Raw genomic sequence first — 112,888 nt, 5'->3', positions numbered from 1 at the left:
TTTGCCCGCCGATGCGGTGCTCGGTTTCATGCTCTACATGCTGGGCGCTGCCCTGGTGTTTGCCCTCTACGCGTTCATCTACACGCGCCTGACCCCCTATAACGAATTCGCCCTGATCCGCCAGGGCAACAGTGCCGCTTCCATCGCCCTGTCCGGCGCCTTGCTGGGCTTTGCCATTCCGGTGGCCAGCGCGATTTCCCATTCCATTTCGATCATCGACTTCCTGCTCTGGGCCGGCATCGCCGCGGTGGTGCAATTGCTCACGTTCCTGGTGGTCAGCCTGATCCTCAAGGGCCTGTCCCAGCGCATCGCCAACCAGGAACATTCCGCGGCGATCCTGGTGGCTTCGGTGTCTGTCGGTGTTGGCCTGCTGAATGCGGCCTGCATGACGCCATCGGTCTGAGGGCGCCGGCATGAAACGCAGTAAAAGCGTGCGCCTGGTGCTGCTGGGCAGTGTGCCATTCGCCCTGGCCGCCTGTGATGGCCAGCCCCAGGCGACCCGGGAGATCCGCCAAACCCAGAACTTCACTAGCCTGAGTGAATGCGAGCGGGCACAGATTCCGTCGGCGATCTGCAAGGCGGCTCGGGCTGATGCCAGCGAGCGTGGAGAGAGCGTGGCCCCGCGTTACCTGGATCTGCAGCGCTGTGAGGAGGAGTTCTTCACGGGCAAATGCATGGTCTCCCGGGACAATCGTGCCTACGTGCCGCTTTCCAGCGGCTTTGCCCTGACCACTCAGCGCACGGTGCCGGTCGAGTCCGAGGAAGAACAGCAACAGAGCAGCTCCAGCACTAGCAGTTCGGGCAGTGGTGGTGGTGGTGGTGGTGGTGGCCGCAGCAGCAACTCCTCCAGCACCGGTTCCAGCTTCTGGCGCTGGATCGGCCTGGACTCGACCCCGGAGCCGCGCTATTTCAGCGAGCCCCTGTATCAGGAACGCGACGGTCGCGGCGGTACGCGACTGAGCACCCTCAGCCAGCAGGTGGCGGCCGGCAAGACCTTCTCCGGCGCCAACGGTGGACGCTTCGGCATTTCCAGCCCAGACCACTTCACCAGCGCCGGCAACTCCCTGGCCGGTGCCCATGAAGTGGTCAGCCGTGGCGGCTTCGGTTCCTCCAGCCACAGCAGTTGGAGCTTCGGTTCTTGAAGCGCATCCTCTGCACCCCGCGCGCGGACTGGAAGGCAACGGCGGAACAACTGGGTTTCGCTTTCCACACCTTCGACGGCGAGCCTTACTGGGACGAGTCGGCCTACTACCGCTTCAGCCTGCGGCAGATCGAGGACGACCTGGAAGACCCAACCCAGGAACTGCACGAGCTGTGCATGGCCCTGGTGGCCGAAGTGGTGGACAGCGAAGCCTTGCTGGAGCGCCTGGCGATCCCTGCGGCCTTTCACGAATTGATCCGCCAATCGTGGAAGCAGGGCGAGCCCCATCTCTATGGACGCATGGACCTGTGCTACGACGGCAGCGGCCCGGCCAAGCTCCTGGAGACCAACTACGACACGCCGACCTCGCTGTATGAGGCGAGCTTCTTCCAGTACGTCTGGCTTGAGCAGCAGATGCAGCGCGGACAACTGCCGGCGGGCTGCGATCAGTTCAACAGCATCGAAGACAAACTGCTCCAGGCCTTTGTCCAGGGCGGCTTCAAGTCGCCGATGCACTTTGCCTCGGTCCGGGATTCGCTGGAGGATCGCGGCACGGTCGAATACCTGCGCGACATCGCCCGCCAGGCCGGCCTGGGTACGCGGCTGATCAATATCGAGGATATCGGCTTGAATGCCGGCGGGCGTTTCGTCGACCTGCTGGGCACGCCCATTGAAAGCCTGTTCAAGCTCTACCCCTGGGAGCACTTGTTCAACGAAGCCTTTGGCCCGGCCATTGCCGGCAGCCGCACGCAGTTTGTCGAGCCGCCGTGGAAGGCGATCCTCTCCAACAAGGGCGCCATGGCCCTGCTCTGGGAGCGGCACGCGGGGCACCCGAACCTGCTGCCGTCGTTCATCGACGACGACCCCTGCGCCAGCCTGAATGCGGGCTGGGTGCGCAAGCCGTTCTTTTCCCGGGAAGGGGCCAATGTGGAAATCTGCACCGAGGGCGGTGAGCGCTTGATTGAAACCGGGCCCTACGGCGGCCCCTGTATCCGCCAGCAGTTTCAGCCGCTGCCGACCTTTGCCGGCAATCACACAGTGATCGGCAGTTGGGTGATCGGCGATCAGCCGGCGGGGATTGGCATTCGCGAGGACAACTCGCCGATCACCAAGGACAGCAGTCGTTTCCTGCCCCACGTGATCAGCGATTGATCAGCGGCGTTCGCTCAGCAGTTCGCTGATGCGCTGGTCCTTGTCGGTCCACAGCTGGTTGACCCAGTCCTGCACTTGCTGGCGGAACACCGGGTCGTTTTCGTAATCGCCGTGCCACAGCGCCGGGTCCAGCTCGCGGGTGCGGATGTCGATGATCACCTTGGGCACGCTGCCGCAGATCAGGTCCCAGAAGCCGGGAATGCGTTCTTGGGGATAGACCACGGTCACGTCCAGCACTGCGTCCAGCTGTTCGCCCAAGGCTGCGAGAACGAAGGCCACGCCGCCGGCCTTGGGCTTGAGCAGGTGCTGGAAGGGTGAGTTCTGTTGCTGGCGCTTGGCCTCGGTGAAACGGGTGCCCTCCAGGTAGTTGACCACGGTCACCGGCTGGCGCTTGAACAGCTCGCAGGCTGCCTTGGTGATCTCCAGGTCCTTGCCTTGCAGCTCCGGGTGCTTGGCCAGGAACGCCTTGCTGTAGCGCTTCATGAAGGGGTAGTCCAGAGCCCACCAGGCCAGACCGAGGAAGGGCACCCAGATCAGTTCCTTCTTGAGGAAGAACTTGAAGAACGGCGTGCGCCGGTTGAGGGTCTGGATCAGCGCCGGGATGTCGACCCAGGATTGGTGGTTGCTCACCACCAGGTAGGAGGTGTCGACTCGCAGGCCGTCGCCGCCGCGAATGTCCCAGCGGGTAGGGATGCACAGGGCGAAGATCAGCTTGTCGATTTCGGCCCAGGTCTCGGCGATCCACATCACCGCGGCCGAAGCGTAATCGCGCAGACGCCCGGGCAGGAGCAGCTTGAGCAGGGCAAACACCATCAGCGGGCCGAACAGCACCAGGGTGTTGAGCAGCAGGAGCAAGGTGACGAAACAGCCGGTGAGCAGGCGGCGCATAAGGCACTCTTTACAATCTTTTGGACGCGCCATGATAAGCAGCTTCGGTGGGCAGGCCAAATTCAAGTGTGCTGACGAATGTTTCACTTGGGAGTGGGTAGGGTGTTGTGCAGGCCGGGCCCCTTCGCCGGCAAGCCGGCTCCTGCGGGGCAGCGGTAGAACCAATTCGTTGGCCGCGGTCTAAAATCCCGCTGCCCCTCTCTTCAAGGAATCCACTGTCGTGAAATCTGTCCTTGCTCTTGTTTCTCTGTTGGCGCTGCCGGTGATGGCCGCCGAGCCGACGTTGTATGGCCGTTACGAATACATCCGCCTGCCGGAAATCGGCGAAACCCTGCAGGCCAAGATGGACACCGGGGCCCTGACCGCGTCGCTGTCGGCCAAGGATATCCAGACCTTTACCCGCGACGGCGAGGACTGGGTGCGCTTCCGCCTGGCCACCAAGGAGGCTGGCGGCAAGGTCTATGAACACAAGGTGGCGCGCATCAGCAAGATCAAGAGCCGCTCCGAGGAGGGCGATGAGGCCGAAGAACCGCAGTCGGCCAAGCGCCCGGTGGTGGAGCTGGAGATGTGCCTGGGCAACGTCAAGCGCACGGTGGAGGTCAACCTCACCGACCGCAGCAGCTTCAACTATCCGCTGCTGATCGGCGCCAAGGCCCTGCGGGAATTCGGCGCGGCGGTGAACCCGGCGCGGCGCTATACCGCCGACAAGCCCGACTGCTGATTGACGGGATACCAGGCATCCGGCACCGTTCGCCCACTGAATTTGCGCGCTTGGATGCCATGCCCCATATCCTGATTGTCGAAGACGAAGCGGCGATTGCCGACACCCTGATCTTTGCCCTGCAAGGCGAAGGTTTCACCACCACCTGGCTGAGCCTGGGGCGTGCGGCCCTGGACTATCAGCAGGCGACTCCGGCGGACCTGATCATCCTCGATATCGGCCTGCCGGATATCAGCGGCTTTGAAACCTGCAAGCAGCTGCGGCGCTTCAGCGAGGTGCCGGTGATGTTCCTCAGCGCCCGGGACGGTGAGATCGATCGGGTGGTGGGGCTGGAAATCGGCGCCGACGATTATGTGGTCAAGCCCTTCAGCCCCCGGGAAGTGGCGGCGCGGGTCAAGGCGATCCTCAAGCGCATGACGCCGCGCACCGCGCCCGAGGCGGCCCCGGCGCTGTTTGTCATCGACCCGGAGCGGGTGCAGATCAGCTACCGGGCCCAGCCCCTGAGCCTGACCCGGCATGAATTCCGCCTGCTGCAATGCCTGCTGGAACAGCCCGAGCGGGTGTTCAGCCGCGAGCAGTTGCTGGATGCCCTGGGGGTGGTGGCGGATGTGGGCTACGAGCGCAATATCGACAGCCACATCAAAAGCCTGCGGGCCAAGCTGCGCCTGGTGGCGGCCGAGGCCGAGCCGATCCAGACCCATCGCGGCCTGGGCTACAGCTACAGCCCGAGCCAAGCCTGATGACCTTGGGCATCCGCATCTTCCTGGTCTATTTGCTGTTCATCAGCCTGACCGGCTATTTCGTGCTGAGCACGGTGATGAAGGAGATCCGCCCCGGCGTGCGCCAGTCCACCGAGGAAACCCTGGTGGACACCGCCAACCTGCTGGCGGAGATACTGCGGGACGATTTCAAGGCCGGCACCCTCAGCGAGAACCGCTGGCCGCAGCTGCTGCGGGCCTACGGCGAGCGGCAACCGGCGGCGACCATCTGGGGCCTGCCGAAGAATCAGGTCAACCACCGTATCTACGTCACCGATGCCAAGGGCATCGTGGTCCTGGACTCCAGCGGCCTGGCGGTGGGCCAGGATTATTCGCGCTGGAACGACGTGTACCTGACCCTGCGCGGCCAATATGGCGCGCGTTCGTCGCGCTCGCTGGCCGACGATCCCAACTCCTCGGTGATGCACGTGGGCGCGCCGATCCGCGACAACGGCCAGATCATCGGTGTGGTTACCGTGGCCAAGCCCAACAGTTCCCTGCAGCCCTATGTCGACCGTACCGAACGCCGCCTGCTGTGGTACGGCGCCGGGCTGATCGCCATGGGCCTGTTGTTTGGTGCCTTGCTGTCCTGGTGGCTGAGCGCGGCGTTGCGGCGCATGACCGCCTACGCCCTGGCGGTCAGTGAAGGGCGCCGCGCCGAGCTGCCGCACTATCGCGGCGGCGAGCTGGAGCAACTGGCGACGGCGGTGGAACACATGCGCACCCAGCTCGAAGGCAAGGCCTATGTCGAGCGCTATGTGCACACCCTGACCCATGAACTCAAGAGCCCCCTGGCGGCGATTCGTGGGGCGGCGGAGTTGCTACAGAGCGAGATGCCCCTGGAGCAGCGCCAGCGTTTCGTCGGCAATATCGACAGTGAAAGCGCGCGCATGCAGCAGTTGATCGAGCGTCTGCTGAACCTGGCGCAAGTGGAGCAGCGCCAGGGCCTGGAAGAGCGGGTGAAGGTGCCCCTGGCACCGTTGTGCAAGGAGCTGCTGAACAGCCAGCACGGGCGTATCGAAGGCAAGCAACTGCAGGTGCAACTGCGGGTGCCGGCGGACCTGGCCTGGTCCGGCGAGCCGTTCCTGCTGCGCCAGGCCCTGGGCAACCTGCTGACCAACGCCCTGGACTTCAGCCCCGCAGGCGGCCTGCTGCGTTGCAGCGCGCAACCTGTGGAGGAGGGCGTGGAGCTGGTGCTGTTCAACCAGGGCGAGCCGATTCCGGACTATGCCCTGCCGCGCCTGTGCGAGCGTTTCTACTCGCTGCCGCGCCCGGACAGCGGGCGCAAGAGCACCGGCCTGGGGCTGAATTTCGTCGAAGAGGTGGTGCAACTGCATGGCGGCCAGATGCACATCGAAAACGTCCCGGGCGGGGTGCAGGTGACCTTGCGTCTGCCCTGAGCGGGGATTCTCCACAGAGTCTCCACATTGCCCCCATAAAACCCCCATGGCCGCGTTCCAGACTCTCTCCCATTCCAACTGGGAGAGCCTCATGAACCGTAACCTGACCTTCAAACTCGGGGCCATTGGCCTGTTGATCCTGCTGTTGCTGATACCGCTGCTGATGATCAGCGGCCTGATCAGCGAGCGCCAGAGCCTGCGCGACGGCGTGCTCGAGGATATCGCCCGCAGCTCCAGCACCCAGCAGCAGATCAGCGGCCCGGTGATGGTGGTGGACTACCGCAAGACCGTGCGCACCTGGAAAACCGACGACAAGACCAAGAAGCGCTACCAGGAAACCAGCGAGCAGCAGGGGCGGCTGTTTTTCCTGCCCGAGCATTTCGAGCTGGACAGCAAGGCCCAGACCGAGCTGCGCGCCCGGGGGATCTACGAGGCGCGGCTGTTCCACGCCGACAACCACCTCAGCGGCCATTTCGTCGTGCCCGAGCAGTACGGCATCAAGGAAGACTTTGCTGATTACCAGTTCGACCAGCCGTTCCTGGCGGTGGGCATCAGCGATATCCGCGGCATCGAAAACGCCCTGCAACTGCAGCTCAATGGCCAGACCCTGGACTTTGCCCCGGGCACTTTTGTCAGTTGGCTGGACGAAGGCGTGCACGTGCTGCTGCCGCCCCTGGATCTGAAGAAGAGCACCCGCCTGGACTTCGCCTTCGACCTGCGCCTGCAGGGTACCGGGCAACTGCAGGTGCTGCCGGTGGGCAAGACCAGCAAGGTGCTGCTGACGGCCAACTGGCCTCACCCAAGCTTTGTCGGCAACTACCTGCCGGTGCAGCGTGAAGTCACCGAGCAGGGCTTTTCGGCGCTCTGGCAGACCTCGTTCTTCTCCACCAACCTGGAACAGGCCATGGAGCGCTGCGCCTACAGCAGCCAATGCCAGGACTTCAACAGCCGCAGCTTTGGCGTGAGCTTCATCGACCCGGTGGACCAGTACCTGAAGAGCGACCGGGCGATCAAATACGCGCTGCTGTTCATCGGCCTGACCTTTGCCGGCTTCTTTCTCTTCGAGGTGCTCAAGAGCCTGTCGGTGCACCCGATCCAGTACGGCCTGGTGGGCGTGGCACTGGCGTTCTTCTACCTGTTGCTGCTGTCGCTGTCGGAGCACCTGGGTTTCGAACTGGCCTACGGCGTGTCGGCTGCGGCCTGTGTCGGCTTGATCGGTTTCTATGTCAGCCATGTGCTGCACAGCTGGCGTAACGGCGCAGTGTTCGCGCTCTCGCTGGCGGCCTTGTACGGCTTGCTGTATGGCCTGCTCAGCGCCGAGGACTATGCGCTGCTGATGGGCTCGCTGTTGCTGTTCGGCCTGCTGGGCGTGTTCATGGTGCTGACCCGCAAGCTGGACTGGTATGGCCTGGGCCAGCGCAAGGAACCGGCCCCCCTGCAGTTCGACCTGGAGGCCATCCATGAGTAAGTCACTGGGCTTGCGTGAGGACCAGCGTCAGCGCGAGCGCCTGACGCAGCGGATTGGCCAGTTGTTTCCACCGGAGGCGTGGTGGCGGGTGCGCCAGCAAGCTGCTCCCCGTGCTACAGGAGCCGGCTTGCCGGCGAACAGGGCCGAGCGCCTGACCGATTAGGCCGGCGGTCGGGTCTCGAGCATCGACGGTCGCTGACTGACCTCGAAGTACCAGGCCGCGAGCCCGGGTTGTTGCTGGCGCCACTCCAGGTCTGGATGGCGGAAGTCCAGGTAAGCCAGGGCACAGGCGACACTGATGGCGGCCACGTCGAAGTGGCTGGCCAGCTCGGCCAGCGCCTGCGCCTCAAGCACTGCCAGGGCCCGTCGGATCTTGTCGCGCTGGCCTTCGAGCCACGGCGCCCAGTGGTGTTCCGGTGGCCGCAGGGTCAGCTCGTAACGCACCAGCACTGCCGCCTCCAGGATCCCGTCGGCCAGGGCCGCCAGGGTCAGGCGCCGCCAGCGGGCCGAACCCTCTTGGGGAATCAGTGGGTTGCCGACATGTTGCTGGTCCAGGTACTCGAGGATCACCCGGCTGTCGTAGAGCACCTGGCCGTTGGCCAGGCGCAGGGCAGGAATCTTGCCCAGGGGGTTGTCCTGGTTCAGCGCGTTGTCCGGGTTTACCGGGGTCAGTTGGCAGGCTTGCAGGGCCACACGGTCGAGCTGCCCGGTTTCGTGCAGCAGCACCATGATTTTGCGTACGTAAGGTGATGCCCGGTTGTGGAACAGCGTCATGCTTGGGGTAGACATGAATATTCCTCGCGGTTGGGAACGGAGCACAGGCTCGCGGCCCGAGGATCTTAGCGCAGCCTGTGGCACTGGCCACAGGGGCGGCACAAGGGACAGACAAGGAGCGATGAATGCGCAGGTCCTATCTTTTGCACGGGCTGTACAGTCTGGCCCTGACCCTGTTGGGTGGGCTGGCGGTGTACCTGGCCCTGCAGTACGAGTTCCGCCGCAAGGGCGAGGGTGAGCCCGAGCTGATCATGGCGTTTGCCTACATGGCCTGGTACTGGGCGCTGCCGGCGCTGGCCCTGCCCGCCCTGGTGTGCGGGCTGCTGGGCCTGCGTGGCCCAGAGCCGGTGACCCGGCCCTGGCGCTGGAGCCTGGCGGCGAGCTATGTGCCACTGCTGGGGTTGGCGCTGTTTTGCGTACTGGTCGCGGCTGAGGCGCTGCTGGAAAACCGCGTGTTCATTCCGGTGCTGCTGATCAGCCTGGGGCTGTCGGTGTATCTGTGGCGCGGTTTCCCCTCGGCTGCCGTCAAGCCGCTCGCCCGCGCCTGAACAAGCCCCGCAGGGCGATCAGCGCCGGCAGTCCCAGGCCGAGCCAGCTCAGGCTGTCCCAGATCCCATCCCCCAGCAGCGCCGCGAACAGGCCGCCGGCGCTGAGCAGGGCCAGGGCCAGCGGCGCCCTGAAGACTTTCCAGAAGTTCGATTGCCGGGGCTTCATGGGCGCACCTGCGCAACCGACTTCGCAGCACGCCGCCGGACTGTCCACAGGTACAGGCCACTGCCCAGGACAATGATGGTCAGCCCATCTAGGGTTGCCCACAGCACCTTCATCGGCATGCCGCCGTAGTCACCGAAGTGCAGCGGCTGGGACATGCCCATGGCATCCATGTACCAGGGGCGCGTGCCCACGGCGGTGACCTGCAGGGTGCTGGCGTCGATCAGCACCGGGGTCAGCAGGTGCGAAGTCAGGTGGCTGCTGCCCTTGAGGAACACCGCGTAGTGGTGCTCGCTGGAGAAGCGCGTGCCGGGGAAGGCGATGAAGTCCGGCTGCATGCCTGGGGCGGCTTCCCGGGCGATGTCCAGCAGGCGGCTGGCGGGAGCCAGCGCGGTCAGGGGCGGGGCGTCGCGGTAGGGCGCGACCATGGCGCTGAGGCTGTCGTTGCGCCAGGCGGCGATGATCAGGTCGGCGCAGGCGCTGATGACCCCGGTCACCCCCACCACCAGGGCCCAGGTCAGGGTGACCACGCCGATCAGGTTGTGCAGGTCGAGCCAGCGCAGGCGGCTGGACTTGTCCTGACGCACGCTGGCGAATTTCAAGCGGCGCATGAACGGCAGATAGAGCACGGTGCCAGAGATGATCGCCAGCACGAAGAGGATGCCCATGAAGGCCAGCAGCAGTTTGCCCGGCAGCCCGGCGAACATATCCACATGCAGGCGCAGCATGACCATCATCAGCCCGCCGTTGGCCGAAGGCATGGCCACGGCTTCGCCGGTGCGGGCGTCGAGCATGAAGGTGTGGGAGGAATTGGGCTCGGTGCCGGCAGTCTTGGCCATGATCGCCATCACACCGTTGGGCTCGTCCTCGTCCCAGCCGAAGTACTGCATGACTTCCCCCGGGCGGTGAGCTTCGGCGGCCTTGACCAGCTGTTGCAGGTCCAGGTGCGGGGTGTCGGCGGGCATCTCCCGCAGCTCGGGGGAATCCCCCAGCAGGTGGTCGATCTCGTGATGGAAGATCAGCGGCAGGCCGGTGAGCGCCAGCATCAGCAGGAACACCGTGCAGATCAGGCTGGTCCAGGTGTGGATAAAGGACCAGCGGCGGATTGTCTTGCTTTTCATTTCTTAGCCTTCAGGCACACCAAGGCCGTCCTTGTCGGACGGCCTGGTTGTTAACTCAGCCGATTACCATTGATAGGTGGCGCTGGCGACCACGCTGCGCTGATCGCCGAAATAGCAGTAGGAACCATCGCAGGTGGACAGGTAGTTCTTGTCGAACAGGTTGGTGGCGTTGAGTTTCAGCGACGCCCCTTTGAGGCTGTTGTCCAGGCGACCGAGGTCGTAATGCACGGCAGCGTCGAACACCGTGTAGGCGTCGGCCTTGCCCAGCCAGGTGTTGGCCTGGTCGCCATAGGTATTGCCGGTGTAGCGGGCGCCGGCACCGATGCCGAAACCGTCGAGTACGCCGGAGTGCCAGGTGTAGTCCGTCCACAGGGAGGCTTGCTGGTTTGGCATCAGTTGCAGGCGGTTGCCTTTGTGGATGCCTTTTTGTACCTCGGACTTGGCCAGGGTGTAAGCAGCGATGACCTTGAGGTTTTCGGTCACGTCAGACACGGCTTCCAGCTCCAGGCCTTTGACCTTCACTTCGCCGCTCTGGTTGGTGATCGACTCGCCTCCTGCCCCAATGCTGGTTACCAGGACATTCTTCTGGGTCAGGTCGTAGACCGCCGCACTCAGCAGCGTGTTCGAACCCGGCGGTTGATACTTAATGCCCAGCTCCCACTGTTTACCTTCCGTGGGTTTATACGATTCGGTCGGTGAAACGCTAGCGTTGCTCGCTGGCTGGAAGGATTCGGCGTAGGAAATGTACGGCACGACACCCGAGTCGAACACATAGCTGAGCGCCGCATTGCCACTGAAGTTCTTGCTGCGATCAGTGTTGGTCACGTCTTTCTTGTTGAGGTAGGTGGTGCCTTGGTGCACCCAGTCCTCACGGCCACCCAGGGTCAGACGCCAGTTGTCCAGGGCCATCTGGTCCTGGACGTAGAGGCCGGTCTGAATGGTTTTCTGGTCGTAGTCGTAATAAGCGTCGGTGCGCGACGGACGAACAATCGGCTGGCCATACACCGGGTTGAAGATGTTGGTTGTTCCCCCGTTGCCGTAGATCGACAGGTAGGAGGTGTCGGTACGTTGGTGATCCAGGCCAAGCAGCACCGTGTGGTTAATGTCGCCTGTGGCGAAGTCCGCCTGGAAGTTGTTGTCGACCGCGAACTGGCCGATGTCTTCGTTGACGTTGGTCGAGGTACGGCTGATGTTGCCCGCCGCATCAGCCGGGGAGTAGGCATAGGAACCCACGGTCAACTGTTGGAAGGACAGCTCCGATTTGGTGTAGCGCAGGTTCTGACGGAACTGCCAGACATCGTTTAAGCGGTGCTCGAAGGCGTAGCCCAGCGCGTAGTAGGTCCGATCGTAGAACTCGTAGTCCGGGTCACCCAGGTTCTTGTGATGGGAGACGTCGCCCAGTGGCGACTTGATCTTGGTGCCCTGGATCGGCATGAACTGGCTGGTGGCACCGGTGTCGTCGCGGGTGAACTGCGTGAGCAGGGTCAGCTTGGTATCGGTATCGATGTTCCAGGTCAGGCTGGGGGCAATGTTGTAGCGCTTGTTGTCGATGTGGTCGACCTGGGTGCCGGCATCGCGCACGACACCGCTGAGCCCATAGAGGAACTGGCCTTCATCGTCGATCTTGCCGGTGCTGGCGAAGTTGATCTGGCGGTAGTTGTCACTGCCGTACTGGATCTGCACGGCATGACTGGTGTCTGCGCTGGGGCGCCGGCTGACCATATCCAGCAGGCCGCCCGGTGGGGTCTGGCCATACACCGAGGACGCCGGGCCGCGCAGCAGGGCAAGGCGGTCGAGGTTCCAGGTTTCCGCTTTCGGGTTGGCATACACACCGCGGGGCAGGGGCAAGCCGTCGAGGAACTGTGTGGGTTCGAAGCCCCGTACACGCATCCAGTCATAGCGGGTGTCGCTGCCGTAGCTGGCAGAAACAATCCCGGGCATGTAACGCACGGCATCGTCGAGGTTCTGGACGTTGCGGTCTTCCATCTGCTGGCGGGTAGCGACGGAAATCGAGCGCGGAGCCTCAACCAGCGAGGTGTCGGTCTTGGTGCCGGCGGCGGTACGTGTGGCGAGGTAACCGTCGACCGGGCCCCAGGCACTCTCGCCAGCCAGCTGGCCAGTGATATTGGTTTCCGGCAAGGTCACCACGCCTTCCGGTGCCGCCACCAGGCTGTAGGTGCCGGCGCTGCTGTGCTCCAGTTGCAAGCCGGTTCCGCGCAGGGCTTCGCGCAAGGCGCCCGGGGCGTCGAACTGGCCATTGACTGGAGCCGAGGTCTTGCCCGCCGCCAGGGACGGATTCAGGCTCAGGGCCAGGCCAGCCTGACTGGCAATCTGGTTCAGGGTGCTGGCCAGGGGCGCTGCTGGCAGGTTGTAGGCGCGCACGCTGCTGGCCTGTTCGGCGGCCATCAGCGCTGGGCTGGTCAGGGGGGCGCTGAGCGCGATGGCAACGGCCAAGAGACTGGGGCGCAACAGAGTGTCTAGCGGGCGGTACATACGGCGGCTCCTGAATGGAAATGTTTCGCAATTGCCTAGGTGCCGGACGAGATTGGAAAAGTGATAGGGCAGATTGAAAATAATTTAGATTTAGATTGATTGAGGTTAATTCGCTGGCAAGCCCGCTCCTACGGGATCGGTGTAGGAGCGGGCTTGCTGGCGAAGGCCACGACACCGATCTCAGCGTTTGGCGTCGTCCCTGGCCACCACGGTCACCCACCAGTCGGTGTGCCGCTCGATCTTCACGGGCAGGGTCGGCAGCAGGGCATTGAGGGCCAGGTCGGTGTCCTGCAACGGGAAGCTGCCGGTGATCCGCAGGTCGGCCACTTCCGGTGCCACGCCCAGGTGGCCGCGGCGATAACGGCCCAGCTCATCGATCAGGTCACCGAGGCGGGCGTTGTCCACCACCAACATGCCTCGGGTCCAGGCATCGGCGCCCAGGTTCAGCGCCTGCAGCGGCCCGAGACCGTCGCGGCGCATCAGCACTTGTTGGCCTTCCTTGAACACCTGCTCGTCCTGGCCGGCTTCCGGCCGTGCCGCCACCGCCGATTGCAGCACGCCGAGGCGGGTGCCCTGGTCTTCACGCTTGACCAGGAAGCGCGTACCCAGGGCGCGCATCCGGCCGTCGCGGGTTTCGACGATGAATGGCCGACTGTCGTTGTGCCCGGTCTCGATGAGGATTTCGCCTTCCTGGAGAACGATCCGGCGCTGCTTCTCATCGAAGCGCACATCCAGCGCACTGTGGGTATTGAGGTTGATCACCGTGCCGTCTGTCAGGCGCAGGGTGCGCTGCTCACCGGTGGCGGTGCGCTGGTCGGCCAGCCAGTAGTCCACCGGCAGGTAGCGCTCGCCGGCAAACAGCGCCAGCCCCGCCACCAGCACCACGCTGGCGACTCCGCGTCCCAGTTTGCGCACGCGCCGGCGCAGGCCTTCGCGAGATTGCACCAAGGCATTGCGCGCCGGGCCGGCCGCCACGCTAAAGCGCTGGTCGAGCATGCCCAACTGGCGCCAGGCGCGGGCGTGTTCTTCATGGGCGGCATGCCATTTGGCGAACTCTTCGCGCTCCACGGCACTGGCGCCGCCGTCCAGGGACAGTTGCCAGGCAATGGCGGCATCCAGCACCCGGGCGGACACCGGCTTGGAGCTGATGGGGGTCATACCGGCTCCCCGTACAGGGCGATGTAGCACTGGCGGATGCCCTGGGCCAGGTACTGACGCACCCTTGGCACCGAGACTCCCAGGCGTTCGGCGATCTCGGCGTGGCTCAGGCCGTCGAGGCGGTTATAGAGGAAGGCCATGCGCGCCTTGCTGGAGAGTTTGCCCAACAGGCGGTCGATGGCCTTGAGGTCTTCGAGGATCATCTGCTGCTCTTCCGGCGACGGTTGTTCGCCTTCGGGGATCAACATCAGTTCGCTGAGGTAGGCCTGTTCCAGGGCGGCGCGGCGGAAGTAGTCGAACAGCAGGCCTTTGGCGATGGCCACCAGAAAGGCCCTGGGTTCCCGTGGAGCCTTGAGTTCGTTGCGGCCCAGCAGGCGCACGAAGGTGTCCTGGCTCAGGTCCTCGGCCCGTTGAGCGCAGGCAACGTTGCGCCGCAGCCAGGCCAATAGCCAACGGCGATGGTCGCGATATAACGCACCAACCAGCTCATTGTGGGGGCTTTGGACTGACGACAACGGGGCTCACCGATCGAGAAGTTTAAAATAACGAGAACTATTCGCGATTGTGGCAGAGGCGAAACACAGGCGCAATTGGCGCTGGTCGGCTGCTCTTTCCCGAGGGTTGAAGGCTTTTCTGATGTGGCGAGGGAGCCTGTGCCCTCGCTACGGTCAATTGCCGCGGATCAGAACGAGTGTGCCTGCTGGCGGCGTTTCCATTGGCTGAGGCGCTGTTGCAGGTTCAGCGGGCTGTCAATCTGCTGCTGGCGGGCACGGTTGAACAGGATCAGTGCCAGCTCTGCCGTGGCCAGGGCGTCGGCTGCTGCGTGGTGACGCTCGGCCACTTGCAGCTTGAACACGTTGATCCAGTCATCCAGGCCGGCCTCACGGAAAGCGGCCTGGGGACAGAGCATGGGCGCCATGTCCGCCACGTCGAGGAAACTGTGCTGCAGGCGATAGCCCAGGCTGTCCTTGAGTGCCCGACCGAGCATGTGCTGGTCGAAGGGGGCATGAAACGCCAGGAGCGGGCTGTCACCGACGAACTCCATGAAGTCCAGCAGGGCCTCCACCGGATCGCAGCCGGCGGCGATGGCGCTGGGCCCCAGGCCATGGATCAGCACGCTGGGGCTGAGCTTGTGGCCTTCACGCTGCAGGGTGCGTTCGAACTGCTGGCTGAAGTCGATGGCGCCGTCCTCGATCACCACCGCGCCGATGGACAGCACCTGATCTCGGTTGAGGTTGAGGCCGGTGGTTTCCAGGTCCACCACCACCCAGCGTTGCTCTCGCAGGCTGCACTCACCCAGCTCGGTGAATGCGGGCAGGTGGTCGCGACGTTGTTGCTGTTGGGCCGTCAGGACGCTGACGGCGGGACGGAACCAGGCAAACAGGCTCATGACGGATAGCTCATATCTGGTAGCGCAGGGCCAGGCTGCTTTGCAGGCGCTGGGCCTGGCGCAGGGACTCGCGCAGGATGCGTCGGTCCAGGTGATTGAGGTTGTCGGGGTCGACCCGATTGGAATAGGGCTGGTTCTCCCGGGTCTGGCGTTGATGTTGCTGCATACGGGTCTGCTGGATGAAGTGGTAGGCCTCTTCATAAGCGGCGCCGTCCAGGGGCTCGATGACCTGCTTGGACACCAGCTGGCGCAGACGCTCCAGGGTGTTGATGGCGCCGATGCCGTTGGCCAGGGCCAGCAGCCGGGCGCCATCGACGAAGGGGGTGAGGCCCTGGACCTTGAGGTCGAGGGTGGCTTTTTCGCCGTTCTTTTTGGCCAGGACGAATTCGCGGAAGCGGCCCACGGGCGGGCGCTGGCGCAAGGCGTTTTCCGCCAGCATGCGCTGGAACAGACGGTTGTCGCCCACTTGGTCGAGGATGGCCCGACGCAGTTGTTCGGCGCCTTGTTCATCGCCCCAGACCACCCGCAGATCGAAATAGATGCTCGAACCCAGCAGGTTTTCCGGCGTTGCCTCGCGGATGAAGGCGGCAAAGCGTCGGGCCCATTCGGCGCGGGACAGGCACAGCTCGGGGTTGCCGGCCATGATGTTACCCTTGCACAGGGTAAAGCCGCACAGCGCCAGGCTCTGGTTGATCTGCTGGGCGATGGGCAGCAGCTTGCCGCGGATCTCGGCGGCGTGGGCCGCGTCCCGGGCCTCGAACAGGATGCCGTTGTCCTGGTCGGTGTGCAGGGTCTGTTCGCGCCGGCCTTCGCTGCCGAAGCACAACCAGCTGAAGGGCACGCCGGGGTCGCCCTTGTCCGCCAGGGTCAACTCGATCACCCGGCATACGGTGTGATCGTTGAGCAGGGTGATGATGTGGGTGATCTGGGTCGACGACGCACCGTGGGCCAGCATGCGCTCCACCAGTTGGCCGATCTCGCCTCGCAGCGCCACCAGGTGTTCCACCCGGGGAGCATTGCGGATAGTTCGCGCCAGGTGCACCAGATCGACCCGTTGCAGGGAAAACAGGTCACGTTCGGAGACCACGCCGCACAGGCGCTGGTCTTTCACCAGGCAGACGTGGGCGATATGGCGCTCGGTCATGGCGATGGCGGCGTCGAAGGCACTGTGGTCCGGGCTGAGGAAGAAAGGGGCCTGGGTCATGTGCTGTTCGATGGGCTGGTTGAGGTCCTGGGTGCAGTCGGCGACGACCTGGCGCAGGTCCCTCAGGGTGAAGATCCCCAGGGGCGCCTTGTGCTCGTCCACCACCACGATGCTGCCCACCTGTTGCTCGTGCATCAGCGCCACGGCCTCACGCAGCGGCATCTGTGGGGCGCAGGCGACCGGATGACGCATGGCCAGTTCGCCCAGGCGGGTGTTCAGCGAGTATTGGGTGCCAAGGGTTTCCACGGCCTTTTGCTTGACCTGCTGATTGACCTGATCCAGCAGGCTGCTGACCCCGCGCAAGGCGAAATCGCGGAACTCGTCGGACAAGGCGAAGAGTTTGATGAAGGCGCTCTTGTTCAATTGCAGGCAGAAGGTGTCTTCGGCGGCCCGGTGTTCGGTGCGGGTGGCGCGTTCGCCCAGCAGTGCAGCCAGGGGAAAACATTCGCCGGTGGTGATCTCGAAGGTGGTTTCGGTGCTGCCCTTGGCGGCGTGGGTGCGTTCGCCCACCACGCGCCCCTGCTTGACGATATAGAAGTGCTCAACCGGGCCGTCGGCAGGCTTGATGATGCTGTCGCCGGGCCCGTAGAAACGCAGCTGGCATTGTTCTACCAGATAGGCCAGGTGGAGGTTTTCCATCTGGTTGAAGGGCGGGAACCGCTGCAGGAACTGCACGGTCCCCTGGATGTTCTGCAACACCGCGGTCTTCCCTGCCTGGGTGAAGGCGTCCGCTTTACTCATAACGATTACCGCAGTCTTTTTGGATTTGTTGTGGTCGGATCACGGCAATGGTCGGACTCCCAGCGCGAGGTGCCCATTGGACGTAAGTCTAGGTAGCGGCCGGAGCCCGGACATTTGGCTTTGAGCGGCGTTTAATCAATGCAAAAAAGCTCTGATCAAGGCTCTTGGCAATTTTTCCGACGAAGTGCACATTGGAGGTCTGCTTAGCGATGTCTGACCAATGTGCTAGGGGATTGATCTGTTCATGTAGAGAAATGTATGCCCGACCACGATATTTTGAGTGACGCCGAGCGCGAGGCGCTGAGTGCAGTCATGCTGGAGCCGGATCTGCCGGCCCAGCGGGTGTTGATCGCCGATGACGACAAGGATGCACGGGAGCTGCTGGCGGAAATTCTTGGCCTGGATGGTATCCGTTGCATCACGGCTGCCAGCGGCAAGGCCGCTCTTGAATTACTCGAATCGAACAAGTCCATCGGCCTGCTGATCACCGATCTGCGCATGGCGCCCTGCAGTGGTCTTGACCTGATTCGCCAGGTGCGGGAATCGGAACGGGCGGCGCTGCCGATCATCATCATTTCCGGTGACGCCGATGTGCGCGACGCCATCGCTGCCATGCACTTGAGCGTGGTGGACTTCCTGCTCAAACCCATCGACACCGGCAAGTTGCTGGCCCTGGTCAAACACGAACTGGGTGTCATTCACTGAGCTGCAATCTGCAATCTGCAAGCGCCGAGCCAGGGCGACACACTAAAAAGCCCCGGCGGACCGGGGCTTTTTGTCTGTTGCCAGGCGTGCTTACAGGCCGTTCTTGGCCTTGAACTCGCGACGACGACGGTGCAATACCGGCTCGGTGTAGCCGTTAGGCTGCTTGGTGCCTTCGATCACCAGCTCCAGGGCGGCCTGGAAGGCGATGTTGCTATCGAAGTCCGGGGCCAGCGGGCGGTACAGCGGGTCACTGGCGTTCTGCCGGTCGACCACCGGGGCCATGCGCTTGAGGCTTTCCAGCACCTGCGCCTGGGTGACCACACCGTGGCGCAGCCAGTTGGCGATGTGCTGGCTGGAGATGCGCAGGGTGGCGCGGTCTTCCATCAGGCCGACGTCGTTGATGTCCGGCACTTTCGAGCAACCCACGCCCTGGTCGATCCAGCGCACCACGTAACCGAGAATGCCCTGGGCGTTGTTGTCCAGTTCGTTCTTGATCTGCTCGGCCGACCAATTGGTGTCGCTGGCCAGAGGGATGGTCAGGATGTCGTCCACCGATGCGCGGGCACGCTTGGCCAGTTCGGCCTGGCGGGCGAACACGTCGACCTTGTGGTAGTGCAGCACGTGCAGGGCGGCAGCGGTCGGCGACGGCACCCAGGCGGTGTTGGCACCGGCCAGCGGGTGGGCGATTTTCTGTTCGAGCATGGCGGCCATCAGGTCCGGCATGGCCCACATGCCCTTGCCGATCTGCGCACGGCCTTGCAGGCCGGTGGACAGGCCGATATCGACGTTCCAGTTCTCGTAGGCGCCGATCCATTTCTCGGCCTTCATGTCGGCCTTGCGCACCATGGCGCCGGCTTCCATGGAGGTGTGGATCTCGTCGCCGGTGCGGTCGAGGAAACCGGTGTTGATGAACACCACGCGCTCGCTGGCCGCTTTGATGCAGGCCTTGAGGTTGACCGTGGTGCGGCGCTCCTCGTCCATGATCCCGACTTTCAGGGTATTGCGCGGCAGGTTCAGCACCTCTTCGATGCGGCCGAACAGTTCGTTGGTGAACGCGGCCTCTTCAGGGCCGTGCATCTTCGGCTTGACGATGTACACCGAGCCGGTACGGCTGTTCTTGCGCGAGGTGTTGCCGTTGAGGTTGTGGATCGCCGCGAGGCTGGTGACCAGGCCGTCGAGGATGCCTTCCGGCACTTCGTTGCCATGCTTGTCGAGGATTGCGTCGATGGTCATCAGGTGGCCGACGTTACGCACGAACAGCAGCGAACGGCCGTGCAGCTTCACCGGCTCACCGTTGACGCCGGTGTACTCGCGGTCGGCATTCATGGTGCGGGTAAAGGACTTACCGCCCTTGGAAACCTCTTCCGCCAGGTCGCCCTTCATCAGGCCGAGCCAGTTGCGGTAGATCACCACCTTGTCGTCGGCATCAACCGCGGCAACCGAGTCTTCGCAGTCCATGATGGTGGTCAGGGCCGCTTCCATCAGCAGGTCCTTGACCCCGGCGGCGTCGGTCTGGCCGATCGGGCTGCTGGCATCGATCTGGATCTCGAAGTGCAGGCCGTTGTGCTTGAGCAGGATCGCGGTAGGCGCTGCAGCGTCGCCCTGGTAGCCGATCAGTTGGGCATCGTTGCGCAGGCCGCTGTTGCTGCCGCCCTTGAGGCCCACCACCAGCTTGCCGCCGACGATCTTGTAGCTCACGGAGTCCACGTGGGAGCCGGCGGTCAGTGGCGCCGATTCATCGAGGAAGGCGCGGGCGAAGGCGATGACCTTGTCGCCGCGAACCTTGTTGTAGCCTTTGCCTTTTTCCGCGCCATCGGCTTCGCTGATGGCGTCGGTGCCGTACAGGGCGTCGTATAGCGAACCCCAGCGGGCGTTGGAAGCGTTGAGGGCGAAGCGCGCGTTCATCACCGGCACTACCAGCTGCGGGCCGGCCATGTGGGCGATTTCTTCATCGACGTTCTGGGTGCTGGCCTGGAAGTCAGCCGCTTCTGGCAGCAGGTAGCCGATGTCTTGCAGGAAGGCTTTGTAGGCCACGGCATCGTGTGCCTGGCCGGCACGGGACTGGTGCCAGGCATCGATCCGTGCCTGGAAATCATCGCGTTTGGCGAGTAGGGCTTTGTTCTTCGGCGCCAGGTCGTGGATGACCTTTTCGGCACCGGCCCAGAATGCGTCGGCGGTGAGGCCGGTACCGGGAATGGCTTCGTTGTTCACGAAGTCGAACAGGACTCTGGCGACCTGCAGGCCACCGACTTGAACGTGTTCAGTCATTGCTTGCCTCACTCTGCTCAGCTATTTCGCTTTTCAGCTCTTCAAATTAACAATGAAGCCGGCGGCCATTTAAAGCACAACCCTGTTCACCAGTACATGCCATTGCTGGCGGCTGGGTGCTTCCAATCAACGGCAGAGCCTTGCTGATGGGCGGTTGCGAGGGTTGCGATCAGGCCTTGGCAGACATCGTTCCAACGTTATGTAGTGCGCGCTGCGGCATACTACATGATGAATTGCGCTTGTGAAAATTAGACTAAATACGTCGTTCCGCGACTTAAGAATGCAGTGCGGTCACGCTGGGGAACGTGATGTTCTCAAAAAAGCTGGTGGATTGTTCCATATAAATACAAAAAGTTGTACACGATTTATGTTTTGCCCTGAGCGCCCTCGTAGGAGCCGGATTGCCGGCGAATGGGCCTTCGGGGGTTGCGTCGGCCTTGCGGGCACTTTCGCTGGCAAGCCAGCGCCTACACAAGCTGCTGCGATATGGGCTGGAAGGCGCGGGGAATGAGGCTGCCTATAATTGCTCTTTCATCAAGCAAAGAGGGCTGCGCCATGGACCATCTCGTTCTCACGGTTTTCGCCCCGGACAAGGCCGGACAGGTCGAGCGTATTGCCCAGTGCATCGCCGAGCACGGCGGCAACTGGCTGGAAAGCCGTCTGTCGCGCATGGCGGGGCAGTTTGCCGGCATCTTGCGGGTCGGGGTCCCTGCCGAGGCCTACGATGAGCTGGTGGATGCCTTGCAGGGGCTCTCCGCCCAGGGCATCCGGGTATTGATCGCTGAAAGCGGCATCGAGCAGTCCTGCACCTGGAAACCCATCGCCATGGAGCTGGTGGGCAATGATCGTCCGGGAATCGTCCGGGATATCACCCGCTTGCTGGCGGAGCAGGGGGTCAACCTTGAACGGCTGGTGACCGAGGTGCGCCCAGCGCCCATGAGCAGCGAGCCGTTGTTTCATGCCGAGGCGATTCTGGCGGTGCCCCTGACGTTGTCCCTGGAGGTATTGCAGTCGCGCCTGGAAACCCTGGCCGACGATCTGATGGTGGAGTTGGTGCTGCGCAGCGAGGTCTGAACACCGTCCCGCAGGTTATCCCAGTAATCCGTGCATGCGCCTGTGGATAACCTGTAGAGACCCGTCGCCAGCCCAGTACCGCCGCGGCTTAGCGCGCTCTGATCAAAAAACCAGCAGTTTCAAGGGCTTGTGCACAAACGGCGGGGATCAGGTTGTGGATAACCTTGGGAAGAATCGCTGCAGGCCACGAATGGACTGGCCTGCAGGGCGTTGTACGTTTATTGATCAGCGGCGGCCGCGCAGGCTGAGCCAGGCATCGACGCTGTACACCGCAAGGCCGGCCCAGATGAACATGAACGCCAGCAAGGTGCTGGAGGACAGGTGTTCGCCAAACAGCAGCACCGCTTGCAGCAGCACCAGGGTTGGCGCCAGGTACTGGAGGAAGCCCAGGGTGGTGTAGGGCAAGTGCCGAGCCGCGGCGTTGAAGCACACCAGCGGGATCAGCGTGACCGGGCCGGCGGCTACCAGCCACCAGGCTTCGGAGCTGGTCCAGAAGTCGGCATGGGCACTGCTGGCTTCGGGGTGCAGGAGCAGCCAGGCCATGGCGATGGGCACCAGCATCCACGTTTCCACCACCAGCCCGGGCAAGGCCTTGACCGGGGCCTGTTTACGGATCAGGCCATAGAAGCCGAAGCTCAGTGCCAGTATCAGTGAGACCCAGGGCAAACTGCCTACTTGCCACACTTGCTGGGCCACGCCCACCGCCGCCAGGATCACCGCCAGCCACTGCATGCGCCGCAGGCGTTCGCCAAGAATCAGCATGCCCAGCAGCACATTGATCAGGGGATTGATGTAGTAGCCCAGGCTGGCCTCAAGCATGCGCCCATTGTTCACGGCCCAGACATAGGTCAGCCAGTTGCCGGCGATCAGGGTGCCGCTCAGGGCCAGGATGGCCAGGCGCCTGGGGTTTTCCCGCAGCTCGCGCCACCAGCCGGGATGTTTCCACACCATCAGCAACACAGCGCCGAACAGCGCCGACCAGAGTACCCGGTGGACGATGATTTCCACGGCCGGAACGCTGGCGATGGCTTTGAAGTAGATCGGAAACAGACCCCAGATGATGTAGGCGGTCAGGCCCAGGATGTACCCGCGACGCGGGTTGGCGGCTTGCATGCAGAGTCCTTGCTTAGGCAGCTAACGAAGACGGGATTGTAAGGACAATTGTCAGGACATGTCCTGACTTTTGCGCCGCCCGTTTCTGTGGGGGAGGGCTGGTGGGCGAAGGCGAACTTACGGGCCTCTTCGCTGGCGAGCCAGCTCCTAAGGTTGGCGTTGTATCGAGGCGGATTCTTGTAGGAGCCGGCTTGCCGGCGAAGACGACCTCATGGGCCTCTTCGCTGGTAAGCCAGCTCCTGCAGGCAGGGTCAGAACAGTTTGAGAGGTTCTTCGTTGAGGGCTGCCAGCTGTTCGCGCAGGGCCAGGACCTGATCCCCCCAGTAACGTTCGCTGCCGAACCAGGGGAAGCTGTGGGGAAAGGCCGGATCGTCCCAGCGTCGTGCCAGCCAGGCGCTGTAGTGCATCAGGCGCAGGGCTCGCAGCGGTTCGATCAGGGCCAGTTCCCGCGGGTCGAAATCATGAAACTCGCTGTAGCCGTCCATCAGTTCGGAGAGCTGGCTGAGGCACTCCTGGCGGTCGCCGGCCAGCATCATCCACAGGTCCTGCACCGCCGGGCCCATGCGGCAGTCGTCCAGGTCGACGATATGGAACATCTCGTCGCGGCACATCATGTTGCCGGGGTGGCAATCGCCGTGCATGCGGATGTTCTGGTGCGGGGTGGCCTGGTAGACCTCTTCCACCCGCTTGAGCAGGTCCCGGGCCACGGACTCGTAGGCCGGCAGCAGGCTCTTGGGAATGAAGTTGCCTTGCAGCAGGGTCGCCAGTGAGTCATGACCGAAGTTCTTCACGCCCAGGGCTTCGCGGTGCTCGAAGGGGCGGGTGGCGCCCACGGCGTGCAGGCGACCGAGCAATTGCCCGAGGCGATAGAGTTGATCCAGGTTGCCCGGTTCGGGCGCGCGTCCGCCACGCCGGGGAAACAGCGCGAAGCGAAAGCCCGCGTGCTCGAACAGGCTGGCGCCGTCGTGGATGATCGGCGCGACCACCGGCACATCGCACTCGGCGAGTTCAAAGGTGAAGCGATGTTCTTCCAGGATCGCTTCGTTGGTCCAGCGCTGGGGGCGATAGAACTTGGCGATCAGCGGTTCGCCTTCGTCGATGCCGACTTGATAGACGCGATTTTCGTAGCTGTTGAGCGCCAGCACGCGGGCGTCGCTGAGAAAACCGATGCTTTCAACGGCGTCGAGAACCAGGTCGGGTGTCAGTGTTTCAAACGGGTGCGACATGCTTACTCCTGCGCGCAGCAGGCTGCCGCGTCCGGCCAAGCATGGTAACGCAGACGGGGAGCCAGTGGGGGGAGGGTTTGCTGGTGGTTCGGCTGGGCGCCGGGTTCGCCGGCGAGCCGGCTCCTACGGGCGTAGGGGCCGGTTTGGCGCGGGGCGGGTTCAGGCGCCGATGATGCCGCCGTCTTCCCGGGTGATAGCCATCACCGAGGAGCGCGGCTTGCCGTTGGGCAGGTGCTCGGGGAAGGTCGAACCACCGGTTTCTCCCGGGTGCTGGATGCCGACGAACAGGGTCTTCTGGTCCGGGGCGAAGGCGATCCCGGTGACTTCGCAGCCCACCGGTCCGACCATGAAACGGCGGATTTCACCGCTGTCCGGGTCGGCGCAGAGCATCTGGTTATTGCCCATGCCGGCAAAATCGCCGCTGTTGCTGTAGTCGCCGTCGGTGAGGATCCACAGGCGTCCGGCCTGGTCGAAACCCAGGCCGTCGGGGCTGTTGAACATGTTCTCTGGGGTGATGTTGGAGGAGCCGCCCTTGGGCTGGCCGGCATGCACAGCGGGGTTGCCGGCTACCACGAACAGGTCCCAGGAAAAACTCATCGCGCCATGATCGTCGCCGCCGGTGCGCCAGCGCAGGATCTGTCCGTAGACATTCTTCTCCCGCGGGTTGGGGCCACCTGCTGGCTGGCCGTCTTCGCCACGCTTGGCGTTGTTGGTCAGGGTGCAATAGACCTGGCCGTCCTTGGGGCTGACCACAATCCATTCCGGGCGGTCCATGCGCGTGGCCTGGACCACACTGGCCGCCAGGCGCGCCTGGATCAGTACCTGGGCCTGGTCGGCGAAGCCGCTGCTGGCGTCGATGCCGTTCTTGCCGTGAGTCAACTCGATCCACTGGCCCTGGCCCTTGGGACGGTCCGGGTTGCCGTCGCCGGCATCGAAGCGCGCCACGTACAAGGTGCCGTGGTCCAGCAGGTCGCGGTTGGCCTTGGGGTTGCGGTGGTTGATCTTGTCGCGGCTGATGAACTTGTAGATGAATTCTCCGCGCTCATCGTCGCCCATGTAGACCACGGCGCGGCCGTCACGTGTTTGCGCCAGGGCCGCGTTTTCATGCTTGAAGCGGCCCAGGGCGGTGCGTTTGACCGGGGTCGATTGCGGGTCGAATGGATCGATTTCCACCACCCAGCCGTGACGGTTGAGCTCGTTGGGGTTCTTGGCCAGGTCGAAACGCGGGTCGTGGGGGTGCCAGTTGATGTCCTTGCTGGTCACCACCGCGCCGTAGCGTTTCTGCGCGGCGTCGAACTTCTGCTCGGGGTTGCTGCTGCCGAAGCAGTCGGTGAAGTTCTCTTCGCAGGTCAGGTAGGTGCCCCAGGGGGTCTTGCCGTTGGCGCAGTTCTGGAAGGTGCCGAGGACTTTCCTGCCCTTGGGGTCGGCAGCGGTCTTGAGCAGGTCGTGACCGGCGGCAGGGCCGCTGAGGCGGATTGGCGTGTTGCCGTGGATGCGCCGGTTGTAGCGTGAACCCTGGACGAACTGCCACTGGCCGTTCTTGCGCTGCACTTCGATGACCGACACCCCTTCGCTGGCCTGGGCCTTGCGCACGTCCTCGGCCGATTGCGGTTGGCCGCCGTGGGAATAGAGGTAGCGGTAGTTGGTGTATTCGTTGTTGATCGCCATCAGCGCCCGGTGCTTGTCGTCCGGGAAGGCGAACAGGCTCATGCCGTCGTTGTTGTCGCCAAACTGCACTTCCTGGGCCTGGGCGGTGCCATTGCCGCTGGGGTCGAAGGCCGGCCCGTTCTTGGTCAGCGGCTGGCCCCAACTGATCAGTACCGAGGATTTGTAGCCCGCCGGCAGGGTGATGTTGTCGCTGGTGGCGGCCGCAATGCCGGCAAAACCCAGCAGCTGGCTGTTGCCGGCGCTGACACTGGTGGCCAGGGCGCTGCGGCCGAGCAGTCCGCCACCGAGAAACAGGGCGGCGCCGCACAGGGCACCGGCACCGATGAAACCCCGGCGGCTGAGGCCGACCATCTGTTCCAGGTCGGTGGGTTGGTCTTCTTCTAACAGGCTCATATCAGGCTCCCTGCGGGTTTTTGCAGCCACCTTAATGAGCGCCTATGACGAATATGTTGCAGCCTGAAGTCGTCGCACTCCGGTTACAGCGGGGTGCCGAGCAGGACATGGGAGGCAGAGAACTGCACCTGGACCGGTTTGCCCTTGGTCATTTCCAGCGTCTTGAGCCGGTGCGGCTCGGCCAGGGCGCAGAGGGTCTGGCCGTTGGGCAGGGTGATGCGCACCTCGCAGGGGCCGTCTTCGGCGTCGAGAATCTGCTCGACGGTCCCGCTCAGGCAATTGTGTCCAGTTGTTACTTGGGCGTCGGCAGGGTGCAGGTCCAGCCAGCCGGCCTTGATCAAGGCCACCACTTCAGTGCCGGTTTCCAGTTCCAGGCGCTGGGTGCTGTCGTGGGTGATCTGCGCCTTGAGGAGCAGGCCTTCTGGCAGCTCCAGGCTGATTAGGTCATTGCAGCCTAGAGGTGCGATCTCGCGGATCTTGCCGTGCAGCTGGTTGCGGGCACTGGTGCGCAGCATCAGGCGCCCCAGCAGATCGAGATCGCTGGCATCTTCTGCGGCTTCCAGCACTTGGGCCTGCAGTGCTTGCAGGCGTTGGTAAAGGCGCAACACGCGTTCGCCCTCGGCGGAGAGTTTGGCCCCGCCACCGCCCTTGCCGCCGACGTTGCGCTCTACGAGCGGACGCTGAGCCAGGTTGTTGAGCTCATCGATGGCATCCCAGGCGGCCTTGTAGCTCAGGCCGGCGCTTTTGGCCGCGCGGGTGATGGAGCCCTGTTCGGCAATGTGTTGCAGCAGGGCGATGCGTTGTGGGCGGCGGGCGATGTGCTGGGTCAACAGAGTGGGCAAGGACATGGCAGGGACGCTTTGGGCACTGAAGATGGACTGGGAGTTTGCGGTTTGAGCGATGAGAGTCAAGTCAGTCGGGGGTGTCGGGTCTTGCGGTTCGGGCCAGGCAATAGACATCCACTTGACGGGCACCGGCATTGATCAGCAACCGGGCCAGGGCCTGGGCAGTGGCACCTGTGGTGAGGACGTCGTCCACCAGGGCCAGGTGGCGGCCGGCCACAGGCGCGTCGGCGGCGAGGGCGAAGGCCTGGTGCAGGTTGCGCTGACGGGCACGGGCCCCCAGGCCTTGTTGTGCCGGGGTGTCCTGGGTGCGCAGCAGCAGAAGGGGCTCCACCGCCAGTTGCAGTTGTTCTCCCAGCCACTGGGCCAGCATGCCGGCCTGGTTGAAGCCTCGCTGGCGCAGGCGTCGCCGGGACAGCGGCACCGGCAGCAGGCAGTCTGGCCGGGGCAGGCCTTCATCGTAGCGATAGTGAAGGAATTGGCTGAGAAGTTCGGCCATCAGTCGGCCAAAAGGCCACTTTTCATAGTGTTTGAAACGGCTGATCAGGCTGTCCACCGGAAAATCGTAACGCCAGGGGGCGATGACCCGTCGAAACGCGGGGAGACGTTTCAGGCACTGGCCACAGGTCAGGCTGGCGGCGGGCAGGGGCAGGGCGCAGACCGAGCATTGGGCGCCGAGCCAGGGCAGTTCGTCCTGACATGAACTGCACAGGGCCAGGGCTGAATCGCTGGGCTCATCGCAAAGTAAACAGATTTGTTTGTTTTTTGACCAGATGTAAACTGGCCCTTTGTATTCGGGTTGACAGTGCATGGCTCTTCCTTAAATATGCCGAACATCCGTGTTGCGGCTGTGGACTCTCCCTGTCCCGCACCGCCTGCCAAGCATAATCAAGGAATCGCCCATGAGCGCCAGCACCACCGCTACCCTGCGTCATGACTGGACTTTGGCTGAAGTCAAAGCCCTGTTCGTCCAGCCATTCAATGACTTGCTGTTCCAGGCGCAGACGGTGCACCGCGCGCATTTCGATGCCAATCGGGTCCAGGTTTCGACCCTGCTGTCGATCAAGACCGGCGCCTGCCCGGAAGATTGCAAATATTGTCCGCAGTCCGGCCACTACAACACTGGCCTGGAAAAGGAAAAGCTCCTGGAAGTGCAGAAGGTGCTGGAGGAGGCCGCTCGGGCCAAGGCCATCGGCTCTACGCGTTTCTGCATGGGCGCCGCCTGGAAGCACCCTTCGGCCAAGGACATGCCCTATGTGCTGGAGATGGTCAAAGGCGTGAAGGCCATGGGCCTGGAAACCTGCATGACCCTGGGCCGTCTCGATCAGGACCAGACCGAGGCCCTGGCCAAGGCCGGCCTGGACTACTACAACCACAACCTGGATACCTCGCCGGAGTTCTACGGCAGCATCATCACCACCCGCACCTACAGCGAGCGTCTGCAAACCCTGGCCTACGTGCGTGACGCCGGGATGAAGATCTGTTCCGGCGGCATCCTCGGCATGGGCGAGTCCCTGGACGACCGCGCCGGCCTGCTGATCCAGCTGGCCAACCTGCCGGAGCACCCGGAGTCGGTGCCGATCAACATGCTGGTGAAGGTGGCCGGCACGCCGCTGGAAAACGCTGAGGATGTGGACCCGTTCGACTTTATCCGCATGCTTGCCGTGGCACGGATCCTCATGCCGCAATCCCACGTGCGCCTGTCCGCCGGCCGCGAAGCGATGAACGAGCAGATGCAGGCCCTGGCCTTCTTCGCCGGTGCCAATTCGATTTTCTACGGCGACAAGCTGCTGACCACCGCCAACCCGCAGGCCGACAAGGACATGCAGTTGTTCGCGCGCCTGGGCATCCAGCCCGAAGCCCGTGAAGAGCACGCCGACGAAGTGCATCAGGCGGCCATCGAGCAGGCCCTGGTGGAGCAGAAGAGCAGCGAGCAGTTCTACAACGCTGCCGTCTGACCTCCTGTGGTAGGAGCCGGCTGGCCGGCGAATCCCGTGAACGGCGCAAGTGCGACGGGTTTCGCGTTGTCTGTTTCGCTGGCAAGCCAGCTCCTACGGGTAATGTGTCTGTGAGCCAATATCGAGGCCAGCATGTCTTTTGATCTCGCAGCACGGCTTGCAGCCCGTCGTGCTGAACATCTTTATCGCCAGCGTCCGCTGCTGGAAAGCCCTCAGGGGCCGCAAGTGGTGGTGGACGGCCAGCCATTGCTGGCTTTCTGCAACAACGACTACCTGGGCCTGGCCAATCACCCGCAGGTGATCGAAGCCTGGCGCGCTGGTGCCAGCCGCTGGGGCGTGGGCGGCGGCGCTTCCCATCTGGTGATCGGTCACAGCGCTCCCCATCACGCTTTGGAAGAAGCCCTGGCCGAGTTCACGGGGCGCCCGCGGGCGTTGTTGTTTACCACGGGCTACATGGCCAATCTCGGTGCGGTCACGGCGTTGCTCGGGCAGGGCGACACGGTGCTGGAAGACCGTCTCAACCACGCTTCCCTGCTGGATGCCGGCCTGCTCTCTGGTGCGCGCTTCAATCGCTATCTGCACAACGATGCAGGAAGCCTGGCCAAACGCCTGGAGAAGGCCACCGGCAACACCCTGGTTGTCACTGATGGGGTGTTCAGCATGGACGGCGATGTCGCCGACCTGCCGGCCCTGGCCCGGGAAACCAAGGCCCGTGGTGCCTGGCTGATGGTGGACGATGCCCATGGCTTTGGTCCGCTGGGGGCCAACGGTGCCGGGCTGGTGGAACACTTCGGCCTGGGGCTGGATGAAGTGCCGGTGCTGGTGGGCACCCTGGGCAAGGCCTTCGGTACCGCTGGGGCCTTTGTCGCCGGTAGCGAGGAGCTGATCGAAACACTGATCCAGTTCGCCCGGCCTTATATCTACACCACCAGCCAGCCACCGGCGCTGGCCTGCGCCACGCTGAAAAGCCTGGAGTTGCTACGCAGCGAGCACTGGCGGCGCGAGCACCTGGCGAAGCTGATTCGTCAGTTCCGGCTGGGGGCCGAGCAGATTGGCTTGGAGCTGATGGACAGCTTTACCCCGATCCAGCCAATCATGGTGGGCGACAGTGCCCGGGCCATGGAGTTGTCACGGATGCTCCGTTCGCGGGGGATCATGGTCACCGCCATCCGTCCGCCGACCGTGCCGGCCGGCAGTGCGCGGCTGCGGGTGACGTTGTCCGCCGCCCACAGCGAGGCGCAGGTCCAGCTATTGTTAAGCGCGTTGGCGGATTGTTTCAGTGAACTGCAAACGAGGCCTAGCCATGCGTGATCGACTGATCCTGTTGCCGGGCTGGGGGCTGGGGGTGTCGCCCCTGGAACCTTTGGCTGCCGCTTTGCAGGGGCTGGATGAACACTTGCGGGTGGAGATCGAACCCCTGCCGGAGCTGACGTCCAGCGATCTGCAGGCATGGCTGGACGAGCTCGACGATGCGCTGCCGGATGACGCCTGGCTGGGGGGCTGGTCCCTGGGCGGCATGCTCGCCGCGGAGTTGGCGGCCCGACGCGGCGAGCGCTGCTGCGGTTTGTTGACCCTGGCCAGCAATCCCAGCTTCGTTGCTCACGAGCAATGGTCCAGTGCCATGGCCGCTGAGACCTTTGACGGCTTCCTGGCCGGCTGCGCCGCTGATCCGCGTACCACCCTCAAGCGCTTTTCCCTGCTGTGTGCCCAGGGCGCGGCCGATCCCCGCGGCTTGTCGCGGATGCTGCTGGGCGGGGCGCCGACGACGCCGGGTGCGGTGCTGATGGCGGGTCTGGAGTTGTTGGCGCAGTTGGATACGCGCGAAGCCTTGCTGGCTTTTCGCGGCCCGCAGTTGCACCTGTTCGCCGGGCTGGATGCCCTGGTGCCGGCCGAGGCGGCCGCCGAGTTGCTGGTATTGCTGCCGGATATAGAAGTTGGCCTGATCGAGCAGGCCAGCCACGGTTTTCTTCTGGAGGACCCCCACGGAGTGGCGGGGGCGATCCAGGCTTTTTTGCATGAGTCCGGCGATGACTGATTTGTCTGTTCCTGTCTTACCCGCAGGCCTGCCTGACAAGCGTCAGGTGGCGGCTTCGTTTTCCCGCGCCGCAGCCAGTTACGACAGCGTTGCCGAGTTGCAGCGCACGGTCGGCCAGCAATTGCTGAGCCGTTTGCCTGAAGGCTGGACGCCTGCGCGCTGGCTGGACCTGGGCTGTGGTACGGGGCATTTCAGTCGAGTGCTGGGGACACGCTTCGCCGGCAGTCAGGGGCTGGCCCTGGATATTGCCGAGGGCATGCTCAAGCACGCGCGGCCCCTGGGTGGCGCCGAGCACTTTTTTGCTGGAGATGCTGAGCGCCTGCCGTTGCAGGGCAGCAGCTGCGAGCTGATTTTCTCCAGCCTGGCGGTGCAGTGGTGTGCCGACTTTGCTGCCGTGCTCAGTGAAGCCCAGCGGGTGCTCAAGCCGGGCGGTGTGCTGGCTTTTGCCAGTCTGTGCGTCGGCACTTTGCAGGAGCTGCGTGAGAGCTGGGGGCGGGTCGATGGGCAGGTTCACGTCAATCGCTTTCGTGAGTTCGCACGCTATCGCCACTTGTGCGATGCCAGTGGTTTGCACGTACGTAGTCTGGAGAGCGTTCCCCATGTCCTGCATTACCCGGATGTGCGTAGTCTGACCCATGAGTTGAAAGCCTTGGGTGCACACAATCTGAATCCCGGTCGTCCCGGCGGCCTCACCGGACGCGCGCGTATCGCCGGGTTGATCGAGGCTTACGAGGGGTTTCGTCAGCCCCAGGGGCTGCCGGCGACCTATCAGGTGGTGTATGCCGTGTTGGAGAAACCGCTATGAGTGCTGCCTATTTCATTACTGGCACCGACACCGATGTGGGCAAAACCACCATTGCCGCGGGACTGTTGCATGCGGCGCGGCTGGCCGGGCTGAGTACCGCGGCAGGCAAACCTGTGGCTTCCGGGTGCGAGTTGAGCGCCAAGGGCCTGCGCAATGCCGATGCTCTGGCATTGCTGGCGCAGTCGTCGTTGCCGTTGAGCTATGAAGAGGTCAATCCGGTCGCCTTCGAGCCGCCCATCGCACCGCACCTGGCGGCACGAGAGGCCGGGGTGGCATTGACGGTGCAGTCATTGCTGACGCCCATGCGCCACATTCTGGCCAAGGGGGCGGATTTCACCCTGATCGAAGGCGCGGGTGGCTGGCGAGTGCCCCTGGCGGATCAGGACAACCTGTCGGATCTGGCCATGGCGCTGGGCTTACCGGTGATTCTGGTGGTGGGCGTGCGACTGGGCTGCATCAATCATGCGTTGTTGACTGCCGAGGCCATTGCTCAGGACGGTCTGCAACTGGCGGGCTGGGTGGCCAATATCATCGATCCCAAGACCTCTCGTCTGGAAGAAAACCTCGCGACTTTGGCGGAGCGCCTGCCTGCGCCGTGCCTGGGCCGAGTGCCGCGACTCAAGACAGCCAGTGCCGAGGCAGTAGCCGAACATCTGCAGCTGGATCTGCTGGACTAGATTTTGCCTATGGCAAGGCATATTGCCATTAGTGTTTTTGACGGGTGTTTTTTTGACAGGTCTGCTTCAATAACACCTGTCATTCATTTTCAAGGTCGAGTTCTCTTATGGAAATTTCCGGGAACAGCGCTTTCTACGCCGGACTGAACGCGATTCAGACTGGGCAGAATCGTGTCGATCAAGGTTCCAGCCAGATCGCCAGCAGCGCCGTTGAGCGCTCTGCCGACAGCCAGGCGTCGGCGGATTCGGTCAATCGCCTACGGGGCGTTGATCGCAGCCAGAGTTCGGACTTGGCCAGCAGTATGGTCGAGATGTCCATGGGCAAGGTCCAGGTGGAACTGGGCGTCAAAGTTGCCAAGGCCTCTGATGAGGTACTCGGTACCCTGATCGATACCTACGCTTGATCACTCTGCGCTAAAGCCCGCTTCTCTCACGCGAGGCGGGCGTTTGCTCATGCCTTTCCCTTCTGTGGTTCCTCTTCTTCATTTCTTTGTGTAACTGATCGTCGGCGAGCCGGCTTCTACACTTCACGGCAGCGCTGTGGGTATTTGCCTGCGCGTGCATTTTGTTTCGATGACGAAAGGCATGGGAGCGACGCTTGACAAGATTTGGGCCTAAACGTATGTTTCAAACACCTGTTTGACCGCTATAAAAAATCAACGCGGTTGTTCATTCCCGGTTACATCAGCAGAGGTTTATCGCTATGCCTGACTACAAGGCCCCCTTGCGTGATATTCGCTTCGTTCGTGACGAACTGCTCGGCTATGAGGCGCACTATCAGAGCCTCCCGGCTTGCCAGGACGCCACTCCGGACATGGTTGACGCCATTCTCGAGGAAGGTGCGAAGTTTTGTGAGCAGGTACTGGCGCCGCTGAACCGTGTGGGCGACCAGGAAGGTTGCACCTGGAGTGAATCCGGCGTTAAGACCCCGACTGGCTTCAAAGAGGCCTACAAGCAATTCGTTGAAGGCGGCTGGCCAAGCCTGGCTCACGACGTCGCGCACGGTGGTCAGGGCCTGCCTGAATCCCTGGGCCTGGCAGTCAGCGAAATGGTCGGCGAAGCCAACTGGTCGTGGGGCATGTACCCAGGCCTGTCTCACGGCGCGATGAATACGATTTCCGAGCACGGTACTCCTGAGCAGCAAGAGGCTTACCTGACCAAGCTGGTGTCCGGCGAGTGGACCGGCACCATGTGCCTGACCGAGCCGCATTGCGGCACCGACCTGGGCATGCTGCGCACCAAGGCCGAACCTCAGGCTGATGGTTCCTACAAAGTCACCGGTACCAAGATCTTCATCTCCGCCGGTGAACACGACATGGCCGACAACATCGTCCATATCGTTCTGGCCCGTCTGCCGGACGCACCGGCCGGCACCAAAGGCATTTCGCTGTTCATCGTGCCCAAGTTCCTGCCTAACGCTGACGGCAGTGTCGGCCAGCGCAACGCGGTCAGCTGCGGTTCGCTGGAACACAAGATGGGCATCCACGGTAACGCCACCTGCGTGATGAACTTCGACGCGGCCACCGGTTTCCTCATCGGCCCGGCGAACAAAGGCCTGAACTGCATGTTCACCTTTATGAACACCGCGCGTCTGGGCACCGCTCTGCAGGGCCTGGCCCACGCCGAGATCGGCTTCCAGGGTGGCCTGAAATACGCTCGCGACCGTCTGCAAATGCGCTCCCTGACTGGCCCGAAAGCGCCGGACAAGGCCGCGGACCCGATCATCGTGCACCCTGACGTACGTCGCATGCTGCTGACCATGAAAGCCTTCGCCGAAGGTAACCGGGCGATGGTGTACTTCACCGCCAAGCAGGTCGACATCGTCAAATACGGTGTAGACGAAGAAGAGAAGAAGAAAGCCGATGCACTGCTGGCTTTCATGACTCCGATCGCCAAGGCGTTCATGACCGAAGTCGGCTTCGAGTCCGCCAACCACGGTGTGCAGATCTACGGTGGCCACGGTTTTATCGCCGAGTGGGGCATGGAGCAGAACGTTCGCGACAGCCGTATCTCGATGTTGTACGAAGGCACCACTGGCATCCAGGCGCTGGACCTGCTGGGCCGCAAAGTGCTCATGACTCAGGGCGAGGCCCTCAAGGGTTTCACCAAGATCGTCCACAAGTTCTGCCAGAACAACGAAGGCAACGAAGCCGTTAAGGAATTCGTCGCTCCGCTGGCGGCACTGAACAAGGAATGGGGCGAGCTGACCATGAAAGTGGGCATGGCCGCGATGAAAGACCGTGAAGAAGTGGGCGCTGCTTCGGTGGACTACCTGATGTATTCCGGTTATGCCTGCCTGGCCTACTTCTGGGCTGACATGGCCCGTCTGGCGGCTGAAAAGCTGGCAGCCGGCACTACCGAAGAGGCTTTCTACACGGCCAAGTTGCAGACTGCGCGCTTCTACTTCCAGCGCATCCTGCCGCGTACCCGCACTCACGTTGCAACCATGCTGTCGGGCGCCAACAACCTGATGGACATGAAGGAAGAGGACTTCGGCCTGGCCTACTAAGCCTTACCGGACCTTTCAGAAAGCCGTTCGCCCTCCGGGTCGAGCGGCTTTTTTGTGCCTGCAGAATCTTCATGAAAATTCCCGACTAAATCGCTAAGCAGAAGCGATTTCCTGCCGTTAAAGAGATGGCAATGTGATGTCTGTCACACCGCGTGTGCTTAACTTCAATAAATGAAGGCACAATGCCATCTATTGATCAGCCGGGTCGGAGTTTTACCCTTGCCGCGTTCTTCCGCTGTACGTTTCAGTCATTTCCTACCGTCTTTGCTGCTTTTGCTTGCGGGGCTGGCGGCCGCTTACGTCAAGGACCTCAACGTCTTCTTCACTTCGCTGTTCAATGTGCTGCCAACGCTGGTGCTGTTGCTTGGCGGAGCCTATTGCGCTGTGTATCGGCGCCAGCGTGAACTGTTTTTGATGGTCACGGTGTACATCGCCTATTTTCTGCTGGATACCCAAACCGATTTCTACCGGGATAACGGCAGGGTCCGCGAAGATGCCGCGGTGGTATTCCACCTTTGCTGCCTTTTGCTCCCCTTGTTGTTTGGCCTGTTCGCAGCCTGGCAGGAGCGTACCCATCTGTTTCAGGACATGGTCGCGCGTTTTGCCGTGTTATTGGCGTTTGGCAGCGTCGCTCTGGGCCTGGAACAGAGTTACCCACAAGCGTTGCTGAACTGGCTGGCAGAGATCCGTTGGCCGGCTTTGCATGGCAGTTGGATGAGCCTTATCCAGTTGTCCTATCCGGTATTCTTTGCGGCATTCCTGCTACTGGCGGTCCAGTACTGGCGCAGTCCGCGACCGCTGCACGCAGCGCAGTTGGTGGGCTTGCTGGGTTTGTTCTGGATGCTGCCCAAGACGTTCATCCTGCCATTCACCCTGAACATCATGTGCAGTCAGGTCATGTTGATGATTGCCGCGGCGGTGGCCCATGAGGCTTACCAGATGGCGTTCCGTGACGAGTTGACCGGCTTGCCGGGGCGTCGGGCGCTCAATGAGCGCATGCAGCGTCTGGGTCGCAATTATGTGCTGGCCATGACTGACGTCGATCACTTCAAGAAATTCAACGACACCCACGGTCACGATGTCGGGGATCAGGTGCTGCGCCTGGTGGCCAGCAAGCTGTCAAAGGTCACTGGCGGTGGGCGCGCCTATCGTTACGGTGGGGAAGAGTTTGCTGTGGTATTTGCCGGCAAGACCCTGGATGAGTGCATGCCGCACCTGGAGATGATTCGCGAGATCATCGCTACCTACAACATTCAGTTGCGCAACCAGGACAACCGCCCCCAGGACGACCAGCAAGGCCGCCAACGCCGCGGCGTTGCAGCGGCATCCAGTGTTTCGGTGACCATCAGCATCGGTGTCGCCGAGCGACTGATGGAGCACCGGACTCCCGAAGAAGTGCTCAAGTCCGCCGACCAGGCGCTCTACAGTGCCAAGGGCGCGGGGCGTAACTGTGTCATGGCCTTCGGGCAGAATCGCCGTGGCGCAGTGCGCATGGATACGGCTGCGGGTTGAGTGATGATGGCGCATTCAGCGACTTGAACGTCATTGGCAGGCTGAGGACGGCGGCAGTAGGTTGGAGAAACCTGCTGCCGGAGAAATCATCATGCCCGAGTATCAAGGTCCCCTGCGCGACATGCGCTTCCTGATCGATCATGTCTTCGACTTTCATGGCAGTTACGCCGCACTGGGAGCCAGCGATGCCAGCCCGGACATGGTCAGCGCGATCCTCGAGGAAGGGGCGAAGTTCTGCGAGAACGTCCTGGCTCCGCTGAACCGCTCCGGTGACGAGGAAGGCTGCCATTTCGACAATGGCGTAGTGACCACCCCCAAGGGTTTCAAACAGGCTTTCGCCCAATACGTCGAAGGCGGTTGGCATGGCTTGGCCGCCGATCCTGCCTATGGCGGCCAGGGGCTGCCCCATTCCCTGGGGCTGGTGATCAGCGAGATGGTGGGTTCCAGCAACACTTCCTGGGGCATGTACCCGGGGCTGACCCATGGTGCGATGTCGGCGATTCGTGCCCATGGCACCGACGAACAGAAGCTGCTGTACCTGAGCAAACTCACCGCCGGGCAGTGGACCGGCACCATGTGCCTGACCGAAGCCCATTGCGGTACCGACCTGGGCCTGATCAAGACCCGAGCGGTGCCCCAGGCCGATGGCAGTTATGCGTTATCGGGGAGCAAGATTTTCATCTCTGCCGGCGAGCACGACCTGAGTGAAAACATCATTCACCTGGTGCTGGCCAAACTGCCGGACGCACCGGCCGGGACCAAAGGCATTTCCCTGTTCATCGTGCCCAAGTTCCTGCCGGACGCAGCAGGTGAGGTCGGTGAGCGCAACGGTGTGAGTTGCGGCTCCATCGAGCACAAGATGGGAATCAAGGCTTCGGCTACCTGTGTACTGAACTTCGACGGCGCCAAGGGCTTCCTGATCGGCGAGGCCAATAAAGGCCTGAACTGCATGTTCACCATGATGAATCACGCGCGCCTGGGCACCGGAATGCAGGGGCTGTGCCTGGGGGAGGCGAGCTTTCAAGGTGCGATCAAGTACGCCAACGATCGTTTGCAGATGCGCGCTCTGACCGGGCCCAAGGCGCCGGACAAGGCGGCTGACCCGATCATCGTCCACCCCGATGTACGGCGCATGCTGCTGACCATGAAGGCGTTCAATGAAGGCAACCGGGCCCTGGCCTATTTCACCGCCCAATTGCTGGATGTGGCTCATCTGAGCGCCGATCCGGCCCAGCGTCAGGACGCCGAGAACCTCCTGGCGTTCCTGACTCCGATCTGCAAGGCCTTCATGACCGAGACGGGCCTTGAGGTGACCAACCACGGTATGCAGGTGTTTGGCGGTCACGGCTACATTCGTGAGTGGGGCATGGAGCAACTGGTGCGCGATTGTCGTATCGCCCTGATCTATGAGGGCACCAACGGCATCCAGGCTCTGGACTTGCTGGGCCGCAAGGTGCTGGGCAGCCAGGGCAAGCTGTTACTGGGATTTACCAAGATCGTTCACAAGTTCTGTGGGGCACATGCCGAGCATCCTCAGTTCAAGGCCTACATCGCGCAACTGGATGGCTTGAACCGTCAATGGGGCGAGTTAACCACCCGGGTGGGCATGGCCGCCATGAAAAATCCGGATGAAGTGGGGGCCGCAGCCCTGGATTACTTGATGTACAGCGGCTACATCGTTCTAGCCTATCTCTGGCTGCGTATGGCCCTGGTGGCGCAGCAACAGCTCGATGCAGGTGAAGGCGACGGTGATTTCGCCACCGCCAAGCTGGCCACTTGTGCGTTCTACTTCAAGCGACTGCTGCCACGTACCGGCGCCCATCTGGCGGCAATCGACGCTGGCAGTGATTGCCTGATGAGCCTGCCGGCGCAGATGTTCGCCTTGTGAGTACGCTGATGTGCTCTGGACAAGGCCCGCTTCTGGCGGGCTTTTTCTTTTGGCTATTTGGTTGTGACTAAAATTAACAATAAAGTCATGAGTTGACCCTATGTGTCGCAAAAGTTGTTCGGTTACACTCGACTTTTCGTAAATGGGCCCGTTCCGGCCCGCTTGTTTAGATCTTGCGAGGTTTGCCATGGCTGACTACAAAGCGCCCCTGCGCGATATGCGCTTCGTCCTCAATGAAGTCTTCGAGGTCGCCAAACTCTGGGCTCAACTGCCAGCTCTGGCCGAGACTGTGGATGCCGAGACTGTTGAGGCGATTCTGGAGGAAGCGGGCAAAGTCACCGCCCGCAGCATCGCTCCGCTGAGTCGTGGTGCCGACGAGGAAGGCTGTCATTGGAACGAGACCGTCGTAACCACTCCCCAAGGATTCACCCAGGCTTATCAGACCTACGCCGAAGGCGGTTGGGTCGGCGTGGGCGGTGATCCCGAGTTCGGCGGCATGGGCATGCCCAAGGCGGTGTCCGCCCAGGTCGAGGAAATGGTCAACTCCGCGAGCCTGGCCTTTGGCCTGTATCCGATGCTGACGGCGGGAGCTTGCCTGTCGATCAATGCCCACGCCAGCGAAGAGCTGAAAGCCACTTACCTGCCAAACATGTACGCCGGTGTCTGGGCCGGCTCCATGTGCCTGACCGAGCCCCATGCCGGCACCGACCTGGGCATCATCCGTACCAAGGCCGAACCTCAGGCTGACGGTTCCTATGCCATCAGCGGGACCAAGATCTTCATTACCGGTGGTGAGCACGACCTGACTGAAAACATCATTCACCTGGTGCTGGCCAAACTGCCGGATGCGCCGGCCGGGCCCAAGGGGATCTCCCTGTTTCTGGTGCCCAAGTTCATGGTCAACGCCGACGGCAGCCTGGGTGAACGCAACCCGGTGAGTTGCGGTTCAATCGAACACAAGATGGGTATCCAGGCCTCGGCCACTTGTGTGATGAACTTCGATCAAGCGATAGGTTATCTGGTGGGCGAGCCGAACAAGGGCTTGGCAGCGATGTTCACCATGATGAACTACGAGCGCCTGGGTGTCGGCATCCAGGGCCTGGCCACCGGTGAGCGCTCCTATCAGAACGCGGTGGAATATGCCCGTGACCGCCTGCAGAGCCGTTCACCGACCGGGCCGCAAGCCAAGGACAAGGTTGCCGATCCGATCATCGTGCACCCGGACGTGCGGCGCATGCTGCTGACCATGAAGGCGGCCAACGAAGGTGGCCGGGCATTCTCCACCTATGTGGCGATGCAACTGGATACCGCCAAGTTCAGCGAAGATGCCGAGACCCGCACGCGCGCGGAAAGTCTGGTGGCCTTGCTGACTCCCGTGGCCAAGGCGTTCCTTACCGACCTGGGTCTGGAAACCACGGTTCATGGCCAGCAGATTTTTGGCGGCCACGGCTACATTCGCGAATGGGGCCAGGAGCAGTTGGTGCGCGACGTGCGGATCACCCAGATCTACGAAGGCACCAACGGTATCCAGGCCCTGGACCTGGTGGGGCGCAAGATCGTCGGTAGCGGTGGGGCGTTCTACCGTCTGTTCGCTGATGAAATTCGCCATTTCACCGCCACCGCCGATGCGCAACTGGGCGAGTTCACCCTGCCTTTGAACGCGGCTCTGGACAATCTGGACGAGCTGACCGCCTGGCTGTTGGATCGGGCCATCAGTAACCCCAACGAAATCGGCGCGGCTTCGGTGGAGTATCTGCAGGTCTTTGGCTACACCGCCTACGCCTACATGTGGGCCCTGATGGCCAAGGCGGCGCTGGGCAAGGAGCAGGAAGAGGACTTCTACGCCAGTAAATTGGGAACCGCGCGGTTCTATTTCGCCCGTTTGCTGCCGCGTATCCACTCCCTGACTGCCTCGGTGAAAGCGGGTAGTGAATCGCTGTTCCTGTTGCAGGCGGAGCAGTTTTAATCGGGAGAACCTTTGTAAGTCATCTCTTACATAACGTGCTGCTGATCGTCCATATCGGTAGATGACGGCTGAGGCTAATCTACTTCACATGGACGTCGCGCAGGAAGCGCAAAGCAACAACACGGACACGTAGGATTCCGCCAGGATGGTGGAGTGAAAAGGATGTCAGGGAAACAGTCTGCAAAACCCCGCTTCGGCGGGGTTTTCTTTTGTCCGGATTTTTTATTTTGGCGAAGTCAACCCAGGATTTCTGGCACCGCAGTGCCGCCCAAGCGCCCGTCTTGGGTATTCATCGAATCCTCCAATAACGTGCGCAGCAGTTCCAGCGTTCCTTGCTGACGCTGCAGATCGCGACACACCAATCCGACTTTCAACGGCACCCTGGGCTCGCTCAGCGGTTTCCACAGCAGTTCCTTATTGCTGTGCTGTTGTTGCGAGCGCCCTGGAAGTACGGTGGCCAGTCGGGTATGAGGCAGGCTGTCGAGAATACCGGCCATATTGTTCAACTCCGCTTGCACCTGGGGGCGCCGTCCCAGGTTGGCCAGCTGCGCTTGCCAGATCTGGCGGATCTGAAACTCCTCACCCAACAGCAACATTGGCAACTCCGCTGCCTGGCTCATGGAGACCTTCTTGAATTCGCGCAGCGGATGCTGTTCGGGGATGACCAGTGTCAGCTCATCTTCGTACAGCGGGACACCATGCAAGCCGGGTTGGCGTGGTGGCAGGTAGCTGATGCCGATGTCCAACGTGCCATTAAGCAACCGTCGTTCAATCTCCAGGCCGGTCAATTCGTAGATCTGCACCACCAGATGGGGCTGGGCCTTGCGCACTCGTTCGAGCATCTGCGGCACCAGGCTGCTATGCACCGTTTGCAGTACGCCGATGGCCAGGGTACGCAGGGCCTGGCCCTTGAAGTTGCGCAGGGCCTCACGGGCTTGTTGCAGGCCATCGAGCAGGGGCAGAGCGTGATTGTAGAGGGTATGGGCGGCCAGGGTCGGCAACAGGCGCTTGCTGCTGCGTTCAAACAGGCTGACGTCGAGGTTCTGCTCCAACTGACGGATCTGCTGGGAGAGTGCCGGTTGCGAGATCGACAGACGCTCGGCAGCACGGCCCACGTGACCTTCTTCATACACCGCGACGAAATAACGCAGTTGCTTGAAATCCATAAGTATTTCTTATCGAAAAAGCTTAAAAAACGAAATGGCCGTAAGCCCGCAAGGCGCCTAGTCTAGCGCCTATTCACAGGGCTTACAGGGCCAAGGCGCGCGATGAATACCGTTTACGTCGATGGTGTTTACATAGGCAAGGCAAAAAATCTCGGCCAGGGTCTGGTCATCGATACCGACAAGTACCCGGTTGCAAACCGTCTCTGGTTATGGCCACAAGGCCTGGGCAGCGATGAACAGGGTGATCCGCGCTTTCATACTGGCCCAGAACGAGCCCTGCACCACTATCCCGCAGAGCATTACGCCCACTGGCGCAAACGTTATCCACAGTTCGATTGGTCGGCTCCGGCCTTTGGTGAAAATCTCTCGACACGTGGCCTGACCGAAGAACAGGTGTGCCTGGGGGACATGTTCCGTTGGGGTGGCGCGCTGTTGCAGATCAGCCAGCCCCGTTCTCCTTGCTATCGCTTGAGCCAGCGTTGGGGCCTGGTGAATCTGCCCCAGCAAGCCCAGGACAATGGACGCTGCGGCTGGTTCTATCGGGTGCTCAAGCCCGGCTTTGTCCAGGCGGACGAACCCTTCGAACTGATCCAGCGCAGTTATCCCGGCCTGACCGTAGCCTGGGCCCTGCGCTGTTTCTTCCAGGAGCCTCTGGAGCATAAAGGCTTGAAAATGCTGATTGATTGTCCGGCACTGTCCTCGCGCTGGCGCGATATCGCCATCAAGCGTATGCGTACCGGCTGCGTCGAGGATTGGTCTTCACGCCTGCTGGGCCTGCCATTGGAGGGGCTGCGGGCATGAATCTGTTCAATCTGCGCCGCACTCCGCCAAGCCTGGAGGATCTGGCTATCGAGCCCTGTGCGACCGCCTCGGACGATGCCAGCGCCAGTGAGTGCCTGATGCCCAGTGTGCAGCGCCCCCAGCCGGTGTTCGTTCGTGGCCAGGGCTCCTGGTTGTGGGACAGCAATGACCGCACCTACCTGGATTTCACCCAGGCCGGGGCGGCCAACAGCCTGGGGCACAGCCCTTCGGTACTGGTCAACGCCATCGCTGCCCAGGCCCAGTCTCTGATCAATCCCGGGTCGGGTTTCTATAACCGCGGCATGCTCAGGCTTGCCGACCGGCTGTGCCGTAGTACCGGTAGCGACCAGGCCTATCTGTTGAGCAGTGGCAGCGAGGCTTGCGAGGCGGCGATCAAGCTGGCACGCAAGTGGGGTCAACTGCATCGCGGCGGCGCGGCGGGCATCATCACTGCCAGCCGCAGTTGCCATGGCCGCGGTTTTGCCGCGTTATCGGCCGCGGGCAATGGCTCCCCAGGCAATCGTTTCGAACCTCAACTGCCAGGCTTCAGCCAGGTGCCATTCAATGATCTGCCTGCTTTGCATGCGGCGGTGGATGCTCAGACCGTGGCCATCATGCTGGAGCCGATCCAGGGGGAAGCTGGGGTCATTCCAGCGACAGAACACTACCTCAAAGGGGTGGAGCGCCTGTGTCGTGAGCTGGGCATTCTGCTGATCCTCGATGAGGTCCAGACCGGCATCGGCCGCTGCGGCACCCTCTTGGCCGAGCAGTTGTACGGCGTGCGCGCCGACATCATCACCTTGGGCAAGGGCCTCGGCGGCGGCGTGCCCCTGGCGGCGTTGCTGGCGCGGGGCAAGGCCTGTTGTTTCGAGCAGGGCGAGCTGGATGGCACCCACCACGGCAATGCATTGATGACCTCCGCCGGCCTGGCCGTGCTGGACAGTCTGCAGGAGCATGGTTTTCTGCAGCAGGTGCGCAGCAACGGTCAGTACCTGGGGCAGCAGTTGACCCAACTGGCGGCCCGTTACGCCCAGGGCGAAGTGCGAGGGCATGGGTTGTTCTGGGGCATGAGCCTGGCGGACGACTCAGCGCAGGCGGTGCTCAAGGCGGCGTTGCACGAGGGCCTGTTGCTCAGTGCTGCGCAATCGGATTGTTTGCGCTTCACCCCGGCCCTGAGTGTCAGCAAGGGCAATATCGATGAAATGCTCCTGCGCCTGGCCCGGGCCTTTTCCCGCGTGCGGACCGCGCAATTGCAATGCCGCAAGGGAGTAGCCGTGTGAAATCTGGCTGATCCTGGGGCATTCGCTGACGCTCAGTCCCGAGCACATCCGACTTTACTTTGACTGAATTCCTGAACCGTCTCGCGGTATAACGCGTCGCCCCGTGTCCGATTTTTCGCACGGGGCGTTTTTTTGTCTCCGTGCTGTCCAGGAGGGCAAGATTTGCGCTGAACCCTGGCACGCGGCCAGTGTCGATTGCAGGTGAGGCTCAGCCGAGCCCGACTTCTATCAGGAGCTGCCCTATGGACTTGATTCGCATCATCTTCGCCATTCTCTTGCCGCCCTTGGGGGTCTTTCTGCAAGTGGGCTTTGGCGGCGCTTTCTGGCTGAACATCCTGCTGACCTTGTGCGGATACATCCCCGGTATCGTGCACGCGGTGTACATCATCGCCAAACGCTGATTATCCAAGCTGCCCGTTCCAACGGAACGGGCAGCACCCGCTCAGCGTTGCGCTTGCAGCACCTTCTGATAAAACCGCCATTCCTGTTCCAGCGCGTGAGCCTGATTGTCCGCCTTGCGAAAGCCGTGGCGTTCATCCGGGTAATAGTGGGCCTCGGCAGCAATGCCCTGATCCTGGAGCGCTTTGAGCATGTCGCGGGTCTGCTGGGGCACCACCACGGCGTCCAACTCACCCTGGAAAAACACCACGGGCACGCTGATGTTGCTGGCGTACAGCAGTGGCGTGCGCGCCAGATAGCGCTCGTTGTCCTGCTCTGGATCGCCAATCAGCCAGTCCAGATAGTCCCCTTCGAATTTGTGCGTGGAGCGGGTCAGGGCAATGGGATCGCTGACCCCGTACAGGCTGGCGCCGGCACAGAAGACCTTGGCGAAGGCCAGGGCGCAGAGGGTGGTGTAGCCTCCGGCGCTGCCGCCACGGATGAACGCCAGTCTTGGGTCGATCAGCCCTTGTTGGTCCAGATAGGAGACCACCGCACAGGCATCTTCCACGTCCACTTCGCCCCAGCGCTGATGCAGGGCCTGGCGATAGGCCCGGCCATAACCGGTGCTGCCCCGGTAGTTCAGGTCGGCCACGGCAAAGCCGCGCTGGGTCCAGAACTGGATACGCGGGTCCAAGATCGGATAGCAGGCGGAGGTGGGACCGCCGTGAATGAACACCACCAGAGGCGGTCGGTTGACCCCATTCATGGCCGGGTAGAAGAAGCCATGGGCCTGTCCTTCGCCACTGGGATAGCACAGGGTTTGTGGTCGGCTGATGCGCTCCGTCGGTAGCGGCGCGACACCGCCGGCCAACACCTGCACCTGCTGGGTTTCACGTTCGATGGCGAGGATGGCCGAGGGACTGACGGGGGACGCCGCAATGCAGTACAGGTAGTGCTGATCCAGCGCCAAGCCGCGAAAGCGGCTGTAGTTGCCGCTGAAGTCCTGTTGCGAACCGTCGGTGTGACGCAGTCCGAGACGGCCAAACCCTTCCTCGGTCCAGCTGCCGAACCAGGAGTCCCCACCAAGGGGCATCCAGGTGCGACACCCCAACTGCCAGGGGGCCGGGGCATGATCAGCTGCGGCACAGGGCAGCGGCCGCAAGCCGCTGTCCGACTCGGCCCAGGGTTGCCAGAAACCCTGGCGATCCGTGAGGCAATAGAATCGGTTGTGCTGATCGAAGCGTGGTTGCTGCAGGGACTCTTCCTGGCCATCGCCCGCCATGCAACGGGGGGCGCCCCAAGTGCCGTCGGCCAGGCGTTCGGCGAGCATCAGGCGAGTGCTGGTCCAGGGCTGATGGGGGCGATCCCATTCGATCCAGGCCAGGCGTTGGCCATTGGGGCTCAAGGTCGGCGCGGCATAGAAGTCTGCCCCGGCGGCGAGCAGGCGGCGCTGGCCGCTGTGGATGTCGATGGCCACCAGCCGGTGCTCGTTGGCGCACTCTTCCACGGCCAGTACTTGATCGGCGTGCGTGTGCAGGTCCCCGTAGCGGCAGTCGCCTCGGGTCAGTGCCACTGGTGCACCGTCTTTCAGGGACTGCCGATACAGTTGCTGGTCTGCTTCATTGACGAACAGCAGGACGTCGCCGCTGAGGCAGAAGGCACCTCCGCCGTATTCGTAGACGCGGCTGCGGACGCTGAACCCCGGCGGCGTCAGGCAGCGGGCCTGGCCTTGCTGCCAATGCCAGATCCGGCAGCTGGCGTCCGCAGGACGGTATTCATTCCAGAACACCCCGTCGGGTGTCAGTTGCAGCTCGGCAAAATCGATCCCGGCGGTGGTGGCCTGGTTGGCGCTGAAGGGCTCAACCCTTGGCGATGAGGCGTGAGTTTCGTTCATTGCGAAAGGCCAGTTGTTCAATGGTTTGGGTGGCCGTTTCGGATTCTTCGCGGGCCTTGAGAATCATCCCGTGGTGTTCCGATTTACTGCACACCGGGTCGGCATTGCTGGCGTCCCCCGTGAGCATGAAGGCTTGGCAGCGGCAGCCGCCGAAGTCCTTTTCTTTCTCGTCGCAGGAGCGGCATGGCTCCGGCATCCAGTCGTAACCGCGAAAGCGGTTGAAGCCGAAGGAGTCGTACCAGATGTGCTGCATGCTGTGGTCGCGCACATTGGGGAACTGCACCGGCATTTGCCGCGCGCCGTGACAAGGCAGGGCGGTGCCGTCCGGGGTGACGGTGAGGAAGATGCTGCCCCAGCCGTTCATACAGGCCTTGGGGCGTTCTTCGTAGTAGTCCGGAGTGACGAAAATCAGCTTGCAGGGATGCCCTTGGGCTTCCAGCTTGGCGCGGTATTGGTTGGTGATGCGTTCCGCGCGCACCAGTTGCTCCCGGGTGGGCAGCAGGCCGACGCGGTTGAGCTGGGCCCAGCCGTAGAACTGACAGGTGGCGAGTTCGACGAAGTCGGCTTCCAGGGCGATGCACAGCTCGATGATGCGGTCGATCTTGTCGATGTTGTGCCGGTGGGTGACGAAGTTCAGCACCATCGGATAGCCGTGAGCCTTGACCGCGCGGGCCATCTCCAGCTTCTGGGCGAAGGCTTTCTTGGAGCCGGCCAGCAGGTTGTTCACTTGCTCGTCGCTGGCCTGGAAGCTGATCTGGATATGGTCCAGGCCGGCTTTCTTGAAGTCGCTGATCTTCTGCTCGGTCAGGCCGATGCCGGAGGTGATCAAGTTGGTATAGAAGCCCAGCTTGCGCGCCTCGCCGATCAACTCGGCGAGGTCCTGGCGCACCAGCGGTTCGCCGCCGGAGAAGCCCAACTGCGCCGCGCCCATCTCCCGCGCTTCACGGAATACCTTGATCCACTGTTCGGTGCTCAGCTCCTTGCCCTGCTCGGCAAAGTCCAGCGGATTGGAACAGTAGGGGCATTGCAGTGGGCAGCGATAAGTCAGCTCGGCCAGCAGCCACAGTGGCAGGCCGACGTCCGGTTTGTCGGGCAGCGACACCGACTCAGCCGAGTTCGATCCAGTGCTGGGCACGGGCGACCTCCATGAACTGCTCGATATCGTCACCGAGCTCGGCCACTCCGGGGAACTGTACTTCCAACGCCTGGATGATCGCTGCCACGTCACGCTCGCCGTCGATCAGGCCGCCAATCAGAGCGGCGCTGTCATTGAGCTTGATCATGCCTTCCGGGTAGAGCAATACATGGCCTTTTTGTGCCGGCTCGTACTGGAAGCGGTAGCCGGGACGCCAGCGTGGGGTTTTGCTGCGGTCGAAACTCATAGGGTGATCCCCTTATGCCAGACCCGCTGATCGGTGACGCTGTGATAGGGCGGGCGGTTCAATTCATAGGCCATGCTCATGGCGTCGAGCATGCTCCAAAGGATGTCCAGTTTGAACTGGAGAATTTCCAGCATGCGTTCCTGACCGGCACGGGTGGTGTAGTGCTGCAGGGTGATGGCCAGACCGTGTTCCACATCGCGCCGGGCCTGGCCCAGGCGGGTGCGGAAGTACTCGTAGCCGGTCGGGTCGATCCAGGGATAGTGCTGGGGCCAGCTGTCCAGGCGCGATTGGTGGATCTGCGGGGCGAACAGTTCGGTCAGCGAGCTGCTGGCGGCTTCCTGCCAGCTGGCGCGGCGGGCGAAGTTGACGTAAGCGTCCACGGCAAAACGTACGCCGGGCAGCACCAGCTCCTGGGAGCGCAGTTGGTCCGGGTCCAGGCCCACGGCCTGGCCCAGGCGCAGCCAGGCTTCGATACCACCGTCTTCACCCGGGGCACCGTCATGGTCCAGCAGGCGCTGGATCCACTCGCGGCGAATGTCCCGGTCCGGGCAGTTGGCGAGGATCGCCGCATCCTTCATGGGGATGTTCACCTGGTAGTAGAAGCGGTTGGCGACCCAGCCCTGGATCTGTTCGCGGCTTGCCCGGCCTTCATACATCGCCACGTGATAGGGGTGATGGATGTGGTAGTAGGCGCCCTTGGCGCGCAGCGCCTGCTCGAATTCGGCGGGGGACATCGGGGTGTCGGTCATGTGTGTTCTCCGGGGGGCTGCCCTTTCGCGGGCAAGCCCGCCCCTAGGCAAAGGGGCCAAGGCTCTTGGGTCGAGCTTGTGGGCGATACGGCCTACAGCTCAATACTCATTCCGTCGTAAGCCACTTCCACCTTTCGGCGTACCAGTTCGGCACGTTCGGCGGAGTCTTCGTCGAGGATCGGGTTGGTGTTGTTGATGTGGATCAGCACCTTGCGCTGGCGGGGCAGCTGTTCCAGCACTTCGAGCATGCCTCCCGGGCCGTTCTGGGCCAGGTGGCCCATTTCCCGGCCGGTGCGGGTACCGACGCCACGGCGCTGCATTTCATCGTCTTCCCACAGGGTGCCGTCCAGCAGCAGGCAGTCGCTGGCGGACATGATCTCCAGCAGCGGCGCGTCCACCTTGCCCAGGCCCGGCGCGTAGAAGAGCTTACCGCCGCTGCGCAGGTCTTCGACGATCAGGCCGATGTTGTCGCCTGGGTGCGGATCGAAACGATGGGGCGAATAGGGCGGTGCAGCACTGCGCAAAGGCAGTGGGGTGAAGCGCAGGTTGGGGCAGGCCGGAACCGTGAAGCTCTGGTCGAGCTCGATGCGGTTCCAGTTCAGGCCGCCGTTCCAGTGGCTGAGCATCTTGAACAGGGGAAAACCGGTGCTCAGGTCTTCGTGGACCATGTCGGTGCACCAGACCTGATGCGGGCAGCCTTCGCGCAGGCTGAGCAGGCCGGTGGTGTGATCGATCTGGCTGTCCATGAGGATGATGGCGCTGATCCCGCTGTCGCGCAGTGCACGGCCCGGTTGCATGGGGGCAAAACCCTGCAGTTGGGCGCGGATGTCCGGGGAGGCATTGCACAGTACCCAGTTCACCCCGTCATCGGAAATCGCGATGGACGACTGGGTACGAGCCTGGGCCCGCAGGCTGCCGTCGCGAAACCCTGCGCAGTTCACGCAGTTGCAGTTCCACTGCGGAAAACCACCGCCGGCGGCGGAACCTAGAATCTGGACAAACATGGACGCTCCCAGGGAAAAAAGACGTAGAACTGAAAATAAAAACGCCCCGGACGGACCGAGGCGTTGCGCTGCGTTTTCTGGCCAGAGGCAGAAATCAGCGGCTGGCGAAGTACATGGTGACTTCGAAGCCGATACGCAGGTCGGTGTAAGCAGGTTTGGACCAGGTCATAAAAATGCTCCTTTGAGGTGGGTGGGACGGGTATTGCCTATACATATAGTCCACCTCCGGCGGGAGATGTTCAGATGCTTAGGGGGCTATCTTACTAAATTCCCACAAAAGGTTGCCCGCAATTCTGAAGAAAGCTCGTTGCAGCACCGGTAATGATCATTCTGCCGCTTGCCAGGGCGCTCCTGGGCAAGGCCCGTTGGCCAGTACTGTCCAGCCGCCTGTCGCCGAATGCAGGGCCATGGCGGCCTGGGTCACGGCTGAGGGCGTGAGGGCCAGGATGCTGTCGTGCAGCCGCTCCAGGTAATCCGACGGATGGCCGGCCAGTTTCGCCTGCCACAGCAGTTCCGCGGCTTGCTCCAGGGGCAGGAGCGAGGCTTGGAACTGTTGAGCCAGAGCCTGTCGCTGTTCGTTCCAGAGCGGCTCGTCGAGCGCCTGGAGCTGTTCCGGCAACTGCAGAAGGAATTGTTCCAGGTGCTGAAGTATTTCCGTGAGCGTCGCCTTGGGCGATTGCACGCCGAACAGCAGGCCGGTCTGGCCATTGCGTTGGCGTATGGCGCTGAACACCGCGTAACCCAACTGCAACTCCACCCGCAGGCGCTGATAGAACGGCGTTTGGCAGAGTTGGCCCAGCAGGCGCCAGGCCGCTTCATCGGCAAGGCGGGTGCCGGGCGTTGGGCAGAACAGCAGCAGGGCCTGTTCGCTGGATGCCCCGGGGTATGTCTGCCAACGATGGGCGGTGTCTGGCGGTGAGGGTTGGCACAGGGCCGTATCTGCTGTTCCCGGCATCTTTTGCAGCGCTTGGCCAAGGGCTTCCTGAGTGCCGGCTGACAGCGCCAAGGCCAGGCCGTCCCATCGAGCACCAGCCCACAGGGCTTGCAGGGTTTGAGGCTGTGCAACTGTCAGCTCGCCGGGTTGTGGTTGCTCGCTGAAGGCCTTGAGCAACTGACGGATCGGCATCAAGGGGGCATCGTCTGTCGTAGCTGCGCTCTGCAGCCAGAACGATTCGGCGGGCTGGTTCAGTTGCTTCAGCGCCTGCTGCAGCACTGCGGGCATGGGTTGCTGCAGGCCACTGAGTTTCAGCAACCAATCGGCGCCACTGGTGGTGAAGCTCAGTGCTACTCCAGCCTCACCCGCATCGCTGCGCAAGGGCGCCAGGCTATGCAGGAGGCGCTCGTGCACACCAGCTGGGGCGGGTGAAGCCAGGCGCCAGCGCAGAATCAAGGTCCCTTCGCGGCTATCCGCAGGCAGGGCCTGGCTGATGTTCAACGCCGAGCTCTCTCGCCGGCTTCGCGAGCGATCCTGGGCGAAGGTGCGTAGTCCTCGGTGCGCGCTGGTCTGCCCGCGAATCAGTCCTGCCCGCGGTGCTTCAGCGGTGCTGCGCAGAAAAGGGTTACCCGGTGGCAGGCACCACTCATGGCTGAAGTTATCCACAGCCTGCGGTTGCAACTGTGCGAGCAGCACCCTGAGGGCCTCGAGTCCTTGCGCATCCAGCTCGCCGACGGTCTGCCGGCTGTCCCGCTGGGCCAACTCCAGGGCGCTGCCGACCTGCAACTGGCGTTGTTGCAGCAAGGCATATTCTGTTCGCAGCGCTGGCCAATCGTCTTGGGCGCTGAAGAAACCCAGCCAATCTGCCAGCAGTTCGCGGACCTGGGCCGGGGCCGTCGCCTCTGTTGTGCTCAGGTTCAATTGCAGATGCAGCAAAGCCTGACCGGCAAACTCGTACAGCGTCTGCGCCTTCAGGCTCTGGGCCAATTGGCGTTGCTGGAGTCCGGCAAGCAGCCCGCCCGGCTTGGCCGATTGCAGCCAGGTGCAGAGAAAGTCCAGTGCAGGCGCTGCGCTCTCGGGCAGTTGTTCCAGGGTGAACAGCAGGTCCAGACGGTGAGCATCGAGCTGTTGATAAGTGCCGATGCCGGTAGTCGACAGCGCAGGAGGCACGCTCTGCTCAAGGCGCTGGCCTTTCGGTAGATCTGCGCCATAGCGTGTGGCCAGGGCGCGAAGTTCTTCCAGAGACTGAGGCCCGGCGAGGCTCAGGGTCATTTGCCCGGCTTGGTAAAAGTCTTGGTGAAATTGCTGCAGCGCTTGCTGAAAAGCCTGGCTGGGCAGGTTGAGGCTGTAGCGGTTGCCAGCATGGAAGGCCCGCAGCGGGTGAGCAGCGGACAGGCCATCGAACAGCGCGAACTGGCGTTGCGCCGCCCCATCCCGGGACCAGGCGATAAATTCCGCATGCAGCACTTCTCGCTCCCGGCGCTGGTCTTCAAGACTCATCCGCGGTCGGGCGAGCATGTCGCACAGACGCTCGAGGCCGCCGGCCAGGGCGCTGATCGGCAGCTCGAAAAAGAACTCGGTCGCGCGCTCACAAGTCTTGGCGTTCAGTTGTCCTCCCTGGCCCCGCACATAGGCCATCAATCCCTGTTCGGCGGGAAAACGCTCGGTGCCGAGAAACAGCAGGTGCTCCAGGAAGTGCGCCAGCCCCGGCCAGGCCAGTGGTACATCGTGGCTGCCGGCCGATACCCGCAGTGCGGCGGCGCAACGTTTCAAATGAGGGGCATGACGCAAGGACACCCGCAGGCCGTTGACCAGGGTTTCCACGTGAGGCAGAGGGTGGTTCAGCGCGGGCATGAGCACTTCCAGAACAGAGAGGCGCCCATGCTAGCGGATATCCCCGGATCAGCGCTTGCTCAGGTCGTCGTAAAGCTCGGGACGGCGATCGGCAAGATAGTGGTTCAGTGCCTGGGACTCGTGCATCAGCTGACGATCCAGGGTGCCGATGATCAGGGCCTCGTCCAGTCCGGCCAGGGCGATCCGGCTGCCATCGGGGGCGGCGATGCTGCTCTGGCCGCAGTAGCGGATCTGATCTTCCCGGCCGCAGTAGTTGGCGTAGGCCACGTAACACTGGTTCTCGAAGGCCCTGGCGCGAATGGTCACATCGGCGACGAAGTCGTAGGGAATCATGTTCGCCGTCGGCACCAGGATCAGCTCGGCACCGGCCAGGGCCAGGCGCCGGGCGTTCTCCGGAAACTCGATGTCGTAGCAGATCAGGAAACCGAGCTTCCAACCGTTGAGCTCCACCAGGGGGAAGTCATCCGCGCCGGCGCTGAACATCGAGTGATCAAGGTCACCGAACAGATGGGTCTTGCGGTAGTTGCACAGGCGCTGGCCGTGGGCGTCGATCAGTTGCACGGCGTTGTAGATCTGCCCGTCGGCGCTGCGTTCCGGGTAGCCGTAGAGAATCGCCGTACCCGCCGCTTGAGCGATAGCGGCGATGTGCTGGGCCGAGGGGCCATCCTGGGCCTCGGCCAGAGCGCCGACGGCTTCCACACCGATGTTGTAGCCGCTGAGGAACATTTCCGGCAGCACCAGCAGATCGGCATCGGTGGCCTCCATGGCCACCTGATGCAAGCGTTGCAGATTGGCCGTCACGTCCAACGGCAATGGCGGGCACTGATACAGGGCGACACGCATGGTCCTCACTCCTCTGACTGGCTGACCGGGCACTGTAGCCGATGTCTCGCGTTCGGCGTACGGTCCGGCGCCGAGCCCCCAAGGAGCTCTCGCCGGTATTCGCTGCAGCCGCGGTCAGTATTGTTCAATCCGCCAGGGCGATAGGCCCGATCTCATGGAACACATCCCCTGGCCCCGGGTTCTCGGCATGGGTAGCGCCGCCGAAGTGTTTCATGATCCCCCACACGGCATTGAGCGACGTTTGCACCGCGCCCTCGACCCAGGCCGGGGTCCAGGACACATCGTCACCTGCGATGAAAATGCCGCGCTGTTCGGCAGGCATGTCGTCCTGCATGAAGTGCGCGTACATCCGCTGGTTGTAGCGGTAATGGCCCGGCAGCGCGCCCTTGAAGGCGCCGAGGAAGTGCGGATCGGCTTCCCAGGACACGGTGATCGGATCGCCGATGATGCGGCTGGCGATGTCCACTTTGGGGTAGATCTTCTTCAGTGCGTCCAGGGCCAGTTTCACGCGCTTTTCCACGGGCTGCGGGAGCATCTTCAGGGCATCGCTCATCCACGAGTAGGACAGGCAGATCACCCCCGGCTTGTCGTCGCCGTTATCGAACAGGTAGGTGCCGCGGGTCAGGCGGTCGGTGAGGGTCATGCTCATCAGGTCGCGGCCGGTTTCCGGGTCCTTGTCCTTCCAGAATGGCCGGTCGACCATGACGAAGGTCTTCGACGATTGCATGTAGCGGGTGCGGTCCAGGGCCATCCACATCTTCTGTGAGAACAGCGACTCCTCGCATTCGATCTGGGTGGTCAGCAGCCAGCTCTGGCAGGTGGTCAGCACGGCCGCGTATTCCCGGGTATCGCCCCAATTGTCGGTGACACTGAAGCGGCCGTCGGCGGCCCGGGCAATGCGCTTGACCCCGGTGCGTGGTGCACCGTTGTGCAGCGAGCTGAGGCTGGTGCCGGTCGGCCAGTGGGCGCAACGCTCGGGTACGTGGCGCCAGATGCCCAGGGGCACCTGCTCGACGCCGCCCACCACCAGATGCTGGTGGTCGTCGCAGTTGGTCATCACCACGCGGAAGATTTCCAGCATCGAGTTGGGGAAGTCCGAGTCCCAGCCGCCGGTGCCGAAGCCCACCTGGCCGAACACTTCACGGTGGTGGAACGACAGCTTGGCAAAGGCCTTGGAGGTGGCGACGAAGTCGTAGAACGTGCGGTCGTCCCACAGTGGCACCAGGGTGTTCCACAACTCCTTGAGGCGCGGCACATCGCGGTCGCGAATGGCTTGCTGGATCTCGCTGAAGCGCGAGCCGTCCTCCAGGGCGTCGGCCCAGGCGTCGGCGACTTCCTGGAACAAGGCCGGCAGGTCGGCGAGTTTCTGGGCGTAGTGTGTCTGGCCTTCGAGATCGATGACCGTGCTGCCCGACGCCGGGGTCAGCGGGTTGGGGAAGGGCTTGGTCTCAAGGCCGAGCTTGTCGACGTAGTGATAGAAGGCCGTGGACGACACCGGAAAGCGCATGCCGCCCAGCTCGGCGATGATCCCTTCGGCGCCTTCGAAGGCCTGGGAGCGCAGGCGGCCGCCCATCTTCGACGCTTCATAGACCACCGGCTTGAGGCCCAGCTTCATCAGTTCGTAGGCGGCCACCAGTCCGGCGATACCGGCGCCGACAATGGCCACTTCGGTGCCGTGCTGGGCTTGGGGAATGCTGCCCAGGCCGGCGGGATGCTCGATCCAGTCGTCGAAGGCGAAAGGGAAATCCGGGCCGAAAATGGTGATCGGCTTCTTACCGTCTGCAGGATGGCGATTGTTCTTGTTCATGGCTGACCTTGGCGGGCGGCTCAGCAGAGAGCTGAGTATAGGAAAAGATGGCAGCCATTCTAGAGAGGGTGAAACACGTAAATAAGACGCAAACTGTCGTCGTTATGCATTGTTATTTATCAATATGACGAACAGATGGTTCAAATTGACGGCGGAGTGCTATCGGCTGCGGCGCGTCAGAGCGCATGCCCGCGATCGATCTTGCTGCTGAGGATGATCGAGGTGGTGGTCTTTTCCACGCCGTCGACGCTGCCGATCTGGTCCAGCAACTGGTCCAGCTGTTCCGGCGAGTCGGTGCGCAGCCAGGCCACGTAATCGAACTCACCGCTCACCGCGCACAGTTGCTGGACCTGAGCCATGCCACTCAGGCGGCGCAGCACTTCCTTGCCGGAGCGCGGCTGGACCTTGATCCCCACATACGCCTGCAAGCCGCCGTCGACCACCCTCTGACCCAGGCGCACGCCATAGCCGGTGATGACTCGGGTCTTTTCCAGGCGCGCCAGGCGCGAGGTCACGGTGGTGCGGGCAATACCCAACTGCCGGGCCAGCATGGCCACGCTCTCGCGGGCGTTGATCTGCAGGGCGGCGATCAACTGACGGTCGACTTCATCAAGAACGGGAGGGCGGCTATCGGACAAGATGGGCTCCAGCACGGCTATCGAGGGAGCGAGCATGTTACAGCCTCGGGCAAACCCTGGCTGCTGCTGCCGATTGTCTGTTCGGTTCGGGGGCTGATCTTTGGCGATCGGGACTTTTTTTGAAACAAATAGCCTGCGACAAGTTGTCATAAGTAACCAGTTAGTACATTCTCGCGACCTGGTTTTACAGATGGCAGAGGTTTGACATGAAAAACACGGGGGCTGCCACCGGCAGCCGATGGCTCCTGATGGGGCTGGGCGTTCTGATTGCCCTGATCGGGCTCGGCCTGGCGGGGGGCGGTGGCTATCTCCTGAGCCTGGGAGGCAGCGCCTACTTCTTGTTGATGGGCCTGGCGATGCTGGTGTCCGGCGTGCTGATCGCCCGGGCGAATCCCCGTGGTGCAAGGCTGTACGGCGTGGCCCTGGTGCTGACGGCGATCTGGGCGGTTTGGGATGCGGGCCTGGAATACTGGCCGCTGGTTTCGCGGGTGCTGACCTTTGCCGTGATCGGCCTGGTGGTGGCGCTGATCTACCCGACCCTGGTGCGTGCCTCCGGTGCTCGTCCCGGGCGTGGGGCCTATGGCTTGGCGGGGCTGCTGGGCGTTGGCGTAGTGGCGACCCTGGCCTACATGTTCGTGCCGACCCATGTGGTCAAGGCGGACAAGGTGCCGGCGATCCAGCCAGTGGCACCGGGCACTGAACAGAAAGACTGGGCCCATTGGGGCAACACCACAGCGGGTAACCGTTTTGCCGCCCTGGACCAGATCAACAAGGGCAATATCGGCCAATTGCAAGTGGCCTGGACCTTTCGCACCGGTGACTTGCCTGAAAGCAACGGTGCCGGTGCCGAAGACCAGAACACCCCGCTGCAGATCGGCGATACCGTCTACACCTGCACCGCCTACGGCAAGGTGTTCGCCCTGGACGCCGACACCGGCGCCGAGCGCTGGAAGTTCGACCCCAAAGGTTACGCGCCCAACTGGCAGCGTTGCCGTGGCTTGGGCTATTTCGACGCCTCGGCGGTCCCGGTAAGCCAGTCCTCGGCGCCTGCCGCTGCTCCTGCGGCTTGCACCAGACGCCTGTTCCTGCCGACCGGTGATGCGCGGCTGATTGCGCTCGATGCTGAAACCGGCAAGCCCTGTGAAGACTTCGGCCTCCAGGGCACGGTCGATCTGAAAACCGACATGGGCGAGATCAAGCCGGGCTACTACCAGCAAACCTCGACTCCCCTGGTGGCCGGTACCGTGGTCATCGTCGGCGGCCGGGTGGCGGATAACTTCTCCACGGGTGAACCGCCAGGCGTGGTGCGCGCCTTCGATGTGCGCAGTGGTGAACTGATGTGGGCCTGGGACCCGGGCAACCCGGCCACCACCAAGCGTCCGCCAGCGGGTGAAACCTATACCCGTGGCACCCCGAACGTCTGGTCGGCGATGTCCTATGACGCCAAGCTGGGCCTGGTGTACCTGCCCACCGGCAACGCCACGCCGGATTTCTTCGGCGGTCAGCGCAGCGAGTTCGATGACCAGTGGAGCTCCTCGGTTGTCGCCCTTGATGTGAAGACCGGCCAGGTGCGCTGGCACTTCCAGACCACCCACCACGACCTCTGGGATTTCGACCTGCCGGCGCAGCCGCTGCTGTACGACATCCCGGACGACAAGGGCGGCGTGCAGCCGGCGCTGGCGCAAGTCACCAAGCAGGGCGAGATCTTCGTGCTCAACCGCGAGACCGGCAAACCCATTGCTCGGGTGGAAGAGCGGCCGGTGCCCCAGGGCAATGTGCCGGGTGAGCGTTACTCGCCGACCCAGCCGTTCTCGGTGGAGATGCCATCCATTGGCAACCAGACCCTGACCGAATCCGATATGTGGGGCGCAACGCCCTTCGACCAACTGATGTGCCGCATTCAGTTCAAGGGCATGCGCCATGAAGGTGTGTACACCCCGCCCGGGCTGGATCACGCACTGCAGTTCCCAGGCTCCCTGGGAGGCATGAACTGGGGCAGCGTGTCGGTGGACCCCACCAGCCACTACATGTTCGTCAACGACATGCGTCTGGGCCTGGCCAACTACATGATCCCTCGGGATCAGATCGCTGCCGGTGCCAGTGGTATCGAAATGGGCGTAGTGCCCCAGGAAGGCACGCCGTTCGGTGCCATGCGCCAGCGTTTCCTCTCGGCTGTTGGCATTCCTTGTCAGAAGCCGCCGTTCGGCACCATGTCGGCCATTGATCTGAAGACCAGGAAGTTGGTGTGGCAGGTGCCAGTGGGCACTGTGCAGGACACAGGTCCGCTGGGGATTCGCATGCACTTGCCGATTCCTATCGGCATGCCGACCCTGGGCGCTTCCCTGGCGACCCAATCCGGCCTGTTGTTCTTCGCCGGCACCCAGGACTTCTACCTGCGGGCCTTCGATACCGGCAATGGCAACGAAATCTGGAAGGCGCGCTTGCCGGTCGGTAGTCAGTCGGGGCCGATGACATACGTTTCGCCCAAGACCGGGCGCCAGTACATCCTGCTTACGGCAGGCGGTGCTCGTCAGTCGACGGACCGTGGCGATTATGTGATTGCCTACGCGCTGCCTAAATAGCCACCGCGTCACGGCACTCTGAAAAAGCCGCGCACTGCGCGGCTTTTTCATCAGCGCACGCCAGGTATTTCGGCCCCGGATGACCCTGGAAAAGACTGCGCGAAGCGCGCCATGTCCTGTTGCCAGGCAAAACCTGCGGGCACAAAAAAGCCGCGTATCACGCGGCTTTCAATTTGGTGGGCCCACACGGACTTGAACCGTGGACCAAAGGATTATGAGTCCTCTGCTCTAACCAACTGAGCTATAGGCCCTCAGTAGGCGGCGGATTATAACGATGGTTTCTCGGCTGTGCTATCCGAAAAGTCGGAAACCCGGATCTGCAGGAAGGTTGCGCAGAACTCATCGGCTTCCAGGGGCAGGCTGACGATGTAGCCCTGGATCTGCTCGCAGCCTTCGAGAGTGAGGAAGGTCTGCTGGGCCTGGTTTTCAACACCTTCGGCAATGACCGTGAATTGCATGCTGCGGCCCAGGGCGATGATGGCGCGGACTATCGCCACATCGTGGGGGTCGTCCGGCAAGCCGCGGACGAATGATTGGTCGATCTTGAGAAAGTCCAGAGGCAGGCGCTTGAGATAGCTCAAGGACGAGTAGCCGGTGCCGAAGTCGTCAATGGCCAGTTGTATTCCCAGGCGTTTGAGCTGATGCAGTACCTCCAGGGCTTCTTCGGTCTGGCTCATGATGAAGTTCTCGGTGATTTCCAACTGCAGCAACCCAGGCGGCAGGTCATAGTCGCGCAGCAGTTGTTCGATGCGGCCCAGCAGGTTGGGTTGGCGCAACTGGGCACCTGCCAGATTCACTGACAGTGGCCCGAAATTCTCATAGCGCTGACTCCAGGTATGGAGTTGCTGGCAGGCCCGTTCCAGTACCCAGTCCCCGATCAGCAGGATCATGCCGTTCTCTTCCGCCAATGGAATGAAATGCTCGGGGGGGACGTCGCCGAAGTTGGGGTGGTGCCAGCGAATCAGCGCTTCGGCCCCCACCAGTTCGTGGCTGCTGAGGCTGATCTTGGGTTGGAAATAAAGAGACAGCTCTCCACGTTCGATGGCTCGGCGCAGTTCGTGCTCCAGGGCGACACGTTCGCTGGCCTGGGCGGTCAGGTCGCGGGTGTAGCGCTCGACCCGGTTGCGCCCCTTGGCCTTGGAGCGATACATGGCGGCGTCGGCGTTCTTGATCAGCGTGGCAACGTCGCAACCATCCTTGGGGTACAGGCTGGTGCCGATGCTGGCGCTGATGAAGAACTCGTGCTCGCCGGCCTGGAAGGGGGCGGTGAAGCAGTTCAGCAGCTTGGTGGCGATATGGTCGGCGTCGCTGGCCTGATGCAGGCCCGGGAGCAAGATGATGAATTCGTCTCCGCCCAGGCGGGCGACAGTGTCGATGTCTCGTAACTGCTCCTTGAGACGTACCGCGATGCCTTTGAGCAGCAGGTCGCCCACCGGGTGCCCAAGGCTGTCGTTGATGTGCTTGAAGCGATCCAGGTCGAGAAACAGCACGGCGCCCTGGCTGCCGTTTTCCTCTTGGCTGTTGAGCGCGGTCAGTAAGCGGCTTTCGAACAAGGTGCGGTTCGGCAGTCCGGTGAGGGGATCGTGGTGGGCCTGGTAGTCGAGGCGTGCCTGGGCATGCTTGAGGCTGGAGATGTCGGCGAACACCGCAACGAAATGGGTGATCTGCCGATCCTTGTTGCGCACTGCGTTGATCGTCAGCCAGTTGGGGTAGAGCTCGCCGTTCTTGCGACGGTTGGAGATCTCGCCCTGCCAGTGGCCTTCCAGGGTCAGTTGGTGCCACATCGCCGCGTAGAAGGCGCTGTCATGCAGGCCGGACGCCAACAGGCGCGGTGTGTGTCCCAGGGTTTCACTTTCGCTGTAACCGGTGATCTCGCTGAAGGCACGATTGACGGCGCTGATGCGCTGCTGGGTATCGGTGATCATTACGCCTTCGGCGGTGCTCTCAAACACCGTGGCGGCCTGCTGCAGTTTTTCCTGCATCAACTGGCGGTCGGTGATATCCCGGGCAATGGTCAGCATGCAGTCGTCGTCGCCAATGGGCAGCGGTCGGCTCGACAGTTCACAGAGACGGATCTGGCCATCGTTGCGTCGGATGTGGCAGCTGAAGTCACGGACAAAACCGTCCCGCTGCAGCAGGTCGAGCAGCTGCTTGCGCTCGTTGAGGTTGACCCAGATTCCCAGGTCCAGAGTCGAACGATCCAGGGACATGGCACTGTTGAAGCCGGTGATGCGGCTAAAGCCCTCGTTGACCTCGATCAGCAGTCCATCCCGTTGCCGGGTCAGCAACAGCCCATCTGGCGAAGCATGGAAGGCTTTGGCGAACTTCTCCTCTGAGATCTGCAACTGTTGCTGGGTTTCCTTGAGCTGGCTGATGTCGCGCACTACCACCACCAGCGCCGGGGTGGTGTCGAGGTCGAAGGGTTCGGCGGAGATCAGGCCGGTGAAGAGTTGGCCATTGTGGCGGCGAAAGGGCATTTCCAGGTTGCGGATGCTACCGGCCTGCAAGCGCTGCAAGAGGCTCGGGCCGACCCCCGGGATGCCCCAGATATTCAGTTCGGTGGCGGTCTGGCCAATCACGGTTTCGGCGCTCAGGCCGATCTGCTCCTCGAAGGCCTTGTTGACCTCCAGCAGGCAGCCGTCGGACAGGCGCGCGATGACCAGGATGTCCGGGCACTGCTGGAACACCGAGGCGAACTTCTGCTCGGAAAGGCGCAGGGCCTCTTCAGTGTGCTTGGTCTCGCTGATGTCGATCATCAGGCCACGCATCACCGGCTCATGGCCGTGTTCGATCAGGCTGACGATATCGCGCACCCAGAGGCATCGGCCGTCGGCGGTGATCACTCGATAGTCGAGGCTGTGGTCGCGTCCGGCCTGTACTTCGTGGTCGCAGAAGGCCTGGGCACGAGTCAGGTCGGCGGGGTGGATGATGTTGCGCCAGAACCCCGGGATCAGCCAGTGGGACAGGGGGTAGCCCAGCAGGGCTTCGGCATGGGGGGAGACATAGCTGTAAGTGAAGTCGCTGACACGCGCCTCCCAGGCGATGGCCGAGAGGCTCTCCACCAGGCTGCGGTAATGGTATTCACTGCGGCGCAACTCTTGTTCCAGAGCCACCCTGCGGGAGATCTCCGAGCTCAGGCGACGGTTGATGCGGATCACCACCGCCAGCACTGTGACCAACAGCAGGAGGCCGGGCAGGCCGTACATCAGGACATCCGACCAGAACGTCCGATGGTCGAGGACGCTGCCGACCCAATGCTGTTGAATCGCGCTGATTTCCTCGGCACTGAGGTCCGCCAGGACCTTGTCGAGTATGCCCGCCAGGATCTTGCTGTCCCGTGGGACGCCCATGGCCAACTGGTAGCGATAAGGGGTTTCGCCGCTGACGTACAGGCCCTCGAGCTTGAGCTGGCGCAGGCTCCAGACACTGGAGGCCAGATCGCCCACTACGGCGTCCACCTCGTCGGTGGCCAGGGCCTGCAGGGCCGAGCTGATATTGGGCAGCGCCACCAGGTTCAGGTCCGGGTGTTGGGTGCGCAGCAACTCGTGGGGTGCGTAGTTCTCCACCACCGCGACCTTGATGCCGTAGAGATCCTTGAGGTTGCGCGGTTGTGCGCCACCTGCATGGGCCAGGATAACAATGGGGAAGTCGAGATAGGGGCGGGTGAAGGCCATGTAACTCTGGCGTTCCGGGGTCGACATGATGCCGGGCAGCAGGTCCAGCTTGCCTTGCTTGGCATCTTCGAGCACGGCGGTCCAACTGGCCGGTTCGACGGGCGTCAGGGTGATTGACAGGCGTTCCTGGATCAGCTGGATGTAGTCCGCTGCCAGGCCCTGGTAGCGGCCCTCTTCATCCCGATACTCAAAGGGCGGCCAGGAGGCATCTATACCCAGGCGCAGTTGCGGGTGGGCCTTGAGCCAGCCACGTTCTTCATCGGTGAGAGTCAGCGCGCCAGCCGTTGCGGTCCAGGTAAGTAGCGCCAGCAGAAGCATGGCCGACAGTCTGGGCATAACCGTCTCGTTATGGCACGGGGAATGTTTCGAGTGTAGACGGGCTATGGGGGTGGGGGAGGGAGGATCTGCAAAAAGCAAAACCCCCAGCTGGGCTGGGGGTTTTGGGCTTACTCGTCGAGGAAGGAGCGCAGATGCTCGCTTCGCGTCGGGTGGCGCAGCTTGCGCAGCGCCTTGGCTTCGATCTGACGAATCCGTTCACGGGTCACGTCGAACTGTTTACCAACCTCCTCAAGGGTGTGGTCGGTATTCATGTCGATGCCGAAGCGCATGCGCAGGACCTTGGCTTCACGGGCAGTGAGGCCGGAGAGTACTTCGCGAGTCGCTTCTTTCAGGCTCTCAACGGTGGCTACATCGATTGGCGACTGCATGGTCGAGTCTTCGATGAAGTCGCCCAGATGGGAGTCTTCGTCATCACCGATCGGGGTTTCCATGGAGATCGGCTCTTTAGCGATCTTCAATACCTTGCGGATCTTGTCCTCAGGCATTTCCATGCGTTCGCCCAGCTCTTCCGGGGTCGGTTCACGACCCATTTCCTGCAGCATCTGCCGGGAAATGCGGTTGAGCTTGTTGATCGTCTCGATCATGTGCACCGGAATACGAATGGTGCGGGCCTGGTCGGCAATCGAGCGAGTGATCGCCTGACGGATCCACCAGGTGGCATAGGTCGAGAACTTGTAGCCGCGACGGTATTCGAACTTGTCTACCGCTTTCATCAAGCCGATGTTGCCTTCCTGGATCAGGTCGAGGAACTGCAGGCCACGGTTGGTGTACTTCTTGGCGATGGAGATCACCAGACGCAAGTTGGCTTCAACCATCTCTTTCTTCGCGCGGCGGGCCTTGGCCTCACCGATCGACATGCGACGGTTGATGTCCTTGATCTCGGCAATCTTCAAGCCGGTTTCAACTTCAAGCGCGGTCAGCTTCTGCTGGCAACGGATGATATCCGGCTGCAGACGGGCAATGGCTTCGGCGTACTTGCTCTTGCCTTTGGCCAGGGCGTCGGTCCAGCTTTCATCTACTTCGTTGCCCGGGAACTGGCGCAGGAAGTCGGCACGCGGCATGCGGGCATCACGCACGCAGAGTTGCATGATGGCGCGTTCTTGCTGACGCAGACGATCCAGGGCGCTGCGTACACGTTCAACCAGGCCTTCGAATTGCTTCGGAACCAGCTTGATCGGCATGAACAGTTCGGCCAGGGCCAACATCTCGGCGATGGCTTGCTTGTTCTCGCGGCCGTGCTTCTTCAGCGCCTTGCGGGTGATCTCCATCTGATCGGCGACGGCGCCAAAGCGCTGTGCAGCGACGACCGGATCCGGACCGCTTTCGGCTTCTTCTTCGTCTTCGGTTGCTTCAGCTTCTTCGTCATCGCTGTCGTCATCCGCTTTCGCGGTTTTGGTGTCGACAGGAGGCGGTACTTCGGCGGCAGGCGGCGTAATACCGTCATCCGGGTCGATGTACCCGCTGAGAACGTCAGACAGGCGGCCACCTTCGGTGGTGACGCGAGTGTATTCGGAGAGGATGTGATCAACCGTGCCAGGGAAGTGCGCGATTGCGCCCATCACTTCACGGATGCCCTCTTCGATACGTTTGGCGATTTCGATTTCGCCTTCACGTGTGAGCAGCTCTACCGTACCCATTTCGCGCATGTACATGCGCACTGGGTCGGTAGTGCGACCAATGTCGGTTTCCACAGCCGCCAACGCTGCGGCGGCTTCTTCAGCTGCTGCTTCGTCGGTGTCGGCTTCGGCCAACAAAAGGGCATCCGCATCCGGAGCACTCTCGAATACGTTGATCCCCATGTCGTTGATCATGCGGATGATGTCTTCCACCTGTTCCGGATCTGAAATATCCTCCGGCAGGTGGTCGTTGACCTCCGCGTAAGTCAGGTAACCCTGCTCACGTCCACGGCTGATCAACTCTTTGAGGCGAGACTGCTGTTGCGCTTTTCCGGACATAACACCCTATCCACTGAAGGTCTTGGCGGGCAAAAAACAAGCCGAGGATTATACCCGAGCTATGACCTCACGCGCCAGTTGAGGTCGGGTTTGATGCGGGAACATTGCGTTTTAGAAGCTCAACCAGCTGTATTTTCTCTTCGCTGCTGAGCTCGCTTTGGCGCGATTTCCTGAGAAGTTGTTCTAAAACACGCTCGCGTTGGCGGGCGGACAAGCTATTAATGGTGTCGAAAAACTGTTGTTCAAGGTTATCTCCGTCGATCAACCACTCTTTTTCTGCCAGTGCGGTAAGCAGGTGCCCCTGTTGAGTGCCGTGCCAGCGCGCCATCAGCTGATGAATAGAGCGTAGCTTAGGATTTTTCTGTACGGCTTCGATCAGGGCCACCAGCAACTGAGTGTTGGTGTTGTCGTCATCGGCAAAATGTCCGGCATCTTCAACTTTTTCTGCCAGTTGCGGGTGATGCAGCAGGGTGCGCAAGGCTGCAAGCGTAGGAGGCTCCACCGCCGCCGGGACGCGAGGGCCGCGAGGCTGGTCGCGATCGCCCTGGCGCTTGCCTTTGCCGTTCTTGTCCCAGGGCTTGTTTTCCCATTTCTTGCCACCGCCGCTTTTCTTCGGCGTCCACTCTTGTTGAGGGGCGTACGCTTCCTGATGGGGCTCGTGGTAGTCGGCATAATCCGGCATGGCGTCGTAGTCGATGCCAGCGTCATAGATTGGGGGGGCTTCCGCTGGGGCGCTGTGGGCTAGTTGATTCACCGTTTCATTGGTCAGGCCGGTGATTTCGGTCAGGCGCTGGCGCATCAGGGTGCGCAGGTTGGCCCCTGGGATTTTCTCGATCAGCGGTGCTGCCAGGGTCGCCAGATGAGCCTTGCCTTCCAGTGAGCGTGGGTCGGCCTCGTCGATCAGTTGCTGAAAGAAATAGTCCGCCAACGGCTGGGCGTGCTGGTTGATGCGGGCGCGGAAGGCGTCTGTGCCTTCGGAGCGGACCAGGGTATCGGGGTCTTCCCCTTCCGGCAGGAACAGGAAGCGCGCGCGGCGCCCGTCCTGCAGGCAGGACAGGGTGGCCTCGAGGGCGCGCCAGGCAGCTTTGCGTCCGGCTTGGTCGCCGTCAAAGCAGAACAATACGTTGGGCACAATGCGGAACAGGCGCTTGAGGTGTTCCTCGCTGGTGGCAGTGCCCAGAGTCGCGACGGCATTGCGCAGGCCCTGCTGGGCCAGGGCGATCACGTCCATATAGCCTTCGACGACGATGATCTCGTCGAGGTTGCGGTTGTTCTTGCGAGCTTCGAACAGACCGTAAAGCTCTTGGCCCTTGTGGAAGACCGGAGTTTCCGGAGAGTTCAGGTATTTGGGTTTGTCGTCCCCCAGAACCCGGCCGCCGAAGGCAATGATCCGGCCGCGGGTATCGCGGATCGGGAACATCACGCGATCGCGAAAGCGGTCATAGCGCTTGCCGGTCTCGGCGTTCTCAATCAGCAGCCCGGCATCGATCATGGCCTTCTGCTGCAGAGTGTCGCTGCTCAGGTGCTTGAACAGGTTGTCCCAGCCGGGCGGCGCAAAACCCAGACCGAAGTCCCGGGCAATTTCGCCGGTGAGGCCGCGCCCCTTGAGGTAGTCGACTGCTGCCTTGCGTGCCGGGTGGCTTTTCAGTGCCTGGCGATAGTAGTCGGCAGCGGCGCTGAGCAGCGGGTACAGCGGTGAGTCTGTGGGTTGTCGGGGTTTGCGCTGGCCACGATTGCTTTCCTCGCGGGGGATCTCCATGCCGGCAGCTTTCGCCAGTTCCTCGACGGCCTGGGGAAAGTCCAGATTGTCGTGGTCCATGATGAAGCCGAGGGCATTGCCGCCTGCGCCGCAACCGAAGCAGTAATAGAACTGCTTGTCGGGGCTGACGCTGAAGGAGGGGGTCTTTTCCTTGTGGAATGGGCAACAGGCTGTGTAGTTCTTGCCGGCTTTCTTGATCTGCAGGCGCGAGCTGACTACATCGACGATGTCGGTGCGGTTCAGAAGGTCGTCAATAAAGCTCTGGGGAATAAGCCCGGCCATTGCGTTCTCGTCATCACTGCGGGGAAAAATAGCCCTGGCGACGCTGTCGAAAGATCAGGTGAGGCGGGGCCTGAAGGGGGCGCTGCTCGACCTGGTTTTCGGCTTGATCGCAGTCGGGAAGTGTATCTGCCGAACGTCCACTGACGTTAATTGCAATCAGTATTCGACTATTTGAGGCAGTGCGCTGAGTCCGACAGTGGCCATTGGAGGGCCTCGGATAGCTCATCAAGCGGGCGCTGGAGAAGGGCGCCTTGGGCTGATCGTCTGCAGGAATCAGTAAGGGTGTGCTCGTCAGTAGCCTTGGAAGGCTCGTCAGAAAAGACGTGCACCGCTGGCAAGAAGCCAGGTCTGACGTGGTGAAGCAGATTTGTCTGGGTCGCATGGGCGGCTTTGACGGTGAAGCATCAAGCGTATTCCGCAAATGCCATTAGCCCAGCTGAGGGCCGGGCTTGGCAGAAGCTTGCAGCGAACGTCTGTGTATTAGTACAGACGTACGGCGCGGCGCTGTTCGCGCTGAACTTTCTTGGCGTGACGCTTAACAGCAGCAGCTGCTTTGCGCTTACGCTCGGAAGTCGGCTTCTCGTAAAATTCGCGGCTACGAACTTCAGCCAGAACACCGGCTTTTTCGCAGGAGCGCTTGAAACGACGCAGAGCTACGTCGAAGGGTTCGTTCTCTTTAACTTTGACGGCTGGCATCCAGAGCTACCTTCATTCATTACCGGGGTCAACGTTCTCGTCGCAAAAATCGCGGCTGAGGTCGTCGGTTTTTAAGGGTTGCGGATGTTAACCCCTCAACGCTCGGAATGCAAAGCCTCTGATCGAAAACCGCTGGCCGGGCGCGGGAGTGGCGACTATTATGCGCGCCTTCGAATTCAGCCTCTACAAGGCGCAAACCCATGCTAGTACTGGGATTAGAAACCTCCTGCGACGAAACCGGCGTCGCGCTTTACGACAGTGAGCGTGGCCTGCTGGCCGATGCGCTGTTCAGTCAGATCGACCTGCATCGCGTCTACGGTGGCGTGGTGCCGGAACTGGCCTCTCGTGACCACGTCAAGCGTATGCTGCCGCTGATTCGTCAGGTCCTGGCGCAAGCTGACTGTGTCTCCACCGAGATCGATGCCATTGCCTACACTGCGGGTCCCGGTCTGGTGGGCGCCTTGTTGGTAGGTGCCTCCTGCGCCCAGGCGCTGGCCTTTGCCTGGGGGATTCCGGCCCTGGGCGTGCATCACATGGAAGGTCACCTGCTGGCGCCGATGCTCGAGGAGCATCCGCCGGAATTTCCGTTCGTCGCTTTGTTGGTATCGGGCGGCCACACCCAGTTGGTCCGGGTTGATGGCATCGGCCAATACCAGCTGTTGGGCGAGACCCTGGACGATGCGGCAGGCGAAGCGTTCGACAAGACCGCGAAAATGATTGGCCTGAATTATCCAGGCGGCCCCGAGATCGCCCGCCTGGCAACACAGGGCGTCCCAGGGCGTTTTGTCTTCCCGCGGCCAATGACCGATCGTCCGGGCCTGGACTTCAGCTTCAGCGGCTTGAAGACCTTCGCCCTGAACACCTGGCAGCAGTGCGTCAGTGCTGGAGACGACGGTGAGCAAACCCGTTGCGACATCTCTCTCGCCTTCCAGCAAGCGGTGGTGGAAACTTTGACCATCAAGTGCAAGCGCGCCTTGAAGCAGACAGGCCTCAAGCGTGTGGTCATTGCCGGGGGTGTGAGTGCCAACAAGGCCCTGCGAGCCTCCCTGGAAAACATGCTCGCCGAGATGAACGGCAATGTGTTCTACGCTCGTCCCGAGTTCTGCACCGACAACGGCGCGATGATCGCCTATGCCGGCTGTCAGCGTTTGCAGGCCGGACAGCAGGAAAGCCTGGCGATCAGTGTGCAGGCACGCTGGCCGATGGAGCAGCTGTCAGCACTCTGAGAGAGGCGCGCAAGCTGAAGTCTTTTCATCTGTCGGATTCAAAAATGCCGTTCGCGCCCGGCAAACAGGTCGCGTAGATTGCCGCGATGGCGCCAAACGATCAGTAGCGTGAGTACGCTCATCGGTAGTAGTGCCTCAGGTTCCTGCCAGGCCAGTAGCGGCAGGGTCAGGGGGGTGGCGATCAAGGCGGCCAGTGAGCTGGTGCGGGTCAGGTAGAAGGTCAGCGCCCAGGCGGCGATGGCCAGGAGCGCCGCCGGGGGATAGAGCCCCAGCAACATGCCGGCAGCAGTGGCGACGCCTTTGCCGCCGCGAAAGCGGAAGTACAGTGGGAACAGGTGGCCGATTACGGCGTAGAGTCCGATCCACGCCTGTTGCTGCAACGAAAGCCCCGCAAGGTGGGCGATCAGCACAGGCACCAGGCCTTTGCACAGATCCCCCAGCAGGGTTAGGACAGCGAGTTTTTTGCCGGCCAGGCGCAGCATGTTGGTGGCACCGGCATTGCCCGAACCACTCATTCGCGGGTCGGGGTTGCCCGTGAGGCGGCTGAGCAAAATGGCGAAGGACAGAGAGCCAAGCAGGTAGGCGAGAATCGCCAGTAACCAAAACATGCTAACTATTCCGGGCGAGGATGCCCTGATTCTAACGGCGCATTGCGCCCTTGTCGTGCTGCGGAGAAGAGTGCTTGGACAGAGTGTTTATCGAAGGACTGGAAGTGGACACCGTGATTGGAGCCTACGACTGGGAGCGTGGCATCCGACAGTGTCTGCGTCTTGATCTGAGCTTTGCTTGGGATAATCGCCCGGCTGCTGCTGGGGACGATCTGACGCTGGCGTTGGATTATGCCAGTGTTTCCGCGCGGATCCAGGCGTTTGCCGAGCAGGCCCAGTACCAGTTGGTGGAAACCTTTGCCGAGCGTCTTGCCGAAGTGTTGATGAGCGAGTTTCACATTCCTTGGCTGCATTTGAAGCTGACCAAGCCAGGCGCTGTTCCGGCCGCCACTGGCGTGGGTGTGGAGATCGAGCGCGGATGTCTCTGACTCAGGTGTTTCTGGGGCTTGGTAGCAATATCGAGCGTGAAGCTCATCTGCGGGCCGGGCTCGATGCCTTGGCCGGTTTCCTGGTGGATATGCGTTGCTCGGCAGTGTTTGAAAGCCAGCCGGTGGGAATCAAGAGCGGTCCGTTCTTCAATCTGGTGGTGTCGGGTTACACCGACTTGCCGTTGACTGAACTGGACCGGCGTTTGAAGTTCATCGAGGCGGACAACGGTCGTTATGCCCCGGACCGCAAAGGTTTGCCACTGGATATCGATGTGCTGCTGTACGGCGACCTGACTGGCAATTTCGATGGCTTGATCCTGCCCCGTGCGGAAATCCTGAAGAATGCCTTTGTGCTTTGGCCGTTGTCGCTGATGGCGCCGGAGCGGCTACACCCATTGGCCGGCAAGAGCCTGGGGATGCTTTGGGATGAGGCGCAGATCGATCAGGTTCTAGCGCCCGTGGCCTTCGAATGGCAGGGCAGGCAACTGACGCCTCCGGGCCTGTAACTCCTCGGGCTCTCCTTGTGCTGACAAGGCTGGAGCCTTGTCAGCAGTTTCTCAGGATGCGTGCTGTTCCTTGTAGGTCTTGATTGCCTTCAGTCGCTCCAGCCTCAGCGCCTCACCCAGTTCCGGGCCTTTGAAGCCCTGCTCCAGTAAAGGTTGAACCGCCACTGAGCGCGCCGCGTTGGCGGCGCCGTGCAGGTAATCTGCTTGGGGGTAAGGTCGCGACTCCAGTCCCAGGCGACCACGGGCGTCCATTTCGCAAGCAGCAATGAACTCTTCAAAGCGCTGCGGACGGCGGAAGACGTCGAAGCTTTGCAGCAGCTCAAGCAGTGTCGAAGCCTTCAGTTCCTGGGCCTTGTGGGCGTGGGTGTGATACTGCCCCACCAACAGCGCCAGCTCCTGGCATTCCCGTGGGGCCTTGAAGCGCTCATTGACGGCCTTGATCAGTTCAAGTCCTTTGTGCTCGTGACCAATGTGGCGTGGCCACTCCTCCTCGGGTGTCACGCCTTTGCCCAGGTCGTGGAGCAGGCAGGCCCAACGTACCGAGAGGGGCTGCTGGTGCAGCGCTGCTTGCTGCAACACGCTCAGGGTATGCAGGCCGGTGTCTATTTCCGGATGATGGGTCGGTGGCTGGGGAACGCCGAATAGTGCGTCGACCTCAGGTATCAATACGGCCAGGGCGCCGCAGTCACGCAATACCTGGATAAAGACCTGAGGCTGATCCTCCATCAGGGCGCGAGACATCTCCTTCCAGCTGCGTTCCGCCGTCAGGGCTTGAAGCTCGCCTGACTCGCTGAGTTGGCGCATCAATTCAAGTGTCTCAGGGGCCACGCTGAAGCCCAGGTCGGCGTAGCGCGCGGCAAAGCGTGCCACTCGCAGAACTCGCAGGGGATCTTCGGCGAATGCCGGTGAAACATGGCGCAACAGCCGGTTTTCCAGATCCTTTTGACCGTTGTAAGGATCAGTCACAAGACCCTGATCATCTTCGGCCATGGCGTTGATCGTCAGGTCGCGGCGAATCAGGTCCTCCTCCAGGGTGACTTCCGGACTGGCATGGAAAGTGAAACCGCCGTAACCCCGTCCACTCTTGCGCTCGGTTCGAGCGAGGGCATATTCCTCGCCGCTCTTGGGGTGCAAAAACACTGGAAAATCGGCGCCCACCGGGCGAAAGCCCTTGGCGATCATGTCTTGCGCACTGGCGCCCACCACGACCCAGTCGACGTCGGTGACTGGTCTGCCCAGCAAGCGATCGCGTACAGCACCGCCGACTTTATAAATCCGCATAAAAAAACCTCCGTTAGCGCGACAGGATAACCCTTGTGCCGCGCTAACGGAGGCTCGTTCTTGGCCTCAGAGGTGGATGACTGCCAGGTCCAGTCGTCCGTAGTCGTTTTCGTTGTGATCGCTTCTCGGCGGTACGTGAAGGGTTTTTATCACCTGATCGCCCTGCAGGGTTTCCAGGTGAATATCGAAGCCCCAGAGGCGGTGCAGGTGCTTGAGCACCTCCTCGGTGGAATCCCCCAAGGGTTTGCGATCGTGTTGCTGATGGCGCAGGGTCAGCGAGCGGTCGCCACGACGGTCGATGCTCCAGATCTGCACGTTGGGTTCACGGTTGCCCAGGTTGTATTGCGCGGCCAGGGTTTCCCGAATGATTCGATAGCCGCTTTCATCATGGATTGCTGGTACCAGCAGGTCATCCTTCTGGTCGTCATCCATGATGCTGAACAGCTTGAGGTCGCGGATCACCTTGGGCGACAGATACTGCAGGATGAAGCTCTCATCCTTGAAGCTGCTCATGGCGAACTTGATGCTCGACAGCCAGTCGGTACCGGCCAGTTCTGGGAACCAGCGGCGATCTTCTTCGGTGGGGTCTTCGCACATGCGGCGGATGTCCCGGTACATGGCAAAACCCAGAGCGTAGGGGTTGATGCCGTTGTAATAAGGGCTGTCGAATCCCGGCTGATAAACCACGCTGGTGTGGGAGGCGAGGAATTCCATCATGAAGCCGTCGGTGACCAGGCCTTCGTCATACAGGTCATTCATCAGGGTGTAATGCCAGAAGGTGGCCCAGCCTTCGTTCATCACCTGGGTCTGGCGCTGCGGGTAGAAGTACTGGGCGATCTTGCGCACGATGCGGACAATTTCTCGCTGCCAGGGCTCCAGCAATGGCGCATGTTTTTCGATGAAATACAGGATGTTTTCCTGAGGCTCTGCGGGGAATCGCGCGTTGTCCTTGTCGCTGTATTTGTCCGCGCCTTTGGGAATCGTGCGCCACAGGTCGTTGATCTGTTTCTGCAGGTGCTCTTCCCGGTCCTTCTGCCGACGCCGTTCTTCCTCGGCGGAGATCGGGTAAGGCCGCTTGTAGCGATCGACGCCGTAGTTCATCAGGGCATGGCAGGAATCCAGCAGATCCTCCACGGCATCGATGCCATGGCGTTCCTCGCATTGCATGATGTACTGCTTGGCGAACACCAGATAATCGATGATCGAGCTGGCATCGGTCCAGGTGCGGAACAGGTAGTTGCCCTTGAAGAAGCTGTTGTGGCCGTAGCAGGCGTGGGCAACCACCAGTGCCTGCATGCAGATGGTGTTCTCCTCCATCAGATAGGCGATGCAAGGGTCTGAATTGATCACAATCTCGTAGGCCAGTCCCATCTGACCACGGCTGTAGGACTTTTCGGTACTGAGAAAGTGCTTGCCGTATGACCAATGGTGATAACCCAAAGGCATGCCCACCGAGGCGTAGGCATCCATCATCTGCTCGGCGGTGATCACCTCGATCTGGTTGGGATAGGTATCCAGAGCATAGCGAGCCGCAATACGGCTGATTTCGCGGTCGTAGGCCTGGATCAGCTCGAAGGTCCATTCCGAGCCCGTTGAGATGGGTTGGCGCTTCTGCTCTCTGGCGGTCATGTCACTAACCTGCGCTGGAAGAGTTCACGGAAGACCGGATAGATATCGCCGGCCGAAACCAATTGTTGCTGGGCGAACGTGTCGGAGAAGGCTTCGGCGATACGTTCGTACTCGAACCACAGGGCCTGGTGCTCACGTGGAGTGATCTCCACGTAGGTGTAGTACTGCACGAAAGGCATGATCTGGTTGATCAGGATATCGCGGCAGATGGGCGAGTCATCGTTCCAGTTGTCGCCGTCGGAGGCTTGTGCGGCGTAGATGTTCCATTCGTTGCTCGGGTAGCGCTCGGCCATGATTTCCTGCATCAGCTTCAGCGCGCTGGAGACGATGGTGCCGCCGGTTTCCCGGGAATAGAAGAACTCTTCCTCATCCACTTCCCGGGCGCTGGTGTGGTGGCGGATGAAGACGACGTCGATCTTGTCGTAGTTGCGCTTGAGGAACAGGTACAAAAGGATGAAGAAGCGTTTGGCGATGTCCTTGGTCGCCTGGGTCATGGAGCCGGATACGTCCATCAGGCAGAACATCACCGCCTTGGAGCTGGGGTTGGGCTGTTTCACCAGCAGGTTGTATTTGAGGTCGAAGGTGTCGAGAAAGGGCACGCGGTGAATCCGCGCACTCAGGCGTTCGATTTCAGCTTCCAGTTCCTGGATATCGCCGAAGTTGTCCGGTTCTTCCCGCTTCAGTCGCTCCAGATCCTCCTTGGCCTCCCGCAGCTTGGCCCGGCTGCTGCCGGACAAGGCAATGCGTCGGGCGTGGGCCGAGCGCAAGGTGCGGATGATGTTGATCCGCGATGGGTTGCCTTCGTTGCTGATCCCGGCACGCACGGTCTTGAAGGTGTCTGTCCCGGTCAGGTTGCGTTTGACCAGGTTGGGCAGCTCCAAATCCTCGAACATGAACTCGAGGAACTCTTCCTGGGTAATCTGGAAGACGAACTCATCCATGCCTTCGCCGGAATTGCCTGCCTTGCCGCGGCCAGCACCGCCTCCACCGCCGCCTTGAGGCCTGGCGATATGTTCGCCTGCGGTGAATTCCTTGTTGCCGGGATGGACCACGGTCTGTTTGCCGCCACGGCCGTGGTGCAGCACCGGTTCGTCGATGTCCCGTCCGGGAATACTGATTTGTTCGCCATGCTCCATATCGGTGATGGAGCGGCGGCTGACGGCCTCTTCGACGGCCTTTTTGATGTGGTCACGGTAGCGCCGCAGAAACCGCTGGCGGTTCACCGTGCTCTTGTTCTTGCCATTGAGACGTCGGTCGATCACATAGCTCATGGGCCCCTCCGGGGAGCTTCAAGACATAAGCCTCAAGCCGTAAGTCACGCTGCAGCAGAGCCTGTGAGGGCTCTACGGCAACGCGCTTGCAGCTTGTGGCTAGAAGCTTGCAGCTGCTTTACTGCGATTTTCTGACCCGCAGATACCATTCGGACAGCAGCCGTACCTGTTTGTCGGTGTAGCCGCGCTCGACCATTCGTGTGACGAAGTCGTTGTGTTTCTGCTGATCCTCCTTGCTGGCCTTGGCGTTGAAGCTGATGACCGGCAGCAGATCCTCGGTGTTGGAGAACATTTTCTTCTCGATGACCACCCGCAGCTTCTCGTAGCTGAGCCAGGTGGGGTTCTTGCCATTGTTGTTGGCTCGTGCCCGCAGGACGAAGTTGACGATTTCGTTGCGGAAGTCTTTCGGGTTGCTGATGCCCGCAGGCTTTTCGATCTTCTCCAGCTCTTCGTTGAGGGCAACGCGATTGAGGATTTCGCCGGTTTCCGGGTCGCGGTATTCCTGATCCTGAATCCAGAAGTCCGCGTAGAGCACGTAACGGTCGAAGATATTCTGGCCGTACTCGCTGTAGGACTCGAGGTAGGCAGTCTGGATCTCCTTACCGATGAACTCGATGTAGCGCGGTGCCAGGTACTCCTTGAGGAAGCGCAGGTAGCGCTCGCGGGTTTCTGCCTGGAACTGCTCCTGCTCGATCTGCTGCTCCAGCACATACAGCAGGTGCACCGGGTTGGCCGCCACTTCATGGGGATCGAAGTTGAAGACTTTTGACAGGATCTTGAAGGCAAAGCGGGTCGATAGGCCGTTCATGCCCTCATCGACGCCGGCACTGTCGCGGTACTCCTGGATCGACTTGGCCTTGGGATCGGTGTCTTTCAGGTTCTCGCCGTCATAGACGCGCATCTTCGAGTAGATATTGGAGTTTTCCGGCTCCTTGAGGCGCGACAGCACAGTGAACTGTGCCAGCATCTTCAGGGTGTCGGGGGCGCAATGGGCCTTGGCCAGCGAGCTGTTGAACAGCAGCTTGTCGTAGATCTTCACCTCATCGCTGACACGCAGGCAGTAAGGCACCTTGACGATGTAGATACGGTCAATGAAGGCTTCGTTGTTCTTGTTGTTGCGGAAGGTGTGCCACTCCGATTCGTTGGAGTGGGCCAGCAGGATGCCGGTGAAGGGGATCGCCCCCAGCCCTTCGGTGCTGTTGTAGTTGCCTTCCTGGGTGGCGGTGAGCAATGGGTGCAGCACCTTGATCGGTGCCTTGAACATTTCGACGAACTCCATCAGGCCCTGGTTGGCCCGGCACAGTGCCCCGGAGTAGCTGTAGGCGTCGGCGTCGTTCTGTGGGAATTCTTCCAGTTTGCGGATATCCACCTTGCCCACCAGGGCCGAGATGTCCTGGTTGTTCTCGTCCCCGGGCTCGGTCTTGGCCACGGCGATCTGGTTGAGAATCGACGGGTACAGTTTCACCACCCGGAACTGGCTGATGTCACCGCCGAACTCCGCCAGGCGCTTGGTGGCCCATGGCGACATGATGGTGTTGAGGTAGCGCCGCGGGATGCCGAAGTCTTCTTCGAGAATGGCGCCATCTTCCGTGGCATTGAACAGGCCCAGCGGCGATTCGAAGACCGGGGAGCCCTTGATGGCGTAGAAGGGCACCTTTTCGATCAGTTGCTTGAGCTTCTCGGCCAGGGACGATTTACCACCGCCCACTGGACCCAGGAGATAGAGGATCTGTTTCTTCTCTTCCAGGCCCTGAGCGGCGTGGCGGAAATAGGAGACGATCTGGTCGATGCATTCTTCCATGCCATGGAAGTCTTCAAAGGCCGGATAGCGCCGGATTACCTTGTTGGAGAAGATTCGCGACAGCCTCGAGTTGGTCGAGGTGTCCAGCAGCTCGGGCTCGCCGATGGCCAATAGCAAGCGCTCGGCAGCGGATGCATAGGCGCTTCGGTCCTTTTTGCACAGTTCCAGGTATTCCTGCAGCGAAAACTCTTCCTGGCGTGTGGATTCGAAGCGTTGTTGGAAGTGGCTAAAAATACTCATGACGTCACCTCGCTCGATACGTGGAGCCGGCGTCGGATCAGTCAGTCAAGTGCTGGCATGCAACTGAAAGCCCAGTTGCTGTTTACCCCCCAGAACACTTTCAAAGCTATCGACCTTGAAAGCTAGTACCGATGACCCGCTCGCCGGTGTACCGGCTCTCCCCTGATTTGGATGGCCTGAGGCTAAGGATAGTTCGGAATCCGGGAGGTCAAGGCGAGATGGGGAATTAGTTACGCACTACCGTTCGTCCGGTGGCGCGCAAGCCCGCGTAGTACGCGGGCTAGAGCTACTGAAAAAAATTATTCGGCGGTGCCCTGAGCGATTTCCGTCGGGTAGGTGCTGCGCCAAAGTTCGAAGCCGCCATCGAGGCTGTAAACGTCGGAAAAGCCCTGGCTCACCAGATACGCGGCAGCGCTCTGGCTGGAGTTGCCGTGATAGCAGACCACCACCAATGGGGCATCGAGGTCGGCACCGCGAATGAAGTCGGAAATGGAGTGATTATCCAAGTGTTGCGCGCCGCTGATATGGCTCAGTGCATAGGTTTGCGGATCGCGGATATCCACGACCACTGCACCTTGTTCGCGCAGTGCCTGGGCCTGTTCTGGAGGGATGCGTTTGAATTCACTCATGGCGGGCTCCTGGAGCTAGATAATCAGCGCCGACTAGCGCTTTGCCGGGACGGGCAAGGGTTCTGGGGAAAGGGGCGCAGTGTGCCCCTGGGCGTCGCAATCGCAGGTCAGGCGCACGCCGGTATCGACATTCAGCAAGGTCATGGCCCCGCCCCAGACACAGCCGCTGTCCAGGGCGAAAATGCCGGGTTCGTTGCAATGGCCTTCCAGGGCCGCCCAGTGACCGAAGATGATCTTCAGGTCCCGGGTCTTGCGCTCCTTGTGACTGAACCAGGGCGCGTAGCCCGGTAGTGCGGTGTCCAGTCCTTCCTTGCTCTTGAGGTCGAGCTTGCCCTCGCTGGTGCAGAAACGCATGCGGGTGAAGTAGTTGGTGATGACGCGCAGGCGGGTCACGCCCTTGAGGTCGCTGTCCCATTTGGCTGGGTCGTTGCCGTACATGCCGTCCAGGAAGGGCTCGAAGAGGTTGTCGTCGCGTAGCGCTTCCTCGACTTCGGCGGCGCACTTGAGCGCCTTCTTCAGGGACCACTGGGGGGCGATGCCGGCATGGACCAGGGCCACGTTGCGGGCTTCGTCGTAATGCATCAGTTTTTGCTGGCGCAACCACTGCAACAGTTCTTCGCAATCTGGGGCTTCAAGGATTTCCCGCAGCGTGTCGGACTTTTTCAGCCGTTCGATATTGCGCCAGGCTGCCAGCAGGTGCAGGTCGTGATTGCCCAGCACGCAAACCAGCGAATCGCGGATGGAATAAAGGTAGCGCAGGGTTTCCAGTGACTGTGGGCCGCGATTGACCAAGTCTCCCACCAGCCACAGGCGGTCCCGGGCAGGGTCGAACGCGACTTGTTCAAGCAGGCACTGCAGCGGTTCCAGGCAGCCTTGTAGATCGCCGACGGCGTAGGTTGCCATCAGTGCAGGGCCCCGGGGACCGCCAGGCGGAAGGGGGCAATGATGGCGTCGAACTGTTTGCCGTCCTCGGCCAGCATCTGGTAACTGCCCTGCATGTTACCGACCCGGGTGGTCATCACCGTGCCGCTGCTATAGGTGTGGCTCTTGCCAGCGGCAATCAATGGCTGCTGGCCAACCACGCCAGCGCCACGAACCTCTTCTACATGGCCATCACCGTCGGTGATCACCCAGTGCCGGGACAGCAGCTTGGCTGGGAGTGATCCGTTGTTCTGAACGGTAATGGTGTAGGCGAAAGCGAAACGGTTCTGCTCGGGTTGCGATTGGTCTGCCAGAAAGCGGGTGACGACGCTGACGTCGACCTGATAACGAGGATCGGACATGCAAAAGGCCTTTAAAGCAAAGCGGGGCGCGGGACAAAGCTGATGGAGGTCAGTCTAGGTCAAGTATCGGGTAGTAAACCAGACATCCTGTCCGGCGTCCTACCCGATCTCGGGCAAGGGCGTTTCTCAGTCGTTGGCAGGCTTGGGCTGGTCGGCCAATTGATCGGCTAGGCGTACAAAGGCGGCCAGATCCAGCTGCTCGGGGCGCAGGCTGCCATCGACACCGGCGGCTTCGATCTCGGCGCTGCTGAGGAGGGCCTTGAGGGTATTGCGCAGTGTCTTGCGGCGCTGGTTGAAGGCTTCGCGGACGATGCGCTCCAGCAGGCGATGATCCTTGGCTGGATGTGGCAGCACCGCGTGAGGTACCAGGCGCACGATGGCCGAATCAACCTTTGGTGGAGGATTGAAGGCGCCGGGGCCGACGTTGAACAGATGTTCCACTCGGCAGTGATACTGAACCATGATCGACAGGCGACCCCAGTCACCTCCACCAGGGCCGGCGGCCAGGCGCTCGACCACTTCCTTTTGCAGCATGAAGTGCATGTCGCGGATCAGCCCGGCGTTCTGCAGCAGGTGGAAGATCAGCGGGGTGGAGATGTTGTAGGGCAGGTTGCCGACCACCCGCAGGCTGCTGGGTGCAGCGCCCAGCGTATTGAAGTCGAACTTCAGGGCATCGCCCTGGTGCAGGTTGAAGTTGCTCTTGCCGGCGAACTGCTGGTTGAGGATCGGGATCAGATCCTTGTCCAGCTCCACCACGTCCAACTGGGCTCCGCTGCTCAGCAGGCCTTCGGTCAGGGCGCCTTGGCCCGGGCCGATTTCCAGCATGCGGTCTTCGGGTTTGGTGTGGATAGCCCGCAGGATACGGTCGATAACGCCTGCGTCATGCAGGAAGTTCTGGCCGAAGCGCTTGCGCGCCCGGTGTTGGTATTGCTCGCTCATAAACGGTTCTCGGCCATCTGGTAGGCGGTTTCCAGGGCGACCTGCAGGCTGCCGGTGTCGATCTTGCCGCTACCGGCCAGATCCAGGGCGGTGCCGTGGTCGACGGAGGTGCGGATGATCGGCAGGCCGAGCGTCACATTGACGGCCGCGCCGAAGCCTTTGTATTTCAGCACGGGCAAGCCTTGGTCGTGGTACATCGCCAGCACTGCGTCGCAGTGCTCCAGATATTTGGGGGTAAACAGAGTGTCGGCAGGCAGTGGGCCGCGCAGGTCCATGCCTTCGGTGCGCAGACGCTCTAGGGTAGGTTCGATGATGTCGATTTCTTCGCGGCCCAGATGCCCGCCTTCACCGGCATGAGGGTTGAGTCCGCAAACCAGGATCCGTGGTTGGGCAATACCGAACTTGTGTTGCAGGTCGGCATGCAGGATTCGAGTGACTCGCTCCAGGCGTTCTGCGGTGATGGCATCGGCAATCTCCCGCAAGGGCAGGTGGGTGGTCACCAGTGCCACGCGCAGGCCGCGGGTGGCCAGCATCATCACCACCTGTTCAGTGTGGGTCAGGTCCGCAAGAAATTCGGTATGCCCAGAAAAGACGATCCCGGAATCGTTGATCACGCCCTTGTGCACAGGAGCAGTGATCATGCCGGCGAAGTGCCCATCCAGGCAGCCCTGGCCGGCGCGGGTCAGGGTTTCCAGGACGAAGGCTGCATTGGCCTGGTCCAGCTGGCCGCTGACCACCGGCTTGGCCAGGGGCGTGTCCCAGACATACAGGCTGTCTGCGGGTGCGGGTTCAGTCGGCAGTTGTTCCAGGGTCACCGGCAGCAGATTGACTGCCACACCCAACTGCGCGGCCCGCTCAAGGAGCAGGTCGCGGCTGGTGATGGCAATCAGGGGGTATGGCTGGGGTTGCGAGGCGAGCAGCAGGCACAGGTCAGGACCTATACCCGCCGGTTCGCCGGGTGTCAGAGCGAAACGTCTGGGTTTCACTGGGCCGCCTGTTCAGCGCCAGGCAGTTTGATCTCGACGTAGGCCTCATCACGGATCTGCCGCAACCAGGTCTGCAGCTCTTCGTCGTACTTGCGGTTACGCAGGACGGTCATGGCTTGTTGCTCGCGGGCCTGGCTGGTGCTGTCGGTGGCGCGACGGCCAAGGACTTCCAGTACATGCCAGCCATAAGGGCTCTTGAACGGCTTGGACAGTTGACCTTGTGGGGTCTTGGCCATCACTTCGCGGAACTCAGGCACCAGGGCGTTCGGGTCGATCCAGTTGAGGTCGCCGCCGTTGAGCGCCGAACCTGGGTCTTCCGAGTAGCTTTTCGCCAGTTCGGCAAAGTCTTCGCCGGCTTCAATGCGGTCGTAGAGTTTTTGCGCCAGGCGCTTGGTCTCTTCTTCGCTGCGAATCTCGCTTGGCTTGATCAGGATGTGGCGCACATGCACTTCATCACGCACCTGATTGCCGCCACCGCGCTTGTCCAGCAGCTTGAGAATGATAAAGCCGCCTGGGGTGCGCGCTGGTTGGGTGATATCGCCCACGGCCATTGCACTCAGTTCACGGTCGAACGGAGGAGGCAATTGAGCAGCTTTACGCCAGCCCATGTCGCCGCCTTCCAGGGCGTTGTCGCTGCCGGAGCGGGCAATCGCCAATTGCGCGAAGTCCGCACCTTGCTTGAGTTGCTGGTACACGTCCATGGCCTGGCGGGCGGCACTCTGAATCGCTTCGGAGTTGGCGCTTTCCGGGGTCGGGATCAGGATATTGGCCAGGTGCAGTTCTTCGGAGAGCTGCATCTTGCCCAGGTCCGAGGCCAGGAAGTTCTTCACTTCCTGTTCCGACACCTGAATACGCTCGGCCACCCGGCGCTGACGCACGCGGCTGATGATCATTTCACGGCGCACCTGGTCACGAGCATCTTCATAAGACAGGCCGTCGCGGGCCAGAGCGGCACGGAACTGCTCGATGCTCATGCTGTTGCGCTGGGCAATGGTGCCGATGGCCTGGTTCAGTTCTTCATCGGTGATGCGGATGCCGGAACGTTCGCCAATCTGCAGTTGCAGGTTTTCAACGATCAGACGCTCCAGAACCTGCTGTTCCAGGACGCTGGTAGGCGGCACACCACCGCCACGCTTGGCGATGGTTTGCTGAACTTCGTTAACCCGCTGGTCCAACTGGCTCTGCATGACCACGTCGTTGTCGACGATGGCCACAACCTTGTCGATGGACTGCACTGCGGCGCTGGCCGCAGTGCTCAGGAACAGCGCGCCCAACATCAGCGGGCGCAGACAATCAGAAAGCTTGGTCTTCACGTTCACGATAACCTTGGATGCCTTTGTCGAGGAAGCTCTCTACTTTGGTGCCCATGACGCCACCGAGACCCTTCAGAACAATTTGGAGGAAGATGCCGCGGTCGCCTTTCTCGTTCTCCGGAGCGTTCTGACTGAACTCGTCATACTTGACCCAGTAACGGCTGATCAGGCGCAGTTTCCAGCAGCAGTTGTCGTATTCGAAACCACCGAAGGCCTCGAGCGTGCGGTTACGGTTGTAGTCGTACTGCCAGCGGCTGATGGCGTTCCATTGCGGCACGATCGGCCAGATCACCGAGAAATCATGCTGCTGGATCTTGTAGTAGTCCTTCACGTAGCCAGGCGTGCCTGGAGTGCCGTAGTCGCCGCCCATTTTCCAGGTACCGCTGTTCTGGTCGTAGCGGATCTGGTCGTTGCGATAGCGATAGCCGGCGTTGACCACCTTGTTCGGGTTGTCTTCAGGCTGGTAGTGGAACATCGCACTGCCGGAGCGTGCGGTGTGGCTGTCCGGGTCCCAGTTGTACTCTGCGTTGGCGCGCCAGTCGCGGTTGAAACGGTATTCGTATTCAAGGGCGTAAGGCGAGACGTTGGACGTTGCATCGTCGCGAGTGCGGTAGTCGATACCCGGCAACTGGACGGTGCGATCCTTGAAGTACAGGGCCTGGCCAACGCTGACGCGCTGACGCTGGAAGCCGTTGTCTTCGATCCAGCGGCTGGTCACGCCCAGAGACAGCTTGTTCTCGTCGCCGACACGGTCGGAGCCGGAGAAGCGGTTGTCACGGAACAGCGAGGCGTAGTTAAAGGTAGGTTCGCCGGTATCGAATACCGGGATGTCCTTCTGGTCCTCCTCAGGTACATAGAGGTAGAACGCACGCGGCTCCAGGGTCTGGCGGTAGTTCTTGCCGAACCATTGAGTGTTGCGATCGAAGTACAGGCCACCGTCGACGCTGGCGATTGGGACGCCGCGGTTTTGTGAGCTCTTGTACGACTCACCCAAGGCGGCAGCTCTATTCCTGTTGGTGACCAAGTCGTCTTTGCCTCGGCCATCCAGATCAAGATTGTACTGGGTGTACATATACTTCAGGGATGGAGTCAGATAGCCATAACTCCAGTTCAGCGGCAGGCTGACACCAGGTTTGAGGTTCAGGCGATCACCATTGGCGCGGGCCAGGCCCGCTACGTTGGTGTCCAGACGCGGATTGCCTACCAGCCCGGTGATAGGGTCAATCGGTCCGCCATCTTTATCTGTGTAGTTGCCCTTCAGTAGATCCCGCTCAAACCGAACCAGCTCGGTTTCATAGGTGAAATCCAGACCTTGCGGATGGTACGGCAGGGCACCGTTGAAGGTGATCTGCGGCAGCTTGTTGTACGGAGTGATATTGGACACGCTTGCCAGCTCATACGCCTGCACGTTAAGACGTGCGGTGTAGTCGTCACCACGGTAGGTCACGGCGCCTTGCTGGTTGACGTAGTCGGTGGACTTCACGCCAATCTGATCGGTTTCCAGGTCCTGGAAGTAATACGGATCGCTGATCTTGGTGTAGTCGACCTCGGTCATCACCCGTGAATCAAACCCGCCCTTGTGCTGCCAGTTGAGCATGTAGCGGGTTTTTTCGTAGTCGGTCTGCTTCTTGCGATCGGTGTCGTCGTCGTTGAGGTACGCGGCGCCGAACTGACCTTCGCTGCTCTTGGTCAGGTAGCGGAACTCGCCTTCCATCAACAGGCCGCGCTTGGACATGTAGCGCGGGTACAACGTGGCATCGTAGTTCGGTGCCAGGTTGAAGTAGTAGGGCGTGACCAGCATGAAGCCGGTATCGCCGCCTGTGCCGATGCTCGGCGGCAGGAAGCCGGACTGACGACGGTCGTCGATCGGGAAATAGATATACGGGGTGTAGAGCACCGGAATGTCTTTGACCCGCAAGGTCACGTTGGTCGCGGTACCGAAGCCGGTGGCCGGGTTCAAGGTGATGTTGTTGCCCTTGAGCTGCCAGGCGTTGCTGTTCGGTTCGCACGTGGTGTACGTACCATCCTTGAGGCGGATGATGGCGTTTTCCGCACGTTTGGCATACAGCGCACTGCCGCGAACCCGCGATTTGTGCATCACGTATTCGGCGTTATCGACCTTGGCTTCGCCAGTGTCGAGTTGCACGTCGGCGTGGTCGCCGACCATCAGCGTGCCGTTGTCGCGGATGCGTACGTTGCCGCTGAGCTCGCCACGGTTCTCGGCCTGATACAGGTTGGCCTCGTCGGCTTCGACTTGCATGCTGCCCTGGCGCATGACCACGTCACCGGCCAGGGTCGCCACCTGTTCTTCCTGCTGATAACGCGAGGCCTTGGCACCGATAAAGGTGGGGGCGTCACTTTTATTCGTCTTGTCATTCATGCCAGGACGAATTGGTTCGATATAGGAACCAGAGCAGTAAGGACCGGTTTCGGCCAATTGAGCGGCGGTGAGCTTCTCGCGCGGTACCCAGTCGAGGTGGCTGTAGTCCGCGCTGCGGGACTTCAGACCCCGGCCTTTGGCCTCGGTGACCAGCACTGGCTTGTCGCCGGTCGCTTGTTCTGCGGTGCCGCTGTCGGTTGCGGTGGCGCCGTTGGAACTGACCGAGCTGGCATCGTGAATCGGCCGTGGAGGCAGTGGGGCTGCACTGGCTTTCGGCGCACAGGCCCAGCCACCCGAAGCAGAGACTGAGCAGTCATACTGTTCCGCGGCGACCACGAAGGAAGTGGCTAGAGGTTGCAGGGCCAGCAAACCGCCGGTAACCAGCAACGGAAATTTTTTACGAAACGCGGGGGATTTCAATGCCATCTTATTAGTCCGGGCTTCCTGCGTGCCATCTGCCCGCGGTGTGGGCCGCACGCCTCTCGATGGTCTGAAAAAGATGCTGGATAATAAAGCATGACCCGCTTGACGGCTAGCGCCGTCGGAGACCCTTGTAATGCCTGACCAAGATGTACGCTTGCAACACCTGAAAGTTTGGCTCGATGAGCAGTTGGCGATTGTTTATGCAGCACAAGGCTGGGGTGAAGTACCCCCGGCGACATTGACCGCGGCCAGCAGCGACGCGAGTTTCCGCCGTTATTTCCGTTGGCAGGGTGCAGGCCGCAGCTTTGTGGTCATGGATGCTCCGCCACCCCAGGAAAACTGCAAACCCTTCGTGGATATCGCCCAGTTGCTGGCGACTTCCGGCATCAATGTGCCGAAAATTTATGCCCAAGACTTGGTTCGGGGCTTTTTATTGCTCAACGACCTGGGCAACAAGACCTACCTCGACGTGATCGACGAAAGCAATGCCGATGCACTTTTCGAGGATGCACTGCAGGCCTTGCTGGCGTTTCAACAGCTACCGATGGATGCGCCACTGCCCAGCTACGATGTCGCTCTGCTGCGCCGTGAACTGGAGCTGTTTCCTGAGTGGTACGTCGGACGTGAACTGGGTGTCACGCTCAGCGCGCAGCAGCGCGAACAGTGGCAGCGGGTCAGTGACCTGCTGATCGACAGCGCCCTGGCGCAGCCCAAGGTGCTGGTGCATCGCGACTATATGCCACGCAACCTGATGCTCAGCGAGCCGAATCCTGGGGTGCTGGACTTTCAGGATGCGGTCTACGGCCCAGTGACCTACGACGTGACCTGCCTGTTCAAGGATGCCTTCCTCAGTTGGCCGCAGCCCCGGGTGCGTGGCTGGCTGGAGGGCTATTGGCACCAGGCCCGAGCGCTGGGGATCCCGGTCCAGGAAGACTTCGAGGAGTTCCTCCGGGCCAGTGACCTGATGGGCGTACAGCGTCACCTCAAGGTGATCGGTATCTTCTCGCGGATATGCCACCGCGACGGCAAGCCTCGTTACCTGGCCGACGTGCCACGGTTCTTTGCCTATATAGAAGCAGTGCTGGCCCGTCGTCCCGAATTGGCCGAGCTTTCGCAACTGCTGCTCAGCCTGCGCCAGCCAGCGGGAGCCGATGCATGAAGGCAATGATTCTGGCCGCCGGCAAGGGCGAGCGCATGCGCCCCCTGACCCTGGCCACCCCCAAGCCGCTGTTGCCTGTAGCCGGCAGGCCCCTGATCGAATACCACCTGCTGGCGCTGGCCAAGGCGGGCTTTTGCGACATCGTGATCAACCATGCCTGGCTTGGTCAGCAGATTGAGGAAGCCCTTGGCGACGGTCAACGCTGGGGCCTGAACATTCAGTACTCGGCGGAAAGTGAGCCTCTGGAAACCGCCGGCGGTATTTTCAAAGCCTTGCCCTTGTTGGGGGATGAGCCGTTTCTGGTGGTCAATGGCGATATCTGGACCGACTACGACTTCGCCTCCTTGCGTCGGCCCCTGGCTGGACTGGCTCACTTGGTGATGGTGGATAACCCGGCGCACCATCCCAGTGGTGGCGATTTCTGCCTGCAGGACGGGATGTTGCACGATGCCCGGCCCGGAGCTGCAGCCCTGACCTTTAGTGGGATTTCGGTTCTGCATCCCAATTTGTTCCAGCACTGTGTCCCGGGCCCCTGCAAACTGGCACCGCTGTTGCGCGAGGCCATGGCCCGGGGACAGGTCAGCGGCGAGCATATGCAGGGGCAATGGATCGACGTGGGAACGGTCGAGCGTCTGGCGCAGGTCGAAGCCCTGCTGCAAGCGAGGCGCTGATATGTGGTGGCCAGGGACTCTGATCGGAGCCGGAGCGGGTTTTGCAATTGCCAGCATTCCGGGGGCCATGCTTGGTGCGTTGTTGGGGCAGGCTCTGGACCGGCGCCTGCAACTGCACAGCTGGGCGCATGTGCGTGAGCGCCTGGGCGGTCGCCCAGCGTTGCGCAACGATGAATTGCTGTTCGTGTTGCTGGGGCGCTTGGCGAAAAGTGATGGCCGGGTGGTGGATGGGCATATCCAGCAGGCGCGTCAGGAGATGCGCTCGCTGGACATGAACGATTCAGCCCAGCGCCGTGCCATTGCAGCCTTCAATCGAGGCAAGTCGGGCAATGACCGTCTGCGCGGTTATTTGCGGCGCCTGAGTGCCCAGCCCCATGCCGCGGAGGGTGTGTTGCGTGCCTGCTGGCGGATGGTTTGGGCCGATGGCCGGGTGGGGCCGGCGGAGCGTGAACTGATCCAGCTCTGGGGCAAATGGCTGGGCTGGACCACGGAACAGATCCAGGCGCTGGCGCAGGAGTATGGCCCGGCGCGAAGGTCGTTGGCCGAGGGGGCGCTGACCTATCAGGAGGCGTTGCGCCTGTTGGGGGTTGCCGCCACCGCTGAACCGGCGCAGATCAAGCGCGCCTACCGCCGCCTACTTAGTCGTCATCACCCGGACAAGATCGCCGGTAGCGGCGCCAGTGCAGCCCAGGTGCGGGAGGCGACGGAAACGACCCGAGAATTGCACAGCGCCTATGCCCTGATACGCGAGCGCCGGGATTTCCGCTGAGGCGTGGCCGGGCCGCCATTGCCAGTCAGGCAGTGGCGGCTCGAGCTCTTCAACTGTCGGTGTTCTGCGGGTTCAACCAGCCACGTACCCGGCGGAACAGCTGCTCTTGCTGGGCGGCATGATTGCCGGGCAGGGCTTTGAGGGCGATCTGGCTGAAGTTTGAATGCTTCAGGCGCTTGCTGGCTTGCAGTCGTTCCAGTGCCGCTTTCTGCGCAGCGCTTTTGTCGACATAGTAGAAATCTGCGGTTGCCAGCTTCAGGGTCGGTGTCAACTCTGCCAGTTGTGGCTTGCCATTGGCAGGTGTCTGGGCAGCTACCATCACCAGCTTCTGTACCTGGGAGGGCTGTTTTTCGCTCAGGTAGCGTGCGGCCCAGTAGGCGCCAGTGCCGTGGCCCAGGAGCACGATGCTGCGGGCATTCTGCTGTTCGGCGAAGGCCAGGGCTGCATCGATCCGGGTGAAGATGCGCTCGGCATCGGCCTTGACCTGTTCTTCGGTGCTTTCTGCGACGGCGCGGTCCGCCACGTCGGCTTCGCCACCGGCGGCTTGTTCGATGGGCTTGGCCTCGGCGCTGGCGTCCTTGGCGGTGTTGCTGGTGTCCGCTGGCGGCGGCGCGGCCTCGACGATCCGCGGTTGTGCCGCTTCGCTGAGCATGTCCGGCAGGGTCAGGCTCAGGCTGCCCCAGTCAGTGTCCGGCAGTTTATTGCGCAGTGGGGCCACGGCTTGGGGCCAGTCGGCGCTTTCGCCGGCTCCCGGGAGGATAATCACCACGCCCTTGGGTTCGCTGGTGTTGGCCGGTTTCCACAGGGCCAGGAAGGTGTCGCCACCGGCTTGCAACTGCTGTTGCTCCTGGGCAGGCAACTGACGCTCCAGGGCGCTGGCCTCTTCCTGGCTGCGTTCAGGCAGGGTTTGGCGTTGCGCCGGTTGTTCCTCGGGGCTCTTGGTTTCCGGGGCCGGCTCGGCGGCTTCCACAGAAAAGGTCCAAGGCAGGATCAGCGACAGGCACAATGCAGGCAGTGCCGAGCGGTGGACAAGGGGCATCGGATATTCCAGGCCAGAAGTAATTCCGGCAGCCTAATGGGTTGGTCAGTATTTGTCAGGGTGTGAGACTTCAGATGATGCGTTTTCGCTGCCTTCTGCTTATCGGCTGTCTGTGCCTTCCCTTGATAGGCGGGGCGGCACCGACGCCCCATGTGCCCACAGCACCCTTGAGCCACGAGCAGCGTCAATGGCTTGAACAACACCCGGAGTTGCGGGTGGGGCTGGTACTGCAGGCACCGTTCGCCCAATACGACCGGCGTCTGCAGCGCCTGTCCGGGGCTAACGTCGAACTGATGCAGACCTTGGCCCAGGCGCTGAAGATTGAACTCAGCTGGCGCAACTTTCCCGATCAGGCACAGCTGGAAAGAGCCCTGCGCGACGGCGAAGTGGACATGGCCCCCGGCCTGACCCAGACGCCCGCGGGCCTGAGGCTGTGGCTGTTCAGCGACCCTTATATGCGTGTGCCACAGCTGGTGGTGGGTGAGCGCAAGGGCGCGGGGGCCGTGGAACTGGAGAAGCTCGACAGCCAGGCCCGAGTCGCGGTGCGCATGCCCAGCGCGGTGGCCGACTACCTGCGCCTGACCTACCCCAACCTGAATCTGCAAGGGGTTCCTCTGGAGCGCCAGGCCCTGCAACTGCTGCTGAGCCAGCAAGCCCGTTATGCGGTTGTGGATGAAGCCCAGCTCAGTCGCCTGTCAGCGGAGGCAGAGTTTTCCGGGTTGGCGGTGGTGGGGGATATCGGCCTGCCGCAGCTGTTACGGGTAGCGACCCGTCGCGACTGGCCGGAGTTGGCCAGTATCGTAGAGGCCGGCTTGCACGCGATCCCGGCCAAGGAGCTGGAGCAATTGCACAGTCGTTGGCTGCAGCCCAAGTACCCGCGCCTGGGAGAATCCCCCGGCGTCTGGCAGAACCTCAGCCTACTGTTGATGATCCTGTTGCTGGCCAGCTTGGCGACTGTCTTCTGGCAGCGTCGTCAGCAACGCAGTCTGGAGCAGAGGTTGCTGGCGGCACGTGAGGATATCGCCCTGCGCGCCGCCAGCGAAGAAGCCCTGCGCCTGACCCAGTTCTCCATTGATCAAAGCACTGTGGGCATTCTCTGGGTCAACTGGGACAGTCATGTGCGTTATGCCAATCGGGCCGCTGAAGAGATGCTCGGTTATCCGGCGGGCGGAGTGATCGACCGCCCGCTGATCGATTTCGAACCCGACCTGCACATGGATCGCTGGCTCAACCTGTGGAAGCGTGCCCGGGCCAGTGAGGAGGGCGCGCAGAGTTTCGAGACCCAGTGCGTGCGTGCTGACGGCAGTATCTTGCCGGCGGACGTGTCCTTGAGCTTCCTGCGTTTTCGCGACAGCGAATACCTGGTGGTCTACCTCAATGACGTCACCGAGCGCCGTCGTGCGCTGGCGGCGCTGCGGGAAAGCGAGGCGCGCCTACAGGGGATCGCCGCCAACGTCCCGGGCCTGGTGTTCCGCCTGGAGCGAGCGCCGGTCACCGGGCAGATCGATTTCGCCTATATCAGTGAAGGCAGCGAAACCCTGGTGGGCTACTCGCCGGCGACGCTGGCCCACCGGGACACCGGCCTGCGCAGCCTGGTGCACCCGGACGACAAGGCCAGTTATCACCAGACCCAGGATCAGGCCCTGGACACCGATAGCGACTGGTCCTGGCAAGGTCGCATCCTGACCCGCCAGGGCCAGCAGCGCTGGGCCGAGATCAAGGCCATCACCCGCCGCCTGGATGACGGCGCTTTTGTCTGGGACGGCATTGTCTGGGACATCAGCGAAAGCAAGCGCATCGAGTTGGAGCTGGCCAGCTCCCGTGAGCAATTGCGGGAATTGTCGGCACACCTGGAAAGCGTGCGCGAAGAAGAAAAGGCCCGCATTGCCCGGGAAGTCCATGACGAGCTGGGACAGATGCTCACCGTGCTCAAGCTGGAAACCTCCATGTGCGAACTGGCCTATGCCCAACTCGACCCGGGGCTGCACGAACGACTCAACAGCATGAAGCGCCTGATTGCCCAACTGTTCCAACTGGTGCGCGACGTGGCCACGGCCCTGCGGCCGCCGATCCTCGATGCGGGCATCGCGTCGGCCATCGAATGGCAGGCCCGGCGGTTCGAAGCACGCACACAGATTCCTTGCCTGGTTCAAGTGCCGGATAACCTGCCGCGCCTGAGTGACGCCAAGGCCGTCGGCCTGTTTCGTATCCTCCAGGAGGCCCTGACCAATGTCATGCGCCATGCCCAGGCGCATACTGTGGAACTGACCCTGACCCTGGAAGAGGGCGAGTTGTGCATGACCATCAGCGATGACGGCCTTGGTTTCGACACCGCCTCGGCACGCCCGACGTCCTTTGGCCTGGTGGGCATGCGCGAGCGGGTGCTGATCATGGGCGGCAGCTTGTCGCTGCACAGTGAACAGGGAGAGGGCACCCTCCTGAGTGTCCGGGTGCCCCTGGACCGAGAACAATAACGAGGAGACGCGCGTGATCCGTGTACTGGTAGCCGAAGACCACACCATTGTCCGCGAAGGCATCAAGCAGCTGATCGGCCTGGCCAAGGACCTGCTGGTGGTGGGCGAGGCGAGCAACGGTGAACAGCTGTTGGAAACCCTGCGCCAGGTGCCCTGTGAAGTGGTGCTGCTGGATATCTCCATGCCCGGGGTAAACGGCCTGGAAGCCATTCCACGGATTCGGGCCCTGAACAATCCCCCGGCGATCCTGGTGCTGTCGATGCATGACGAGGCGCAGATGGCGGCGCGTGCGCTGAAGATCGGCGCTGCCGGCTACGCCACCAAGGACAGCGATCCGTCGCTGTTGCTGACGGCCATCCGCAAGGTGGCGTCCGGTGGGCGTTACATCGACCCGGACCTGGCGGACCGTATGGTCTTCGAGGTCGGCCTGACCGATGCCCGGCCCTTGCATTCGCTGCTTTCCGAACGCGAGTTCTCGGTCTTCGAACGCCTGGCCCAGGGTGCCAACGTCAATGACATTGCTCAGCAACTGGCCCTGAGCAGCAAGACCATCAGCACCCACAAGGCGCGGCTGATGCAGAAGCTCAATATCACCTCCCTGGCGGAACTGGTGAAATACGCCATGGAGCACAAGCTGCTCTGACGTCATCTGCAGTGCTCTCTCCACCTCCCGGGGAGGGCACTTATCCATTTACGACATCCCCGCTTTCGGCCTTCTGCCGTTTCTTGCTGCTTGTAGCTTGCCGCTGGCCTCTGCCCTTATCCAATCCCGCCATCCTTGTAGGGCAATCCCTACACGCAACCTTCCAGGCGGCTGAGGCGAATCTCTCCTGCGCCCCGATTTGCGCGGCCTGCGGCCTCCACTAGGCTTGTTCCACAGCCGTCTAAAACAAAAGGTGTGGGTATGAGCGAGGTTGATTCAAGCGCTGGGGCCAACGATGTTCTGGTCAGCTTTCGTGGTGTGCAGAAAAGCTACGACGGTGAAAACCTGATCGTCAAAGACCTCAACCTGGATATTCGCAAAGGCGAGTTCCTCACCCTGCTGGGGCCGTCCGGGTCCGGCAAGACCACCAGCCTGATGATGCTGGCCGGTTTCGAGACCCCAACCGCCGGTGAGATCCAGCTGGCCGGGCGCTCCATCAACAATGTACCGCCGCACAAGCGCGACATCGGCATGGTGTTCCAGAACTACGCCTTGTTTCCGCACATGACCGTGGCCGAGAACCTGGGCTTTCCGCTGTCGGTGCGCGGCCTCAGCAAGACCGACATCAGTGAACGGGTCAAACGGGTGCTGAGCATGGTTCAGCTCGATGCCTTCGCCCAGCGTTATCCGGCGCAATTGTCCGGTGGCCAGCAGCAGCGTGTGGCCCTGGCCCGTGCCCTGGTGTTCGAGCCGCAGTTGGTGCTGATGGACGAACCCCTTGGTGCTCTGGACAAGCAACTGCGTGAACACATGCAGATGGAAATCAAGCATCTGCACCAGCGCCTGGGTGTGACCGTGGTCTACGTGACTCACGACCAGGGCGAGGCCCTGACCATGTCCGATCGGGTGGCGGTGTTCCATCAGGGCGAAATCCAGCAGATTGCCCCGCCGCGCACCCTTTACGAAGAGCCCAAGAACACCTTCGTCGCCAACTTCATTGGCGAGAACAACCGTCTCAACGGTCGGCTCCACAGCCATACCGGCGAGCGTTGCGTGGTGGAGCTGGGGCGTGGCGAAAAAGTCGAGGCGCTGGCGGTGAACGTCGGCCAGGTCGGCGGCCCGGTGACCCTTTCCATCCGTCCGGAGCGCGTGAGTCTTAACGGCTCCAGCGAACGCTGCGTCAACCGCTTCTCCGGGAGGGTGGCGGAATTCATCTATCTGGGCGACCACGTCCGGGTGCGCCTGGAAGTCTGCGGCAAGAGCGACTTCTTCGTGAAACAACCGATTGCCGAGCTCGATCCTGCGCTGGCGGTGGGCGACGTGGTGCCGCTTGGCTGGCAAGTCGAGCACGTTCGCGCGCTTGACCCGCTTCTAGAGGCGAATTGATCGCCCCCCTGCAACACCAACCTGCACGTGGAGAACACAATAAATGTTGAGATCCCTGAAATTCACCGCCCCCCTCAGCGCTATCGCTGTGGCACTGGGCATGCTGGGTGCGGCACACGCCATGGCGGCGGGTCCCGACCTGACCGTGGTGTCCTTTGGTGGGGCGAACAAGGCGGCTCAGGTCAAAGCCTTCTACGCGCCTTGGGAAGCCGCAGGCCATGGCAAGATCGTCGCTGGCGAGTACAACGGCGAGATGGCCAAGATCAAGGCCATGGTCGACACCAAGAGCGTGTCCTGGGACCTGGTAGAGGTCGAGTCCCCTGAATTGTCCCGCGGTTGCGACGAGGATATGTTCGAGCAACTGGACCCGGCCCTGTTCGGCAAGAGCGAAGACTACGTCAAGGGTGCCATCCAGCCTTGCGGCGTGGGCTTCTTCGTCTGGTCCACGGTGCTGGCCTACAACGCCGACAAACTCAAAGCACCACCAGGCAGCTGGGCCGATTTCTGGGACACCAAGCAGTTCCCGGGCAAGCGCGGTCTGCGCAAGGGCGCCAAGTACACCCTGGAGTTCGCCCTGATGGCCGACGGCGTCGCGCCCAAGGATGTCTATAAAGTCCTGGCTGGCAAGGACGGCCAGGATCGCGCCTTCAAGAAACTCGATGAGCTCAAGCCCTACATTCAGTGGTGGGAAGCCGGCGCCCAGCCGCCGCAGTACCTGGCTTCCGGCGACGTGGTCATGAGCTCGGCCTACAACGGCCGGATCGCCGCGGTGCAGAAGGAAAGCAACCTGAAAGTGGTGTGGAACGGCGGCATCTACGACTTCGATGCCTGGGCCATTCCCAAAGGCCTGGACAAGGATCGCGCTGAAGCCGCGAAGAAGTTCATCGCCTACTCGGTACAGCCGCAGCAGCAGAAAACCTATTCGGAAAACATTGCTTACGGCCCAGCCAACATCCAGGCCGTGCCGCTGCTGGCCAAGGACATTCTCAAGGACATGCCCACTACCCCGGAGAACATCGCCAATCAGGTGCAGATCGACGTCAGCTTCTGGGCTGACAACGGTGAGCAACTGGAGCAGCGCTTCAACGCCTGGGCAGCCAAGTAACCACCCCGCTGTTGTAGGAGCGAGCTTGCTCGCGAAGGCGTGATCGGCACCACCACCGGTGTCGCCTGATGCGCCTTGTTCGCGGGCAAGCCCGCTCCTACCCCGGTGGTTTGTATTCGAAAGTTCGATTCGCGGAGTTTGTCATGACCATCACCGTTCCCTTGAACGCGGTCACCGGCCCGACCTTGAAGCAGCGGCTGGCCCGTGCCGAGCGGGTCAACCGCTGGAAGGCACAGGCCTTGATCGCGCCTCTGGTGCTGTTTCTGCTGCTGGTGTTCCTGGTACCGATTGTGGCGCTGCTGTACAAGAGCGTCGGCAACCCGGAAGTGGTCGGGGGCATGCCGCGCACTGTCGCGGCCGTGAGTGCCTGGGATGGTCGTGGCCTGCCCGCCGAAGCGGCCTACAAGGCCTTGAGCGAAGACCTGTTCGAAGCCCGCAAGAATCAAACCTTGGGCGATCTGTCCAAGCGCCTGAACATGGAGTTGGCCGGCTATCGCAGCCTGTTGACCAAGACCGCCCGTGCCTTGCCGTTCAAGGCCGAGCCCGAATCCTATAAAGAAGCCATGGAGAGTCTGGACGAGCGCTGGGGTGACCCGGCCTACTGGCAGGCGATCCGGCGCAACACCAGCAGCCTGACGCCCTATTATCTGCTGGCGGCGGTGGACCATCGCATCGATGACCTGGGAGAACTGGCCCCGGCCACCCCGGATCAGTCCATCTACCTGGACATCTTTGCCCGGACCTTCTGGATGGGCCTGGTGATCACCGCGATCTGCCTGGCGCTGGCCTATCCCCTGGCTTACCTGCTGGCCAACCTGCCGGCGCGCAAAAGTAATCTGCTGATGATCCTGGTGCTGCTGCCGTTCTGGACGTCGATCCTGGTGCGGGTAGCGGCGTGGATCGTGCTGCTGCAGTCCGGCGGCTTGATCAACAGTGCGCTGCTGGCCATGGGGGTGATCGATAAGCCGCTGGAGTTGGTGTTCAACCGCACGGGGGTCTACATCTCCATGGTGCATATCCTGCTGCCGTTCATGATCCTGCCGATCTACAGCGTGATGAAGGGCATCTCGCCCACTTACATGCGTGCAGCGATTTCCCTGGGCTGCCATCCATTCGCCAGCTTCTGGCGGGTGTATTTGCCGCAGACCTATGCCGGGGTCGGCGCCGGCTGTCTGCTGGTGTTCATCCTGGCCATCGGCTACTACATCACTCCGGCGCTGCTGGGCAGCCCGAACGACCAGATGGTCAGCTACTTCGTCGCCTTCTACACCAACACCAGTATCAACTGGGGCATGGCTACGGCCCTGGGCGGCCTGTTGTTGCTGGCGACCATCGTGCTCTATCTGATTTACAGCTGGCTGGTGGGCGCCAGTCGCCTGCGCCTGAGCTAAGGAGAGAATCGAAATGCTGAGCCCCTACATGTCGCCCGTTGAACGGGTCTGGTTCTACAGCTTGCGGATTCTCTGCGGCTTGATCCTGTTGTTCCTGGTATTGCCGGTGCTGGTGATCATCCCGCTGTCGTTCAACTCCGGGAGCTTTCTGGTGTATCCGCTGCAGGGCTTCTCGCTGCACTGGTACCAGGACTTCTTCGCTTCCGCCGAATGGATGCGAGCCCTGAAGAACAGCATCATTGTCGCCCCGGCCGCCACCTTGCTGGCGATGGTCTTCGGCACCCTGGCGGCGATCGGCCTGACCCGTGGCGACTTCCCCGGCAAGGCGCTGGTGATGGCCCTGGTGATTTCGCCGATGGTGGTGCCGGTGGTGATCATCGGCGTTGCCAGCTATCTGTTCTTTGCCCCGCTGGGCATGGGCAACAGTTTCTTCTCGCTGATCGTCGTGCATGCGGTGCTGGGGGTGCCCTTCGTGATCATCACCGTGTCGGCGACCCTGCAAGGCTTCAACCACAACCTGGTGCGGGCTGCAGCGAGCCTCGGCGCCTCGCCATTGACCACCTTTCGCCGGGTGACCTTGCCCCTGATCGCGCCTGGGGTCATCAGTGGTGCGCTGTTCGCCTTCGCTACCTCGTTCGACGAAGTGGTGGTGACCCTGTTCCTGGCCGGCCCCGAGCAAGCGACGTTGCCACGGCAGATGTTCAGCGGTATCCGCGAAAACCTCAGCCCGACCATCGCCGCCGCCGCCACGCTGCTGATCGCCTTCTCGGTGATCCTGCTGCTGACTCTGGAATGGCTGCGTGGGCGCAGTGAGAAGTTGCGCACCGCCCAGGTGTGAGGTCCTTCGCCTTCCTGACGGGTGTTGCCAGGCGCGGCACCGGTCAGGGAGAGAAGGGAATTCGTCTGCTGAATAGGCGACAACCGACAATCCGCGACTACGCTTGTGCCGGCTCCTACCTTTATATAAGAGGCTGCGCACATGAGTATTTCCTCTTTCAAGATCGCCCATAAACTGCTCACCGGCAGCACCGCCATCGAACAGCTGGCCGCCGAGCTGACCCGACTGGATGTGGATAACCCGCTGATTGTCACCGATGCCGCGTTGCTCAAGTCGGGCACGGTGGAACTGGCGCTGGCACACCTGGGTGAGCGCAGTTATGAGATTTTCGACCGGGTGCAGCCCGACCCGGAGATCGCCATTGTCGAAGACTGCATGCAGGTCTACCGCGAGGGCGGGCATGACGGCCTGATCGGCCTTGGGGGCGGCAGCGCCATCGATATCGCCAAGAGTGTCGCGGCTTATGCGGGCTACCATGGCGCCCTGGAGGATCTGTTCGGCGTTGATCAGGTGCCGCGCAAGGGACCGCCGTTGATCGCCATTCCCACCACGGCCGGCACTGGCTCGGAAGTGACCAACGTGGCCATCCTGTCGGACAAGGTCGCGCTGTTGAAGAAAGGCATTGTCAGTGATTACCTGCTGCCGGACGTGGCCCTGGTCAGTCCACAGATGACCTTGACCTGTCCCCGCAGCGTCACGGCCGCCAGTGGTGTCGATGCCCTGGTTCACGCTGTCGAGTCCTACCTGTCCCTCAACGCCTCATCCATCACCGACTCCCTGGCCATTGGTGCGATCAAACTGATCGTCAAGGCGTTGCCCAAGGCTTATGCCAACCCGGCCAACCTGCAAGCCAGGGAGGACATGGCCACCGCCAGCCTGATGGCCGGCATGGCCTTCGGTAATGCCGGGGTCGGGGCGGTGCATGCCCTGGCCTATCCGCTGGGTGGACGTTTTCATGTGTCCCATGGCGTCGGTAATGCCTTGCTGCTGCCCTATGTCATGACCTGGAACAAGATGGCCTGCGTTGAGCGTATGCAGGATATCGCCGAAGCCATGGGGGTCCAGACGGCGCATTTGAGTGCCAGCGAGGCCGCTGATCGGGCCGTGGAGGCAATGACTGCGTTGTGCGCTGCGGTGGAAATCCCCAGCGGCTTGCGCAGCTTTGGCGTGCCGGAGGAGGCCATCCCCGCCATGGCGTTGGAGGCCGCGGGTATCGAGCGCCTGATGCGCAACAATCCGCGCAAACTGAGTCCTGCCGATATCGAGAAGATCTATCGCGCGGCTTACTGAAGAACGCGGTTACGGTGTGCGCTCCAAAGCATGAGGTATACAATGCGCGCCATCGTGATTCTGCTCAAAAAAGGTGCGTCATGCAGCCCTTCGCTATTGCTCCGTCGATTCTCTCTGCCGACTTCGCCCGTCTGGGTGAGGAAGTGGACAATGTCCTGGCCGCTGGTGCCGACATCGTCCACTTCGATGTCATGGACAACCACTATGTGCCGAACCTGACCATCGGCCCGATGGTCTGTTCTGCACTGCGCAAGTATGGGATCACCGCGCCGATCGATGCGCACCTGATGGTGACCCCGGTGGATCGCATCATCGGTGACTTCATCGAGGCAGGCGCGACCTACATCACCTTTCACCCCGAAGCCACGCTGCATGTGGACCGTTCCCTGCAAATGATCCGCGAGGGCGGTTGCAAGGCCGGCCTGGTGTTCAACCCGGCGACCCCGCTGGACGTGCTCAAGTATGTGATGGACAAGGTCGACATGGTCCTGCTGATGAGCGTCAACCCGGGCTTTGGCGGGCAGAAGTTCATTCCTGGGACCCTCGACAAGCTGCGCGAGGCACGGGCCCTGATCGACGCTTCCGGTCGCGACATCCGCCTGGAGATCGACGGTGGGGTGAACGTCGGCAACATCCGTGAGATCGCCGCCGCAGGCGCTGACACCTTTGTTGCCGGTTCGGCCATCTTCAATGCGCCGAACTATCAGGAAGTCATTGAGAAAATGCGCGCCGAACTGGCGCTGGCTCGGCCATGAGCGCATTTGAGCAGCTGTTCTCGGGGCGTTTGCCGCGACTGGTGATGTTCGACCTGGATGGCACCCTGGTCGATTCGGTGCCGGACCTCGCGGCCGCCGTGGATCAAATGCTGCTCAAGCTGGGGCGCAAGCCCGCGGGTATCGAGGCGGTGCGCGAGTGGGTCGGCAACGGTGCGCCGATGCTGGTGCGCCGGGCCCTGGCCAACAGCCTGGATGCCCAGGGCGTCGACGATGTCGAGGCGGAGCACGCTCTTGAGTTGTTCAACAGCGCGTACGAGGACAGCCACGAACTGACTGTGGTCTATCCCGGTGTGCGCGAAACCCTCAAGTGGCTGCACAAGCAGGGCGTGGAAATGGCCCTGATCACCAACAAGCCCGAGCGTTTCGTCGCGCCATTGCTGGATCAGATGAAGATCGGCCGGTATTTCCGCTGGATCATCGGCGGCGACACCCTGCCGCAAAAGAAACCCGACCCGGCGGCGCTGTTCTTCGTGATGAAGATGGCCAGCGTACCGGCGTCGCAGTCGCTGTTCGTCGGCGACTCGCGCAGCGATGTGCTGGCGGCCAAGGCGGCGGGGGTCAAGTGCGTGGCGCTGAGCTACGGCTATAACCACGGCCGGCCGATTGCCGAGGAGTCGCCGGCGCTGGTGATCGACAACTTGCGGGCGCTGATCCCCGGTTGCTTAGAACCAGCCGCTGAGATAACGTTGCCCGACGCTGTTCCATCCCCTTCTGGAAATTCCATCGTGGTGGTCACTCGCAAACTCTGGATGAAAGTCATCAAGGCCCTGGCCCGTTGGCGTTGGCGCGCCTGATTTTTGTCTGGCCGGCCCTGCCGGCACGTTTGCATACCTGACTGTTAGACCCTCAAGCCACGAGGCACCCCATGATTCGCGAAGAATTCCTGCGTTTGGCCGCAGCCGGTTACAACCGTATCCCGCTGGCCTGCGAAACCCTTGCCGACTTCGACACGCCGCTGTCGATCTACCTGAAACTGGCCGATCAGCCCAACTCCTACTTGCTGGAGTCGGTGCAGGGCGGTGAAAAGTGGGGGCGCTATTCGATCATCGGCTTGCCGTGCCGCACCGTATTGCGCGTGCATGGGCACCAGGTCAGCGTGAGCCATGACGGTGTCGAGATCGAGAGCCATGAAGTGGCTGATCCGCTGGCTTTCGTCGAGGAATTCAAAGCCCGTTACAACGTGCCGACCATCGCCGGCCTGCCGCGCTTCAACGGTGGCCTGGTGGGGTATTTCGGTTATGACTGCGTGCGTTATGTCGAGCCGCGCCTGGGCCAGTGCCCGAATCCTGACCCGATCGGTGTGCCGGATATCCTGCTGATGGTCTCCGATGCGGTGGTGGTGTTCGACAACCTGGCGGGCAAGATGCACGCCATCGTGTTGGCCGACCCCAGCCAGGACAACGCCTTCGAGGCCGGGCAAGCGCGCTTGCAGGAGTTGCTTGCGCAACTGCGCCAGCCGATCACGCCGCGTCCCGGGCTGGATTTCAGCAAGCAGCAGGCGGCCGATCCGGTATTCCGCTCCAGCTTCACCCAGGCGGACTACGAGCGAGCCGTGGACACCATCAAGGAGTACATCCTGGCCGGTGACTGCATGCAGGTGGTGCCGTCCCAGCGCATGTCGATTGACTTCAAGGCTGCGCCCATCGATCTGTACCGGGCGCTGCGCTGCTTCAACCCGACTCCCTATATGTACTTCTTCAACTTCGGCGACTTTCATGTAGTGGGCAGTTCACCGGAAGTGCTGGTGCGGGTCGAGGACAACCTGATTACCGTGCGGCCGATTGCCGGCACCCGTCCGCGGGGCGCTACCGAGGAAGCCGATCTGGCCCTGGAACAGGACCTGCTGTCGGATGCCAAGGAAATCGCCGAGCACCTGATGCTGATCGATCTGGGGCGCAACGACACCGGTCGCGTATCGGAAATTGGCTCGGTGAAGCTCACCGAGAAGATGGTGATCGAGCGTTATTCCAATGTGATGCACATCGTCTCCAACGTCACCGGTCAACTGAAAGCCGGGCTGACGGCAATGGACGCTCTGCGGGCGATCCTGCCGGCGGGGACGTTGTCCGGGGCGCCGAAGATTCGCGCCATGGAAATCATCGACGAGCTGGAGCCGGTCAAGCGTGGGGTCTACGGCGGCGCCGTGGGTTACTTTGCCTGGAACGGCAACATGGATACCGCCATCGCCATTCGCACGGCGGTGATCAAGAACGGTGAGCTGCATGTACAGGCCGGTGGCGGGATTGTCGCCGACTCAGTGCCGACCCTGGAGTGGGAAGAGACGCTGAACAAGCGTCGTGCAATGTTCCGTGCCGTGGCGCTGGCAGAACAAACCCCCGCATCCAAGGTTTGAGGAGTTTCCATAATGTTGCTGATGATCGATAACTACGACTCCTTCACCTACAACGTCGTCCAGTATCTGGGCGAGTTGGGTGCCGAAGTGAAAGTGGTACGCAATGACGAGCTGACCGTGGCTGAAATCGAAGCCCTTAAGCCCGAGCGTATCGTGGTCTCGCCTGGCCCTTGCACGCCGACCGAGGCCGGTGTCTCCATCGAGGCGATCAAGCATTTCGCCGGCAAGCTGCCGATTCTGGGCGTGTGCCTGGGCCACCAGTCCATCGGCCAGGCTTTTGGCGGCCAAGTGGTGCGAGCCCGGCAAGTGATGCACGGCAAGACCAGCCCGGTGTTTCACCGTGACCTGGGGGTATTCAACGGCTTGAACATGCCGCTGACCGTGACCCGTTACCACTCCCTGGTGGTCAAGCATGAGAGCCTGCCCGAGTGCCTCGAAGTCACGGCTTGGACCCAGTTGGAAGACGGCTCCGTCGACGAAATCATGGGGCTGCGCCACAAGACGCTAAATATCGAAGGGGTGCAATTTCACCCCGAGTCTATCCTCACCGAGCAGGGCCACGAGCTGTTCGCCAACTTCCTCAAACAGAGCGGCGGCACGCGCTAAGGACTTTTCATGGATATCAAGACTGCCCTGAGCCGTATTGTCGGCCATCTGGACCTGAGCACCGATGAGATGCGCGATGTCATGCGCGAGATCATGACCGGCCAATGCACCGATGCGCAGATTGGCGCCTTCATGATGGCCATGCGCATGAAAAGCGAAAGCATCGACGAGATCGTCGGCGCGGTATCGGTGATGCGTGAACTGGCTGACACGGTCGAACTGAAAACCCTCGACGGTGTGGTGGATGTGGTCGGCACCGGCGGTGACGGTGCGAACATTTTCAACGTTTCCACCGCGTCTTCCTTTGTTGTTGCCGCCGCCGGCTGCACCGTCGCCAAGCATGGTAACCGTGCGGTATCCGGCAAGAGCGGCAGCGCCGATCTGTTGGAGGCGGCCGGGATCTACCTGAACCTGACGCCAGTCCAGGTCGCGCGCTGCATCGACAACGTCGGCATCGGCTTCATGTTTGCCCAGTCTCACCACGGCGCCATGAAATATGCCGCCGGCCCGCGCCGTGACCTCGGCTTGCGCACCCTGTTCAACATGCTTGGCCCGCTTACGAATCCGGCCTGCGTGAAACATCAGGTGGTGGGAGTATTCACTCAGGCCTTGTGCCGGCCATTGGCCGAGGTTTTGCAGCGTCTGGGCAGCAAACATGTGCTGGTGGTGCATTCCCAGGATGGCCTGGACGAGTTCAGCCTGGCGGCGCCGACCTATGTTGCCGAGCTGAAGAATGACCAGATCACCGAGTACTGGGTACAGCCCGAGGACTTGGGCATGAAGAGCCAGAGTCTGTTTGGCTTGGTGGTGGAGAGCCCGGCGGCGTCCCTTGAGCTGATCCGCGATGCCCTGGGACGACGCAAGACCGAGCACGGCCAGAAGGCCGCCGAGATGATTGTGCTCAATGCCGGTGCGGCGCTGTATGCCGCGGATCATGCCAGTAGCTTGAGAGAGGGCGTGGCCCTGGCGCACGATGCCTTGCACACCGGCTTGGCCCGGGAAAAGCTCGAGGAGCTGGGCGCCTTTACCGCGGTGTTCAAGCAGGAGAATGAAGGATGAGTGTGCCGACAGTTCTGGAAAAAATCCTCGCCCGCAAGGTTGAGGAAGTTGCCGAGCGCAGCGCTCGCGTCAGTCTGGCCGAGCTGGAGAGCCTGGCGCGGGCAGCCGATGCGCCGCGGGGTTTCGCCAGGGCGCTGCAGGAGCAGGTCAAGCTCAAGCAGCCGGCGGTGATTGCCGAGATCAAGAAAGCTTCGCCGAGCAAAGGCGTGATCCGCGAGAATTTCGTGCCGGCAGAGATCGCCAAGAGCTACGAGAAGGGCGGTGCCACTTGCCTGTCGGTGTTGACTGACGTCGATTACTTCCAGGGGGCCGATGCCTATCTGCAGCAGGCCCGCGCGGCCTGCAAACTGCCGGTGATCCGCAAGGATTTCATGATCGATCCCTACCAGATCGTCGAAGCCCGTGCCCTCGGTGCCGACTGTGTGCTGCTGATTGTCGCTGCGCTGGACGACCAGCGGATGGCCGAGTTGGCGACGGCGGCCAAGGGTGTCGGTCTGGATGTGCTGGTGGAAGTGCACGACGGCGACGAGTTGGAGCGGGCGCTGAAGACCCTCGACACACCGTTGGTCGGGATCAACAACCGCAATCTGCATACCTTCGAAGTCGACCTGGAAACCACTCTCGACCTGCTGCCGCGGATTCCTCGCGATCGCCTGGTGATTACCGAGAGCGGCATTCTCAACCGTGCCGATGTCGAGCTGATGGAAATCAGTGATGTCTATTCGTTCCTGGTGGGCGAGGCATTCATGCGCGCCGAGAGCCCGGGCAGCGAGTTGCAACGCTTGTTCTTCCCCGAGCGTGGCGTGCCGGTCAGCGGTTCGACCCTGGACTGAACCTGAAACAATGAATAAGCCGGCGATGCCGGCTTTTTCGTATCTATTGCAAAGGATTTCCACTGTCATGACCCAACCCCTTGCCTTGACTGTCGAAGCTGGCCTGCAGGCCGAGCAGGATCTGCTGGCGCTGGTGTGTGCTGGCGAGCAGGAGTTTGGGCTGCTGTTCTGGCAGCCCAGCGATCGGGCGCTGGTGATGCCCCGGCGCTTGAGTCGCCTGCCGGGGTTCGAGCAGGCCTGCCAGGCGTCGGCGGCCAACGGCTGGCCGGTGCTGCTGCGGGAAACTGGCGGTGAGCCGGTGCCGCAATCGGCAGCCACGGTGAATATCGCGCTGGTCTATGCGCCACCGCGCAGCGAGGGGGATCAGGGGCGGATCGAAACGGCCTATCGGCGTCTGTGCCAGCCGATTTGCGATCTGCTCAGTGAGCTGGGAGGCCATCCGTCGTTGGGGGAGGTGGACGGCGCCTTTTGCGATGGCCGTTTCAACGTCAATCTGGAGGGGCGCAAGATGGTCGGTACGGCCCAGCGCTGGCGTCAGAGCAAAGGCGGACAGCGCCCGGTGGGGCTGGTGCACGGTGCCCTGCTGTTGGATAACGAGCGCGACTCCATGGTGGGGGCGGTCAATACCTTCAATCAGGCTTGCGGCCTGGAGCAGCGTTGCCGGGCTGAAAGCCATATCGCCCTGCATGAGGCATTTACCGCAGAGAATGCCGTGGCCCGGCTGGACAGTCTGTACCGGCAGATGCTCAAGAGCTTTCTGCCGGGTTAGCGGGTGCCGAACACCACCATGGTCTTGCCTTTGACGTGAACCAGGTTGCGCTCCTCAAGGTCCTTGAGGACGCGGCCGACCATTTCTCGGGAGCAGCCGACTATCCGGCCGATCTCCTGACGGGTGATCTTGATCTGCATGCCGTCGGGGTGGGTCATGGCATCCGGTTGCTTGCACAGCTCCAGCAGGCAGCGGGCAACCCGTCCGGTCACGTCGAAGAACGCCAGGTCGCCGACCTTGCGCGTGGTATTGCGCAGGCGCTGGGCAATCTGCCCGCTGAGGACGTAGAGAATGTCCGGGTCGTTCTGCGACAGTTCGCGAAACTTCGCGTAGCTGATCTCGGCGACTTCGCATTCCACTTTGGCCCGTACCCAGGCGCTGCGCTGCTGTTCGTGCCCGGCCTCTTCGAAAAGCCCCAGTTCACCGAAGAAATCCCCGGCGTTGAGGTAGGCGATGATCATCTCCCGGCCATCGTCGTCCTCGATGAGGATAGTCACCGAGCCCTTGATGATGAAATACAGGCTGTCGGACACATCACCGGCGCAGATGATGTTGCTCTTGGCCTGATACCGGCGGCGTTGACAGTGCATCAGCAACTTGTCGAGATTTTTGATCCTGGGGGTGGGGGCAATAGCAACCATGGTTGTATCCCGAGAAGACTGCACGGTATGAGGTGATTTTTATGGGCGTAAAACGAGGACGTTGAACGCTGGCTAAGCGCCAGTCATTTGGCGTCAGCTTAACAGACACATCCTTGACGGATTTAAGATTTTTCTTAGTGAAGATCGGTAATCTGCTGTGAACATGCAAAGCGCAGCCCGTGCAAAACCCTGTGCTAAGCTGGCGACCCTTTTTTTACAGTGGAGTCTTGGCGATGAAGGCACGCATCCAATGGGCTGGCGAAGCCATGTTCCTCGGTGAGTCGGGCAGTGGCCACGTTGTGGTGATGGACGGTCCGCCAGAAGCCGGTGGACGCAACCTGGGTGTTCGCCCCATGGAGATGCTCCTGCTCGGTGTGGGCGGTTGCAGCAATTTCGACGTGGTCAGCATCCTCAAGAAGTCGCGTCAGGCGGTTGAAAGCTGTGAGGCCTTTCTTGAAGCCGAGCGTGCAACCGAGGACCCGAAGGTCTTCACCAAGATTCACATGCATTTCGTGGTCAAGGGGCGTGGGCTGAAGGAGGCTCAGGTCAAGCGGGCCATCGAACTGTCCGCCGAGAAGTATTGCTCGGCTTCGATCATGCTCGGGGCTGCTGGCGTGGCCATTACCCACGATTACGAAATCGTCGAGTTGGGTTGAGCCGGGACGCAGTTTGTCGGTAAAGGAAAAGGGCGCCTCAAGAGCGCCCTTTTTTGTGTTCGGTACTGGCCGGGATCAGATCCGATAGGTGCTCTTGGTCATGACCTTGGCCAACAGGCTCATGCCGAACTTCACCGGTGCCGGGAAGCGGAAGCCGCCCGCTTCGAGAGCGGTTTCTGCGTGGTGCTCTTCGTCGATGCGCATCTGCTCCAGGATGGCCCGGGACTTTTCGTCTTCTGCCGGTAGTTGTTCCAGGTGTTCGTTCAGGTGCTTGCAGACCTGGTCTTCGGTGGCGGCGACGAACCCCAGGCTGACTTTGTCGCTGATCAGGCCGGCGGCGGCGCCGATGCCGAATGACAGGCCATAGAACAACGGGTTGAGAACACTCGGGTGGCTGCCCAGTTGGCGGATGCGCTGTTCGCACCAGGCCAGGTGGTCGATTTCCTCTTCGGCGGCATGCTCCATGGCCTGGCGTACCTGGGGCAGTTTGGCGGTCAGGGCCTGGCCCTGGTAGAGCGCCTGGGCGCAGACTTCCCCGGTGTGATTGATACGCATCAGGCCGGCGACGTGCCGGGTATCCTCGTCACTCATCTGCGCTTCCGGCTGCACTATGGCCGGTGACGGGCGATAAGGTTGGCCGCTGAAAGGCAGCAGCGTACGCATGGCCATATCAGCTTGCAGCAGCAGACGGTCAATCGGCGAGTAGTGACGTTGGGTAGTCATGCTTATCTCCGGGAAGAATCACGGCGGCCAGTTTACTCCAATCGACAGGGTGAAAACTGCGCTGGATCAGCGCACCCTCGCCTGGGAGTGGGCGAGGGTGCGCGGTACACGAGTGTTGGCGGGCAATCAGCCCGGAGGCCAGTTCATCTGACGCTGACCCAGCACGTGCATATGAATGTGGTAGACGGTCTGACCGCCCAGCTCATTGCAGTTCATCACCACCCGGAAGCCGTCCTCGCAACCTTGTTCCTTGGCCAGGCGCTGGGCGGTGAACAGGATGTGTCCGGCCAGGGTTTTGTCGTCTTCGGTGAGGTCGTTGAGGGTGCGAATGGGTTTCTTCGGTATGACCAGGAAGTGCACCGGTGCTTGCGGAGCAATATCGTGGAAGGCCAGAACCTGGTCGTCCTCGTAGATGATCTTCGCGGGTATTTCTCTGTTGATGATCTTGGTGAACAGAGTATCCACAGCTGTTTCTCCATTGGGTTGGTCCGGGGTGAGTGTACTCAGGCTCACAATGTGCGCCCAGTCCGAACATCTAACGTGGGCAATAGGCCCGATTGAAGTAACCGACGATCTTGCGGGTCAGCCAGCGAGAGCCCAGGCGGCTGCTGAAGGCCATCCAGCGGTTCAAGCGGCCGGGGATGATGATGGCACGGTTCTTTTCCAGGGCCCGGACTGCGTACAACGCTACTTCTTCGGGGCTCATGAGCAACTTGCTGTCGTTGAGCTTCTGGGTGTCCATCTGGGCGGTGCGGAAGAATGCGGTGCGGGTGGGGCCGGGGCACAGCACCGAGACCTTGACCGCGCATTTTTTCAGCTCTTCGCGCAGCCCTTCGGAAAAGTGCAGAACATAGGCCTTGCTGGCGTAGTAGGTACTCATCCAGGGGCCGGGATAGAAGGCCGCTACCGAGGCGACGTTGAGTATCTGTCCTCCACCCAGCAGGGCCATGCTGTTGCCCAAGGCGTGGCAAAGGCGGGTCAGCGCAAGGATGTTGACCTCGATCAGGTCTTGTTCGGTCATCCAGTCCTGGGCCAGGAAAGGGCCGCTGGTACCGATCCCGGCACAATTGACCAGCAGGTCGATCTGGCGGTCGCCTTCCTCCAGTTCCAGCAGGAAGCCGGACAGTCGCAGAGGCTCTCCCAGATCGCAGGCCCGGAACAATACTTCGACGCCGAAGCGTTGGGTCAGCTCCAGGGCGATGCATTCCAGCTGATCACGCTGGCGGGCCACGAGAATCAGGTTGCGGCCACGCCGGGCCAGTGCTTCGGCAAGGGCCAGGCCTATGCCGCTGGAAGCACCGGTGATCAGAGCGTAACGGGTCATGCATTTCTCCATCGCAACGGCCAGCGGCCTGCGACAGGAAGGGTCGCAGGCTGGGGCGCGTTTATTCTTGCTCGGATTCTACAGGGGCGGCGATGTCCGCTGGTTCAGCATCTTCATCGGCGCTGCTGGAATCGATGGTTTCGCTGTAGCTGGTTTCGCTGTAGCTGTCTTCCAGGGAGCTCAGGCCGCCGGCCACCACACCCACGATCAGGACGGCGATCAAGACTACCCACATCCAGGACAGGACCTTGACGGCGGTGGTGTTGGGTGGAGGTGGCGCGCCGTAGCGGTTGGCCACGTTGCTGCCCGGGCTGACCATCAGCACCAGCGGGAACACGCTGCCGACGATAGGGACGAAGTTCAGCAGCCACAGCCAGCCCGACCAGCCGAGGTCGTGCAGGCGCTGCACGCTGATCTGGATGCTGACGACGATGAAGCCGATGAAGACCACTACCCCACCAGTAATCCCCAGGACAGTGAGCAGTGTGGAGTTGAACATTGCGGCGGACAGGATGCCGAAGAAGGCCCCCACACCGATCACTGCCAGCATGGCCACCGTCAGGACCAGGGTCCAGGCCAGATAGCGCAGGCGACCGATGCGGCCTTCGAAACTGAAGACATTGAGTGTGGCGTATTGGGGGAGGGCATCTCCCACCGCCGCTTGCGGGGGTGCATAGGGCGAAGCGCTGATGCTGGCGGCCGTGGGCGTGGGGGTTACTGCATCGAGGTTCAGCTGCAACGAGGGCTCGGATTCGATGCGGGCGTCGATCCCGGTGTTCTTCAACGCTTCCAGGTAGCGCTGGGCATCGGCCTGGGTCAGGTCGCGCTTGAGTTCCACCTGCTGGCCACTGAACAGGCGTTCCACGGCAGCGACATCGCTTTTGAACAGTTCGGCCAGGTTCAGTTGGGCGGTGGATTTTTCCACGCCGGGCAGCAATGTGCCGTCGAAAACAATCTTGTAGCGGGTCTCGCTCATGGGGGCATCCCTGTCGCTTGAAAAGAAGGCTTACATAAAAGGCCGACAGTTTAAGGCCAGTGCCCCCCGGCTGGCCAAAAAACAATGAGAACTGGTTAGCGTGGCCAGCGTTTTATGAGTTGCGTCGAGCGTTCCTGAGCGGCCTGATACTCGCTGTCCAGGCGGGCAATCAGTTGATCGACGCTGGGCAGGTCGTTGATCTCACCGACGCCCTGGCCGGCAGACCACACGGTTTTCCAGGCCTTGGCTTCGTCGCTGATGGGTTTGAGCTTGGAGCCGAAATTGACTTCGCCTTTACCTTGCAGGGCTGCCAGGTCGAAACCAGCGTTTTCCAGGCTCTGGCGCATGAAGCTGGCAGGGACCCCGGAGACGGCGGCAGTGTGCACGATATCCGCAGCGTGAGAATTGAGCAGCATCTCTTTATAGGCGTCCGGTGCATGGCTTTCGGTGGTGCCGATAAAGCGGGTGCCCAGATAGGCCAGGTCGGCGCCCAGCAGCTGTGCGGCGAGAATCTCGTGACCGCGGTTCAGGCAGCCGGCCAGCAACAGGGTCTTGTCGAAGAACTGGCGAATCTCGGCAATAAGGGAGAACGGGCTCCAGGTTCCGGCATGTCCGCCAGCCCCTGCCGCTACAGCGATCAGTCCGTCGACTCCGGCCTCTGCAGCTTTCTCCGCATGCCGGCGGGTGGTCACGTCATGGAATACCAGCCCGCCATAGCTGTGTACGGCGTCTACCACTTCCTTGACTGCGCCCAGGCTGGTGATGACGATCGGCACCTGGTGTTCGATGCAGATCTGTAAGTCCGCCTGCAGACGCGGGTTGCTGTTGTGCACGATCAGGTTCACCGCGTAGGGGGCAGGGTTCTCCAATTTGGCCAACCCTGCTTCGATCTCCTCTAGCCAGGCCTTGAAGCCACTGCTCTCACGCTGGTTGAGGGCGGGGAAGCTGCCTACCACGCCATTGCGACAGCAGGCCAGAACCAGTTCAGGGTTGGAGATCAGGAACATTGGCGCCGCCACCAGAGGCAGGCGCAGGCGTTGTTCGAGCAGAGCGGGCAGTGACATTGGAGTACCCCCAGGGGAAGCGACTAGTAAGAGTTAGAACGGCCGTACAACGACCAAAATTACAATAGCCAGCAATATCAGGACCGGTACTTCATTGAACCAGCGATAAAAGACATGGCTGCGGGTGTTTTCGCCACGGGCAAAACGTTTCACTTGAGCGCCGCACATGTGGTGGTACCCGATCAGGATCACCACCAGGGTCAGTTTGGCGTGCATCCAGCCACCCTGGCCGAAGTAGGCGCTGGGATTGAGGCTGATCAACCAGATGCCAAAGATCAGCGCGGCGATCATTGCCGGCCCCATGATGAAGCGATACAGCTTGCGTTCCATGAGGCAGAAGCGCTCACGGCTGACGCTGTCTTCGCTTTGAGCGTGATAGACGAACAGGCGCGGCAGGTAGAAAAGGCCGGCAAACCAGCAGACCACACTGACGATATGAAAGGCTTTGAGCCATAGATAGAGCATTTTTAGTTATTCCCAGGTTCACGGTGGCGAAGATAGTAGAGGGTAGAGCGGCCGCACGTCACCTTGACGGTTGTCGCAGGGGCGCGCCACCCCTATTATCGGCAGCTTTCCAGTGGGTTCGTTGAGGGCAGGTTTATGGTCAAGGTCGGTATTGTCGGCGGCACGGGTTACACCGGTGTCGAACTGCTGCGTCTGTTGGCACAGCATCCGCAGGCGCGAGTGGAAGTCATCACTTCGCGATCCGAGGCGGGCCTGGCCGTAGCCGACATGTACCCGAACCTGCGCGGTCACTATGACGGCCTGGCTTTCAGCGTGCCGGATATCAAGACGCTGGGTGCCTGTGATGTGGTGTTCTTCGCAACGCCCCACGGTGTAGCCCATGCACTGGCCGGCGAGTTGCTGGCGGCTGGGACCAAGGTCATCGATTTGTCGGCGGACTTCCGTCTGCAGGATGCCGATGAGTGGGCCAAATGGTACGGCCAGCCCCACGGCGCACCTGAGCTGCTGGATGAGGCGGTCTACGGACTACCGGAAGTCAACCGTGAGCAAATAAAGAAGGCTCGTCTGATTGCCGTTCCCGGGTGCTATCCAACGGCCACCCAGCTGGGCTTCCTGCCATTGCTGGAGGCCGGTCTTGCCGACACTACGCAGTTGATCGCTGATTGCAAGTCCGGTGTCAGTGGAGCAGGCCGTGGTGCCAGCGTCGGTTCGCTGTACTCGGAAACCTCCGAGAGCATGAAGGCCTATGCGGTCAAAGGGCATCGTCACTTGCCGGAAATACGCCAGGGTCTGCGTCGGGCGGCAGGCAAGGACGTCGGCCTGACCTTTGTGCCGCATCTGACGCCAATGATTCGCGGCATTCACTCGACGCTCTATGCGACCGTGGTGGACCGCTCGGTTGATCTGCAAGCGCTGTTTGAGAAGCGTTATGCCAACGAGCCTTTCGTTGATGTGATGCCGGCGGGCAGTCATCCTGAGACTCGCAGTGTGCGTGGTGCCAACGTATGTCGGATTGCCGTGCACCGGCCACAGGATGGTGATCTGGTGGTGGTGCTGTCGGTCATCGACAATCTGGTCAAGGGAGCTTCCGGCCAGGCGGTGCAAAACCTCAACATTCTGTTCGGCTTGGACGAGCGCCTGGGGCTGTCCCACGCTGGCATGCTGCCTTAAGGTCGGTTTAGAGGTGAACAGAAAGGCCCGTCTGACGGGCCTTTCTGCGTTCTGCGGGCAACTGGACGACTATTGATATACCGTAACAATAGTTGACCGCTTTTCTGGGAGAAGCGGATAATGCGCGTCATTACGCAGTATGGCGGCTTAACGCCGGGAGATAGTCAGCATGAGCGTTGAATCCTTCACCCCCACGGCTTTGCAATTCACTCAAGGTGCAGCGCACAAGGTGAAGACCCTGGTCGACGAAGAGGGTAATGATCGCTTGAAGCTGCGCGTATTCGTTACGGGCGGCGGTTGTTCGGGGTTCCAGTACGGTTTCACTTTCGATGAGGAGGTGGCCGAGGACGACACCATCGTCGAGCGCGAAGGCGTAAGCCTGGTGGTCGACCCGATGAGTTTCCAGTACCTGGCCGGTGCTGAAGTGGACTACCAGGAAGGTCTGGAAGGTTCGCGGTTCGTGATCAAGAACCCCAATGCCACCACTACTTGTGGTTGCGGGTCCTCGTTCTCGATCTGATCAGTCGGCAAAAGCCAGATAGCAAAACGCCGCAGTGTCTAACGACTCTGCGGCGTTTTGCTATCTGGCGTTCAAGCCGGGTAGATAGCGCCCAGTACACGCGGGCCGCGGGCGCCTGTGACGCTGGGCCGGTTGGCGGCGATGCCTTCCAGGCAGCAATGGGCCAGCCAGGCGAAGGCCATGGCTTCTACCCAGTCGGGGTCCACGCCATAAACGGCGGTGCTGTTGACCTGTGTCCCGGGTAGTAGCGCGCTGAGGCGCCGCATCAATGTGCCGTTATGGGCACCGCCGCCACAAACCAAAAGCTCCCGGGTGTCGACTTGTGCAGCCTGCAACGAGTCGACGATGGTCAGCGCTGTCAGTTCCAGCAGGGTGGCTTGTACATTTTCTGCGGGGATGGCGGGATGCTGGGCCAGATGCTGATTCAGCCACTGGAGGTTGAATACCTCGCGCCCCGTGCTCTTGGGTCCTTGAGTGGCGAAGAAGGGATCGCTGAGCAGGGTCTTCAGAAGGGCCTGGTCAAGCTGGCCGCTGGCCGCCCATTGGCCGTTGCGGTCGAAGGTTTCAGCCCGTTGAGTCTGTATCCATGCATCGAGCAGCACGTTGCCAGGGCCGCAATCAAAGCCTGCGACCGGTTTGGCGGTTTCGATCAGGCTCAGGTTGCTGAAGCCACCGACGTTCAGAACGGCACGCTTTCCGGAGCGCTGCTCGAACAGAGCTTCGTGGAAGGCGGGGACCAGAGGGGCGCCTTGGCCGCCGGCAGCCACGTCGCGACTGCGGAAGTCGCTGATAACGGTGATACCGGTGAGTTCTGTGAGCAATGCTGGGTTGCCGATCTGCACGGTAAATCCGCGGCTCGGCTCATGGCGCACGGTCTGCCCGTGGCTGCCTATGGCGCGAATGTCTTGAGCCTGGAGTTGTTGTTGCTGCAGAAGGCTGTGGATGCCCTGGGCAGCCAGCTTGACCCAGTGTTGCTGGGCCATGGCGGAACGGGCGATCTCGTCAGGGCCGCTGGCGCACAAACTCAGGAGTTCGGCGCGCAGGGTCTCTGGCATGGGGATGTAGTGGGTAGCGATCAATCTGATCGCCGGGCTCTGCTCGATCAGGGCAATGTCCAGGCCGTCGAGGCTGGTTCCGGACATTACTCCTATGTAGAGCGCCATGGCTCAGCGCTTGCTCGAGGCCAGCATGGTGGCCTTTTCCTGGTCCATCCGAGCCATAAGAGGCTGGCTCTGTTGGAGGAAGCGAGCTCGCTCGGCCTTGGCAATAGGGTCAGCCATCGGCAGTTTCTGGCCCAGGGGGTCCACGTGGACGCCGTTGACCTGGAACTCGTAGTGCAAGTGAGGGCCGGTAGACAGGCCTGTGGTGCCGATATACCCAATGACCTGACCCTGTTTCACCGAGCCGCCGGTCTTGACGCCCTTGGCAAAGCCTTGCATGTGGCCATACAGGGTCCTGTAGGTGTTGCCGTGCTGAATGATCACGGTGTTGCCGTAACCACCGCGGCGGCCCGCCAGCAGAACCTTTCCGTCACCGGCAGCCTTGATCGGCGTGCCTCGTGGGGCGGCGTAGTCGACGCCCTTGTGAGCGCGGATCTTGTTCAGAATTGGGTGTTTACGGCCCATTGAGAAGCGCGAGCTGATACGGGCAAAGTCCACTGGCGTACGGATGAACGCTTTGCGCATGCTATTGCCGTCGGCGGTGTAATAGCTGCTGGAACCCTGTTTGTTGGTGTAGCGCACGGCGGTGTAGGTCTTGCCGCGATTGGTGAAGCGTGCGGAAAGGATATTGCCGGTACCGACCACTTTGCCGTTGGCTACTTTCTGTTCGTAGATGACGTCAAACTCGTCACCCTGGCGAATATCCTGCGCGAAGTCGATGTCGTAGCCGAAAATGTTGGCCATATCCATGGTCAGGCTATGAGACAGGCCGGCACGTGCCGCGGACTGTGAAAGCGAACTATTGATGACGCCATGCACATAAGCCGAGCGGACTACTGGTTTAGTGATCACTCGGTTGAAGGTAAAGCCTTTGGGGCCCTTGGTCAGAGTGATGGTTTCCAGATCACTGACTTTACTGTGCAGGTTGCTCAGTTGGCCGTCTTGAGTCAGTTCGAACTCAAGCTTTTGGCCGTGTTTTAGCTGGGAAAACTGCTTTGCTTGCTTGTCGCTTGCCAGGACTTCGTGAACAGATGTAGCTGGCAGGCCAACCTTCTCGAAGAGTGTGGACAAGGTATCGCCCTTGGCCACTATCACTTCTCTATGGCCTGGGGCTTTTTGCTCTTCCGTGACAGCGGTTGTTGGTGCAGCTTCAGCAGTCTCCGGGGGGGCTTCGGCGGTGTTGTCGATCTGTGCGAAAGGAGAGGCGACGCTTTCGCTTGTGGCTTGTTCGACGGAAGCGGCGTCTTGATCTTGTGTCAGCTGCTCGACCGGACTTTCCAGGTCAAGGCTTAGTGTCGTTTTTTTGGCTTCTACATCACTGGAAGGGAATACCAGTAGTGCCAGGCTTAGAAGGGCTGCGATGCCACTTGCGGCGAGCAGGTGGCTCTTCGGATAAAGCGGTGGCGCTTTAGACGGTTCGGTGGTCATAGGTAATTTGACTTTGAAAAGATGAAATGGAAAAGATGAATGACATGATGAAGATGAAATAACTGTATAAAATATAACCAAATCATCTGTGACGCAAGCTCGCGGACGCTCTGCTGCGTGAATGCCCCTGTACGCCGGGCAAAACTTGTAATTAGTCCGTGATCTTGTATGGTTGGTTCCCTTTTGAATCTGAGCCTTGCGGGTCTGTTATGAAGTCGGTTGAAGAGCAGCTAGCGCTGATCAAACGTGGTGCGGAAGAGTTGTTGGTCGAGTCCGAGTTGATCGAGAAGCTCAAGCGCGGCGAGCCGCTGCGTATTAAGGCTGGCTTCGATCCGACGGCTCCGGATCTGCATCTCGGCCATACCGTGCTTATTAATAAGCTGCGTCAGTTCCAGGACCTGGGTCACCAGGTGATCTTCCTGATTGGCGACTTCACCGGGATGATCGGTGATCCGAGTGGCAAAAGCGCTACTCGTCCGCCACTGACTCGCGAGCAGGTTCTGGATAATGCAGAGACCTACAAGAGTCAGGTTTTCAAGATTCTTGATCCTGCTAAGACTGAGGTCGCATTCAACTCTACTTGGATGGACAAGATGGGGCCGGCGGATTTCATCCGTCTGACTTCCCAGTACACCGTTGCGCGCATGCTTGAGCGGGATGACTTCGACAAGCGCTATTCGACCAATCAGCCGATTGCCATTCACGAGTTCTTGTATCCGCTGGTGCAGGGCTATGACTCGGTCGCTCTGCGTGCTGATGTCGAGTTGGGTGGTACCGATCAGAAGTTCAACCTGTTGATGGGGCGCGAGCTGCAGCGTGGTTATGGTCAAGAGGCTCAGTGCATTTTGACTATGCCTCTGCTTGAGGGGTTGGATGGC

Annotated in this window: 101 protein-coding genes and 1 tRNA gene (2 of these 102 cut by a window edge); 49 read left to right on the top strand and 53 right to left on the bottom strand. The window is 61.6% G+C overall.

What is annotated here, in order from left to right; genetic code table 11:
* The 3 genes in view from WIN67_RS28315 to WIN67_RS28305 are tightly spaced (at most 10 nt apart) and all read left to right on the top strand, a layout consistent with a single transcriptional unit that may run on beyond the window.
* Positions 1-403, top strand: the 3' portion of a protein-coding gene (locus tag WIN67_RS28315; protein WP_339070341.1) for a DUF350 domain-containing protein. Its footprint begins 26 nt before the window's first position; 403 of the gene's 429 nt are visible here — the last part of the coding sequence; its start codon lies beyond the left edge, outside the window; it ends in the stop codon at positions 401-403.
* 10 nt (positions 404-413) lie between these two features.
* Positions 414-1,142: a DUF1190 domain-containing protein gene (locus WIN67_RS28310; RefSeq protein WP_339070340.1), complete on the top strand. Its 729-nt coding sequence runs from the start codon at positions 414-416 to the stop codon at positions 1,140-1,142.
* The gene (locus WIN67_RS28305; protein ID WP_339070339.1) at positions 1,139-2,293 is read left to right on the top strand and encodes a glutathionylspermidine synthase family protein; all 1,155 of its coding nucleotides are present in this window, start codon (positions 1,139-1,141) and stop codon (positions 2,291-2,293) included. Before WIN67_RS28310 ends, WIN67_RS28305 begins: the two co-directional genes overlap by 4 nt.
* Here the strand turns inward: WIN67_RS28305 and WIN67_RS28300 are convergent, their stop codons facing one another.
* Complete coding sequence (locus WIN67_RS28300; RefSeq protein WP_268561751.1) at positions 2,294-3,181, bottom strand: acyltransferase; 888 nt, start codon at positions 3,179-3,181, stop codon at positions 2,294-2,296.
* Positions 3,182-3,401: 220 nt separating this feature from the next.
* Here WIN67_RS28300 and WIN67_RS28295 point away from each other — a divergent pair, with 220 nt between their 5' ends.
* The 5 genes from WIN67_RS28295 to WIN67_RS28275 all read left to right on the top strand — a co-directional run bounded on the left by WIN67_RS28295 (position 3,402) and on the right by WIN67_RS28275 (position 7,691).
* Complete coding sequence (locus WIN67_RS28295) at positions 3,402-3,902, top strand: ATP-dependent zinc protease (RefSeq protein ID WP_102881075.1); 501 nt, start codon at positions 3,402-3,404, stop codon at positions 3,900-3,902.
* 59 nt (positions 3,903-3,961) lie between these two features.
* The gene (gene creB / locus WIN67_RS28290) at positions 3,962-4,642 is read left to right on the top strand and encodes a two-component system response regulator CreB (RefSeq protein ID WP_102881469.1); all 681 of its coding nucleotides are present in this window, start codon (positions 3,962-3,964) and stop codon (positions 4,640-4,642) included.
* Positions 4,642-6,060 carry a two-component system sensor histidine kinase CreC gene (creC, locus tag WIN67_RS28285; protein WP_047306398.1) on the top strand — a complete coding sequence of 473 codons (1,419 nt, stop codon included), beginning with the start codon at positions 4,642-4,644 and terminating at the stop codon, positions 6,058-6,060. Before creB ends, creC begins: the two co-directional genes overlap by 1 nt.
* Positions 6,061-6,151: 91 nt before the next feature.
* Positions 6,152-7,528 carry a cell envelope integrity protein CreD gene (creD, locus tag WIN67_RS28280; RefSeq protein WP_102881074.1) on the top strand — a complete coding sequence of 459 codons (1,377 nt, stop codon included), beginning with the start codon at positions 6,152-6,154 and terminating at the stop codon, positions 7,526-7,528.
* On the top strand, positions 7,521-7,691 hold the full coding sequence (locus WIN67_RS28275; protein ID WP_170002889.1) for a hypothetical protein: 171 nt from the start codon (positions 7,521-7,523) through the stop codon (positions 7,689-7,691). Before creD ends, WIN67_RS28275 begins: the two co-directional genes overlap by 8 nt.
* Here WIN67_RS28275 and WIN67_RS28270 read toward each other — a convergent pair.
* Positions 7,688-8,317 (bottom strand): glutathione S-transferase, encoded by a 630-nt coding sequence (locus WIN67_RS28270; protein ID WP_115581094.1) that lies wholly within the window; start codon positions 8,315-8,317, stop codon positions 7,688-7,690. The two genes, WIN67_RS28275 and WIN67_RS28270, sit on opposite strands and share 4 nt — an antisense overlap.
* 110 nt (positions 8,318-8,427) lie before the next feature.
* On the opposite strand from WIN67_RS28270, the gene WIN67_RS28265 reads away from it, so the two are divergent.
* The gene (locus WIN67_RS28265; protein WP_253083998.1) at positions 8,428-8,850 is read left to right on the top strand and encodes a hypothetical protein; all 423 of its coding nucleotides are present in this window, start codon (positions 8,428-8,430) and stop codon (positions 8,848-8,850) included.
* Here the strand turns inward: WIN67_RS28265 and WIN67_RS28260 are convergent.
* The 7 genes from WIN67_RS28260 to WIN67_RS28230 form a co-directional block, all read right to left on the bottom strand.
* A complete protein-coding gene (locus WIN67_RS28260; protein ID WP_110594445.1) occupies positions 8,828-9,016 on the bottom strand; it encodes a hypothetical protein in 189 nt (62 codons plus the stop codon). The genes WIN67_RS28265 and WIN67_RS28260 overlap by 23 nt on opposite strands.
* Positions 9,013-10,134: a PepSY-associated TM helix domain-containing protein gene (locus WIN67_RS28255; RefSeq protein WP_272754338.1), complete on the bottom strand. Its 1,122-nt coding sequence runs from the start codon at positions 10,132-10,134 to the stop codon at positions 9,013-9,015. Before WIN67_RS28255 ends, WIN67_RS28260 begins: the two co-directional genes overlap by 4 nt.
* Before the next feature lie 63 nt (positions 10,135-10,197).
* Positions 10,198-12,627, bottom strand: coding sequence for a TonB-dependent siderophore receptor (locus tag WIN67_RS28250; RefSeq protein ID WP_339070338.1), 2,430 nt, complete (start codon positions 12,625-12,627; stop codon positions 10,198-10,200).
* Between the two features lie 180 nt (positions 12,628-12,807).
* Positions 12,808-13,785, bottom strand: coding sequence for a FecR family protein (locus tag WIN67_RS28245; protein ID WP_339070337.1), 978 nt, complete (start codon positions 13,783-13,785; stop codon positions 12,808-12,810).
* Positions 13,782-14,300: an RNA polymerase sigma factor gene (locus tag WIN67_RS28240; RefSeq protein WP_306398712.1), complete on the bottom strand. Its 519-nt coding sequence runs from the start codon at positions 14,298-14,300 to the stop codon at positions 13,782-13,784. The genes WIN67_RS28245 and WIN67_RS28240 overlap by 4 nt, the downstream gene beginning before the upstream one ends.
* A 167-nt stretch (positions 14,301-14,467) precedes the next feature.
* A complete protein-coding gene (locus WIN67_RS28235) occupies positions 14,468-15,175 on the bottom strand; it encodes a 3'-5' exonuclease (protein WP_267269015.1) in 708 nt (235 codons plus the stop codon).
* Between the two features lie 10 nt (positions 15,176-15,185).
* Complete coding sequence (locus tag WIN67_RS28230; protein WP_339070336.1) at positions 15,186-17,120, bottom strand: putative nucleotidyltransferase substrate binding domain-containing protein; 1,935 nt, start codon at positions 17,118-17,120, stop codon at positions 15,186-15,188.
* Positions 17,121-17,378: 258 nt separating this feature from the next.
* Here WIN67_RS28230 and WIN67_RS28225 point away from each other — a divergent pair, with 258 nt between their 5' ends.
* Complete coding sequence (locus WIN67_RS28225; protein WP_102861963.1) at positions 17,379-17,825, top strand: response regulator; 447 nt, start codon at positions 17,379-17,381, stop codon at positions 17,823-17,825.
* 90 nt (positions 17,826-17,915) lie between these two features.
* Here the strand turns inward: WIN67_RS28225 and WIN67_RS28220 are convergent, their stop codons facing one another.
* Positions 17,916-20,093: a malate synthase G gene (locus WIN67_RS28220; protein WP_339070335.1), complete on the bottom strand. Its 2,178-nt coding sequence runs from the start codon at positions 20,091-20,093 to the stop codon at positions 17,916-17,918.
* A 555-nt stretch (positions 20,094-20,648) separates the two neighbouring features.
* Here WIN67_RS28220 and WIN67_RS28215 point away from each other — a divergent pair.
* Complete coding sequence (locus WIN67_RS28215) at positions 20,649-21,167, top strand: glycine cleavage system protein R (RefSeq protein ID WP_016964741.1); 519 nt, start codon at positions 20,649-20,651, stop codon at positions 21,165-21,167.
* Positions 21,168-21,392: 225 nt separating this feature from the next.
* Here the strand turns inward: WIN67_RS28215 and rarD are convergent, their stop codons facing one another.
* From rarD to WIN67_RS28190, 5 genes are all read right to left on the bottom strand, one after another.
* The gene (gene rarD / locus WIN67_RS28210; RefSeq protein WP_102881065.1) at positions 21,393-22,280 is read right to left on the bottom strand and encodes an EamA family transporter RarD; all 888 of its coding nucleotides are present in this window, start codon (positions 22,278-22,280) and stop codon (positions 21,393-21,395) included.
* A 251-nt stretch (positions 22,281-22,531) separates the two neighbouring features.
* Entirely contained in the window at positions 22,532-23,506 is a 975-nt protein-coding gene (locus WIN67_RS28205) for a serine/threonine protein kinase (RefSeq protein ID WP_102861960.1), read from the bottom strand.
* Positions 23,507-23,665: 159 nt separating this feature from the next.
* Positions 23,666-25,567, bottom strand: a complete 1,902-nt coding sequence (locus WIN67_RS28200) for a PhoX family protein (protein ID WP_170002873.1) — start codon at positions 25,565-25,567, stop codon at positions 23,666-23,668.
* A gap of 83 nt (positions 25,568-25,650) precedes the next feature.
* Positions 25,651-26,415, bottom strand: a complete 765-nt coding sequence (locus WIN67_RS28195) for a TOBE domain-containing protein (protein WP_339070334.1) — start codon at positions 26,413-26,415, stop codon at positions 25,651-25,653.
* Positions 26,416-26,479: 64 nt separating this feature from the next.
* Complete coding sequence (locus WIN67_RS28190; protein WP_339070333.1) at positions 26,480-27,220, bottom strand: ComF family protein; 741 nt, start codon at positions 27,218-27,220, stop codon at positions 26,480-26,482.
* A 91-nt stretch (positions 27,221-27,311) separates the two neighbouring features.
* Here WIN67_RS28190 and bioB point away from each other — a divergent pair, with 91 nt between their 5' ends.
* From bioB to WIN67_RS28140, 10 genes are all read left to right on the top strand, one after another.
* Positions 27,312-28,367: a biotin synthase BioB gene (gene bioB, locus WIN67_RS28185; RefSeq protein WP_102861956.1), complete on the top strand. Its 1,056-nt coding sequence runs from the start codon at positions 27,312-27,314 to the stop codon at positions 28,365-28,367.
* Positions 28,368-28,499: 132 nt separating this feature from the next.
* Positions 28,500-29,678, top strand: coding sequence for an 8-amino-7-oxononanoate synthase (gene bioF / locus WIN67_RS28180; protein ID WP_339070332.1), 1,179 nt, complete (start codon positions 28,500-28,502; stop codon positions 29,676-29,678).
* Positions 29,671-30,402, top strand: coding sequence for an alpha/beta fold hydrolase (locus tag WIN67_RS28175; RefSeq protein WP_102881061.1), 732 nt, complete (start codon positions 29,671-29,673; stop codon positions 30,400-30,402). The genes bioF and WIN67_RS28175 overlap by 8 nt, the downstream gene beginning before the upstream one ends.
* Positions 30,395-31,207, top strand: coding sequence for a malonyl-ACP O-methyltransferase BioC (gene bioC, locus WIN67_RS28170; RefSeq protein ID WP_110653363.1), 813 nt, complete (start codon positions 30,395-30,397; stop codon positions 31,205-31,207). The genes WIN67_RS28175 and bioC overlap by 8 nt, the downstream gene beginning before the upstream one ends.
* The gene (gene bioD / locus WIN67_RS28165; RefSeq protein WP_265073861.1) at positions 31,204-31,884 is read left to right on the top strand and encodes a dethiobiotin synthase; all 681 of its coding nucleotides are present in this window, start codon (positions 31,204-31,206) and stop codon (positions 31,882-31,884) included. Before bioC ends, bioD begins: the two co-directional genes overlap by 4 nt.
* A gap of 107 nt (positions 31,885-31,991) precedes the next feature.
* A complete protein-coding gene (locus WIN67_RS28160) occupies positions 31,992-32,288 on the top strand; it encodes a pyrroloquinoline quinone biosynthesis protein PqqE (RefSeq protein WP_102861951.1) in 297 nt (98 codons plus the stop codon).
* A 299-nt stretch (positions 32,289-32,587) separates the two neighbouring features.
* Complete coding sequence (locus tag WIN67_RS28155; RefSeq protein WP_102861950.1) at positions 32,588-34,393, top strand: phenylacyl-CoA dehydrogenase; 1,806 nt, start codon at positions 32,588-32,590, stop codon at positions 34,391-34,393.
* Between the two features lie 219 nt (positions 34,394-34,612).
* Positions 34,613-35,905, top strand: coding sequence for a GGDEF domain-containing protein (locus WIN67_RS28150; RefSeq protein WP_102881059.1), 1,293 nt, complete (start codon positions 34,613-34,615; stop codon positions 35,903-35,905).
* A 91-nt stretch (positions 35,906-35,996) separates the two neighbouring features.
* Complete coding sequence (locus WIN67_RS28145) at positions 35,997-37,793, top strand: acyl-CoA dehydrogenase C-terminal domain-containing protein (RefSeq protein WP_339070331.1); 1,797 nt, start codon at positions 35,997-35,999, stop codon at positions 37,791-37,793.
* A 187-nt stretch (positions 37,794-37,980) separates the two neighbouring features.
* Positions 37,981-39,759 carry an acyl-CoA dehydrogenase C-terminal domain-containing protein gene (locus WIN67_RS28140; protein WP_123389802.1) on the top strand — a complete coding sequence of 593 codons (1,779 nt, stop codon included), beginning with the start codon at positions 37,981-37,983 and terminating at the stop codon, positions 39,757-39,759.
* A gap of 236 nt (positions 39,760-39,995) precedes the next feature.
* Here WIN67_RS28140 and WIN67_RS28135 read toward each other — a convergent pair whose 3' ends face one another.
* Positions 39,996-40,925, bottom strand: coding sequence for a LysR family transcriptional regulator (locus tag WIN67_RS28135; protein WP_102881056.1), 930 nt, complete (start codon positions 40,923-40,925; stop codon positions 39,996-39,998).
* A gap of 102 nt (positions 40,926-41,027) precedes the next feature.
* Between WIN67_RS28135 and WIN67_RS28130 the strand changes: the two genes are divergently transcribed.
* The 3 genes from WIN67_RS28130 to WIN67_RS28120 all read left to right on the top strand — a co-directional run bounded on the left by WIN67_RS28130 (position 41,028) and on the right by WIN67_RS28120 (position 43,407).
* Positions 41,028-41,726, top strand: coding sequence for an MOSC domain-containing protein (locus WIN67_RS28130; RefSeq protein ID WP_102881055.1), 699 nt, complete (start codon positions 41,028-41,030; stop codon positions 41,724-41,726).
* Positions 41,723-43,006 (top strand): aspartate aminotransferase family protein, encoded by a 1,284-nt coding sequence (locus tag WIN67_RS28125; protein WP_102881054.1) that lies wholly within the window; start codon positions 41,723-41,725, stop codon positions 43,004-43,006. The genes WIN67_RS28130 and WIN67_RS28125 overlap by 4 nt, the downstream gene beginning before the upstream one ends.
* 242 nt (positions 43,007-43,248) lie before the next feature.
* Positions 43,249-43,407: a YqaE/Pmp3 family membrane protein gene (locus WIN67_RS28120; protein ID WP_011063854.1), complete on the top strand. Its 159-nt coding sequence runs from the start codon at positions 43,249-43,251 to the stop codon at positions 43,405-43,407.
* A gap of 41 nt (positions 43,408-43,448) precedes the next feature.
* Here the strand turns inward: WIN67_RS28120 and WIN67_RS28115 are convergent, their stop codons facing one another.
* The 10 genes from WIN67_RS28115 to WIN67_RS28070 all read right to left on the bottom strand — a co-directional run bounded on the left by WIN67_RS28115 (position 43,449) and on the right by WIN67_RS28070 (position 54,492).
* A complete protein-coding gene (locus WIN67_RS28115; protein ID WP_339070330.1) occupies positions 43,449-45,281 on the bottom strand; it encodes a S9 family peptidase in 1,833 nt (610 codons plus the stop codon).
* Positions 45,247-46,416, bottom strand: coding sequence for a pyrroloquinoline quinone biosynthesis protein PqqE (gene pqqE, locus WIN67_RS28110; protein ID WP_102881052.1), 1,170 nt, complete (start codon positions 46,414-46,416; stop codon positions 45,247-45,249). The genes WIN67_RS28115 and pqqE overlap by 35 nt, the downstream gene beginning before the upstream one ends.
* Complete coding sequence (gene pqqD / locus WIN67_RS28105) at positions 46,388-46,663, bottom strand: pyrroloquinoline quinone biosynthesis peptide chaperone PqqD (RefSeq protein ID WP_102861941.1); 276 nt, start codon at positions 46,661-46,663, stop codon at positions 46,388-46,390. The genes pqqE and pqqD overlap by 29 nt, the downstream gene beginning before the upstream one ends.
* Entirely contained in the window at positions 46,660-47,412 is a 753-nt protein-coding gene (gene pqqC / locus WIN67_RS28100; RefSeq protein WP_268561737.1) for a pyrroloquinoline-quinone synthase PqqC, read from the bottom strand. Before pqqC ends, pqqD begins: the two co-directional genes overlap by 4 nt.
* A 92-nt stretch (positions 47,413-47,504) precedes the next feature.
* Positions 47,505-48,416 (bottom strand): pyrroloquinoline quinone biosynthesis protein PqqB, encoded by a 912-nt coding sequence (pqqB, locus tag WIN67_RS28095; RefSeq protein WP_102881051.1) that lies wholly within the window; start codon positions 48,414-48,416, stop codon positions 47,505-47,507.
* A 94-nt stretch (positions 48,417-48,510) separates the two neighbouring features.
* A complete protein-coding gene (gene pqqA, locus WIN67_RS28090) occupies positions 48,511-48,585 on the bottom strand; it encodes a pyrroloquinoline quinone precursor peptide PqqA (protein WP_003194766.1) in 75 nt (24 codons plus the stop codon).
* Positions 48,586-48,741: 156 nt separating this feature from the next.
* Positions 48,742-51,204 (bottom strand): pyrroloquinoline quinone biosynthesis protein PqqF, encoded by a 2,463-nt coding sequence (gene pqqF, locus WIN67_RS28085; protein WP_339070329.1) that lies wholly within the window; start codon positions 51,202-51,204, stop codon positions 48,742-48,744.
* Positions 51,205-51,252: 48 nt separating this feature from the next.
* Entirely contained in the window at positions 51,253-52,047 is a 795-nt protein-coding gene (locus WIN67_RS28080; protein ID WP_102881049.1) for a carbon-nitrogen hydrolase family protein, read from the bottom strand.
* Between the two features lie 124 nt (positions 52,048-52,171).
* The gene (locus WIN67_RS28075) at positions 52,172-53,854 is read right to left on the bottom strand and encodes a flavin monoamine oxidase family protein (RefSeq protein ID WP_110594478.1); all 1,683 of its coding nucleotides are present in this window, start codon (positions 53,852-53,854) and stop codon (positions 52,172-52,174) included.
* A 176-nt stretch (positions 53,855-54,030) separates the two neighbouring features.
* Positions 54,031-54,492, bottom strand: a complete 462-nt coding sequence (locus WIN67_RS28070) for an Lrp/AsnC family transcriptional regulator (RefSeq protein ID WP_011063845.1) — start codon at positions 54,490-54,492, stop codon at positions 54,031-54,033.
* A 206-nt stretch (positions 54,493-54,698) separates the two neighbouring features.
* On the opposite strand from WIN67_RS28070, the gene WIN67_RS28065 reads away from it, so the two are divergent.
* Positions 54,699-57,074, top strand: a complete 2,376-nt coding sequence (locus WIN67_RS28065) for a glucose/quinate/shikimate family membrane-bound PQQ-dependent dehydrogenase (protein ID WP_296415567.1) — start codon at positions 54,699-54,701, stop codon at positions 57,072-57,074.
* A 174-nt stretch (positions 57,075-57,248) separates the two neighbouring features.
* Here WIN67_RS28065 and WIN67_RS28060 read toward each other — a convergent pair.
* From WIN67_RS28060 to rpsU, 5 genes are all read right to left on the bottom strand, one after another.
* Positions 57,249-57,325: transfer RNA gene (locus tag WIN67_RS28060), tRNA-Ile, on the bottom strand.
* A 15-nt stretch (positions 57,326-57,340) separates the two neighbouring features.
* Entirely contained in the window at positions 57,341-61,084 is a 3,744-nt protein-coding gene (locus tag WIN67_RS28055; protein WP_339070328.1) for a bifunctional diguanylate cyclase/phosphodiesterase, read from the bottom strand.
* Between the two features lie 110 nt (positions 61,085-61,194).
* The gene (gene rpoD / locus WIN67_RS28050; RefSeq protein ID WP_102861933.1) at positions 61,195-63,042 is read right to left on the bottom strand and encodes an RNA polymerase sigma factor RpoD; all 1,848 of its coding nucleotides are present in this window, start codon (positions 63,040-63,042) and stop codon (positions 61,195-61,197) included.
* Positions 63,043-63,109: 67 nt separating this feature from the next.
* A complete protein-coding gene (gene dnaG, locus WIN67_RS28045) occupies positions 63,110-65,083 on the bottom strand; it encodes a DNA primase (RefSeq protein WP_339070327.1) in 1,974 nt (657 codons plus the stop codon).
* Positions 65,084-65,563: 480 nt separating this feature from the next.
* Complete coding sequence (gene rpsU / locus WIN67_RS28040) at positions 65,564-65,779, bottom strand: 30S ribosomal protein S21 (protein WP_002551877.1); 216 nt, start codon at positions 65,777-65,779, stop codon at positions 65,564-65,566.
* A 200-nt stretch (positions 65,780-65,979) separates the two neighbouring features.
* Here rpsU and tsaD point away from each other — a divergent pair, with 200 nt between their 5' ends.
* Entirely contained in the window at positions 65,980-67,005 is a 1,026-nt protein-coding gene (tsaD, locus tag WIN67_RS28035; protein WP_102861931.1) for a tRNA (adenosine(37)-N6)-threonylcarbamoyltransferase complex transferase subunit TsaD, read from the top strand.
* A gap of 38 nt (positions 67,006-67,043) precedes the next feature.
* On the opposite strand, the gene plsY is transcribed toward tsaD, so the two are convergent.
* Positions 67,044-67,613: a glycerol-3-phosphate 1-O-acyltransferase PlsY gene (plsY, locus tag WIN67_RS28030; protein ID WP_102861930.1), complete on the bottom strand. Its 570-nt coding sequence runs from the start codon at positions 67,611-67,613 to the stop codon at positions 67,044-67,046.
* 74 nt (positions 67,614-67,687) lie between these two features.
* Here plsY and folB point away from each other — a divergent pair, with 74 nt between their 5' ends.
* On the top strand, positions 67,688-68,041 hold the full coding sequence (folB, locus tag WIN67_RS28025) for a dihydroneopterin aldolase (RefSeq protein ID WP_102861929.1): 354 nt from the start codon (positions 67,688-67,690) through the stop codon (positions 68,039-68,041).
* Positions 68,032-68,547, top strand: a complete 516-nt coding sequence (gene folK / locus WIN67_RS28020) for a 2-amino-4-hydroxy-6-hydroxymethyldihydropteridine diphosphokinase (protein ID WP_102861928.1) — start codon at positions 68,032-68,034, stop codon at positions 68,545-68,547. The genes folB and folK overlap by 10 nt, the downstream gene beginning before the upstream one ends.
* A gap of 51 nt (positions 68,548-68,598) precedes the next feature.
* Here the strand turns inward: folK and WIN67_RS28015 are convergent, their stop codons facing one another.
* The 11 genes from WIN67_RS28015 to WIN67_RS27965 all read right to left on the bottom strand — a co-directional run bounded on the left by WIN67_RS28015 (position 68,599) and on the right by WIN67_RS27965 (position 82,725).
* Entirely contained in the window at positions 68,599-69,828 is a 1,230-nt protein-coding gene (locus WIN67_RS28015; protein ID WP_110594484.1) for a multifunctional CCA addition/repair protein, read from the bottom strand.
* A 66-nt stretch (positions 69,829-69,894) separates the two neighbouring features.
* Positions 69,895-71,457, bottom strand: a complete 1,563-nt coding sequence (locus WIN67_RS28010; RefSeq protein ID WP_102861926.1) for a SpoVR family protein — start codon at positions 71,455-71,457, stop codon at positions 69,895-69,897.
* On the bottom strand, positions 71,454-72,728 hold the full coding sequence (locus WIN67_RS28005; protein WP_102861925.1) for a YeaH/YhbH family protein: 1,275 nt from the start codon (positions 72,726-72,728) through the stop codon (positions 71,454-71,456). The genes WIN67_RS28010 and WIN67_RS28005 overlap by 4 nt, the downstream gene beginning before the upstream one ends.
* A 118-nt stretch (positions 72,729-72,846) precedes the next feature.
* Positions 72,847-74,769, bottom strand: a complete 1,923-nt coding sequence (locus tag WIN67_RS28000) for a PrkA family serine protein kinase (protein ID WP_016967942.1) — start codon at positions 74,767-74,769, stop codon at positions 72,847-72,849.
* 299 nt (positions 74,770-75,068) lie between these two features.
* A complete protein-coding gene (gene glpE / locus WIN67_RS27995; protein ID WP_102861924.1) occupies positions 75,069-75,398 on the bottom strand; it encodes a thiosulfate sulfurtransferase GlpE in 330 nt (109 codons plus the stop codon).
* A 33-nt stretch (positions 75,399-75,431) separates the two neighbouring features.
* Positions 75,432-76,301, bottom strand: a complete 870-nt coding sequence (locus tag WIN67_RS27990; RefSeq protein ID WP_102861923.1) for a symmetrical bis(5'-nucleosyl)-tetraphosphatase — start codon at positions 76,299-76,301, stop codon at positions 75,432-75,434.
* Positions 76,301-76,681: a Co2+/Mg2+ efflux protein ApaG gene (apaG, locus tag WIN67_RS27985; protein ID WP_025131262.1), complete on the bottom strand. Its 381-nt coding sequence runs from the start codon at positions 76,679-76,681 to the stop codon at positions 76,301-76,303. The genes WIN67_RS27990 and apaG overlap by 1 nt, the downstream gene beginning before the upstream one ends.
* Positions 76,682-76,807: 126 nt before the next feature.
* Entirely contained in the window at positions 76,808-77,620 is an 813-nt protein-coding gene (rsmA, locus tag WIN67_RS27980; RefSeq protein ID WP_339070326.1) for a 16S rRNA (adenine(1518)-N(6)/adenine(1519)-N(6))-dimethyltransferase RsmA, read from the bottom strand.
* Positions 77,617-78,606: a 4-hydroxythreonine-4-phosphate dehydrogenase PdxA gene (gene pdxA, locus WIN67_RS27975; protein WP_123389776.1), complete on the bottom strand. Its 990-nt coding sequence runs from the start codon at positions 78,604-78,606 to the stop codon at positions 77,617-77,619. Before pdxA ends, rsmA begins: the two co-directional genes overlap by 4 nt.
* Positions 78,603-79,919: a peptidylprolyl isomerase SurA gene (gene surA, locus WIN67_RS27970; protein ID WP_146036396.1), complete on the bottom strand. Its 1,317-nt coding sequence runs from the start codon at positions 79,917-79,919 to the stop codon at positions 78,603-78,605. Before surA ends, pdxA begins: the two co-directional genes overlap by 4 nt.
* Positions 79,900-82,725, bottom strand: coding sequence for an LPS-assembly protein LptD (locus WIN67_RS27965; RefSeq protein ID WP_339070325.1), 2,826 nt, complete (start codon positions 82,723-82,725; stop codon positions 79,900-79,902). Before WIN67_RS27965 ends, surA begins: the two co-directional genes overlap by 20 nt.
* A 130-nt stretch (positions 82,726-82,855) precedes the next feature.
* Here WIN67_RS27965 and WIN67_RS27960 point away from each other — a divergent pair, with 130 nt between their 5' ends.
* Genes WIN67_RS27960 through WIN67_RS27950 form a run of 3 tightly spaced genes read left to right on the top strand, consistent with a single transcriptional unit; the run spans position 82,856 to position 85,321 of the window.
* Positions 82,856-83,881 (top strand): aminoglycoside phosphotransferase family protein, encoded by a 1,026-nt coding sequence (locus tag WIN67_RS27960; protein ID WP_170002859.1) that lies wholly within the window; start codon positions 82,856-82,858, stop codon positions 83,879-83,881.
* The gene (gene murU, locus WIN67_RS27955) at positions 83,878-84,552 is read left to right on the top strand and encodes an N-acetylmuramate alpha-1-phosphate uridylyltransferase MurU (RefSeq protein ID WP_102881038.1); all 675 of its coding nucleotides are present in this window, start codon (positions 83,878-83,880) and stop codon (positions 84,550-84,552) included. The genes WIN67_RS27960 and murU overlap by 4 nt, the downstream gene beginning before the upstream one ends.
* Before the next feature lies 1 nt (position 84,553).
* A complete protein-coding gene (locus WIN67_RS27950) occupies positions 84,554-85,321 on the top strand; it encodes a TerB family tellurite resistance protein (protein WP_102881037.1) in 768 nt (255 codons plus the stop codon).
* Between the two features lie 49 nt (positions 85,322-85,370).
* Here WIN67_RS27950 and WIN67_RS27945 read toward each other — a convergent pair whose 3' ends face one another.
* On the bottom strand, positions 85,371-86,360 hold the full coding sequence (locus WIN67_RS27945) for an alpha/beta hydrolase family protein (protein ID WP_339070324.1): 990 nt from the start codon (positions 86,358-86,360) through the stop codon (positions 85,371-85,373).
* 74 nt (positions 86,361-86,434) lie between these two features.
* On the opposite strand from WIN67_RS27945, the gene WIN67_RS27940 reads away from it, so the two are divergent.
* From WIN67_RS27940 to WIN67_RS27875, 14 genes are all read left to right on the top strand, one after another.
* Entirely contained in the window at positions 86,435-88,834 is a 2,400-nt protein-coding gene (locus WIN67_RS27940) for a PAS domain-containing sensor histidine kinase (RefSeq protein ID WP_339070323.1), read from the top strand.
* A 13-nt stretch (positions 88,835-88,847) separates the two neighbouring features.
* Positions 88,848-89,477, top strand: coding sequence for a response regulator (locus tag WIN67_RS27935; RefSeq protein ID WP_102861913.1), 630 nt, complete (start codon positions 88,848-88,850; stop codon positions 89,475-89,477).
* A gap of 261 nt (positions 89,478-89,738) precedes the next feature.
* Positions 89,739-90,863, top strand: coding sequence for an ABC transporter ATP-binding protein (locus WIN67_RS27930; protein ID WP_102861912.1), 1,125 nt, complete (start codon positions 89,739-89,741; stop codon positions 90,861-90,863).
* A 43-nt stretch (positions 90,864-90,906) separates the two neighbouring features.
* On the top strand, positions 90,907-91,968 hold the full coding sequence (locus WIN67_RS27925) for an ABC transporter substrate-binding protein (protein ID WP_102881034.1): 1,062 nt from the start codon (positions 90,907-90,909) through the stop codon (positions 91,966-91,968).
* Between the two features lie 143 nt (positions 91,969-92,111).
* Positions 92,112-93,359: an ABC transporter permease gene (locus tag WIN67_RS27920; protein ID WP_102861910.1), complete on the top strand. Its 1,248-nt coding sequence runs from the start codon at positions 92,112-92,114 to the stop codon at positions 93,357-93,359.
* Between the two features lie 13 nt (positions 93,360-93,372).
* Entirely contained in the window at positions 93,373-94,197 is an 825-nt protein-coding gene (locus WIN67_RS27915; protein ID WP_102861909.1) for an ABC transporter permease, read from the top strand.
* 141 nt (positions 94,198-94,338) lie between these two features.
* Positions 94,339-95,487 carry an iron-containing alcohol dehydrogenase gene (locus WIN67_RS27910; protein WP_110653353.1) on the top strand — a complete coding sequence of 383 codons (1,149 nt, stop codon included), beginning with the start codon at positions 94,339-94,341 and terminating at the stop codon, positions 95,485-95,487.
* A gap of 80 nt (positions 95,488-95,567) precedes the next feature.
* Entirely contained in the window at positions 95,568-96,242 is a 675-nt protein-coding gene (gene rpe / locus WIN67_RS27905) for a ribulose-phosphate 3-epimerase (protein WP_102861907.1), read from the top strand.
* The gene (locus WIN67_RS27900; RefSeq protein WP_102861906.1) at positions 96,239-97,057 is read left to right on the top strand and encodes a phosphoglycolate phosphatase; all 819 of its coding nucleotides are present in this window, start codon (positions 96,239-96,241) and stop codon (positions 97,055-97,057) included. The genes rpe and WIN67_RS27900 overlap by 4 nt, the downstream gene beginning before the upstream one ends.
* A 71-nt stretch (positions 97,058-97,128) precedes the next feature.
* Positions 97,129-98,616 (top strand): anthranilate synthase component I, encoded by a 1,488-nt coding sequence (gene trpE / locus WIN67_RS27895; RefSeq protein ID WP_110653351.1) that lies wholly within the window; start codon positions 97,129-97,131, stop codon positions 98,614-98,616.
* Positions 98,617-98,628: 12 nt separating this feature from the next.
* Entirely contained in the window at positions 98,629-99,222 is a 594-nt protein-coding gene (locus WIN67_RS27890) for an aminodeoxychorismate/anthranilate synthase component II (RefSeq protein ID WP_102881031.1), read from the top strand.
* 9 nt (positions 99,223-99,231) lie between these two features.
* Positions 99,232-100,281 carry an anthranilate phosphoribosyltransferase gene (trpD, locus tag WIN67_RS27885; RefSeq protein WP_339070322.1) on the top strand — a complete coding sequence of 350 codons (1,050 nt, stop codon included), beginning with the start codon at positions 99,232-99,234 and terminating at the stop codon, positions 100,279-100,281.
* Positions 100,278-101,114, top strand: coding sequence for an indole-3-glycerol phosphate synthase TrpC (trpC, locus tag WIN67_RS27880; RefSeq protein WP_339070321.1), 837 nt, complete (start codon positions 100,278-100,280; stop codon positions 101,112-101,114). The genes trpD and trpC overlap by 4 nt, the downstream gene beginning before the upstream one ends.
* 67 nt (positions 101,115-101,181) lie before the next feature.
* Positions 101,182-101,883, top strand: a complete 702-nt coding sequence (locus tag WIN67_RS27875) for a lipoate--protein ligase family protein (protein ID WP_123389766.1) — start codon at positions 101,182-101,184, stop codon at positions 101,881-101,883.
* On the opposite strand, the gene crp is transcribed toward WIN67_RS27875, so the two are convergent.
* Positions 101,880-102,524 (bottom strand): cAMP-activated global transcriptional regulator CRP, encoded by a 645-nt coding sequence (gene crp / locus WIN67_RS27870; RefSeq protein WP_213665119.1) that lies wholly within the window; start codon positions 102,522-102,524, stop codon positions 101,880-101,882. The genes WIN67_RS27875 and crp overlap by 4 nt on opposite strands.
* Positions 102,525-102,757: 233 nt before the next feature.
* Between crp and WIN67_RS27865 the strand changes: the two genes are divergently transcribed.
* Positions 102,758-103,180, top strand: a complete 423-nt coding sequence (locus WIN67_RS27865; protein WP_020295492.1) for an OsmC family protein — start codon at positions 102,758-102,760, stop codon at positions 103,178-103,180.
* 75 nt (positions 103,181-103,255) lie between these two features.
* On the opposite strand, the gene coq7 is transcribed toward WIN67_RS27865, so the two are convergent.
* From coq7 to hemJ, 6 genes are all read right to left on the bottom strand, one after another.
* Positions 103,256-103,903 (bottom strand): 2-polyprenyl-3-methyl-6-methoxy-1,4-benzoquinone monooxygenase, encoded by a 648-nt coding sequence (coq7, locus tag WIN67_RS27860; RefSeq protein WP_011063796.1) that lies wholly within the window; start codon positions 103,901-103,903, stop codon positions 103,256-103,258.
* A gap of 126 nt (positions 103,904-104,029) precedes the next feature.
* Positions 104,030-104,368: a histidine triad nucleotide-binding protein gene (locus tag WIN67_RS27855; protein ID WP_011063795.1), complete on the bottom strand. Its 339-nt coding sequence runs from the start codon at positions 104,366-104,368 to the stop codon at positions 104,030-104,032.
* A gap of 70 nt (positions 104,369-104,438) precedes the next feature.
* On the bottom strand, positions 104,439-105,227 hold the full coding sequence (locus WIN67_RS27850) for an SDR family NAD(P)-dependent oxidoreductase (RefSeq protein ID WP_102881027.1): 789 nt from the start codon (positions 105,225-105,227) through the stop codon (positions 104,439-104,441).
* A 61-nt stretch (positions 105,228-105,288) separates the two neighbouring features.
* Positions 105,289-106,203 carry a DUF805 domain-containing protein gene (locus tag WIN67_RS27845; RefSeq protein ID WP_110594502.1) on the bottom strand — a complete coding sequence of 305 codons (915 nt, stop codon included), beginning with the start codon at positions 106,201-106,203 and terminating at the stop codon, positions 105,289-105,291.
* A 95-nt stretch (positions 106,204-106,298) separates the two neighbouring features.
* Positions 106,299-107,267: a nitronate monooxygenase family protein gene (locus WIN67_RS27840; protein ID WP_339070320.1), complete on the bottom strand. Its 969-nt coding sequence runs from the start codon at positions 107,265-107,267 to the stop codon at positions 106,299-106,301.
* A 33-nt stretch (positions 107,268-107,300) separates the two neighbouring features.
* On the bottom strand, positions 107,301-107,732 hold the full coding sequence (hemJ, locus tag WIN67_RS27835; RefSeq protein ID WP_102881024.1) for a protoporphyrinogen oxidase HemJ: 432 nt from the start codon (positions 107,730-107,732) through the stop codon (positions 107,301-107,303).
* 135 nt (positions 107,733-107,867) lie between these two features.
* Here hemJ and argC point away from each other — a divergent pair, with 135 nt between their 5' ends.
* Both argC and erpA read left to right on the top strand, forming a co-directional pair.
* Positions 107,868-108,902: an N-acetyl-gamma-glutamyl-phosphate reductase gene (gene argC, locus WIN67_RS27830; RefSeq protein WP_102881023.1), complete on the top strand. Its 1,035-nt coding sequence runs from the start codon at positions 107,868-107,870 to the stop codon at positions 108,900-108,902.
* Between the two features lie 169 nt (positions 108,903-109,071).
* The gene (erpA, locus tag WIN67_RS27825; RefSeq protein ID WP_011063789.1) at positions 109,072-109,422 is read left to right on the top strand and encodes an iron-sulfur cluster insertion protein ErpA; all 351 of its coding nucleotides are present in this window, start codon (positions 109,072-109,074) and stop codon (positions 109,420-109,422) included.
* Between the two features lie 71 nt (positions 109,423-109,493).
* Here erpA and WIN67_RS27820 read toward each other — a convergent pair whose 3' ends face one another.
* Positions 109,494-110,585 carry an anhydro-N-acetylmuramic acid kinase gene (locus WIN67_RS27820; RefSeq protein WP_339070319.1) on the bottom strand — a complete coding sequence of 364 codons (1,092 nt, stop codon included), beginning with the start codon at positions 110,583-110,585 and terminating at the stop codon, positions 109,494-109,496.
* A 3-nt stretch (positions 110,586-110,588) separates the two neighbouring features.
* Positions 110,589-112,010 carry a peptidoglycan DD-metalloendopeptidase family protein gene (locus WIN67_RS27815; RefSeq protein WP_102881021.1) on the bottom strand — a complete coding sequence of 474 codons (1,422 nt, stop codon included), beginning with the start codon at positions 112,008-112,010 and terminating at the stop codon, positions 110,589-110,591.
* 209 nt (positions 112,011-112,219) lie between these two features.
* Here WIN67_RS27815 and tyrS point away from each other — a divergent pair, with 209 nt between their 5' ends.
* Positions 112,220-112,888 carry the 5' portion of a tyrosine--tRNA ligase gene (tyrS, locus tag WIN67_RS27810; RefSeq protein ID WP_339070318.1) on the top strand. The gene runs 531 nt beyond the window's last position, so 669 of the gene's 1,200 nt are visible here — the first part of the coding sequence; it begins with the start codon at positions 112,220-112,222; its stop codon lies beyond the right edge, outside the window.

It is taken from the genome of Pseudomonas idahonensis, from assembly GCF_037903935.1.
Taxonomy (GTDB): Bacteria; Pseudomonadota; Gammaproteobacteria; order Pseudomonadales; family Pseudomonadaceae; genus Aquipseudomonas; species Aquipseudomonas danubii.
This window is presented reverse-complemented; position numbering and strand designations above follow the sequence as displayed.

Bases quoted from the DNA above. Each gene is read 5' to 3' on its own strand.
- WIN67_RS28310 (WP_339070340.1), top strand. From the start codon at position 414: ATGAAACGCAGTAAAAGCGTGCGCCTGGTGCTGCTGGGCAGTGTGCCA.
- WIN67_RS28300 (WP_268561751.1), bottom strand. From the start codon at position 3,181: ATGCGCCGCCTGCTCACCGGCTGTTTCGTCACCTTGCTCCTGCTGCTC.
- creB (WP_102881469.1), top strand. From the start codon at position 3,962: ATGCCCCATATCCTGATTGTCGAAGACGAAGCGGCGATTGCCGACACC.
- creC (WP_047306398.1), top strand. From the start codon at position 4,642: ATGACCTTGGGCATCCGCATCTTCCTGGTCTATTTGCTGTTCATCAGC.
- creD (WP_102881074.1), top strand. From the start codon at position 6,152: ATGAACCGTAACCTGACCTTCAAACTCGGGGCCATTGGCCTGTTGATC.
- WIN67_RS28275 (WP_170002889.1), top strand. From the start codon at position 7,521: ATGAGTAAGTCACTGGGCTTGCGTGAGGACCAGCGTCAGCGCGAGCGC.
- WIN67_RS28270 (WP_115581094.1), bottom strand. From the start codon at position 8,317: ATGTCTACCCCAAGCATGACGCTGTTCCACAACCGGGCATCACCTTAC.
- WIN67_RS28265 (WP_253083998.1), top strand. From the start codon at position 8,428: ATGCGCAGGTCCTATCTTTTGCACGGGCTGTACAGTCTGGCCCTGACC.
- WIN67_RS28260 (WP_110594445.1), bottom strand. From the start codon at position 9,016: ATGAAGCCCCGGCAATCGAACTTCTGGAAAGTCTTCAGGGCGCCGCTG.
- WIN67_RS28255 (WP_272754338.1), bottom strand. From the start codon at position 10,134: ATGAAAAGCAAGACAATCCGCCGCTGGTCCTTTATCCACACCTGGACC.
- WIN67_RS28250 (WP_339070338.1), bottom strand. From the start codon at position 12,627: ATGTACCGCCCGCTAGACACTCTGTTGCGCCCCAGTCTCTTGGCCGTT.
- WIN67_RS28245 (WP_339070337.1), bottom strand. From the start codon at position 13,785: ATGACCCCCATCAGCTCCAAGCCGGTGTCCGCCCGGGTGCTGGATGCC.
- WIN67_RS28235 (WP_267269015.1), bottom strand. From the start codon at position 15,175: ATGAGCCTGTTTGCCTGGTTCCGTCCCGCCGTCAGCGTCCTGACGGCC.
- WIN67_RS28230 (WP_339070336.1), bottom strand. From the start codon at position 17,120: ATGAGTAAAGCGGACGCCTTCACCCAGGCAGGGAAGACCGCGGTGTTG.
- WIN67_RS28225 (WP_102861963.1), top strand. From the start codon at position 17,379: ATGCCCGACCACGATATTTTGAGTGACGCCGAGCGCGAGGCGCTGAGT.
- WIN67_RS28220 (WP_339070335.1), bottom strand. From the start codon at position 20,093: ATGACTGAACACGTTCAAGTCGGTGGCCTGCAGGTCGCCAGAGTCCTG.
- WIN67_RS28215 (WP_016964741.1), top strand. From the start codon at position 20,649: ATGGACCATCTCGTTCTCACGGTTTTCGCCCCGGACAAGGCCGGACAG.
- rarD (WP_102881065.1), bottom strand. From the start codon at position 22,280: ATGCAAGCCGCCAACCCGCGTCGCGGGTACATCCTGGGCCTGACCGCC.
- WIN67_RS28205 (WP_102861960.1), bottom strand. From the start codon at position 23,506: ATGTCGCACCCGTTTGAAACACTGACACCCGACCTGGTTCTCGACGCC.
- WIN67_RS28200 (WP_170002873.1), bottom strand. From the start codon at position 25,567: ATGAGCCTGTTAGAAGAAGACCAACCCACCGACCTGGAACAGATGGTC.
- WIN67_RS28195 (WP_339070334.1), bottom strand. From the start codon at position 26,415: ATGTCCTTGCCCACTCTGTTGACCCAGCACATCGCCCGCCGCCCACAA.
- WIN67_RS28190 (WP_339070333.1), bottom strand. From the start codon at position 27,220: ATGCACTGTCAACCCGAATACAAAGGGCCAGTTTACATCTGGTCAAAA.
- bioB (WP_102861956.1), top strand. From the start codon at position 27,312: ATGAGCGCCAGCACCACCGCTACCCTGCGTCATGACTGGACTTTGGCT.
- bioF (WP_339070332.1), top strand. From the start codon at position 28,500: ATGTCTTTTGATCTCGCAGCACGGCTTGCAGCCCGTCGTGCTGAACAT.
- WIN67_RS28175 (WP_102881061.1), top strand. From the start codon at position 29,671: ATGCGTGATCGACTGATCCTGTTGCCGGGCTGGGGGCTGGGGGTGTCG.
- bioC (WP_110653363.1), top strand. From the start codon at position 30,395: ATGACTGATTTGTCTGTTCCTGTCTTACCCGCAGGCCTGCCTGACAAG.
- bioD (WP_265073861.1), top strand. From the start codon at position 31,204: ATGAGTGCTGCCTATTTCATTACTGGCACCGACACCGATGTGGGCAAA.
- WIN67_RS28160 (WP_102861951.1), top strand. From the start codon at position 31,992: ATGGAAATTTCCGGGAACAGCGCTTTCTACGCCGGACTGAACGCGATT.
- WIN67_RS28155 (WP_102861950.1), top strand. From the start codon at position 32,588: ATGCCTGACTACAAGGCCCCCTTGCGTGATATTCGCTTCGTTCGTGAC.
- WIN67_RS28145 (WP_339070331.1), top strand. From the start codon at position 35,997: ATGCCCGAGTATCAAGGTCCCCTGCGCGACATGCGCTTCCTGATCGAT.
- WIN67_RS28140 (WP_123389802.1), top strand. From the start codon at position 37,981: ATGGCTGACTACAAAGCGCCCCTGCGCGATATGCGCTTCGTCCTCAAT.
- WIN67_RS28135 (WP_102881056.1), bottom strand. From the start codon at position 40,925: ATGGATTTCAAGCAACTGCGTTATTTCGTCGCGGTGTATGAAGAAGGT.
- WIN67_RS28130 (WP_102881055.1), top strand. From the start codon at position 41,028: ATGAATACCGTTTACGTCGATGGTGTTTACATAGGCAAGGCAAAAAAT.
- WIN67_RS28125 (WP_102881054.1), top strand. From the start codon at position 41,723: ATGAATCTGTTCAATCTGCGCCGCACTCCGCCAAGCCTGGAGGATCTG.
- WIN67_RS28120 (WP_011063854.1), top strand. From the start codon at position 43,249: ATGGACTTGATTCGCATCATCTTCGCCATTCTCTTGCCGCCCTTGGGG.
- WIN67_RS28115 (WP_339070330.1), bottom strand. From the start codon at position 45,281: ATGAACGAAACTCACGCCTCATCGCCAAGGGTTGAGCCCTTCAGCGCC.
- pqqD (WP_102861941.1), bottom strand. From the start codon at position 46,663: ATGAGTTTCGACCGCAGCAAAACCCCACGCTGGCGTCCCGGCTACCGC.
- pqqC (WP_268561737.1), bottom strand. From the start codon at position 47,412: ATGACCGACACCCCGATGTCCCCCGCCGAATTCGAGCAGGCGCTGCGC.
- pqqB (WP_102881051.1), bottom strand. From the start codon at position 48,416: ATGTTTGTCCAGATTCTAGGTTCCGCCGCCGGCGGTGGTTTTCCGCAG.
- pqqF (WP_339070329.1), bottom strand. From the start codon at position 51,204: ATGCCCGCGCTGAACCACCCTCTGCCTCACGTGGAAACCCTGGTCAAC.
- WIN67_RS28080 (WP_102881049.1), bottom strand. From the start codon at position 52,047: ATGCGTGTCGCCCTGTATCAGTGCCCGCCATTGCCGTTGGACGTGACG.
- WIN67_RS28075 (WP_110594478.1), bottom strand. From the start codon at position 53,854: ATGAACAAGAACAATCGCCATCCTGCAGACGGTAAGAAGCCGATCACC.
- WIN67_RS28065 (WP_296415567.1), top strand. From the start codon at position 54,699: ATGAAAAACACGGGGGCTGCCACCGGCAGCCGATGGCTCCTGATGGGG.
- WIN67_RS28055 (WP_339070328.1), bottom strand. From the start codon at position 61,084: ATGCCCAGACTGTCGGCCATGCTTCTGCTGGCGCTACTTACCTGGACC.
- rpoD (WP_102861933.1), bottom strand. From the start codon at position 63,042: ATGTCCGGAAAAGCGCAACAGCAGTCTCGCCTCAAAGAGTTGATCAGC.
- dnaG (WP_339070327.1), bottom strand. From the start codon at position 65,083: ATGGCCGGGCTTATTCCCCAGAGCTTTATTGACGACCTTCTGAACCGC.
- rpsU (WP_002551877.1), bottom strand. From the start codon at position 65,779: ATGCCAGCCGTCAAAGTTAAAGAGAACGAACCCTTCGACGTAGCTCTG.
- tsaD (WP_102861931.1), top strand. From the start codon at position 65,980: ATGCTAGTACTGGGATTAGAAACCTCCTGCGACGAAACCGGCGTCGCG.
- plsY (WP_102861930.1), bottom strand. From the start codon at position 67,613: ATGTTTTGGTTACTGGCGATTCTCGCCTACCTGCTTGGCTCTCTGTCC.
- folK (WP_102861928.1), top strand. From the start codon at position 68,032: ATGTCTCTGACTCAGGTGTTTCTGGGGCTTGGTAGCAATATCGAGCGT.
- WIN67_RS28015 (WP_110594484.1), bottom strand. From the start codon at position 69,828: ATGCGGATTTATAAAGTCGGCGGTGCTGTACGCGATCGCTTGCTGGGC.
- WIN67_RS28010 (WP_102861926.1), bottom strand. From the start codon at position 71,457: ATGACCGCCAGAGAGCAGAAGCGCCAACCCATCTCAACGGGCTCGGAA.
- WIN67_RS28005 (WP_102861925.1), bottom strand. From the start codon at position 72,728: ATGAGCTATGTGATCGACCGACGTCTCAATGGCAAGAACAAGAGCACG.
- WIN67_RS28000 (WP_016967942.1), bottom strand. From the start codon at position 74,769: ATGAGTATTTTTAGCCACTTCCAACAACGCTTCGAATCCACACGCCAG.
- glpE (WP_102861924.1), bottom strand. From the start codon at position 75,398: ATGAGTGAATTCAAACGCATCCCTCCAGAACAGGCCCAGGCACTGCGC.
- WIN67_RS27990 (WP_102861923.1), bottom strand. From the start codon at position 76,301: ATGGCAACCTACGCCGTCGGCGATCTACAAGGCTGCCTGGAACCGCTG.
- apaG (WP_025131262.1), bottom strand. From the start codon at position 76,681: ATGTCCGATCCTCGTTATCAGGTCGACGTCAGCGTCGTCACCCGCTTT.
- rsmA (WP_339070326.1), bottom strand. From the start codon at position 77,620: ATGAGCGAGCAATACCAACACCGGGCGCGCAAGCGCTTCGGCCAGAAC.
- WIN67_RS27965 (WP_339070325.1), bottom strand. From the start codon at position 82,725: ATGGCATTGAAATCCCCCGCGTTTCGTAAAAAATTTCCGTTGCTGGTT.
- WIN67_RS27960 (WP_170002859.1), top strand. From the start codon at position 82,856: ATGCCTGACCAAGATGTACGCTTGCAACACCTGAAAGTTTGGCTCGAT.
- murU (WP_102881038.1), top strand. From the start codon at position 83,878: ATGAAGGCAATGATTCTGGCCGCCGGCAAGGGCGAGCGCATGCGCCCC.
- WIN67_RS27950 (WP_102881037.1), top strand. From the start codon at position 84,554: ATGTGGTGGCCAGGGACTCTGATCGGAGCCGGAGCGGGTTTTGCAATT.
- WIN67_RS27945 (WP_339070324.1), bottom strand. From the start codon at position 86,360: ATGCCCCTTGTCCACCGCTCGGCACTGCCTGCATTGTGCCTGTCGCTG.
- WIN67_RS27940 (WP_339070323.1), top strand. From the start codon at position 86,435: ATGATGCGTTTTCGCTGCCTTCTGCTTATCGGCTGTCTGTGCCTTCCC.
- WIN67_RS27930 (WP_102861912.1), top strand. From the start codon at position 89,739: ATGAGCGAGGTTGATTCAAGCGCTGGGGCCAACGATGTTCTGGTCAGC.
- WIN67_RS27925 (WP_102881034.1), top strand. From the start codon at position 90,907: ATGTTGAGATCCCTGAAATTCACCGCCCCCCTCAGCGCTATCGCTGTG.
- WIN67_RS27920 (WP_102861910.1), top strand. From the start codon at position 92,112: ATGACCATCACCGTTCCCTTGAACGCGGTCACCGGCCCGACCTTGAAG.
- WIN67_RS27915 (WP_102861909.1), top strand. From the start codon at position 93,373: ATGCTGAGCCCCTACATGTCGCCCGTTGAACGGGTCTGGTTCTACAGC.
- WIN67_RS27910 (WP_110653353.1), top strand. From the start codon at position 94,339: ATGAGTATTTCCTCTTTCAAGATCGCCCATAAACTGCTCACCGGCAGC.
- rpe (WP_102861907.1), top strand. From the start codon at position 95,568: ATGCAGCCCTTCGCTATTGCTCCGTCGATTCTCTCTGCCGACTTCGCC.
- WIN67_RS27900 (WP_102861906.1), top strand. From the start codon at position 96,239: ATGAGCGCATTTGAGCAGCTGTTCTCGGGGCGTTTGCCGCGACTGGTG.
- trpE (WP_110653351.1), top strand. From the start codon at position 97,129: ATGATTCGCGAAGAATTCCTGCGTTTGGCCGCAGCCGGTTACAACCGT.
- WIN67_RS27890 (WP_102881031.1), top strand. From the start codon at position 98,629: ATGTTGCTGATGATCGATAACTACGACTCCTTCACCTACAACGTCGTC.
- trpD (WP_339070322.1), top strand. From the start codon at position 99,232: ATGGATATCAAGACTGCCCTGAGCCGTATTGTCGGCCATCTGGACCTG.
- trpC (WP_339070321.1), top strand. From the start codon at position 100,278: ATGAGTGTGCCGACAGTTCTGGAAAAAATCCTCGCCCGCAAGGTTGAG.
- WIN67_RS27875 (WP_123389766.1), top strand. From the start codon at position 101,182: ATGACCCAACCCCTTGCCTTGACTGTCGAAGCTGGCCTGCAGGCCGAG.
- crp (WP_213665119.1), bottom strand. From the start codon at position 102,524: ATGGTTGCTATTGCCCCCACCCCCAGGATCAAAAATCTCGACAAGTTG.
- WIN67_RS27865 (WP_020295492.1), top strand. From the start codon at position 102,758: ATGAAGGCACGCATCCAATGGGCTGGCGAAGCCATGTTCCTCGGTGAG.
- coq7 (WP_011063796.1), bottom strand. From the start codon at position 103,903: ATGACTACCCAACGTCACTACTCGCCGATTGACCGTCTGCTGCTGCAA.
- WIN67_RS27850 (WP_102881027.1), bottom strand. From the start codon at position 105,227: ATGACCCGTTACGCTCTGATCACCGGTGCTTCCAGCGGCATAGGCCTG.
- WIN67_RS27845 (WP_110594502.1), bottom strand. From the start codon at position 106,203: ATGAGCGAGACCCGCTACAAGATTGTTTTCGACGGCACATTGCTGCCC.
- WIN67_RS27840 (WP_339070320.1), bottom strand. From the start codon at position 107,267: ATGTCACTGCCCGCTCTGCTCGAACAACGCCTGCGCCTGCCTCTGGTG.
- hemJ (WP_102881024.1), bottom strand. From the start codon at position 107,732: ATGCTCTATCTATGGCTCAAAGCCTTTCATATCGTCAGTGTGGTCTGC.
- argC (WP_102881023.1), top strand. From the start codon at position 107,868: ATGGTCAAGGTCGGTATTGTCGGCGGCACGGGTTACACCGGTGTCGAA.
- erpA (WP_011063789.1), top strand. From the start codon at position 109,072: ATGAGCGTTGAATCCTTCACCCCCACGGCTTTGCAATTCACTCAAGGT.
- WIN67_RS27820 (WP_339070319.1), bottom strand. From the start codon at position 110,585: ATGGCGCTCTACATAGGAGTAATGTCCGGAACCAGCCTCGACGGCCTG.
- WIN67_RS27815 (WP_102881021.1), bottom strand. From the start codon at position 112,010: ATGACCACCGAACCGTCTAAAGCGCCACCGCTTTATCCGAAGAGCCAC.